Origin of the sequence: Paraburkholderia graminis C4D1M (genome assembly GCF_000172415.1) — a bacterium.
In the GTDB taxonomy this organism is placed as follows: domain Bacteria; phylum Pseudomonadota; class Gammaproteobacteria; order Burkholderiales; family Burkholderiaceae; genus Paraburkholderia; species Paraburkholderia graminis.
This window is the reverse complement of the sequence record NZ_ABLD01000003.1, coordinates 57,496-171,218: the sequence shown is the minus strand read 5'-3', so window position 1 is coordinate 171,218 and position 113,723 is coordinate 57,496. Positions and strand designations below refer to the sequence as shown.

Sequence of the window (113,723 nt, the reverse complement as noted above, 5' to 3'; positions counted from 1 at the left end):
CGCGCGGCCTCGTTACCCTCGGGGTCGAACACGAGCGTCGTGTTCAATACGCGCGACGGCTCCGGCGCCGTGATCGGCAACGTGCCGCCGATCACCCATACCTTGTGGCGGCGCGCGGCATCGGCGAGAAAACGCTGGATCGGGCCGTCGCGATACGCTTCGCGAACCGCGAGCTTGTCGGTGTCCTTGAAGCCCATGAAGCAGAAGTACTCGGGCAGAAGGACAAGCTGTGCGCCGTCGGCGGCGGCTTCGGCGATCAGACGTTCGGCGTCGGCGAGATTGCGCTCGCGATCCGGCGTGCTCACCATTTGCAGCGCGGCGACCCGGAAGCTGCTTGACTGACCGCTCGCCGGTTCTCGCTGCGCACTAGCAAGCGCAGTGTCGGACGAGGCGGGGGATGAAGACGAAGAGACGTGTGTTTCGCTCATGAGCGTTTCGGAAAACTCCCGGCAAGGCGGCGCGACAGCCGGCGCCGCATACGTCGTTCAGGGCTGGCTCGGGCCGCCGGTGTGCGCCACTCGAAGCGCCTACTGGATGCGCTGACCGAAGCCATCCGATCGCGATCGACAAAGCCCCGGTTGCACGCTTGCTTGGACGCTCAGTTCGCGCCGGCGGTCGAAGCTGGAGCGTCCATCTTACCCCGATCGCTCTTGACCCGCTCGATGTGCGGTTTCGACCAGGAGCCCGTTATCGCATAGTCCCGCGCGAACGCGTGCGACACCGATTTGCTGAACGCGAGGTCCGCCACCAGCGCGCCCAGGCCGAGCAGCGGGTTGATCACCGCGGCCGCGACGACCGCCGCGCCCGCGCTCACCGTCGGCACGATCTTGACGTGCATGTCCTGCGTTTCCTGCGCCAGGTCGACCGAGCCTTTCATCTCGGCGCGGGCCGGCGCGGTCACCATCTCGAAGTTTTCCGTGCGGCCGATGCCGTTGCGAATCTGCGCCGTCCCCGTGACATGCTCGAAGGGCAGACCTTCGCCGATCACGTCACGGAAATTGAGCGTCGCGAAGCGCGCGAGGCTTTGCAGGCTGAGCACGCCGAGCAGCTTGGCGACGCCCGGATCGACCTTGAGAATCTGCCCATGCCGCAGATCCACGGCGATATTGCCGTTGAGCGTCGGATAGTCGATCGCCGTCGGGCCGCCGCGCCACACCATCTTGCCGTTGAGCGTGCCGCTGCCCGCCTTCAGCGTGCGTGGCTGGCCGAAGCGCTCGAGCAGGCCGCCCGCGTCCTTGATGTCGAGCTTGAAATCGAACACCGTGCGCCGCGGCGTGCTTTCGTCCGCGGCGTTGCCGAGTTCCGTGGAGGTGCGCCAGTTCGCCGTCGCGGTTAACGTGGCCGCAGGATTCGCGATGTCGAGCTTGTCCAGTTGCCAGACCGGCACGCCGTCTTCGTTGAAGTTGTGCGCGAGCACTTCAAGCCGGCCGATGTCGCGGTCGCGCACGATCAGCTCGTTGACGACCAGATCGATCGACGGCATGTTTTGCGCCGGCGCCGACATCGCCTGGCCGAGCAGATCCTTGTCGGCGACCGACGGAATCACGACGCGTGCAAAGCGCGCCTGCAGCGTGCCCGGCGATGCCTTGTCGGCGCCCGGGAGCCACGAAACATGACCGGACACCTGATTCGACGCGATGTTCGCCTGCCATTTGCCGTCCGCGTGCGAAGCGCCGACGATTACGCTCTCCCAGTGGCGCTTGAGCAGCGTCAGCGTGCCGATGTGCAGCGCGAAGCGGCTCGGCAGAAACTGCGCGACGGTCGGATTCGGGGTTGCGGGCGGGACGGGCGCGGCGGGCGCCTCGTTGCTGCGCAGTTGTGTAATCAGCGCGCGCCACGCGTCGGCGTCGAATGCGTCCACGTCCACGGCGGCGATCACGCCTTCGCTCGGCAAGTCGGCCGGCCGGTTCACGCCGATGGCGCCGCGCACCACCGTCGGCGGGCTTTTCGGGTCGTAATGCAGCAGATAGCGCGCGGCGATGGGGCCGAAGTCGAGCTCGGCGCGCTCGAGTCCGCTTTCGCCGGCGAGCGTCGACGGACCGGCACTCGCGCGCAGCGGCATCGGCGTGCCGACCGGCTTGTTGAACGGCGCGGGGAAGTCGAGCGCGAGGCCGGTCAGGTCGGAGTTCGCGGTCAGTTGCGGCAGCTTGCCTTTGGCGCCGCGCACCGTGAGCGCATACGGCGCGCTGCCGCTCATGCGCGTGAGAACCTGCGCGGCCGGGCCATGCAGATCGAGGCCGCGCGCGGCCTCGACGGCGATATGGCCGTTCATGTCGAGCGCGTAGGTGCCGTCCTGTTTCAGCCCGCCGCTCGCCCGCACATCGCCGCCGAGAAACTGCGCGGTGAGCCGCTCGGTTTGTGCGCTGCGCTCGGTGAAACGCACCTTGCCCTTCACTTGCGACAGCGGCGGCACGTTCGCCACGCTCAAACGATTGTTCTGGAAGCCGAGCGCGCCTTCCACGCCGATATGCGGCTTCGGCGTGCGCGGCACCGTCAGCTTCAGCGCGAGCGACGCCGGCCCTTCGGCGCGGATTTTCTCGGTCTGATGCCGCGCCATGATGCCAAGCGAGCTTTCGTTCACGTAGTCGAGCATGTCGGCGAGCGGCCCGAGCCCGTCGCCCTTGATGACGAGATTCGACTCGCGCGTGCCGAGGTCGTCGATCCTGCCGTTCACGCCGTGCAGCGCGACGCGCTTGTAGCGTGCCCGGTCGATGTCGAAGCGCAGCACGTTCTGCCTGATCTCGAACACGCCGTCGATGCCGTCGAACGCCGGCCACACGTTCGGCGTGCCGTTGCGCATGTTGCGCGGCGGGTACGGCGACGGGTCGAACTTGCCGCCCTTGAACGGCGCGACGATATGGAAGATGCCCGCTTCGGGATCGCGCGAGTAGGGGAATTTAGTGAGGTCGCCATGCACTTCGATCTTCGCGCCGCGCGACATGCCGGCCTGCAAGCCGTGGCCGAGATACATGCGCAGCTTCTCGCTGATGCTGGTCGGCAGATAGCGGACGATGCGCGACACCTGCGCGCGCTCGAAGTCGGCGGTCAGATCCAGCGAGCCGCGGCCGTGGCCCGGATTGCTGTAGTCCGCGCTTGCTGTCGCCGCGACGTCCGCATTGGAGACGCCTAGCTCGGCCAGCTTCACCGTGAACGCCGGATGGTTCTCGCCGGGCGCCTTCGGCGAAATGGTCCAGTCGGCGCGGCCATGCAGCCGGTCGAGCGTGAGGCGCGGATCGTCGAACACGCCCGGCAGCGTGATGGCGACGTTGGACGTGTCGAGCGTGGCGGTGCCGCGGCGTTGGTCGGCGTCCACGCGGCCCCACAGATTTTCGATGCCCGGAATGCCGGCGCGCGGGTGATTGCGCGCCGTGAGCCCCGGCGGCGGCTCCTGCGCGGCGACGCTGATGCCTTGCAGGTCGCCCGTGAAGCGGTAGCGCTCGATCGGCTCCGCGCCGGTCCCATGACGGTCGCCGCCCGGCTCGCCGGATTCCGGCTTGCCGCGCTCGACTTCGATCAGGTAGTTAGCGACGAGCCCGCGCGGGTTATAGCGCACGAGGCTGTTCAGGAGCGCACGCGGCAGCGGCAGCGCGCGGCTGAACTCCGCGAGTATGCCCAGGTCGACGCGATCGCCCGACACGCTGATGAACTGCCCGTGTTGCTGCGAAGCCGTCCGGTAGTGCCCGTTCAGCGTCTGGAACGCGAGCGTGCGCGTGAGCGGCGTGCCGTCTTCGAGCGGCGGCTGGCCGAGTTCGGCGCGCATGTCGTTCAGTTGCAGCTCGTAATCGCCTTGCTGCGCTTGCAGGCGCCAGCCGAAATTCGCGATCGGCAACAGCAGCTTGGGCTGCGTGGGCCGCACTCGCAGCGCCACGTCGGCGCCGGCCATTTGCCCGCTTGCCGAAGTCATGCGGCCGTCGGCGAAATCGACCCAGATCGCGTTGTCGATGCGGCCCGCAAACGTCTCGATCGGGAATTTGATGTAGCGAGCGAGCGTCGGCAGATCGACTGGCCCGGTCGACACATACGCCTGTCCTTTCCAGTTGATCGGCTTGCCGATCGCGGCGAGCGGCGCGTGCCGGAAATGCGTGCGGAAATCGAGCGGGCCGCGCAGCAACTGGCCGTCGGGCGGCGCCTGAAGCGCGAGGCGGTGATCGTAACCGTCGTTGAGAATGGCGATGCGGATGTCGCGCAGCGCGAGCTCCGGCGCGTCGCGCTGGGCGTCGCGCCAGCGCAGCACGCCGCCGCGCACGACGATCGCCTGCTGGCGCACGAGCCACGTCGACAACGTGTCGTTGCCGCTATGACGCGTCGGCACCGGCACGCCGGCGACCGACAGCACGCCGTCGCCGCCGCGCGAAATCAGCACGTCGGGCTGGTCGACGATCAGACTCGACAGCGCCGGATGGAATTGCCACAGCGAACGCCACGACAGCGTCGCGGTGGCGTGCGGAATGGTGAGCGCGGGTTTGCCGTCATGGTCGCGGATCACCAGATTCGTGATGTCGAGCCCCGGCTGAAACCCGCTCCAATGCGGCGCCAGTTTGCCGATGGTGAACTGCGCATGCAGCTTGTCGGAGACGGTCGCTTCGATTCGCGGCCGGAACGTGTCGACGCGCGGCAGCACCACGTAGCGCAAGCCGAGAAACAGCCCCGCCGCGATGAAATAGAGGACGAGCGCGAGCGCGAGAACAACGTGGAGCGTCCGGCGCAAGACGACGTGGTCGCTTCCGCTCACAGGCCGGGCCGGCCCGGTTTCCTGCGGGTCGGCGGATTCGTTTCGCTCGGACATGCTGCGGCGGGTGGGCGTATGGTAGTTTTGCGGATTAACGACGAAATGTAACACACGGGAAAGCGTCGACAGGACTTCCGGAAAACCCTGTCAGGGGCCCGCTGCACGACCCACATCGGCGCGCAGCAAACCGTCGTGCGACGAGCCGCTGATCCGCGGTTCATGCCAATCAAGCAACGAGCGAGCCAGACCTTTGATGACTCACGCCACTCTCCTGAGTTCCAGCTATTCACATTACGCGGCGCGCGCCGTGGCGGCCCGTCCGCAACTCGTCGCGCAGGTGGCGGAGCTTGCGTCCGGGCCGTTGACGCGCGAGCGCATCGACGCCCGCTTCGACGCGCTGTGTGCCGAAGCGGCCGGCGGCGCCGACGCGCCGTTGACGGAGGCCGCATTGAAGCGCGCGTTGCGCCAGTTGCGCACTGAGGTCTTCTGCGCGGTGATGGAGCGCGACCTGGCCGGCGAGGCGGACGTCGCCGAAGTCACCGGCGCGATGACGGATCTCGCCGAGACCACGATCCAGCGCTCGCTCACGGTGCTGTCCGCCGAACTCGAAACGCTCTTCGGCGAGCCGCGCGGCCCGCAGGGCGAACGGCTCACGCTCGGCGTCGTCGGCATGGGCAAGCTCGGCGGCCGCGAGCTGAACGTCTCGTCGGACATCGACCTGATCTTCATCTACGAAGAGGACGGCGAGACGGCAGGCGGCCAGCGCGCGCCGATTGCCACGCAAGACTTTTTTACGCGCCTCGGCAAGCGCCTGATCGGCGCGCTCGCCGAAGTGACCGCCGACGGCTACGTGTTTCGCGTCGACATGCGTTTGCGTCCGAACGGCGATTCGGGACCGCTCGTGTGCAGCCTCGGCATGCTCGAGGAATATTTCTACGTGCAGGGCCGCGAGTGGGAGCGCTATGCGTGGATCAAGGGCCGGCTCGTTTCCGAAGGCACGAGCGACGCGGCGCAGCGTCTGTCGAAACAACTCGATGCGATCGTCACGCCGTTCGTCTACCGCCGTTATCTCGACTTCGGCGTGATCAGCGCAATCCGCGCGCTGCATCTGCAGATTCGCCAGGAGGCGCAACGCCGTGCGTCGATGCGTCCCGACAAGGCCGACGACATCAAGCTCGGACGCGGCGGCATCCGCGAAATCGAATTTAGCGCGCAGGTGTTCCAACTGATTCGCGGCGGCCAGGACGCCGGTTTCCGGGTGCGTCCCACGCTCGCCGTGTTGCGGCACGCCGCGACGCACGGGCTGATCGACACGTCGGTGTGCGTGAAGCTCTCACAGGCTTATCGCTTTTTGCGCGAGCTCGAACATCGGCTGCAATATCGCAACGACGCGCAGACGCACGCGATGCCGGTCGATTCCGAGGAACGCGTGGCGCTCGCGCGCGCAATGGGCTGCGACGACTATCCGATGCTGATGGAGCGGCTCGACGCGCATCGGGAATTCGTCGAACAGCAGTTCGACCAGATTTTCGCCGACAAGGTGAGCGGCCGCGACGGCTGCGGCGCGCCCGAAGACGGCGCGGCAGTGTGGGTCTGGAGCAGCGCGCTCGCGGACGACAGCGCGGCGGAGGCGCTGCATGCGCGTCTCGTCGAACTGGGCGTGGCCGAGCCCGCCGATCTGCTCGCGCGGCTGCGCGGCGTCTGGCAATCGTCGCGCTATGCCGGACTCGCGGAGCGCAGCCGGCAGCGCTTCGACATCGTCGCGCAGCGCGCGCTCGAAGCCGCGCGCACGCTCGAGCCGCCCGAGCGGCGCGGCGACACGCTCGCGCGTCTGTTCGATCTGCTCGAAGCCGTGGGCCGGCGCGGCGCGTACCTCGCGCTGCTCACCGAGTATCCGCAAGCGCTGCATCGGGTGCTGTCGGTGCTGGGCGCGTCGCGCTGGGCAGCCGGTTATCTGATCCGCCATCCGCAACTGCTCGACGAACTGCTCGACGACGAAGCGCTGAACACGCCGTTCGACTGGCCCGAGTTCAAGCGCACGCTGCGCTTGCGGCTGGCCGCGGCGGACGGCGTCGAGCAGCAGATGGACTTGCTGCGCCACGCGCACCAGGCCGAGGTGTTCCGTATTCTGCTGATCGACCTCGCGGGCAAGCTGAGCGTCGAGCATGTGAGCGACCGTCTGTCCGAACTCGCCGATGCCGTGCTCGACGTCACGCTCGAAGCCGTCTGGAAGCAGTTGCCGAAGCGCCACCGCGACGCGCCGCGATTCGCGGTGATCGCTTACGGCAAGCTGGGCGGCAAGGAGTTGGGCTATGCGTCGGACCTCGACGTGATCTTTCTCTACGACGATCCCGACGATGCCGCTTCGGACATCTATTCGACCTACACGCGTCGCCTGATTACCTGGCTGACGACCGCAACCGGTGCGGGAACGTTGTTCGACGTCGATCTGCGCTTGCGGCCGAACGGCGAGTCGGGCCTGCTCGTTACCGATCTCGACGCGTTCCGCCGTTATCAGTTGCGCGAGGGCGACGCGGCCAACACCGCGTGGGTGTGGGAGCACCAGGCGCTGACTCGCGCGCGCTACTGCGCCGGCGACGCGCAGATCGGCGCGCAGTTCGAGGCGATCCGCGAACAGGTGCTGACGACGCCGCGCGACGCCGCGCAGCTTGCGGGCGAAATCGTGGAGATGCGCGAGCGCGTCGCCGCCGGGCATCCGAACCACACGACGCTGTTCGATCTCAAGCACGATCGCGGCGGGATGGTCGACATCGAGTTCACCGTGCAGTATTGGGTGCTGTTGCATGCGGCGCGCGATCCCGAGCTGATCCGCAATACGGGCAACATTGCGCTGTTGCGCGAGGTGTCGCGTCTTGGGCTGATGAGCGAGGCGGAAGCGGAGACGGTCGGCGCCGCTTATCGCACGTACCGCAAGCTGCAGCACAAGCTGCGGCTCGATGGGATGGAGAAGGCGCGAGTCGAGCCGGGGTTGGTCGCGGCCGAGAGAGATGCGGTGCTTGGGCTTTGGGAGCGGGTGTTTGGGCGGGGGTGAGGTGGGGTTTTTGAGGATGGGGGCGGGTAGCGGGCGACTGACGGCCAGCGGCGACCGGAGCCAACGGCCTGCAATGGGCAGCGACGGCCCGGAGCCCGACCGCCGCCCTCAACCCCCACCTACGCCGCCAGCATTTCCTTCGCGTGCTTGCGCGTGGTCGGCGTGATCTCCAGGCCGCCGAGCATGCGCGCGACTTCTTCGACGCGGCTCGTCTTATCGAGCGAAACGACGCTGCTCACCGTACCGCCCTTGCCGTTGCCGGCTTTCGCCACCTGGAAATGATGATCGCCACGCGCGGCGACCTGCGGCAAGTGCGTGACGCAAAGCACCTGGCGCGCTTCGCCGAGTTGATGCAACAGCCGTCCGACGACTTCGGCGACGCCGCCGCCGATTCCCGTATCCACTTCGTCGAAGATCAGTGTGGGCGTCGGGCTCGCGGCACTCGCGATCACGGCGAGCGCAAGGCTGATACGCGCGAGTTCGCCGCCCGACGCGACCTTCGCGAGCGGCCGCAGCGGCACGCCCGCATGACCCGCGACGCGGAACTCGACCTGCTCCAGGCCATGCGCGCCGCCTTCGGGTAACGGCACGAGCGCGACTTCGAAGCTGCCGCCTTTCATCGACAGTTCCTGCATGCCTGTGGTGACCGCGGCGCCGAGCGCTTTGCCGGCCTTGGCGCGCGCCTTCGAGAGCTTCTTTGCTTCGGCGAGGAAGTCCTCGCGCGCTTTGGCTTCGGCGGCGTGCAGGCTGTCGAGATCCGCGGCGGCGTCGAGCGCGGCAAGCTGCGCGCGGCGCGTCTCGTGTTCGTCGGGCAGCGTTTCGGGCTGCAAACGGAACTTGCGCGCCGCCGAATGCAATGCGTCGAGACGCTTTTCGACTTGTGCGAGCCGGTCCGGGTCGAGTTCCAGCTTCTGCGCGTAATGGCTCAATGAATACGCGGCTTCCTGAAGCTGGATCTCGGCGGGCTCGAGCGCGGCCAGCACGTCGTTCAAGGCCGGGTCGATATCGGCAAGGTCGCGCACCTTCGAGACGATCGACGCCAGGTGCGTGATCATTGCCTCGTCCGATTCGGACAAAGCATTCAGCGCGCCTTGCACACCGTCGATCAGATTCGCCGAATGCGACAGCCGCCGATGCTCCGCGTTGACTTCTTCCCATTCGCCCGGCTGCGGCGCGAGCTTGTCCAGCTCGGCAAGCTGCCATGCCAGACGCTCGCGTTCCAGCTGCAATTCGCGGTCGCGGGTTTGCGCGTGCTCGACCGCCTGCACCTTCTCGCGCCAGGCGCGCCACGCGCGCGTGACGCTCGCGGACAGCTCGGTCAGCCCTGCATGCGTGTCGAACAGCTCGCGCTGCGCGTCGGGACGCATCAGCAATTGATGCGCGTGCTGGCCGTGAATATCCACCAGCATTTCGCCGACTTCGCGCAGTTGCGCGAGCGTCGCCGCTGTACCGTTGATGAACGCGCGCGAGCGGCCGTTCGCATCCACCACGCGGCGCAGCATTACGGTGCCGCCGTGCTGGCCGTCCGCCGTGGCCGCGCTCAACGCCTGCTCGTCGAGCCACTGGTCCACTTGCGCGTGCGTGTCGAATTCGGCGGTGATGTCGGCGCGGGTCTCGCCGGTCCGCACGACGTTCGCGTCGGCGCGCGCACCCAGCGCGAGCGCCAGCGCGTCGATCAGGATCGACTTGCCGGCGCCGGTTTCGCCGGAGAAAACGGTAAAGCCGCTGTCGAATTCGAGGTCGAGCGCGGCGACGATGACGAAGTCGCGTATCGAGAGGTGGCGAAGCATGGAAGTCGTTTGTGCTTGTCGGTGAGCTTGGTATCGGGTTTTACGAACTGCGCGCTTGCGGTCCGGCGTCCGCGCCGGTCACGGCTTGGGATCTTCCTCGTGCGACGGGTATTCGTTCCAGTGCAGCTTCTTGCGCAGCGTCGCGAAATAGCTGTAGCCGACCGGATGCAGCATCGGCACCGTATGACGCGAGCGGCGCACTTCGATTGAGTCGCCGAGTTCCAGCGACGTGAACGACTGCATGTCGAAATTGACGTTCACCTCGCGCCCCGAAACGATCTGGATGCTGACCTTCGAATCGTCCGGCAGCACGATCGGCCGGTTCGACAGCGCATGCGGCGCGATCGGCACGAGCACGATGCCCTGCAGTTGCGGATGCAGAATCGGCCCTTGCGACGACAGCGCGTACGCCGTCGAGCCGGTCGGCGTGGCGACGATCAGTCCGTCCGAACGCTGGTTGTACATGAAGCGGCCATCCACCGACACATGCAGCTCCGCCATGCCCGAAAAGCCGCTGCGATTCACCACGACGTCATTGAATGCGAGCGCGTGATAGATCGGATTGCCCTGGCGCATGATGCGCGCTTCGAGCAGCACGCGTTCCTCGCGCTCGAAGTTGCCCGCCAGCATCTGCGGCACGGTCACGCTCATGTCGGAGATCGGGATGTCGGTAATGAAGCCCAGCCGCCCGTGATTGATGCCGATGAGCGGCGTGCGGTACGGCGCCAGTTGCCGGCCGATGCCGAGCATCGTGCCGTCGCCGCCGAGCACGACAGCCACGTCGGCGCGCGCGCCGATTTCGGCCGGCCGCAGCGCCGGATAGTCGGTCACGCCGATTTCGGCCGCGGTGTCGGCTTCGAAAACGACTTCGAAGCCGCGCTTCGCGATGCACGTGGCGAGCGCGGTCAGCGGGTCGCGGATGCCCGGCGTATTGTTGCGCCCGACGAGCGCGACAGTCTTGAACTGGCTGGTTACTTGCATGCCGGCATTACACCATAGGTAGGGCCTGAAAAGAACGGGGCCGGGACGCGGCGGCCGGCCGTTCGCAGCGGGCCGTGAGCGCAGTGCGGGATTATCGTTAGAATGGTGAAGCCTTGATGACATGCGCGCCGCGCAAACCGCACCGGCGCGCGGCTGGCCGGACCGTCGGCAACGGGGCCGGCGGCACGCCCGACACAATGCGGCACGTTGTGCTGGAACGAGCGCAAGGCGCGGTCCCGGCGGGCGGCGGGAAATTCGCCGGTGATGGGCGCCGTCGGCGCTCGCGGTAGTCGCCTCATTGAGCTAAAATTTTTCGTCATGCTAGATCCTCGCGCACAAACCCTCCTGAAAACGCTGATCGAGCGCTACATTGCCGAAGGTCAGCCGGTCGGCTCGCGCACGTTGTCGCGCTATTCGGGCCTGGAGTTGAGCCCGGCAACCATCCGCAACGTCATGTCGGATCTCGAGGATCTCGGGCTCGTCATCAGTCCGCATACTTCGGCGGGACGCATTCCCACGCCGCGCGGCTACCGGCTGTTCGTCGACACCATGCTCACGGTCGAATCCGCCGCGGACGAAGAGGCCGTCACCCGCACGGTCAAGACTACGCTGCAGGCAGGCGAGCCGCAGAAAATCGTCGCGGCCGCGGCGAGCGTGCTCTCGAATCTGTCGCAGTTCGCCGGTGTCGTGCTGACGCCGCGGCGCAGTCACGTGTTCAAGCAGATCGAGTTCATGCGGCTGTCGGACAAGCGCATTCTGCTCATCATCGTGACGCCCGAAGGCGACGTGCAGAACCGCATGATGGCGACCCAGCGCGACTTTTCGCCGTCCGAACTCGTGGAGGCTTCGAACTACATCAACGCGCACTTCGCCGGCCTGTCTTTCGACGAAGTGCGCCGCCGCCTGCGCGAAGAAATCGACCAGTTGCGCGGCGACATGACCACGCTCATGCACGCGGCCGTCACGGCAAGCACGGACGAATCGGACACCGGCGAGACCGTGCTGATTTCGGGCGAGCGCAATCTGCTCGAAGTAGCCGATCTTTCCTCGGACATGGCGCGCCTGCGCAAGCTGTTCGATGTGTTCGACCAAAAGACCAGTCTCCTTCAGTTGCTGGATGTGTCGAGTCATGCGGCCGGCGTGCAGATCTTCATAGGCGGCGAGTCCAACCTCGTGCCTATCGAGGAAATGAGCGTCGTCACCGCGCCCTATGAGGTGAACGGCAAGATCGTCGGCACGCTCGGGGTGATCGGCCCGACGCGGATGGCATACAACCGCGTCATCCCGATTGTGGACATCACGGCAAGACTGCTTTCGCTCACGCTAAGTCAGCAGTAAGTCAGCAGTAGCGGTCAACGCCGCGGCGGTCGATGCGTCACATCATGCGCGAGCGCGCGCCGCTTGCCAATTGGCCGAACGGCCAGGGGCGCCTGGGGCGCGCGGCCACGAAGGCCGCCGCCATAGGGCGCACCGCTATAATGAATCTCACCTGTTCAACCCTCCGCTCACAGCGGTTACCCGGCTATAGCCTATGCGCTTCGACCTCGAGCGGCCTTCGCAGAACGCCACGTCGCACCGTGTTGCCGTGCTGCTGATCAACCTCGGCACGCCCGACGCGCCAACTCCGCGGGCGGTTCGCCGCTATCTCGCGCAGTTCCTGTCCGACCCTCGCGTGGTCGAGATTCCGGCGCTGCTGTGGCAGATCATTCTGCGGTTGCTGATCCTGCCGTTCAGAGGCCGCGCGTCCGCGAAGAAATATGCGGCCGTCTGGATGCCCGAAGGCTCGCCGCTGCGCGTCTATACGGAAAAGCAGGTGGAAGCGTTGCGCCATCTGCTGCAGTTGAACGACTACACGGTGCTCGTCGAATACGCGATGCGTTACGGCACGCCGGGCATTCCGGCGATGCTGAATCAGCTCAAGCTCGCGGGCGCCGAGCGGGTGCTGCTCGTGCCGATGTATCCGCAGTATTCGTCGTCGACCACGGCGACCGCTTTCGACGACGCCTTCTCCGCGATGAAGCGCATGCGCAATCAGCCGGAGATCCGCACGGTGCGTCAATACGCCGATCATCCGGCATATATCGCGGCGCTCGCGGCGCAGGTGCGTCACTACTGGCATCTTCATGGCCAGCCGGATTTCGCGGCGGGCGACAAACTCGTGTTGAGCTTTCATGGCGTGCCCAAACGCACGCTGGATCTCGGCGATCCGTATCACGAGCAGTGTCAGACAACCGGCGCGCTGCTGATGCAGGCGCTTGGCCTGACGTCGGTGGAATGCCGCATCACCTTCCAGTCGCGCTTCGGCAAGGCCGAGTGGCTGCAGCCCTACACGGCGCCCACGTTGAAGGAACTCGGCGCGGCAGGCGTGCGGCGTGCTGATGTATTTTGTCCGGGCTTCACGGCCGACTGCCTGGAGACGATCGAAGAAATCGGTATGGAAGTGCGCGACGAATTCCTGCATGCGGGCGGCAAGGAATTTCACCGCATTCCGTGCGTGAACGCGTCGCAGGCGTGGATCGCCGCGCTCGGCGAAATCGTCGCGCAGAATCTGCAAGGCTGGCCGGTGCAGGCAGTACCCGTGCCGCATAACACAGCGGCTTGACGAGACTTCATGAACTACAGGATTTCAACCGAACCGGGCGCGAAACTGCGCATCGACAAATGGCTTTGGGCGGCGCGCTTCTTCAAGACGCGTTCGCTCGCGGCGGATGCTGTCGAGAAAGGCCGGGTGCGCATCGGCGGGGCCAATGTGAAGCCCGCCAAGGACGTGCGGGTCGGCGACCTGGTCGAGATCGAGATCGAGCGCTTCGTGTGGCAGGTGCAGGTGCTGGGCGTGTGCGAGGTGCGCGGTCCGGCGACCGTCGCGCAGACGCTCTACGCGGAAACCGACGAAAGCCGCGAAAAACGCAAGGCCGAGCAGGAGCGCCGCAAAACTTATCGCGAGCCGGCCGAGGCATTGCATGGCCGCCCGACCAAGCGCGACCGCCGCACTATCGACAGATTTTCAGGTGGGGATTGAACAGCTGTTCCATGGTCGCGTTCACGCCGCCGTATTCGGTGGTGTGGTCGTTGACCGCCCCGGACATACAGATGGTCGTGGTGCCCGCAACGAGTACCAGTGCGACCACCGAGATTGCAAAGGTCAGTTTCACGGTACCCCCTTATGGGATGTTGCAGCAAAGAAACGAGCTAGCCGGGTGGAAATTGCAAGAGGGCGGAAAGGATTACGTCAGATTAGGGTTAACGAGGTTTTTCCGCTGCGTTACTGGAGCATAGGTCACTTGCTCTTCGCGCTCAATCTGAATCTGATTGCGCCGCGCTAATGGTTGTAACCGCGCGTTTCCGCCAGCGGCGCCAGCTCTGAAAATTTCGGCCGAGGCGCTTGAAATGGGCGCTTGCGGCCCCACCTGCCGTTCCGATACGCGGTGGCGCGTTCGAATGTTTGTCGCGATTTTGCAACGCACAAAAGTCGCGGCGCGTTCATGCGTTGCCGCCGCCGTTGGCTTTTAAATCTTTAACGACTTTCAGCGACATGGAAAACACGCAAGAGAACCCGACGAGCCAGAATCCCACGCCCGCGGACGAAACCGAGCGCCCGGCCGCCGAGGCGGTCACTCCCGAGCAGGAAGCCGCGGCGAGCGTCGCCACGGACACGCCGGCAGCCACGGGTGCCGAAGCTGCGTTGGCTGAAGCGCAGGCCAAGATCGCCGAGTTGCAGGAGAGCTTCCTGCGGGCCAAGGCCGAGACCGAGAACGTGCGTCGCCGCGCGCAGGAAGACGTCGCGAAGGCGCATAAATTTGCCATCGAGAGCTTCGCCGAGCATCTGCTGCCGGTAATCGACAGCCTGGAAGCTGCCGTCGCCCATTCTTCCGACGACCTCGCGAAAGTGCGCGAAGGCGTCGAGCTCACGCTGCGCCAGCTCACGGGCGCGCTGGAGAAGGGGCGCGTCGTCGCGCTGAATCCGGTGGGCGAGAAGTTCGACCCGCATCGCCATCAGGCCATTTCGATGGTGCCGGCGGATCAGGAGCCGAACACGGTGGTCGCCGTGCTGCAAAAGGGCTTCGTGATCGCCGACCGCGTGCTGCGTCCGGCGCTCGTGACGGTGGCCGCGCCGAAGTAAAGCGCCCGTCGCAGCCGGTTCGCCAGGTCCACGTAGACACCAGGTAACCCGATCATGGCCAACATTCCCGTCGACGCTACCGCGTTTTCGGTCTTCGACATGAAGGAGCTGAGCGCCGAATCGTTCGACGCGGGCCTCGCCGAAGCAGGCGACGAACTCGCGGTGGTGTTCTTCTGGGGCCTCGACTGCTTCAATTGCGAGATCGCGAAGAAGGCGATGCTGGCGCAACCCGAGGCGATCCGGGCGCTCGGTCTGCGGTGGTTTCACAGCAATGTCTACGAGCACCGCGATCTTGGGCGGCGCTTCATGCTTCACGGCGTGCCTACGTGGTTCTTTTTTCATCGCGGCAAACGGCTTGGCCGCGCAACCGGCTGGCACGGTCTTGGGCAGTTCCAGGCCGCTGTCGCCGCGGCGCGGCAGAAGATTCAGGCGGTTTCCGGCAAGACGCCGGGTGAAACGCCGGCCGATTGAAAAAAATTAAAGACCGCATCGCAAAAGAGGTCTTGAAAACGATGCGGACGCACTTATGTTCAGTGCAGTGTGAATTCAGGGCGGATCGCCTTGCCGCCAAACGGCAAACAGGGCGCTTCCCGCAGCGATCAAAGTCAGGAGATTAGTAAAAATGGGCAAAATCATCGGTATCGACCTCGGCACGACCAACTCGTGCGTGGCGATCATGGAAGGCAATTCGGTCAAGGTGATCGAGAACTCGGAAGGTGCGCGCACCACGCCGTCGATCATCGCGTATATGGAAGACGGCGAGATTCTCGTCGGCGCGCCTGCCAAGCGTCAGTCGGTCACGAACCCGAAGAACACGCTGTACGCGGTGAAGCGCCTGATCGGCCGCCGCTTCGAAGAGAAGGAAGTTCAGAAAGACATCGGCCTGATGCCGTACAAGATCATGAAGGCCGAGAACGGCGACGCATGGGTCGAAGTGCGCGATCAGAAGCTCGCTCCGCCGCAGATCTCCGCGGAAGTGCTGCGCAAGATGAAGAAGACCGCTGAAGACTACCTCGGCGAGCCGGTCACCGAAGCAGTGATCACGGTTCCCGCGTACTTCAACGACAGCCAGCGTCAGGCAACCAAAGATGCGGGCCGCATCGCCGGTCTGGAAGTCAAGCGCATCATCAACGAACCGACCGCAGCCGCGCTCGCGTTCGGTCTCGACAAGAACGAGAAGGGCGACCGCAAGATCGCCGTGTATGACCTGGGCGGCGGTACGTTCGACGTGTCGATCATCGAAATCGCGGACGTCGACGGTGAGAAGCAGTTCGAAGTGCTGTCCACGAACGGCGACACGTTCCTCGGCGGTGAAGACTTCGACCAGCGCATCATCGACTACATCATCGGCGAGTTCAAGAAAGAGCAAGGCGTCGATCTGTCGAAAGACGTGCTCGCGCTGCAGCGCCTGAAGGAATCGGCTGAAAAGGCCAAGATCGAGCTGTCGTCGAGCCAGCAGACCGAAATCAACCTGCCGTACATCACGGCTGACGCGTCGGGTCCGAAGCATTTGAACCTGAAGATCACGCGCGCCAAGCTGGAAGCGCTGGTTGAGGAGCTGATCGAACGCACGATCGAACCGTGCCGCGTGGCGATCAAGGACGCAGGCGTGAAGGTCGGCGAAATCGACGACGTGATTCTGGTCGGCGGTATGACCCGCATGCCGAAGGTGCAGGAAAAGGTTAAGGAATTCTTCGGCAAGGACCCGCGCCGCGACGTGAACCCGGACGAAGCCGTGGCCGTTGGCGCCGCGATTCAAGGTCAGGTTCTGTCGGGTGACCGCAAGGACGTTCTGCTGCTCGACGTGACCCCGCTGTCGCTCGGCATCGAAACGCTCGGCGGCGTGATGACGAAGATGATCAACAAGAACACCACGATCCCGACCAAGCATTCGCAGGTCTACTCGACGGCCGACGACAACCAGAGCGCCGTGACGATCAAGGTGTATCAGGGCGAACGCGAAATGGCGGCGGGCAACAAGCTGCTCGGCGAGTTCAACCTGGAAGGCATTCCGCCGGCACCGCGCGGCACGCCGCAGATCGAGGTGAGCTTCGACATCGACGCAAACGGCATTCTGCACGTCGGCGCGAAGGACAAGGCGACCGGCAAGGAAAACCGCATCACGATCAAGGCGAACTCGGGTCTGTCCGAAGCCGAAATCGAGAAGATGGTGAAGGACGCCGAAGCGAACGCGGAAGAAGACCACAAGCTGCGTGAGCTGGCCGATGCCCGCAACCAGGGCGACGCGCTGGTCCACAGCACGAAGAAGGCGCTCACCGAATACGGCGACAAGCTGGAAGCTGCCGAGAAGGAAAAGATCGAATCCGCGCTGAAGGACCTGGAAGAAACGCTGAAGAGCGGTTCGAGCGACAAGGCGGCGATCGAAGCCAAGATCGAAGCAGTGGCCACGGCCTCGCAGAAGATGGGCGAGAAGATGTACGCCGACATGCAGGCTGCGCAAGGTGCCGAAGCTGCGGCAGCAGGCGCGGCGGGCGCGAGCGCGGGTGCATCGGCGGGTGGCGCGAGCCAGCCGCAGGACGACGTGGTCGACGCCGACTTCAAGGAAGTCAAGAAAGACTAAAGCCAGGTCGCATTCCGACCGTAAAGCCGCACACGGGTTTTGTGTGCGGCCCGGCTGCACAAGGGACCGCGCCCATCCGGACGCGGGAACGTGCAAGAGCGGTTATCACGCCTGGCGAGCCTTTTAGGCTCTCCGGGCACATTTGTTTTATGGAGGGCGTTGTTTTTTGCCGTATTCAGGCGGCATGAAACAGCGGCCGGACGAGTCGTGAGACTCCAGCATTCAAGAGGAGCCACCGCGCGGCATTGCGCGAGGGGCGTTGAACCGATATGGCGAAACGGGATTACTACGAGGTTCTGGGCGTCGCAAAGAACGCGAGCGACGACGAAATCAAGAAGGCTTATCGCAAGCTGGCGATGAAGCATCACCCCGACCGCAATCCGGGCAACAAGGATGCGGAAGAGCATTTCAAGGAGGTGAAGGAAGCCTACGAAATGCTCTCGGACTCGCAAAAGCGCGCCGCGTACGACCAGTATGGTCACGCCGGCGTCGATCCGAACATGGGCGGAGCCGGCGCGCAAGGCTTCGGCGGTTTTGCCGATGCGTTCGGCGATATTTTCGGCGACATCTTCGGCCAGGCGGCCGGGGGCGCCGCGCGCGGCGGTGGCCGTGCGGGCCCGCAGGTGTATCGCGGCGCCGACTTGCGCTACAGCATGGAAATCACGCTCGAGCAGGCGGCGCACGGCTACGAAACGCAGATTCGCGTGCCGAGCTGGGTCTCGTGCGAAGTCTGTCATGGCTCGGGCGCGAAGCCCGGCACGAAGCCGGAAACCTGCCCGACCTGTAGCGGCTCGGGCGCGGTGCGCATGTCGCAAGGCTTCTTCAGCATTCAGCAAACGTGTCCGAAGTGTCACGGCACCGGCACCTATATTCCCGAGCCTTGCGGTCACTGCCACGGCGCGGGCAAGGTGAAGGAAACCAAGACGCTCGAAGTGAAGATTCCGGCAGGTATCGACGACGGCATGCGCATCCGTTCCGCCGGCAACGGCGAACCGGGCATCAACGGCGGACCGTCGGGCGATCTGTACGTCGAGATTCACATCAAGCAGCACTCGGTGTTCGAGCGCGACGGCGACGATCTGCATTGCCAGATGCCGATTCCGTTCACCACGGCAGCATTGGGCGGCGAGATCGAAGTGCCGACGCTTGCCGGCCGCGCGAGCTTCACGGTGCCCGAAGGCACGCAGTCGGGCAAGACGTTCCGGTTGCGCGGCAAGGGCATCAAGGGCCTGCGTTCGAGCATTCCCGGCGACCTGTACGTGCATGTGCAGGTCGAAACGCCGGTCAAGCTCACCGAACCGCAACGCGATCTGCTCAAGCAATTCGAGAAGGCCTTGGTGGAAGGCGGCGCGCGGCATAGCCCGCAAAGCAAGAGCTGGTTCGACCGGGTGAAGAGCTTCTTCGATTAATGGCGGTTTGAGGTTGGCGGTCAGCATGACGGCAGATGAGCGCGGCGCAGTGTTTGCATTGCTCGATGATTGCGACGCGTCGGCGGCGCGCCGCTCAAGCCGTCTGTACACGCGCTTCGTGCATGAGCGCGTGTGCGCGAACGCCACGCAGCTCGAAGCCGTCTGCGAGGCCGCGGCAGCGGACGCGCGGCTCGGTCTGCATGCCGTCGTACTCGCAGACTATGAATTTGGCCGGCATCTTCTCGACGGGGAATCGGGTCCGTCGTTCAAAACGCAGCATGGCGATGCCACGCTGCGTTTTTTATTGTTCGAACGTTGCGAAAAACTTTCGCGCGATGAAGTCGACGCGTGGCTCGTGAACGAAGACGGCGGTCTTGCTGAGCCGTCGGTGGCGGGCACGGCGAACGTGCGCGAGAGCGTCGAGCCCGAGGAGTTCAACGCGGCGATCGGCGCGATTCACAGCGCGCTGCACGCCGGCGATTCGTATCAGGTCAACTACACATACCGTCTTGGCTTCGACGTGTTCGGCTCGCCGGTCGCGCTGTATCGGCGGTTGAGGGCGCGGCAGCCGGTCCGCTATGGCGCGTTGATCGCACTGCCGGGCGGCGCGTGGGTGCTGTCGTGTTCGCCCGAGCTGTTCGTTGAGAAGCAGGGCGCTACGTTGCGCGCCCGTCCGATGAAAGGCACGGCGCCGCGCTCTGACGATCCGGCAACGGATCGCGGCGCCGCTGAATTCCTCGGCAGCGATCCGAAGAATCGCGCCGAGAACGTGATGATCGTCGATCTGTTGCGCAACGATTTGTCGCGTGTCGCGCAGACGGGCTCCGTCAATGTGCCGGCGCTCTTTTCGGTCGAGCCATATGCGTCGGTCTGGCAGATGACGTCGACGGTAGAAGCCGCTTTGCGGCCCGGCACGTCGTTCGCCGGCATACTGCGCGCGCTGTTTCCTTGCGGCTCGATCACCGGCGCGCCGAAGCATCGCACGATGCAGTTGATCGACGAACTCGAGAGCACGCCGCGCGGGCTTTATACCGGCGCGATCGGCTGGCTGGACGCGGCCGCGTCGGAACCGGCGGGCTCGGGTGGAAATGCGTGCGGCGACTTTTGCATGTCGGTCGCCATTCGCACGTTGACGTTGAAGCCGTCGGCGCAAGCAGGCTCGTTGCGCGGCACGATGGGCATCGGCGCGGGCATCGTGCTCGACAGCGTCGCCGAAGACGAATACGCGGAGTGTCGATTGAAAGCGCGCTTTCTGACCGGCGCCGAGCCGGGCTTCGAGCTGTTCGAAACCATGCTCGCGACGCGCGAAGACGGCGTGCGTTATCTGCCGCGGCATCTCGCGAGACTCTCGGCGAGTGCCGCAGCACTGGGCTTTCCATTCGATGCCGAAGCCGTGCGCGCAAAGATTGCGGAACAATGCGCGGCGTTGCCCGCAAAGACTGCGCATCGCATGCGTCTCGCACTAGGCAAGAATGGCGCAACGCAGATCACGGCTGCGATCCTGACGCCGTTGGCCGACTCGACGGTCGGCGTGCTGCTCGCAACAGATCACGGCTTCCCGACGATGCAATCCGGCGATCCGCTGTTGCAGCACAAGACCACGCGCCGCGCCGAGTATGACCGCGGCTGGCGCGAGGCCGAGGCGAAGGGCGCGTTCGACACACTGTTCTTCAACGAACGAGGCGAGTTGACGGAAGGCGGGCGGTCGAACGTGTTCGTGAAGCTGGCGGGCAAGTGGTGGACGCCGCCGCTCGGGTTGGGCGTGTTGCCGGGCGTGATGCGAAGCGTGCTGCTCGAGGACGACGCGAGCTTGCAGGCGAAAGAAAGAGTGCTGACGCAGGCGGATCTGTTGAACGCCGAAGCGCTGATGATCTGCAATGCGCTGCGCGGAGCGCTGCCGGCGCGGGTTATCCGTTAGAGTGGTGCGAAGGGCCAAGCGCCAGCCCGCACCGCCACCCAAACCCTCAAAACGTATGCTCAGGCCCAGGAAACGCCCCATCCTTCACCGCACGCACATAGGCTTCAACCGCCGCGAGAATACTCGGCTGGCCCTGCATGAAATCCTTCACGAAGCGCGGGCGCTTGCCGGGAAAAATCCCCAGCATGTCATGCAACACCAGCACCTGACCTGAGCAATCGAACCCGGCGCCAATGCCGATCGTCGGAATACGCAACTGCTTCGTGACTTCGCTCGCGAGCAGCGTCGGAATGGCTTCCATCACGATGAGCTGCGCGCCCGCCGCTTGCATCGCGAGTGAATCGCGCAGCAACTGGTTCGCGCCTTCCTCGGTCTTGCCTTGCACCTTGAAGCCGCCGAACGCATGCACCGACTGCGGCGTCAGTCCAACATGCGCGCACACCGGAATCGAGCGCTCGACCAGAAAGCGCACCGTGTCGGCAAGCCACTCGCCGCCTTCCAGCTTCACCATCTGCGCGCCGCCGCGCATCAGTTCGACGGAGCTTCGATACGCTTGTTCCGCCGTGCCGTAAGTGCCGAACGGCAAGTCGGCGACGATCAACGCCGACGGCCGCGCACGCGCCACACTGGCCGTGTGATACGCAATATCGGCGAGCGACACCGGCAGCGTCGTGGTCTGCCCTTGCAGCACGTTGCCGAGCGAATCGCCGATCAGCAGAACGTCGACGCCCGCGCGATCGAGCAGCGCCGCAAAGCTCGCGTCGTAACAGGTGAGCATGGCGATTTTCTCGCCCGCATCGCGCATTGCCTGCAGTTTCGGCACGGTGATCGCGTTCCGGCTCGCTTCCTGCAAATAGGTCATGGGTCGATCCGTTGAAAGAGGGGCGCGCGCCGCTTAAAGCGACGTGCCTTTGACAAAGAATTCCTTGCGGCCGCGCATGGTTTCGATGCGTTCGGCGAGCAGCGCAAGGTCCGCGTCGGAGTCGAGCGGATTCAGATGTTCGGCGTTGACCGTCAGCACCGGCGTGCGGTCGTAGTGATAGAAGAACTCGTTATACGCGTCGCAGAGCGCATGCAGATAGGCGTCGGAAATCTGCAATTCCATAGGCACCGCGCGCTTCTGAATGCGCGAGAACAGCACCTCGGGACTCGCCTGCAAATACACGACGAAGTCCGGCGCCGGCGCGCTCACTTCGAGGCGCGCGGCGAGCGCGCGGTACAAATGCCACTCGTCTTCCTGCAGCGTGAGACGCGCGAAGATGTCGTTCTTCTGCGTCATGAAATCGGCGATGAGCGGCGTGCCGGCCAGTTGCACCGCGTTCACGTCCTGCGCCTGCTGCGCGCGTTGCAACGCGAAATGCAATTGCGCGGGCAACGCATAACGCGTGGTGTCGCGATAAAAGCGTTCGAGGAAGGGATTCTCTTCGGGCCGCTCGAACAATTCCTGCATCGACCAGCGTTGCGCGAGACGCCGCGCGAGCGATGTCTTGCCGACGCCGATCGGCCCTTCGATCGCAAGATAGCCGAACGGAGGCCGCAATTGCGGCGCGGTGACGGTGAGTGGCGGTGAATTCATTCGCAGCGGCCTTTGCCGGCGTTGAGGGCGTTGAGCGTCGGGCACTGGCACGGCCCTTTGACCTTCTCGATGCGTTGTTCGCGTACGCCGTCGAGCAGCGCGTCAGCGCGGCCATGCCGCGGAATGATCAGCGCGGCGTCGATCTCGACGAGCGGAACCAGCGCAAACGCGCGTTCGACAAGACGGGGATGCGGAACGATCAGATCGGCTTCGTCGATGGATTGATCGCCGAAGAGCAGGATGTCCAGATCGAGCGTGCGCGGTGCATTGCGAAAGGGCCGTTCACGCCCGAACTGATGCTCGATCTTGTGGCACAGCGCAAGCAGATGCCGCACGGGGAGCGTCGTGTCGATCTTCACGACACAGTTGAAATAGTCGTCACCGCCCGCGTCGATCGGGGCAGTGCGATACAGGCTCGACTTGGCGAGCACGGTGATGGTGTGCTGTTGTGCGAGGCACACCACCGCGTCTTTCAGGGTCTGGCGCGCGTCCCCGAGATTCGCGCCGAGGCCGAGATAAGCAACCGTCATGGCATAACTTCCTGCAACTATCGTTCGACGGCTTCAGCCGACGCTGCATGAACCAGCGCTGCGTTAACGAACGCTGCTTCAGTCTTCGTGCGGGCTGTCGTGGCCCGCTTCGGCGTCTGTGCGTTCGGCTGGCGTGCCGCCCTCCATTCCGTCGCCCGGTTTGCGGTTTCTGGCGCCACCGCCGCGCCGCCGTCGTTTTCTGGGGCTTCGGTCCTTCCCGCCTTGCGTGAGCAATGCCTCACGCGCCGCGATGTCTCCTTCGATGAACTCCGTCCACCACGCTCCGACCGACTCGTCGAGTTCGCCCGATTCGCAGCGCAACAGGAGGAAATCATACCCCGCTCTAAATCTTTGGTGTTCCAGCAGCTTCAGCGCGCTTCTTCCCGAACGTTTTTCGAGGCGCAGCTGCAAGCCCCAGATCTCGCGCATATCGGACGAAAAACGCTTGTGGATAGCGAGTTTCTCGGTCTGCATGTCGAGCACTTCGTCCATCGCGCGATGCAGCGCGGGCACCGGATACTCGCCGTTCGCTTCGAATTTCTGCCAGCGCTGCTGCACGTCGTGCCACAAAAGTGTTGCAAACAGAAAACCCGGCGACACCGGTTTGCCGGCGCGCACGCGTGCGTCGGTATTGTTGAGCGCGAGCGTGATGAATTTTTCGCCCGTGGGCTGCTCAAGCACGACGTCGAGCAAGGGCAACAGTCCGTGATGCAGACCTTCCTGGCGCAAGCGCTTCAGACAGGCAAGCGCGTGACCGGACAGCATGAGCTTCAGCATCTCGTCGAAGAGACGCGCGGCCGGCACGTTGTTGATCAGATCGGCCATTTTCGCGATCGGGTCGCGCGTCGCGTCTTCGATCTCGAAGTCGAGCTTGGCCGCGAAACGCACGACGCGCAGCATGCGCACCGGATCTTCGCGATAACGCGTGGCCGGATCGCCGATCATGCGCAACAGACGCGCGCGCACGTCGGCCATGCCGTTGTGATAATCCAGCACGGTCTCCGTGGCCGGATCGTAGTACATCGCGTTGATCGTGAAGTCGCGGCGCGTGGCGTCTTCGTGCTGCTCGCCCCACACGTTGTCGCGCAGCACGCGGCCGCTCGCGTCCACCGCGTGCGTGCGGCGATCGAGCTCGTCGCGCTTCAGGCGCCGCGGCGGCGCAGCGTCAGCGGCGGGCGGATCGACCAGCGCGCGGAACGTCGACGTTTCGATGATTTCCTGGCCGAACTGCACATGCACGATCTGAAACCGGCGGCCGATGATGCGCGCACGGCGAAACAGCTTCTGCACCTGCTCGGGCGTGGCGTCGGTCGCGACGTCGAAATCTTTCGGCTTGATGCCGAGCAGCAGATCGCGCACCGCGCCGCCGACGATAAACGCCCGGTGCCCCGCCTGCTGCAGCCCTTCGGTCACGCGAATCGCGTTGCGCGAGATCAGCGTGGGGTCGATGCCGTGCACGTCGTGCGGAATGATGACCGGCACGTCGGGGTCCGGCACCTGTGGTTTGGTGGACGCGCCGCCGCGAGCCGGCTTGCGGCGCGCGCGGCCCGCGCCCGCGGCGCCTTGTGCATGGTGTGCCGGTGCGCTGCCGGTTTCGTCTGCGTCGGCTTCAGCCGGCAGCGTGTCGTCGGCGGATGCTGTGTCCTGGCCGAATAGCTTGCGAATGAGTTTTTTGATCACTGGGGTTGAAAGAGTTCGAGGATGCGCCAGCCCTTGGCTTGTGCATGAGCACGCAATGTGTCGTCCGGATTGGTCGCGATTGGGTCGGTGACCTTTTCGAGCAGCGGAATGTCGTTGTGCGAATCGCTGTAGAAATAGCTGTGCTCGAAGTCGCTCCAGCTTTTGCCGAGCGATGCGAGCCATGCCTCGGTGCGCACGATCTTGCCTTCCTTGTAGCTCGGCGTGCCGGTGGGGCGGCCCGTGTAGGCCGAATGCGGCTGGCCGTCGACGGTTTCCGCTTCGCAGGCGATCAGCGTGTCGACGCCGAACGCGCTCGCGATGGGCCGGGTGATGAATTCGTTGGTGGCGGTGACCACGCAGCACAGGTCGCCCGCTTCGCGGTGCCGCTTGACCAGTTCGACCGCCGCCGGAAGGATGGCCGGCGTGATCACTTCATGCATGTACTGCGCGTGAAAGTCCGCGAGCTGCGCCCGCGTGTACTTGGCGAGCGGCGTGAGCATGGCGATCAGATAGGCGTGAATGTCGAGCTTGCCGGCCTTGTAGTCGGCGTAAAAGCGGTCGTTGTCACGGGCGAAGTTTTCGGCGTCGACCATGCCGTGTTTCACCATGAAGCGGCCCCATTCGTGGTCGCTGTCGGTGGGAATGAGCGTGTGATCGAGGTCGAAGAGTGCGAGATTAGCCATGGGGGTCTATTTTACTTGAAGCGGGGGACGGCGCGGCGGGGCCGTCCTGGCCGGGCGAAGCCAGCATCGTGCGCAAGAGCGGCAGTGTGACCGCGCGCTTCTGTTCGAGCGAGAAGCGGTCGAGCGCGTCGAGGAGCGCCATCAGGCTCGGCATGTCGCGGCGAAAGTGCGTGAGCAGATAGGCGGGCACGTCGTCGGCGAGCATGATGCCGCGCTCGCGGGCCGCGTGCTTCAGCACGGCGGCTTTGCCTTCGTCGGGCAAGGGCGCGAGATGGAACACGAGGCCCCAGCCGAGCCGCGTGCGCAGATCTTCGCGCACCGTCATGCCGATTGGCGGCGCGTTGCCGGTGGCGACGAGCGCGCTGGTCGGATGCGCGCGCACCTCGTTGAAGAGATTGAACACGGCGACCTGCTGCGCGGCGGAGAGGCCGTCGCAATCGTCGATTGCATACAGCGCGACGCGCGGATCGAAACTGAACGCGGCGAGGCTGCTTTGCGGACCGGCGAAGCGCGCATGTCCGCGCGGCGCTTCGTGCACGAGTGCTTGCAGCAGATGTGTGCGGCCGCTGCCCGCTTCGCCCCAGATGTAGAACGTGCGATCGGCGACCGGCCCGGCGGCGAGCGCGCTATCGAGCTCACGCAGGCGCGTGACGAGCTCGGCGTTCGCGCCGGCGAAAAAATTGTCGAATGTCGATGGCGGCGGCGTGCCGAGATCGAGCGTCAGTTGACGAAGCACAGTAGGTTAATGCCGAAAGTAAGGCTGAAGCCGCAAAGTGTCCCGCTGAGCCGGGACGCCGGAGCAGAACATCAATTGTTATAGAGCGTGCTTTGCAGATAGCTTTGCCGCAACTCGCGCATCGCCACCGACAGAATCGCGCTGACCGGCAGCGCAAGCAGCACGCCGAAAAAGCCGAACAACTGCCCGAACGCGAGCAGCGCGAAGATAACCGCGAGCGGATGCAGGCCGATTCGCTCGCCGACGAGACGCGGCGTGAGATAAAAGCTTTCCACGATCTGCCCGACGCCGTAAATCAGCGCGACCGCGCCGAAGCCGTACCAGTTGCCGAACTGCAGCAGCGCCGCGAGCAGCGCAAGCGCAAGACCGGTCGCGAAGCCGATATACGGAATGAAAACGGCGAGCCCCGTGAAAATGCCCACGGGCAACGCAATCTCGAAGCCGGCGATGCTGAGCGCGGCCGCGTAGAATACGGCGAGCACGCCCATCACGAGCAACTGGCCGCGCAGGTATTGCGACAGCATCTGATCCATGTCGCGCGCAAGTTGCAGCGTCTTGTCGAGCCAGCGCCGCGGCACCACGCTCTGCATGCGCAGCAGCATGCGGTTCCAGTCGTAAAGCAGATAGAACAGCACGAGCGGCACCATCACGAGATTGCCGACCACGGTCATCATGACGTTGCCGCTTGTCACGATCGACGTCCACGCATACCGTGCGACCGTCTGCGCACTGCCTTCAAGCTGACCCATCACCATGTCGCGCACGCTCGCGAAGTCGAGCGAATCGGCGAGGCCGAGCATGGCGAGCTTGGGTTGCAGCCACGCATTCACATGCGCGAAAAGCTGCGGCACCTGCTGCCGCAACTGCGGCCCTTCCTTCTGGATGACGGCGAACACGAGCAGCACCAGCAGCGTCATCAGCAACGTGAAAAGCAGCATCATCAGCAAGGCGGCGAGTGCGCGCGGCACGCGCCGGCGCACCATCCACGCGACGCCGGGCTGCAGGATGTAGGCGAGAATCGCGCCGAGCAGAAAGGGCGTGAGAACCGGACTCAGCAGCCACAGCAGAATGCCGACGCCGAGCGCAATGGCGAGCCAGATGAAGGCGCGGCGCTGCACGGGAGTCAGTATCGAGGAATTCTGTTGCAAAGTTGTTTCCCTGGTGTCGTCGGAACCGGATGATCAAATTCCAGCCAGCCGGCCGGCAACTCTCTATGGGACCGGAGTAAGCGCTGAAGCGCCAACTCTCGATCGGCATCGGGTAAAATCGCATTTTACCGACCTTCGAGCGCTCCCCCCATGAATCAACCGAAATCCGCCCCGAATTCCACTGATTCGGCCCAAGGTCTGTCGTATCGGGACGCCGGCGTGGACATCGACGCGGGCGACGCTCTCGTCGACGCAATCAAGCCCTTTGCCAAAAAGACGATGCGCGACGGCGTGCTGGGCGGCATCGGCGGATTCGGCGCGCTGTTCGAGGTGCCGAAGCGGTACAAGGAACCGGTGCTGGTGTCGGGCACGGACGGCGTGGGCACGAAGCTGCGCCTCGCGTTTCAGTTGAACAAGCACGACACCGTGGGCCAGGATCTGGTCGCGATGAGCGTGAACGACATTCTCGTGCAAGGCGCCGAGCCGCTCTTTTTCCTCGACTACTTCGCGTGCGGCAAGCTCGACGTGGGCACGGCGGCGACCGTGGTCAAGGGCATCGCTTATGGTTGCGAACTGGCGGGCTGCGCGCTGATCGGCGGCGAAACCGCTGAAATGCCGGGCATGTATCCCGACGGCGAATACGATCTGGCGGGCTTCGCGGTCGGCGCGGTCGAAAAGAGCAAGATTATCGACGGCAGCACGATCGCCCCCGGCGACGTCGTGCTGGGCCTCGCTTCGAGCGGCATCCACTCGAATGGTTTTTCGCTCGTGCGCAAGATCATCGAGCGCGCGCAGCCCGATCTGAACGCGGATTTCGACGGCCGTTCGCTCGCCGACGCGTTGATGGCGCCCACGCATATCTACGTGAAGCCGCTCCTCGCGCTGATGCAGCAGATCGCCGTGAAGGGCATGGCGCACATCACGGGCGGCGGGCTCGTCGAAAACATTCCGCGCGTTTTGCGCGAAGGTCTGACGGCCGAGCTCGATCATCGCGGCTGGCCGCTGCCGCCGCTGTTCTCGTGGCTGCAAAAGCACGGCGGCGTCGCGGACGCGGAAATGCATCGCGTGTTCAATTGCGGGATCGGCATGGCAGTCGTCGTGTCCGCTGCGGACGCGGATGCCGCGATCGGTCTGTTGTCGGCGGCCGGCGAGCAGGTCTGGAAGATCGGTGTGATTCGCGAAAGCGCTGCGGGTGAAGCGCAGACGGTTGTGGTTTAAAAGGTCGGTGGTTCGCGCGGCGTTGCGATGGATTGCGCCGCGCGGGCTGTGATTTGCCGGTTTGCGTTTGCCGGTTTGCTTTCGCCGGTTTGCTTTCACGCTTTTCGCGCCTCACGGCGTTGCTTCATATCCCGCGCTTTACGCTTGACGCTTTACGTCAACGCTTCAATCACCTCTAGCACGCGCGCCGTTGCTTCTCGATCGCAGCAGTCCACCACCACGCGCTCGTCCATGCTGCGCAGCCATGTGAGCTGCCGCTTGCACAATTGCCGCGTCGCGAACACGCCTTTGTCGCGCATCGTCGGATAGTCGACCGCGCCATCCAGATATTCCCAGACTTGCCGGTAGCCGACGCAACGCATCGACGGCATCTCGGGCGACAGATCGCCGCGTTCCCTCAGCTTCACCACTTCGTCGACGAAACCGTTTTCCAGCATCGCGTCGAAACGCCGCTCGATGCGCGCGTGCAGCACGCTCCGGTCGGAAGGCTCGAGCGCGATCGGCACGAAGCGCCAATCGGCCGCGGCATCGTCGGTGCGCGCGGGCGCGGCCAGCAGCGTCGACATCGCCTCGCCGGTCAGCATGAAGACCTCGAGCGCGCGCTGGATGCGCTGCGAGTCGTTGGGTGCGAGGCGCGCGGCTGTCGCGGGGTCGATGGCGGCGAGGCGCGCATGCAGCGCCGGCCAGCCGTCGCGCGCGGCGTCGGCGTCCAGTTGCGCGCGCACGTTGGGATCGGCGGCGGGCAAGTCGTTGAGCCCCTGCGTGAGCGCCTTGTAGTACAGCATCGTTCCGCCCACCAGCAGCGGCAGCCGGCCGCGCGCGTGGATCTCGGCCGTGAGGCGCAACGCGTCGGCGCGAAATTCGGCGGCTGAGTAGGCGTTGGCGGGGTCGACGATATCGATCAGATGATGCGGCGCGATCGCGCGTTCTTCGGCGGTCGGCTTCGCGGTGCCGATGTCCATCTGACGATAGACGAGTGCGGAATCGACGCTGATGATTTCGATCGGGCGCTGGGCGGCCAGTGCTAGCGCGGCCGCGGTCTTGCCGGAGGCGGTCGGGCCGAGTAGGCAGGGGATGGGCGTGGGGGGGCGGGCGGTCATGGGTGGGCCGGCGGGCGGCAATCGGGGGCTGGGGGTGTGGAGGGCGTTGCGTGCGTGGAGCGCATCAGGTGCGTTGCGGGCGTCGGGAGCATCGAGGGCGCCAAAGGCATGAAGGGCGTTAAGCGCATCGAGCGCATCAGGCGCATTGAGAACATCAGGCGCATCGAAGGCATCAAGAGCATCGAAGGCATCAAGGGCATCGAGCGCGTCGCGGGCATCAAGAGCATCGAGGGGTTGAGGCGCATCGAGAACTTCGCGGGCGTCACGCGCATCAAGACCGTCGAGCGGACCAAGCGCACAAAGCACATCGAGCGCATCAAGAGCATGAGGCGCATCGGGAAGATCGCGGGCGTCGCGCGCATCAGGACCATCGAGCGGACAAAGCGTACAAAGCGCATCGAGAACATCAGGCGCATCGAGAACCGCATCGACAACATCAGGCGCATCGACAACATCAGGCGCATGGACAACATCAGGCGCATCGACAACATCGCGGGCGTCGCGCGCGTCAAGACCATCGAGCGCATCACGCGCACCAAAACCCCCACCGTCACTGCCCGCGCATGAACAGCCGATCGAGATCGGACAGCGTCAATTGATACCACGTCGGACGCCCGTGATTGCATTGATCGGCGCGTTCGGTCGCCTCCATCTGCCGCAGCAGCGCGTTCATTTCATCGAGCGTCAGACGCCGGTTCGCGCGCACCGCGTGATGGCATGCGAGCGTGCCGAGCAGTTCGTGCTGACGCTCGGTCAACACACGCGAGCCGCCGTACGCGTGCAGATCGGACAGCACCGCGCGCGCCAGCGCCTGCAAATCGGCGTCTTTCAGCAGCGCCGGCACTGCACGGATGGCGAGCGTGGTCGGCGACAGCACGGCGAGATCGAAGCCGAGTGCATCGAGCGTGTCGCGCTCTTCATCGACGGTGCCGATTTCGACCGCATCGGCCTGCATCGTCTGCGGAATCAGCAGCGGCTGCACGGCGATCGTGCGATCGGCCAGCGCATTCTTGAACTGCTCGTACAGAATGCGCTCGTGCGCGGCGTGCATATCGACGATCACGAGCCCGTGCGCATTCTGCGCGAGCACATAGATGCCGTGGATCTGGCCGAGCGCGAAGCCGAGTGGCTGGTCGTCGGCGGGATTGAACGTGGGCGAGGCGTAGGACGCCGACGTGTTATACGGCGACGCGCCTTCGGCGGCGGAATCGCGTGCTTCGAAAAGCGTCGCGCCTTGCTGCGCGACCCCGCTGTTGTCTTTGCGGCCGAACAGCGCGTCGTAGAAAGCGAGCGGCTGCGCGACGGGCAGCGTGCCCTGCGTCATGCGCGACTGGCGCATCCAGGTGTTGCCGGGCTGCGACGCGTTGAAGCCGCTGCTCGCCGGGCCGCTCGATGCGTTCCCACCGAAGCCGCCTGCACCGGTTGCGGCTGACGCTGACGCGCCAAACCCCGCCCCGCTAATGGGCGACGCGCCAGACGGCGACGTGCCAAAGGACGACGCCCCAAACGCCGGGGTCCCCAACGAAACCCCTCCGCCCGCCGACGCCTGCAAATGCGCCGCATGCCCGCCCGCCGTCGTTTCGGGCGACGCGCCCGCATGACGCGCCAACGCCCGCTGAACCGCGTGAAAAACGAACTGATGAATCGAGCGCGAATCGCGGAAGCGCACTTCGATCTTCGACGGATGCACGTTCACATCGACCGCTTCGGGCGGCAGATCGAGAAACAGCACATACGACGGATAACGATCGCCGTGCAGCACGTCTTCATAGGCGGCGCGCACCGCGTGCGTGAGCAGCTTGTCGCGCACGAAACGGCCATTGACGAAGAAGTACTGCTGATCCGAGCGCCCGCGGCTCGCGGTCGGAAGACCCGCGCAACCGTAGACGGCGAGCGGGCCGGCCGACTCGTCGAGCGGCAGATGAGCAGTCGCGAAAGTTTCGCCGAGTATCTTCGCGACCCGCACCGGCGGTTCGCTCGCGTTCCAATGCTCGACCGCCTTGCCGTTATGCAGCACCGAAATCGCGACGTCCGGACGCGCCAGCGCGGCGCGTCGAATCTGCTCGAGACAATGTCCGAGTTCGGTCTGTTCGCTCTTCAGGAATTTGCGGCGCGCCGGCGTGTTGAAGTACAGCTCGCGCACTTCGATCGTGGTGCCTTGCGTGCCTGCGGCGGGGCTCAGCACACCCGTTTGCGCATCGACGCGCATCGCGTGCGGCGCATCGGCCGTGCGGCTCGTGATCGTCATTTGCGCGACCGACGCGATCGACGCGAGCGCCTCGCCGCGAAACCCGAGCGTGGCCACTGCCTCGAGTTCGGCGAGCGAGCGGATCTTGCTGGTCGCGTGGCGCATCAACGCGAGCGCCAGTTCGTTCTCGGGAATGCCGCAGCCGTCGTCGGTAATCGAAATACGTTTGACGCCGCCTTCATCGAGCATGATGCGCAACGTCTGCGCGCCTGCGTCGAGTGCGTTTTCCAGCAACTCCTTCACGACCGATGCCGGCCGCTCGACCACCTCGCCGGCGGCAATCTGGCTGATAAGCTGATCGGGCAGCGGCTGGATCGCGCGCAGCGGCCGCGGCGCGGGCGTGCCCGGCGCACTCGGCGTGCTCTGTGTGCTGGCAGCAGCGGCGGAGGCGTCGGCGCGGGCGGGCGTTTCGGGGAATTCGGACATGGCGAAATTATAGCGATTCGGCGCGGCCGTCCTGGAATGGCGTAAACGTGCCGGAGATTTTCCAGGATCGACCGGGCACTTTCTGTATCATGACGCGGTCAATTTGCGGGGTCGGCGACGCTTGCCGCGATCGCCAGTAAAACTCCGCCGGATTTTCCCGCCACGCTCATTTTCGCTTGATAAAGGACGCTTTTTGGACACGCTGCTACATCTCGCCAACCTCGTGCTGCACATCGACAAGTTCCTTGGGGAATTCATCCACGTGTACGGCGCCTGGGTCTATGCGGTCCTTTTCCTGATCGTGTTCTGCGAAACGGGGCTCGTGATTCTGCCGTTTCTGCCGGGCGATTCGCTGCTGTTCATCGGCGGCGCGTTTTGCGCGGCTGGGCAGATGAATCTCGGTTTGCTGATTCTGCTGCTGTTCGTCGCGGCAACGACCGGCAATACCGTCAACTACATGATCGGACGATCGATCGGTCCCAAGGTTTTCAACTCGCGCATTCCCATGCTCGAGCGTTTCCTGGATCGGCGCGCGCTGCAGAAAACGCACGACTTCTATGAAAAGCACGGCGGCAAGACGATCGTGCTCGCGCGCTTCATTCCGGTGGTGCGCACGTTTGCGCCGTTTGTCGCCGGTGCGTCGGAGATGACGGTCAGCCGGTTTCAGCTTTTCAATATCGCCGGTGCGCTGTTCTGGGTGTTGCTGCTCGTACTGCTCGGCTATTTCTTCGGCAACATTCCGTTCATCCGCCAATACCTGAATGTGATCGTGCTGGTCGGCATTGGCGCGGCGATTGTGCCGGTCGTGCTCGGCGCGCTGTGGAAGATGACGCGCAAGAACGCGTCGAAGCCGAGCTAAACCGGCATCGCTCGGATAGCCCGCTAAGGTTTCTGCATGAACAAAACGGCGTCGCGATTTTTCGCGACGCCGTTTTTATTTTGCGGGACCGCCGACACGTTAAGGACGCGGCGGTTCACATCGGCAAATGAGATTCCGTGTACGGCGATGTCGGGATGACGAGCGCTTTGTCCGCGCTTGCTTTCGCGAGCACGTTGCGACGGCTGCGACTGCTCCAGACAAACGCGGCAACGACAGCGAGCGCGTACGCCGCGCTACGCGTAAAAAACGCCGTCGACGTGCTGAACTGGCCATAACGGGTTCGGGCGTCCGCGAACACGAGAAAGGTAAGGGCCGCGTCGAGCAGCACCGCGGCGAACACGAGCGCGGCAAAGACGCGCGAACCGTTTAGCGCAGCGCCCGGTATCAGACGATTACACAGATGGCATGCAACCAGCACGATTGCCAGCAACGCAAGATTCGAGGCGAGATCGAACAGAAAATTGGTCATATCGATGGAATGAAAGCGCCGCACGTTGCGGTGTTGCGAGAGCGTCTGCCTGCGCTGCTTGACAGCGGCTGAGTCAGACTGCGGCGATCATTGCACGTCTTTATGTCTCAATAAATGATCACGTTCGGAGTCCGTAGCGTTGTCGGAATGTGCGAAGTTGCGTTGGTGAACGGGCGTGGGATGCTGTGGAAAAGTACAGAGAGTTGAGCGGAGGCTTCTGCTTTTTTGGGCTTTGCTTGGACTTGGGTTCGGGCTTGGGCGTTTCTGGAGCGAGCAGAGAAACTGCGACGCAAAAAGAAAAGGGCTTACGACGCTGACGCGTGTAAGCCCTTGAATCTTTTGGTAGGCCGTACGGGATTCGAACCTGTGACCAACGGATTAAAAGTCCGCTGCTCTACCAGCTGAGCTAACGACCCAAAAGAGAAGCGAAATTATATCGACGGCCCGAAGGGGCTGTCAACCCATTCCGCGCATCCGCCAATGACTGTGCGAAGCAATCCGGATAGTGAAAAGCCCGGGCTTCCGATGTGGAGACCCGGGCTTTCCAGCGAGAGGCGCGCGTGACTATCTTTCTGACACTTTGCAGACACTGCGCGTTACAGCCGACGACTCAAGCAACGACTCAACCGCTCAACGATCAACTACGCCAACGCGACGACCACCAAACCGCCTACTTGATCTGCGACAGCTTGCTCTGCGCGGACTGTGCGACGTCCGAGCCGCCGTATTGCGCGACGATCTGCTCAAGCGTCTTCTTGGCCGCAGCCTTCTGGCCTTGCTCGAGCTGATTGTTCGCAATCGCGAGCAACGCCTCCGGCGCCCGCGGATGCTGCGGATAGTTCTTCACGACACCCTGCCAGGTCGCCGTCGAGCCCTTGTAATCGCGCAGCGCATACAGCGCGTTGCCGAGCCAGTACTGCGCGGTCGGCTGATACGGACTGCTCGGAAACTTGGCGATGAAGCTACGGAACGACGCCGCCGCGTTCTTGAAGTCGCCGTTGCGGAACTGCTGTGAAGCCGCATTGAACGCATCGGTTTCGCCCGGCTGAACTTCGCCCTGGACACCATCGACCGTTTGCTGCTGCGGCTCGAATTTCTTCAGGCGCGTGTCAAGGTCGGTGTAGTAGTCCTTCTGCTGTTTTTGCAGCGTGGCGAGCTGATTGCCCATGTCCTCGTTCTGCCCGCGCAGCGTCGCGACCTGCTGATTCAACTGGTCGAGACGGTTGGACTGATCGAGGATCGTGCGCTGCGCTGCCGACAACTGGCTCGACAGACTATCGGTCTTCGCCCGCAGATCGAGAATGGCCTGGCGGGCCTGATCGTCGTCGAAGATGCCGGCGTGCGCCGGCACAGCCGTAAAGACCGTGCCCGCGACGCAGGCCGCTGCGGCAAATCGCAGCCAGGAGAAACGATGCGTCATTCGGCTCATCACCCGTTACTTACTGTTGGTACACGAGGTCGGCGCGGCGGTTCTGTGCCCACGACGATTCGTCATGACCCGTGGCTTGCGGCTTTTCCTTGCCGAGGCTCACGGCTTCCATTTGCGAGTCCGTCACGCCCATCAGCGACAGCGAACGGCGCACAGCTTCAGCACGCTTCTGGCCGAGTGCCAGGTTGTACTCGCTCGTGCCGCGCTCGTCGGTATTGCCCTGGATCAGCACGTGGCGTTGCGGATGGCTCTTCAGGTACTGCGAGTGTTGCTGGAGCAGCGACTGGTAGTCGTCCTTCACCGAGTAGCTGTCGAAGTCGAAGTAAATGCTGCGCTTCGCGAGCGGGCTGTTCGGGTCGTTCAACGGATCGACGTTCACTTGCGCGACATCGTTCGGGTTCGGCTGCGTGGAGACTGCGCCGCCCTTGTTAGCGTTTTCGTCGAGCTTGACGCCCGAGTGACACGCGGCCAATGCGCCGACCATGAGAACTGCAAATGCGAAGCGAAGTTTGGACATCATTTTGTACTCTCCTTGTGTTATTGCATCAGTTATTGCGTCAACGTTATTGCATGAAAGGGCCCCAGGACGGCTCGCGTACGCTGCCTCCCTGCACTGACAGGACCTGCCGGGTGCGACCGTCGGTCGAAACCGCGGCCAATACGCCACGGCCGTTCACCTGAGTGGCGTAAAGAATGTACTGACCGTTCGCCGCGAAGCTCGGCGATTCGTCATGTGTCGTGTCCGTCAGGCCCGTGGCGGTTCCGCCTTGCAAGTCCTGGATATACAGCTTGAAGCCGCCGCCGACGCGCGAAATATACGCGAGTTGCTTGCCGTCCGGGCTCACGCGCGGGCTCGTGTTGTAGCTGCCGGTGAACGTGACGCGCTGTGCGCCGCCGGCGCTTTCGCCTTGCGCCGACATCTTGTAGATCTGCGGTTGGCCGCCGCGGTCGCTCGTGAAATAGATCGACTGGCCGTCGGGCGAGAAGGTCGGCTCGGTGTCGATCGAGCTGCCCTGTGTGAGACGGCGCAGGCCGCTGCCGTCCGCATTGACCGCGAAGATCTGCGTGTTGCCCGTGCGCGAGAGCGCGACGGCGAGCGTGCGGCCGTCCGGCGACCACGCGGGCGCGCTGTTATTGCCCTTCTGATCGGACACGACGATGCGGCGCCCCGTAGGCAGATCGTGAATATAGACGATCGGCTTCTTCTTCTCGAACGAAACGTAAGCGACCTTGGTGCCGTCAGGCGACCATGCCGGCGAGATGATCGGCTCGGGGCTCGACAGCGCGATGTGCGCGTCCTGGCCGTCGGAATCCGAAATCTGCAACTGATAGCGGTTGCCGCTCTTGATGACATACGACAGCCGCGTGGCGAACGCGCCGCGGCCGCCCATCAGCTTGGCGTAGATGTAGTCGGCCACTTTATGCGCGCTCATGCGCAGGCCGCTTTCCGGGCTCACCAGCACGAGGCCGCCGAGACTTTCGCCCTTGACCGTGTCGTACAGCTTGAAGCGCACTTCGTACTGGCCGTTCGGCAGGCGGTTCACGCTGCCGGCCACGAACGCATTCGCGCCCTTCGCCTTCCAGCTTCCGAGATCGACGGAAGCCGTTTCGGGAACGGGCGCAGAACCCGCGTCGATGTTGGTGAATTTGCCGCTGCGCTGCAGGTCCTGACGCACGATGGTGCTGACCTGCTGCGGCGAGTTCGCTTCATTGGCGAAGTTCGCCGTTGCGATCGGAAACTGGGTGGACCCGACGCCCGTGACGAGCACGTTGAGTTGCGCGTTCGCGGCGCCGCCGGCGGCGATCAGGCACGACGCTACAAGTGTCCGCAGGCCTAGCTTGGTCATCAAACTCATGCTGTATGGATTCCCCAAAAACGGTTTTACTAAAGCTTCGCGACAGCAGACAGACCGGAAAACGACTATTTCGTTCCCGAGTGCGCCGCGCCGAAAGGGGCGCGGGGCCTGCTGTCACCCACTGTCAGGCTGCCGTCAACCGGCCGGCCGCAACGTGATCCTGAAACTCCCCGGCGTTTTTCCGTCGATGTCCTGAGGCATCGGATCGGAACGCTGAACGGCTCGCAGCGCGGCATCGTCCCACGCCGCATTGCCGCTGCTGTGCGCGATCGTCGCGCTCAACAGCGTGCCGGTCGGCGAGCAACGAACGGCGATCACGGTCTCGAGACCCTCGGTCTCGCCACCCCACGAAATGTTCGGCCGCACCACGCGCCGAACCTTGTCCGCATAACCGGGCGATGCCGCATTGCCGCCCGAGCCGCTGCCCGTGCCGCTCTTGCCGAGGCCATTGCCGGTCGAGCCCGGAGGCCCTGCCATGCCCTGCATTTGCGCGAGGCGCGCGCGACGTTCGGCGTCGAGTTTCTTCGCCTGCGCCGCGGCTTCCGCTTGCGCCTTTGCCTTGGCCGCCTTCTGCGCATCAGCCTTCTTCTGCGCTTCGGCTTCGGCCTGTTTCTGCTGTTCGTCCTGCTGTTCTTTCAGTTGCTGCTTTTTCTGCTCGGCCAGTTGCTGTTGCTTGAGCTTGTCCGCCTGTTGCTGCTGTTGCAGTTGTTTCTGCTTCGCCGCCGCGGCCTTCTGCGCAGCCAGTTGCGCCGCCTGTTCGGCCGCGAGTTGCTGCTCGCGCTTCGCCTCAGCTTCCTGCTGAGCCTGGAGCTTCTGCTGACGCTGCTGTTCCGCGAGTTGCGCCTCGCGCGCCGCTTCCTGCTGCTTGCGCTTCTTTTCCTGCAACGCGATGTCGGCCTGTTCGTCGGGCACCGGCGGAGCAGGCGCAACAGGTACGGGCGGCGGCGTGACCGGGCGCGGAATCACGCTGTCCGGCACCTCGGTCCACAGTTCCGCTTCGGCACCTTCGGGCGTGCTGTTTTGCCACTGGATGCCGTGATACAGGAAGAACCCGAGCAGCGCATGCATCACCAGCGCGAACGCAAAGGCTCGCCCGGTGCCGCGTTCACGCGGTGGCTGGAGCGGATAGTCGGTGTTCTTACGGATCATTGCGATTTGACGAGCAATCCAACGCGTTTGACGCCGCGAGCCTTGAGCTCGGACATCACATTCATCACGACTTCATACTTCACGGTCTTGTCGGCGGCGATCACGACAGGCTGATCGGGATGCGACTGCGCGCGGTCGGCGATGAAGCCGTTAAGCCCGGCTTTCGTCATGTCCTCCTGCTGCTGCGCGCCCGCGTCGTCCTTGTACTTGACGCTCATGTTGCCGTCCGCGCGAATGTTGACGATCACGGGCGGCGTTTGCTGCTGCGGCGCGGCGCCGCCGACTGTCGGCAGATTGACGATGGACGGCGCGACGAGCGGCGCGGTCACCATGAAGATGACGAGCAGCACGAGCATCACGTCGATATACGGCACGACGTTGATGTCGGACATCGCGCGGCGCGAGCGGCCGCCGCGCATGCTGGAGGAGCGAGAGCCTGCCATCGTGGACTCCTTAGTGCGCCTGGCGCTGCAAGATGTTCGAGAACTCTTCGATGAAGGTCTCGAAGCGGATCGCCAGACGGTCGATGTCGTGCGCGTAGCGGTTATACGCGACCACCGCGGGAATCGCGGCAAAGAGGCCGATCGCGGTGGCGGTCAATGCCTCGGCGATGCCCGGCGCGACGTTCGCAAGCGTGGCCTGCTGCACGTTGGCGAGTCCGCGAAACGCATTCATGATCCCCCAGACCGTGCCGAACAGACCGATATACGGGCTGACCGAACCGACCGACGCGAGAAACGCGAGGTTGGCCTCAAGCACGTCCATTTCACGCTGGAACGCGGCACGCATTGCACGGCGCGCGCCGTCGAGAATCGCGCCCGGGTCGTTCAGGCGTTTCTCCTTGCCCTTGAGAAATTCGCGCATGCCGGATTCGAAAATTCGCTCTAGCGCGCCGATGGTGTGACGGTTATTCGCGGCACTTTGATACAGCGCCTGCAGGTCGCCGCCCGACCAGAAATCGCGTTCGAAACGCTCAGTTTGCGCGCGCGCCCGGCGGATCGCAAACCACTTGCGGAAGATGAAAGTCCACGACAACAGCGACAGCAGCAGCAGGAGGGCCATGACGGCCTGCGCCAGCAGGCTCGCATTGAGTACGAGAGAAACGATCGACAGATCTTGTGTAGTGTTCATAAAGGTTCGTTTTATCGTCCCGAAAGGGGGCGTCCGGCTTTGCAAGGCCACACGAAGCTTGCCGTGAGCAAAACGGAAGCTTCGGCGGTGACGCAAGCCGAACCATGCTTGGTGCTGCTTGATCGATGCGAGTTCACTGGCGCCGTAACAACGGGAGTCAGCCTGCGTTCGTTGACACGCCGCCCTCGCTGACGCCGGGTCCGCGCCGCAAAGCGGCCAGCACCGGCGAAGGAATCGCGGCGGGGCGCAGCGCTGTGCGCTCGACGCAGCCGACCCGGATCGAGCCGGTAGCAAGCAACGTGCCGTCGCGCCACGCTTCCTGCACGAAGTCGACGGATGCCTTGCCAAGGCGCTCGATGCGGCTGACGACTTTCACCACGTCGTCGAGACGTGCCGGCGCCCGATAATCGACCGCCGTGCTACGGACGATGAAAATGGCGCCCGTTTCGTCGGCGAGCCGGTTCTGGTCGATCCCGCAGGCGCGTAGCCATTCGGTGCGCGCCCGTTCAAAGAACTTCAGGTAGTTCGCGTAAAACACGATGCCGCCGGCGTCGGTATCTTCGTAATACACGCGGATGCCCCACGTGTGGCCGATTTCCGCGCCTGGCTGGCTTGTCGTCATATTCATGCGGCGCATTTTACCGGAACGCACACCGCGAGGTCTGTTTCAAGATGTGCGCGCGGCCTGGCGGGCCTCAGCCGCGATGAACGCTCAAACCGGCGAACGATTGCGCGACCGGCATCAGTTCGATCGTGTTGATGTTGACGTGGGCCGGGCGCGTGGCGATCCAGTAGATCGAATCGGCGATGTCCTCGGCCGTGAGCGGCTGCACGTTCTCGTAGACCTTGCCGGCCTTCTGGTCGTCGCCGCGATAGCGCACGTTCGAGAACTCCGTGCCGCCGCACAGGCCCGGCTCGATGTCGGTCACGCGCAGCGCGGTGCCGGCAAGGTCGGCACGCAGATTCAGGCTGAACTGCCGCACGAATGCCTTCGTCGCGCCGTAGACGTTGCCGCCCGGATAAGGCCAGTGGCCCGCGACCGAGCCAAGGTTGAAGACATGGCCGCGGTTGCGCTCGACCATGCCGGGCAACAGTGCATGCGTGACCTGAACGAGCCCGGTGCAGTTCGTTTCGATCATCGTCTGCCATTCGTCCAGGCTCGCTTTATGAGCCGGCTCCACGCCGAGCGCGAGGCCGGCGTTGTTGACGAGCACGTCGATGGCGGCGAAGTCGGCCGGCAACGAGGCGGGCACCGCCTCGACGGCCGCGCGGTCGCGCACGTCCAGCTCGTAGGGCAGGAGAGCGTCGCCGAGTTCGTCGGCGAGCGCTTGCAGGCGGTCCTTGCGGCGGGCGGTGGCGACGACGCGGTGGCCGCCTTTCACGAAGGCACGAGCGATGGCGGCGCCGAATCCTGCGGACGCCCCGGTGACGAACACGATCATTGCAGTTCCCTGGTCGGTAGGAGAGAAAGGCCCCAAGCCTACTTCCAATGCGGCGCTGCGGCAAGGATCAACGAGCCGGAGGAGTCGCGTCGCGAGAACTGCGCAGCCGCCGCGCGACAGGCTTTCGCGGCACGGTTCGGCACTGCCTGTCGGGCCTTCTGCCGGGTCTTTTTCGGCGCCCTTTGCGGCGGCCGAAAGCCGGTTGCCTATTCGATCCTCTTCCAATAAACTAACGCGCTCATCCCTGCGTGACTGGCGATAGAACCGGTTTTGACAATCGGGTTCAAGGTGGAAAAACCCACCGTGAAGCGCGGGGTGCCGTTTTGCCGTTCGCCTGGGCAGCCGTGATCCGCGCGCATTCATCTGCGCTGACGGTGGCTGTCCTGCCTTGCGTGTGCGGCGACTCTTCCTCCGCCACGTCAGGCCAAGCCCAGCCGCCAGCAGCGCCGCGTACCCTCTACGCAAGATTCGGCGCACGATCCGGTCAACCTGAAAACACTCAACGGAATCCGTATGTTTGACAGAGCCCAAAGCACCATCGCCAACGTCGACCCTGAACTGTGGAAGTGATCGAGCAGGAAAACCGCCGTCAGGAGAGCACATCGACTGATCGCGTCCGAAAACTACACGAGCCCGGCTGTGATGGCTGCGCAAGGCTCGCAACTCACCAACAAATACGCCGAAGGTTATCCGGGCAAGCGCTACTACGGCGGCTGCGAATATGTCGACGTGGCCGAGCAGCTTGCGATCGACCGTGTGAAGCAACTGTTCGGCGCCGAAGCCGCCAACGTGCAGCCGAACTCCGGCTCGCAGGCGAACCAGGGCGTGTTCTTCGCGATGCTCAAGCCGGGCGACACGATCATGGGCATGAGCCTCGCGCACGGCGGCCACCTGACGCACGGCTCGCCCGTCAACATGTCGGGCAAGTGGTTCAACGTGGTCAGCTACGGTTTGAACGAAGCGGAAGACATCGACTACGACGCTGCCGAAAAGCTCGCGCAGGAACACAAGCCGAAGCTGATCGTCGCAGGCGCGTCCGCTTTCGCGCTGCGCATCGACTTCGAGCGTCTGTCGAAGATCGCGAAGTCGGTCGGCGCGTATTTCATGGTCGACATGGCGCACTACGCCGGCCTCATCGCCGCGGGCGTCTATCCGAACCCGGTGCCGCACGCGGATTTCGTCACCACGACCACGCACAAGAGCCTGCGCGGCCCGCGCGGCGGCGTGATCCTGATGAAGGCCGAATTCGAGAAGCAGATCAACTCGGCAATCTTCCCGGGCATTCAGGGCGGTCCGCTGATGCATGTGATCGCCGGCAAGGCTGTCGCGTTCAAAGAAGCGCTGTCGCCGGAATTCAAGACGTATCAGCAGCACGTTGTCGAAAACGCTCGCGTGCTCGCGGAAACGCTGGTGAAGCGCGGCCTGCGCATCGTCTCGGGCCGCACCGAAAGCCACGTGATGCTGGTCGATCTGCGCGCGAAGAAGATCACCGGCAAGGCTGCGGAAGCCGCGCTCGGCGCAGCGCACATCACGGTCAACAAGAACGCGATTCCCAACGACCCGGAAAAGCCGTTCGTGACGAGCGGTATCCGTCTCGGCTCGCCGGCCATGACCACGCGCGGCTTCGGCGTCAAGGAAGCGGAGCAGGTGGGTAACCTGATTGCCGATGTGCTCGACAACCCGGAAGACGCCGCCACGATCGAACGCGTGCGTGGTCAGGTCGCCGAGTTGACGCAGCGCTTCCCGGTCTACCGCTAAGCCGCCATGCATTGCCCTTTCTGCCGTCACGCCGATACGCAGGTCGTCGACTCGCGTGTCTCGGAAGACGGCGCGACGATTCGCCGGCGCCGCCGCTGCCCGGCCTGCGACAAGCGTTTTACGACGTATGAGCGGGTCGAGCTGGCGTTGCCGGCGGTCGTCAAGAAAGACGGCAGCCGCACCGAATTCGATCGCCGCAAGATTGTCGCGAGCATGCAACTGGCGCTGCGCAAGCGTCCGGTTGCAGCGGACGCGATCGACGCGGCCGTCGCCCGTATCGAATATCAACTGCTGGGCAGCGGCGAGCGCGAAGTGCGCAGCGAACGTCTCGGCGAACTCGTCATGAACGAGTTGCGCGCGCTCGACACCATTGCCTACGTTCGTTTCGCCTCCGTCTACCGGCGCTTTGAAGACGTCTCCGAATTCGAAGACGTGATCGAAGAGTTCCGCCGCGCCTCTTCTCCTCCCAAGCCTTCCCGCAAGCGCTGATCGGAAGCCCGCCGCCCGGCGCTTCCTGTCGTTTCTGTTTTGCCGCGTGGCTTGACGTTTCTGCATTTGCCGCTCCGATTGTGGTTCGTCGCGTGAATTCTCGCGTGCGGTAGCGTCTGAATACCACCTGGCCATTCGGCCGATTGTTGGACGGTCCGCGAATCGCTAGATTGGCTGCATTCTTTGAAAACGTTCAGGGATGCAGATGAAACAACATGCAATCGCTTCGTCGCCATGCGGCGCATTTACGCTTATCGAAACGCTGGCCGTGATCGCGCTGCTCGCGGTGATCGTGATGATGGCGACGCCATCGTTCGTAGCCTGGCAGGTGCGCGATCAGGTCGACGCACGTGCGAACGCGCTCGTGTCCACGCTTGCGTATGCACGCAGTGAGGCATTGCGCCGCGGCGCCCGCGTGATCGTATGCAGGACGGACGCGGCGCGTCACTGTCTTGCCGCCGGGCAGCCGTGCGGCAATGGCGTCGCCGACTGGTCTTGCGGTTGGGCCGTATTGGCCGAGCGCGGCGGCACGTCTACGCTGTTGCGCGCGCATGCCTCGGTTGCGGCGGTGAGCATCGCCGGCACGCAGACGAATCTCACGTTCACACCGCCTGCTGGTCAACTGATCGGCACGTTTCGCAGCTTCGACATTGCGCCGCGAACGCCATCGAAAGCAACGCAGGGCGATAAGTGGCGGCGCTGCATTCGCATCGCGGCGGGTGGTCGCACGCGAATTACGGACGGCGCGTGTGGGGCGGCGTCGTGAGCCCGTTGGTCAGAAGGTCTTTGCGGCGGCTGCAGGCACGGCCTCACCGCAGTTGCAACAAGCGCCGCGGTAGTTCGTTGATCGAAGTGATGCTGGCCGTCGCGGTGATGGCAGTCACGGCGCTCGGTCTCATCGCCGGGCAATTGTGGACGGCGCGCGAGGCGCGAGCAATGTCGATGCGCGAACACGCCGCATGGATCGCCGATTCGGTCGCCGAAGCGGTGTCTGCGCCGTCAGCGAACGACGCCGCGCTTAACGCATGGCGCTCGCGAGCGGCGACGCTGTTGCCGGGCGGCGACGCGTCGGTGATCGGCATAGGAGGCGTGTCGGCGGCCCGCGTCACTTGGACGGCTCCGCGCAACGCGCCGCACGCCGCCGACGACGTGATCGACAAGCCCGAGCCGTGCGGCGGAGTGGATGCGCCCGTGGGCCTTTCGTGCGTCGCATTGGCGTTCGTCAAATGATGCCGCATGCGCATGACGTGCGCGGCCATACGCTGATCGAGCTCGTGATCGCGCTTGCGCTTGGACTCATCGTGACCGCGGGCGCCGTCTCGCTTTACACGATGCAGCGAGCCGCCTTCGACCGCGCGAACAATGCGCTGCGTATGCGCGATGCCGGCTTGACTGCGTTGACCGTCGTTGGCCAGCAGTTGCAGATGGCGGGCTTCGTGCCGGCCGACGCCACGCAATATCGTGCGCCAACGTCGTTGTTCGGCTGTTCGGGCGGGCATCCGACAGGCACGGACGACAGCCGTCCGACGTGCGAGACATTGACGGGCAAATCGGACGGCGTCGCGGTGCGATACGTTGGAGACAGCGTGTCGACCTGGCCGTCGGCCACGGGACAGACGACGGACTGCCTCGGACAAGCTGTCACAGCCAACAGCGCTGCGCTCGGCGATCGCGGCGTGCCGGTGGTCAATCGCTTTTACGCGAAGGCGAGCAGTTCGACCGGAGAGCCGGAACTGTACTGCGAAGGCAACGGCAAGACAGGGTCCGCGCAACCGCTCGTCGAAGGTGTGGAGCGGTTGCGCATCAAGTATTGGCTTGCCGGCGCGGCGAATGCAATCGACGCCTGGGCGGTGACGGCCGACCAGTGGGCCAACGTGGTCGCGGTTGACCTCTGCGTGCTAGTGCGCGGCGCGCCGCAAGGGCAGCGCTCACGTTATGTCGATTGCGACGGCGTAAGCGGTATCGCGACGGATCTGCGTCCGCGGCAAGCGTTCTGGCGGCGAGTTGCGTTGCGCAATTACGCAGGGGGCTTGTCGTGAGCGAAACGCCAGTCATGGCCGAACGCGGTTGCTTGGACGAAGCCGCTAGTCAGCAATCGGATCGACCTCGCCGCCTTCGCAGACACGCCCCGCGCATGCAGGAGCGCGGCACCGTATTACCCATCGTCCTGCTGATTTCCGCGATGCTGCTCGCGACGTCCGCGGCGTGGTTCGAGGCATCGCTCGCGGCAGCGCGTAGCGCGGTAAACGTGCGCGACTATTTGCAGGCCTTTCACGCCGCCGATTCGGCATTGACCTTATGCGCCCGCAGCGCCGTTGCATCCACGGGCCTGGGTGTGATCGCATCGCAGCCCGCCGCCCATGAGCCAGCGCAATGGAAAGTCGAGGCCACGTTCGAAGGCGCCGCTGCCACACCTTTGGCGCAATGGCCCGGCTCGCTGCGCGCGCCGCAATGCGTGGCCGAAGAGTGGCGTCTCGCCGGTCGCCCCGATGCACGCGCGTATCTGTTGACGGCGCGCGGCTTCGGCAACAAGCGCGAGTCGCAGGTATGGCTGCAGATGCAACTGGTTATCGACGGCGACAGGATCGAACGCCATTGGCGGCGCGTCGCTGCACGGCCCTTTTAGCGAGGTTGCAAATGAGAAGGCTGCATCTATCCGCATTCACCTTGCTCGAGCTGATCATCACGCTCGCGATCGTCGCTGTGCTGGCTTTGTTCGCGGTGCCTTCGTATCGCAGCCATATCGCGCGCACGTATCGGATGGACGCGGCATCGGCGCTGTTGCGCGCGGCGCAATTCGTCGAGGGCGCGGCAAGCGACAGCGTTCTTGCGCTGCCGCCCGGCTTCAACCAGGCTCCGTCATTCGGCTCGGCTGTTTATCGGTTGCGCGTGTTGCCGGCGGACGATGCAAACGGCGGCTATTCGATCGAAGCGGCGCCGGACGAATCGGGACCGATGCGAGACGACGCGTGCGGCGTCTTTACGCTCGACGCGACCGGCATGCGAAGCAATAAGACTGCGGGAAACGGTTCGGCACCGCTGACCGCGCAGTGTTGGGCCACAGGCTAGCAACGGGGCTGCTGTCTGCGCAGCAAGCCGTCTGATGCCAGCAGCATATGCGACGAATTCACCCCTCGTCGCCGGACCTTGCCGAAGCACGCGACTCGCCCTTGATCTGCTGCCATACGCGATACGCTTCCCACGCGGCGAATGCGAGACCGCCCCACTTGAGTGCGGGCTTCGCACCGGCTGCGAACGTCGCGCGCAACGGTTTCGCGAGCACGAGCGACACGATCGAACTGATCACCGGATATTGCTTCAGAAGTGCGCCGATGGTTCCGGCGTTCAGAAGGCTAGCCTTGGCGCCGCTGCCCATGCGCAGCCCGCCGAAGCCTGGCACGATGAACTTGAGCCAACTGAAGTGAGTGACGGCCTCGCGTAATTCGAGCGTGGCCTGAGCGAATTCCATGCGCTCGACGTCCGCGCGCACGAGCAACAGTTCCTTGCGCAATTCGCGCAACTGCGGTGCGCTCAAGTCTCTCGCCGGCTGGCGCTTGTTACGGTAGGCGGTGCTGGAGTAGCTATGGCTCATGGCGTGTCGGCAGTGAGAGGGGCAAGGAACAGCGCAACGAAAGGGCAATGAACAATGCTACAAACGGCTCGCAAAGCATCACACTCGTTCGCCAACGCTACGGTTTGCGAAACACGTCGCGGTCTTTTTCGAATTCGGCGATGGTGGCATCGAACACCATCGGCGCATTGCGCAGCCCGCTGCGCGCCTTTAGCGCACACACCAGTCCCGCAATCGCGTAGACGAGCGTGATTCCGGCAAGCGCCTGCCATCGGTAGGTGTCCCAGAACGCAATCGCGATCAGCGCCGTGAGGGCGATCAGGGCCATGGTGGTCAGCATCATCGCGGCAAGGCCGAGGAACAGCACGCCGAGGAGGCGATCCTTTTCTTCGGCGAGTTCAATGCCGATCAGTTCCAGACGCGTTTGCAGAATCGCCGACACCGAACTGATGATGCGGCGTAACGGACTATGTTGTTCGCGCTGCGATTGTGTGTCGATCGTCATGGCTGTGGGCGTTGCGCGGGTTGGCCGAAGCGGCGCGTGGCAAACGTGCGCGCCGGGATAAGCTGACCGGCCTGACGTGCGCCGGTCCGCTCGATTGGCTGGCATGCCGGACATCGCGTGTCCGGCACCTGCGGTGCAGTGTTACTTGCGGTTGATCAGGAGACCCAGCAGCACGCCGGCGCCCGCAGCGATGCCGATGGATGCCCACGGGTGCTCGTGAACGTAGTCGTCGGTTGCGCGAGCAGCCTTCTTGCCTTTCTCGACTACGACGACCTGCACGTCGGCCGCTTTTTCCCTGGCTTGCTTCAGGCGGGACAGCGCCGTTTCGCGCAATTCCGAAGCGCGCTCGCCCGTTGCGCTTGCGGCCTGTTTCAGCAGGTCTTCCGCGTCCGCGAGGACGGTTTTGATATCCGACATCAATCTCTCCTTGTTGACTTCCGACATTGACAGCTCCCCCTTCGTCTCACGCCACGCGTGAATCGTAACCAAAGAAACGGCGACTGGCGAGCCACTGCCCGGTTGCACCGAGCGAATGCACGAACCGTTCCCGGCGAGGTGAAACTCCCCGAACATCCACTGCGCCACTTCCGCAGTTGATGTTAGTGCATGATGGAGTTGATCTGTCCCGCAAAGTTTCCACTAAATCGGCGAAAATTACAAAACCGCATAAAGTACTGAGCCGATGTTGGTTCGCCATGTACGGTTGCTGCCGTATGCTTTATCTTTGCGGAACCACACGGGCACACGCCCACGCCAGTTTTTCAGAACCTTAAGGAGATGCAAATGAGTCTACGTCTTGGCGATATCGCACCGGATTTCGAGCAGGAGTCGAGTATCGGCCGCATCAAGTTTCATGAATGGCTCGGCGATAGCTGGGGCGTCCTGTTCTCGCATCCGGCCGACTTCACGCCGGTCTGCACCACTGAACTCGGTCTGACGGCCAAGCTCGCCGACGAATTCGCAAAACGCAACGTCAAGACGATTGCATTGTCGGTCGACAGCGCTGAGTCGCATAAGGAGTGGATCAAGGACATCAATGAAACGCAGGCCGCGAGCGTCGGCTTCCCGATTCTGGCCGACGGCGACCGCAAGGTGTCCGAGTTGTACGACATGATTCACCCGAACGCGAACGAAACGCTCACCGTGCGCTCGCTGTTCGTGATCGATCCGAAGAAGAAGGTGCGTCTTATCATCACGTACCCGGCGAGCACGGGGCGCAATTTCGACGAAGTTCTGCGCGTGATCGATTCGCTGCAGCTTACCGACAGCCACTCGGTCGCGACGCCCGGCAACTGGAAGCAGGGCGACGACGTCGTGATCGTGCCGTCGCTGAAGGACGAAGAAGTGATCAAGCAGAAGTTCCCGAAGGGCTACAAGGCACTGCGTCCGTATCTGCGCATGACGCCGCAGCCGAACAAGTAAGCTCGCGTTCGGCGCGTCGGGAAACTCCGGCGCGTCGTCAAATAAATGAAGGCCGGTTCATTGCGAACCGGCCTTCTTTTATTGCTCGCCAGAGCGCGCCGTTATCGACGCAAGCGGCGCTCCGTACATGCTCAGACAAGCCTCAGAAAAACGCCTGAATGCCCGTTTGCGCGCGGCCGAGAATCAGCGCGTGAATGTCGTGCGTGCCTTCATAAGTGTTCACGACTTCCAGATTCACCAGATGCCGCGCAATTCCGAATTCGTCCGAAATGCCGTTGCCGCCCAGCATGTCGCGCGCGAGCCGCGCGATGTCGAGCGCCTTGCCGCACGAATTGCGCTTCATGATCGACGTGATCTCGACGGCCGCAGTGCCTTCGTCCTTCATGCGGCCAAGGCGTAGCACGCCTTGCAGGCCCAGCGTGATTTCCGTCTGCATGTCGGCGAGCTTTTTCTGAATCAACTGATTGGCCGCGAGCGGCCGGCCGAACTGCTTGCGATCGAGCACATACTGACGCGCGGTATGCCAGCACGATTCGGCTGCACCGAGCGCGCCCCACGCGATGCCATAGCGCGCCGAGTTCAGGCAGGTGAACGGACCGCGCAGCCCACTCACTTCGGGAAAGCGGTTTTCTTCCGGCACGAACACTTCGTCGAGCACGATTTCGCCGGTGATCGACGCGCGCAAACCCACCTTGCTATGGATGGTCGGCGCCGACAGTCCCTTCCAGCCCTTCTCGAGAATGAAGCCGCGAATCGCGTCCTTGCCGTTTTCCTCGAGCTTCGCCCATACGACGAACACATCCGCGATCGGCGAATTCGTAATCCACATTTTCGAGCCCGACAGCGAGTAGCCGCCGTCGACCTTCTTCGCGCGCGTCACCATGCTGCCCGGATCGGAGCCGTGATTCGGCTCGGTGAGCCCGAAGCAGCCGATCCATTCGCCGGTGGCGAGCTTCGGCAGATACTTCTGCTTTTGCGCCTCCGAGCCGAATTCGTAGATCGGCACCATCACGAGCGACGACTGCACCGACATCATCGACCGGTAGCCGGAATCCACGCGCTCCACTTCACGCGCGATCAGCCCATACGCCACATAGTTGAGCCCCGGCCCGCCGTATTGCTCAGGGATGGTCGGGCCGAGCAGGCCGAGCTCGCCCATTTCGCGGAAGATCTCGATGTCCGTCTTCTCGTGACGGAACGCTTCGAGCACGCGCGGCTGGAGCTTGTCCTGTGCATACGCGGCGGCGGCGTCGCGCACCATGCGTTCGTCTTCGGTGAGCTGCTGATCCAGCAGCAACGGGTCTTCCCAGTGAAACTGCGCGGCCTCGGCCATGACATATCTCCTGATTCCTGCGTAATCCAAGCTTGACTTGAGTTCCGCTATGCGAAACAATGTTTTGCAAACGACACCCGAGTGTATCACCCGATGACGCCCGCAGCCACTTTCACCGAGCCGCTCGACGAGCGCAAATTTGTCGTCGCCCTTGCGCGCGGGCTCGAACTGCTGCGCGCTTTCAAGCCTGGCGAGACGATGCTCGGCAACCGCGATTTCGTCGAACGCACGGGTTTGCCGAAGGCGACCGTCAACCGTCTCGCGTACACGCTGACCGTGCTCGGTTATCTGCGGCTCGACGAGGCGCTAGGCAAATATGCGCTCGATGCCGGCGTGTTGTCGCTCGGTTTCGCGTTGCTGTCCGGCACGGACACATTGGAACTCGCGCGCCCGCATATGCGCGCGTTCGCGCGCGAAGTCGGCGCGGCGGTGTCGCTCGGCTGCCGCGACGGACTCGACATGATCTATCTCGACACGATTCGCAGCGAAACGGCGCTCACGCTCGGCCTCGCGCCCGGCTCGAAACTGTCGATGCTGACGAGCTCAATGGGCCGCGCGTATCTCGCCGTGCAGCCTGCCGACGTGCGCCATGCGCTGCTCGCCGAACTGAAGAAAGCGGCGGGCAAGGGCGGCGCGGCGCTGGTGGCCGAGGCCGTGAAGGAGATCGCGGCGTTCGCCGAGGAGCGCTGCTGTTATTCGTTTCGCGCGTGGCATGACGATGTGAACGCGGTCGCGGTGCCGTTTCGCGAGCCGCGCGAAGGACGCTGGCTCGTGCTGAGTTGCAGCGGGCCGGCTTCGTCGATGGGAGAAGAGGTGTTTCGCGAGAAAGTAGCGCCGAGATTGAAGACGCTTGCGCGGCGTCTGGGAGACGTGGGCTAGCAGTCCGTGGCGCAAATCAAGCCGGGATCAAGCCACGCTCAAGCCGCCCGATCATGATAATGCGCATTAAACAGCGGCCCCTGCACAAAGCGCACATCGTATTGCTGCAACGCTTCGAACTGCGCTTCGTCCATCACGCGATTAAAAATCAGCGGAATCCGCAGCCGGCCCGCGTAGCCGACTAACGGCTTGACCGTCGCGTCGCGCAACGCGACTGCCGCATCCATCTTGAGGAAATCGAGCCGCGCCGTATCGGAGACCGACAGAATCTGCCCCGCGTTCGACAGATTGCCCGCGACCTTGAAGCCGTAGTGCTGATAGCTCTTCGTCAGATAGCCGAGAAAAGTCTTATGCGCGACGGCCGCCGCGGGCAGCTCGATCACGATCCTCGCCGGATTCAGCCCGAACGACGTCAGCACGCTCGAAAAATGCCGCCCGTGGTCGTACTTCACGCTCTTCAACAGCCGCTCGTGCACGCGCAGAAATAGCAGGCCGTGCCGCTGTGCGCCGAAGAAATTGATCGCATGCAGCGCGCGCGACATGCGATCCAGCGAGACCAGTTGCTGGTCGTCGCCGATGCGGTCGAACGCGTCGAACATATCGAACGGCGCGGCGTCGAGCCGCTGCGTGACCGCCTGGAAGCCGAGCTCATCGCCGAAACGATCCACGTTTTCCACATCCGACGACAGCGACTGCGCCAACGCATGCACGCTGATGTCGAAGATCGGCTCGTAGCCGCTCGTCAGTTCGAGGTCGTTAAAGCGCGCGAGCGCGAAGTCTCCGTGGCTGCCGGAGCCCATCGCCAGATGTTTGCCGAGAAAGGGATGGTCACTGGCGCGCGCAACGAGAGTGGGGATAGTCGGCGGAATCATTTAGGCGAATGGATCACTTGGTGGCGTGTCGGCGCCGGGACAACGCGCGTACACCGCATCTTCCGATGGTAGCAGTCCGCACCGCCGTCACATGAACAAAATGCTGATAACCATATCCCGCGGATGCCTGTCTGCGCGGGCCGCGGCGCGTGTGTCGCGCAAGCTCCAGGGTATACGTTAATTTCACTTAACGTAATTCGTTTTACTATGCGTAAATTCTCGCGCAAGCATTCGAAGACCCTATCCGGAGACAACCCTCATGAGCGCCAAGCCGGCCGCAGCCGCCGCCAACGTGATCGAAGTCGAGCAGGTGCTCGGCGAAACGCATCACCCGGCATTTCAATTGATGTTGCTCGCGTTGTGCGGACTGTGCCTCGTCATCGACGGCTTCGACGCGCAGGCCATGGGCTATGTCGCGCCGAGCGTGATCGGCGAATGGCATGTGTCGAAGGCGGCGCTCGGTCCGGTTTTCAGCGCGAGCCTGTTCGGCATGCTGCTCGGCGCACTTGGGTTGTCGGTGCTGGCCGACCGCATCGGGCGTCGTCCGGTGCTGATCGGCGCGACCTTTTTCTTCGCGCTGTCGATGCTCGCCACGCCCTTTGTCGCGACGATCCCCGCGTTGATCGCGCTGCGCTTCATTACGGGTCTTGGCCTCGGCTGCATCATGCCGAACGCGATGGCGCTCGTCGGCGAATTCTCGACGCCGGCGCATCGCGTGAAGCGCATGATGCTGGTGTCGTGCGGTTTCACGTTGGGCGCCGCGCTCGGCGGATTTATCAGCGCCGCGTTGATTCCGGCCTACGGCTGGCGCGCGGTGTTCTGGGTCGGCGGCGTGGTGCCGCTGCTGCTCGCCGTCGCCATGCTTGCCTTGCTGCCGGAGTCGTTGCAATTTCTTGTGCTGAAGGGCCGCAGCGAGCGCGCGTTGCGCTGGCTCGCCCGATTCGATCCGAGCCTGCCGATCGACGCGAACACGCGCGTCGTCGTGCGTGAAAAGGGCAATGACGGTGCGCCGGTCGCGGAACTGTTCCGCGCGGGCCGGGCGCCGGTGACGCTGATCCTGTGGGCGATCAGCTTCATGAATCTGATCGATCTGTACTTCCTGTCGAACTGGCTGCCTACGGTTATGCGCGACGCCGGTTATTCGCCGAGCACGGCGGTGATCGTCGGCACGGTGTTGCAGACGGGCGGCGTCGTGGGCACGTTGCTGCTCGGCTGGTTCATCGAACGGTTCGGTTTTGTGCGCGTGCTGTTCCTGTGCTTTGCGGGCGCGGCGCTCGCCGTTGGCACCATCGGGACGGTCGCGCATGCGTTGCCGTGGCTGTTGCTCGTCGTGTTCGCGGGCGGCTTCTGCGTGGTCGGCGGACAGCCGGCGGTGAACGCGCTGGCCGGCCATTTCTACCCGACCACGCTGCGCTCGACGGGCATCGGCTGGAGCCTCGGTATCGGACGGATCGGCTCGGTGATTGGACCGCTCGTCGGTGGCCAGTTGATCGCATTGAACTGGTCGAACGAATCGCTGTTTCATGCGGCCGCCGTGCCGGTGCTGTGTTCCGCGCTGCTCGTGATCGCGCTCGCCGCGGCGACGCGGCAACGCAACCGCCCGTCGCAGCCGCAAACGGCGTGACGAAACCCGCGTGAGACGAAATACAGAGTCAACGGAGAACTTGCATGGACACCTCAACACGTCAGCCGCATAGCGCCAGTTCGCGGCTCGAAATCGAGCCCGGTTATCAGTCCGGCTTTGCCAACGAATTCGCGACCGAAGCGCTGCCGGGCGCGCTGCCCGCAGGGCGCAATTCACCGCAGCGCGTCGCCTATGGTCTGTACGCCGAACAATTGTCGGGCACCGCGTTCACCGCGCCGCGCGGCCACAACCGGCGCTCGTGGCTGTACCGCATCCGTCCGGCGGCGGTGCACAAGCCGTTCGCGCCGCTGCCTTCGGAGCGGCTCGTCGCCAATTTCGCCGACGTCCCGCCGACGCCGCCCAACCAGTTGCGCTGGGACGCGTTGCCGATGCCGACCGTGCCGACGGATTTCATCGACGGCTGGGTGACGATGGCCGGCAACGGCGCAGCCGAATCGATGAACGGCTGCGCGATCCACCTGTACGCGGCGAATCGCTCGATGCAAGACCGCTTCTTCTACAGCGCCGACGGCGAACTGCTGATCGTGCCGCAGGAAGGGCGCCTGCATATCGCAACCGAACTGGGCCGGCTGGACGTCGAACCGTTCGAGATCGCGGTGATTCCACGCGGCGTGCGCTTCGCGGTGAGCCTGCCCGACGGCAATGCGCGCGGCTACATCTGCGAAAACTTCGGGGCGTTGCTGCGCTTGCCGGATCTTGGTCCGATCGGCTCGAACGGTCTCGCCAATCCGCGCGACTTTCTCACGCCGCATGCCGCCTACGAAGACCGCGAAGGCGACTTCGAACTCGTCGCGAAAATGAACGGCAATTTGTGGCGTGCGGACATCGGCCATTCGCCGCTCGACGTGGTCGCGTGGCACGGCAACTATGCGCCGTACAAGTACGACTTGCGGCGCTTCAACACGATCGGCTCGATCAGCTTCGATCATCCGGACCCGTCGATATTTCTCGTGCTGCAATCGCAGAGCGACACGCCGGGCGTCGATACGATCGACTTCGTGATCTTTCCGCCGCGCTGGCTCGCCGCGGAAGATACGTTCCGCCCGCCGTGGTTCCATCGCAACGTCGCGAGCGAATTCATGGGCCTCGTGCATGGCGTCTACGACGCGAAGGCCGAAGGCTTCGTGCCGGGCGGCGCGAGCCTGCATAACTGCATGTCCGGCCACGGCCCCGACGCGGAGACCTTCGAGAAAGCGTCGCATAGCGACACGTCGAAGCCGAGCAAGGTCGGCGACACGATGGCCTTCATGTTCGAAACGCGCACGCTGATCAAGCCGACGCGCTTTGCGCTCGAAACCGCGCAGCTTCAGGCGCATTACTACGAGTGCTGGCAAGGTCTCAAGAAACACTTCAATCCGGAGCAACGATGAGCGCAGTGAGCGATCTTCAGGCGACGCTCGATCCGTCGCGCAAAAGCTGGGTCGAGTCGGCCAACGAGCCGAGTCACGATTTCTCGATCCAGAATTTGCCGTTCGGCATTTTCAGCGACACGACAAACGGTGCGCGCCGCGCGGGCGTGGCGATCGGCGATGAGATCGTCGATCTGGCCGCATTGCAGGCGGCGGGGCTATTGAAGCTGCCGTCGAACGCCGATGTTTTTGCGCGCGATACGCTGAACGACTTCATCGCGCTAGGCCGCGACGCGTGGCGCAGCGTGCGCATCCAGTTGAGCAACCTGCTTTCACGCGACACCGCGACGTTGCGCGACGACGCGGCACTGCGCGCCAAAGTGCTGGTGCGTGCGGCCGACGCGCGGCTTCATTTGCCCGTGCAGATTCCCGGCTATACGGACTTTTATTCTTCGAAAGAGCATGCGACGAACGTCGGCTCGATGTTTCGCGATCCGAAGAATGCGCTGCTGCCGAACTGGTCGGAGATGCCCATCGGCTACAACGGACGCGCGTCGTCGGTGGTGGTGAGCGGCACGCCGGTGCGTCGGCCCAATGGTCAATTGAAGTTGCCCGATCAGGAGCGGCCGGTGTTCGGCGCGTGCCGCAAGCTCGACATCGAACTCGAGACGGGCTTTGTGATCGGCGGCGGCAACGCGTTGGGCGAGCCGATTGCATGTGCGGACGCGGAAGCGCACATCTTCGGCATGGTGCTGCTGAACGACTGGAGCGCCCGCGACATTCAGCAATGGGAATACGTGCCGCTCGGTCCGTTCAACGCAAAAACGTTCGCGACCACGATCTCGCCGTGGATCGTCACGCTCGATGCACTCGAACCGTTCCGCGTCGCGCACCCGGTGCAGGAGCCAGAGCCGCTGGCGTATCTACGGCACGACGGCGACCATGCGTTCGACATCGCGCTCGAAGTGAAGCTGCGGCCTCATGCAGCGAAACAGGCGACGACCATCGCGCGAACCAACTTCAGGCACATGTACTGGACGATGGCGCAGCAACTCGCGCATCACACGGTATCGGGCTGCAATACGCGAGTGGGCGACCTGATGGGCTCGGGCACGATCAGCGGCCCGACCGAAGACTCGTACGGCAGCCTGCTCGAACTGACGTGGAACGGCAAGAAGCCGCTCGAACTGAAAGACGGCGGCACGCGCACGTTCATTGAGGACGGCGATGAATTGACGCTCGCCGGATGGTGCCAGGGCGATGGATATCGCGTGGGTTTTGGGGCTTGCGTCGGGGAGATTGTGGCGGCGCGGGGGTGAACGCGTGAACCTGAAGCGCCGGCCGGCTATGGCCCAGAAAGGCCGCCCGGCCGGCTGGCCTCACTATGCGCTCCTGGCGTTCACCCCGCCACCGCCATCCTTTGTGCACGCCGGTCGATCGACACCGACCACAGCGTAAGCAGCAGCGCCCCACGGAAATAGCGACACCGACCCACGGCAGCGTAGTCAACGGCGCACCCGCACCGATCGCCATGCCGCCGAGCCAGGCGCCCGTCGCATTGCCGAGGTTGAAGGCACCTGATTCAGCGTCGACGCGAGATTCGGCGCATCGCTCGCGCGGTCGACGATCAGTATCTGCAACGGCGGCACGATCGCAAACGCCAGAACGCCCCACGCGAAGATCGTGATCATCGCCGGAATTTCGGCATGCATGGTGCCGGCGAAGATCGTCAGAATCGCGACGATGGCGAGCAGGAACGCCACCAGCGACGGCATCAGCCGCCAGTCCGCGAGCTTGCCGCCGAGCGTGCTGCCAACCGTCAGCCCAAGGCCGAACAGCAACAGCACGAGCGTGACCGCGTGCGGCGTGAAACCGGTCACGTCTTCGAGAATCGGCGTGATGTACGTGAAAGTGGAAAAGAGGCTCGCCGACGCCAGTACGCTGATGCCGAGCACCATCAGAACTTGCGGATTTTTCAGCACGCCGAATTCGCGCACGAGGCTCGCTTTCTGCATCTCGATCTTCGCCGGCAGGCAGACCGCGAGCGCGGCGGCCGCGGCGATGCCGATGCCCGTCACTGCCCAGAAGGTCGCGCGCCAGCCGGCAGCCTGGCCGAGCGCCGTGCCGAGCGGCACACCGAGCACATTCGCCAGCGTGAGGCCGGTGAACATCAGCGCGATGGCCTGCGCGCGGCGGTTCGGCGCGACGAGCCCCGCGGCCACCACTGAGCCGATGCCGAAGAACGCGCCGTGGCAGAACGCGGTGACGATCCGCGCGGCCATCAGCACCGCGTAGCCCGGCGCAAGCGCGCACAGCAGATTGCCGACGATGAATACGCCGATCAGGCTCATCAGCGCTTTCTTGCGCGGCATGTTGGCGACGGCGATCGCCACAATGGGCGCGCCGATCGTCACGCCGAGCGCATAAGCGGAGACCAGCATGCCGGCAGCCGGAATCGACACCGACAGATCGCGGGCGACGTTGGGCAACAGCCCCATGATGACGAATTCGGTGGTGCCAATGCCAAAGGCGGCAATGGCGAGAGCAAGCAGGGGCAAAGGCATGGCGGCGGACTGTGGATCGGCGCGGCGCGAGACGTCGCGCGGACGGCGCGCGTTTTCGGGGCGAAAGCGCGTGCGCCGTGCTGAAAGCAAAACAGTTAGGGATTTTACCTAAGTCAAAACGATAGTGCTGGGCGCTCAGTCGTGTGCACGGCGCGGCTGTTGTTTTTAATCCGACGCCTTGCCGTGACGTCCCGCGCCCTTCGTAAAACGCTCGGCGCCCGCAACACCTTCGTCGAAAACCGCCGCATAGCCGCCGGCGCCTTCGCGCCGCAGCGCGTCGGCGAGATCGTCCAGCATGCTGTTTTCCAGCACCGAGCGGCGGTCGGCCAGCAGCGCCGCCTGCGGAAAGGCCGCGAGTTCGGCGGCTAGTTGCTCGGCCGCCGCGCGCGCCTCGCCTTTGGCGACCACGCGATTCGCGAGGCCGAAAGCGAGCGCTTCCTGCGCGCTCACCGCGCGGCCGGTGAGTATCAGATCGAGCGCGCGCGACATGCCGATCAGCCGCGGCAAGCGAATCGTCCCGCCGTCGATCAACGGAATGCCGACGCGGCGGCAGAACACGCCGAGCACCGCGTCCTCCTCGACGACACGCAGGTCGCACATGGCCGCCAGCTCCAGACCGCCCGCGACCGCATAGCCCGCAATGGCCGCGATCACCGGCTTCGTGAAATGCATGCGCGTCGGTCCCATCGGTCCGGGACCGCTGCCGTCCGCGTGAATCTCGTTGCGGCGCGTGTCGTCGGCGAGCGCGCTCAGATCCGCGCCTGCGCAGAAGGTGCCGCACGCGCCGAACAGCACGGCCGCGCGCCACGCGGGCTCGGCTTCGAAGCATTGAAACGCGGCGCTCAACGCATCGGCGACGAGGCGGTCGACCGCATTACGCCGCTCCGGACGCTCAAGCACGATGGTTGCTACGCCGTTATCACGGTTAGCTTCGATACGCACATATTGGTTGAAATTTTGCGTGCTTATCATCGTCGTCTCCCTGAAGGTCCGCGTTCGCCCGTTCGTTGATCCGTTCGGGCGCCAGTGCAGCGCTCATGCACAGCAGCTAATACCGTGGCTTGACATGCTTCTTTCACAATCGACTCGTAGCGTTAGCGCTCTCTTAACGCGCTGGCGAGCTGCCGCCAGCTTATCGAGCCTGCCTTTGCCTCTCGCCAATTCACCGTCCGCGGGTGCGCCGGCCTGCGCGGAGACCGTCTGGATCGTCCCGCTCGACCGGCATTCATGGTACGACCACGTGCGTCTGAAACGCGTCTTCGTCGCCGACGGCACGCGGCATCAGGTCGTCGTGGTCGACGTGCGCAAGCTGCTCGCGTGCGCCGATCGCGACAACACCGATTATGTTCTGAAGCCCGTTGCCGAATGGCATGCGGGAAAGGTGCGCGGCATTCGCGAGTTCCTCGATCCGGACAATCCGCGCATTCCGCAGATGCCCTACGTGACGATCTCGACGCGCCGCGCTTCGGGCCTGCTCGGGTGGCTCGGTTTCGAGCGCGAGGGCGTGGTGGCGTTTCGCAACGGGCAGCATCGCGCGCGCTATCTCGCCGATGCCGGGGCGCGCTGGTTTCCGGTGGAAGTGCACGAGCGCGAGGCGGCGTTGCTGCGCGAGATATGCGGCGCACCGGACGACGCCCGCACGGCGATTCGCCCCGTTCCGCTGAACGCGGGCGGTGGGTAGATTTCCGGCTTCAGCCAGGCAGGCCCGACGACGCCTGGTCGTTCGCATGCACCGCGTTGCGAGGCGTGCCCGCTTGCCACGCGGCGACGTTCGCGAGCGTGGTCTGCGCGATCTCGTTCATCGCCTCGCGTGTAAAAAACGCCTGGTGCGCGGTGACGATCACATTCGGAACATCAGAAGACGCGCGAGCACGTCGTCTTGCAGCGGTAGATTCGAATGGTCCTCGAAGACCAGACCGCCTTCTTCCTCGTAGACGTCGAGCCCCAGATGGCCGAGCTGACCGTCCTTCAGCGCGCCGACCAGCGCATTGCTTTCGACGAGCCCGCCGCGCCCCGTGTTGATCAGCATCGCGCCGCGCTTCATTCTGGCGAGCGCGGCCGCGTCGATCAGATGGTACGTTGCCGGAAGCAACGGACAATGCAGGCTGACAATGTCCGATTCCGCGAGAAGCGTGTCGAGCGTCACATAGCGCGCGCCGAGCGCGAGCAGATCGTCGGCGGGCGTGCCGGGATCGTACGCCAGCACGCGCATGCCGAAGCCCGACATGATGCGTCCGAACACGCGGCCGATCATGCCGGTGCCGATCACGCCGACTGTCTTGCCGTGCAGATCGAAGCCCAATAGTCCGTGCAGCGAGAAGTCGCCCTCGCGCGTGCGCGCGACCGCACGCGGGAGGCGCCGGTTCAGCGCGAGCACGAGGCCCACCGCATGCTCGGCGACGGCGTGCGGCGAATAAGCGGGCACGCGGGCGACGGCAATGCCGAGGCGCTCGGCCGTTGCGAGATCGACGTGATTAAAGCCTGCGGAGCGCAACGCGATCATGCGCGTGCCGCCAGCATGCAGATGTTCGAGCGCCGCGGCGTCGACACGATCGTTGACGAACGGACACACGACCTCATAGCCACGCGCGAGCACGGCGGTTTCGCTGTTCAGATGCGATTCCTGGAAATGCAGTTCATAGCGATGCGCGGCATTCGCTTCGGTGAAAGTCTCGACGTCGTATTGACGGCTGCTGAACAGGATCATGCGCATTGCTCACTCCATTTAATCGCATACCGGCGCTGCGCAATTCGCAGTTTTATGAAGACGGCGCTTTAGCGCTCAGTGAAAACGAGTATAAGGAATTCATCAAAAGGTGCAATGCAATAAAACGGCTAGAAGGTGCCTTTCCATAGGTCCGCTATTCGCGAAGTCAAGAACAACTGCGAAAAAAATAACATTGACAGGTCTTCTCAACTTACATAATTTAAAAAAGCCCGTGAGCGCCAGACGCTGTCTTGGGCGGAAACGGTAAAACGCGCCGCACGCACGGTACCTGTGGCAATTTGTCCCTGCAAAGCCATCGGCGTGGTCCGATTGCAAATGCTGTCTTTTTCAATGACGCAGTAGTTCAGTGCGGCGTTCGTATTGCGCTGCCTGCCTGTTCCGTCATATGGCGTTTAATTGAACCGTCCAGTTGAACCATTGACCCAGATCAGAACAGTCTTCACGAAAGCAGTCACGCAATTTGCAGTCGGCGTTATTGAGCAGATCGCTAATCGAACCTATAAATTGGCCGGCCAACATGATCGCTGAATTGCTGAGGGCTCAACCGGAGATCGCGCTGTTCACGAGCCTCGCAATCGGCTATTTGATCGGCTCCTTTCGTATCGGCCTTATTCAATTGGGCGGCGTTTGCGGCACGTTGATCGTCGCGCTGCTATTGGGTCAGACCGGCGCGCGGCTCGCCCCCGATTTGAAGAACATTGCATTCGCGCTCTTCATCTTTGCGCTGGGCTTCACGGGCGGGCCGCAGTTTTTCGCCAATATCGGCCGGGGCTGGCGCTATGGGCTGCTGTCGGTGATCGAGATCGTGTCGGTGCTCGCGCTGATCGTCATCGCGGTGGCCGTGATGCGGCTCGACGCCGGCACCGCAGCCGGCCTGCTGGCCGGCGCGGCAACGGAGTCCGCGGTGATCGGCACGGCTTCGGAGGCGATCGCGAAGCTCGGTCTCGCGGAAGCTGAGACGGTGCGCCTGCAGGCCAACGTCGTCACTGCATACAGCGTGAGTTACCTGTTCGGGCTTATCACCATCGTGCTCTTTACCAGTCAGTTCGCGCCCTTGCTGTTGCGCATCGATTTGCGCGCCGAGGCGGAAAAAATGTGGCGCACGCTCGGCGGCGACGGCGCCCTAGGCGACGGACAGCGCGCCGCGGCGCCCGCGCTGGTGGGCCGCGCGTTCCGCATCGACGGCGCTCATGGAGCGACGGTTTTCGCCATCGAACAGCAGCACGGCTTCAATCTCACCATCGAGCAGGTGCGGCGCAACGGCTCGGACCTGCCCGTCGAGCCGCAACTCGCGCTCGCGTCCGGCGACCTCGTGCTGGTAGGCGGCCGGCGCGAAGCGATCGTCGCGGCGGGGCCGGGTCTCGGCGATGAAGTCGACGGCGCGGACTTCGGCCAGGTCCTCGCGGAGACGCGCGATGTGGTGCTGACGCGGCGCGACGCGCACGGTCTCACGGTCGCTCAACTGCGCGAACGCGCGGCCCCGGAGCAGGGACGCGGCGTCTATATCGCGGCCGTCGCACGGCTCGACTCGACGATCCCCGCGTTGCCCGGCACGGAACTCAATCGCGGCGACGTGCTGACGCTCGTCGGCGCGAAGACCGACGTGGAGCGCGGCGCCCGGCGTCTCGGCTATGTGCTCGTCGCCACGCAGAAGACCGACTTCGTCTATCTCGGCCTCGGCGTGCTCGCGGGCATGGCGATCGGTCATCTCGGCGGGCGCATCGGCGGCGTGTCGCTCGCACTGGGCACGGGCGGCGGATGTCTGCTGTCGGGCCTGCTATTCGGCTGGATTCGCTCGCGCTATCCGCTCGTCGGCTCGTTGCCTTCGGCAGCGGCGCAGATTCTCAAGGACTTCGGGCTCGCCACGTTTATCGCCGCGGTCGGTTTGTCGGCGGGACCGGATGCCATCAGGCTCGTGCGCGAGTACGGCCTCGCGTTGCCGGCGGCGGGCATTCTGCTCGTGCTCGTGCCGGGGCTGTTGTCCTTATGGATAGGCCGCGTGTTCCTCAAGCTCGACACGCCGATGCTGCTCGGCGCGATCGCCGGTCAGCAGTGCAGCACGCCCGCGATCAGCGCGCTGGTCGGCGTGGCCGGCAATTCGACGCCGGTGATCGGCTACACGATCACCTATGCGCTCTCCAACATCCTTTTGCCGTTGATGGGTCCGGTCGTGGTCGGCGTTGCCGGCAAGTTGGGTTAGGCAGTCAGCAGTGCCGTCAGGCGTCGCTCGTGCGCTCGCGGCAGTGGCTGGTAATTAGTATGACAAACTAAAAAGCGAGGGCACGATGGACTGGCTACATCAAATCTTTCAGAAATCGCCTGAGATAGCGCTGTTTCTGTCGCTGGCGGCGGGTTACTTCATCGGCCAGATCAACTTCGGCAAATTCCAGTTGGGCGGCGTGGGCGGCTCGCTGCTTGCCGCCGTGGTCATCAGCCAGGCCGGCGTGACGATCGACAACGGCGTCAAGTCGGTGATGTTCGCGGTGTTTATCTACGCGGTCGGCTACGACTCGGGTCCCGGCTTCTTCAATTCGCTGAACCGCAAGACGCTGCGCGAAATCGCGATGGCGGTCTTTCTCGCGGTCACGGCGCTCATCACCGTCGTGGTGTGCGCGAAGCTGTTCCATCTGAACAAGGGACTCGCGGCCGGCCTCGCAGGCGGCGCGCTGACGCAGTCGGCGATTATCGGCACGGCGGGCGACGCGATCGCGCGCCTCGGCTTGCCCGCGGACCAGGTCAAGGCGCTGCAATCTGACGTGGCGATTGCCTACGCGGTGACCTACGTGTTCGGCTCGCTCGGCGCGATCATCGTGTGCGTGAACATCTTGCCGAAGTTCATGGGGCAGAGCCTGCGCGATGCGTCCATCGAAGCCGAACGCGAGCTTGCAGCGGGCGCGCCGGCGCAAGGACCGGGGCAACTGCGCGCGTTGCCGGAACTGGTGGGGCGCGCGTACCGGATCGACGTCAGCGCGGGCAAATCCGTGAAAGAAGTGGAGACGCTGCATCGCGATCTGCTGACCATCGAGCGCGTCAAGCGCGGCGGTCATACGCTCGACCCGACGCCCGATCTGATCCTCGAACCCGACGACGTCGTGCTGGTCGTGGGCCGTCGCGAAGCCGTCGTCGAATTCGGCTCGAACGGCAGCGAGGTCGCCGACATCGGCGACGTGGGCGTCGTCATGCAAACGCGCGAAGGCGTGTTCACGCGCAAAGGCATGAACCACACCACAATCGCCGCGGCACGCGAGATCGTGGACCGCGACATGCGCCACGGCGTGTACATCCAGAGCATTTCGCGCGCCGGTCAGCCGCTGCCGCTACTGCCTGAGACAAAGCTCGAACACGGCGACGTCATCACGTTCTACGGATCGCCGAAAGACACGAAGCGCGCCGTCGACGCCGCGGGTTACGAACTGCCGTACACCATCAAGACCGACTTCATCTACATGGGCGTGGGTCTCGTGCTCGGCTTGCTGATCGGCCTGATCGTCGTCAATGTCGGCGGCATTCCGCTCACGCTCGGTTCCGGCGGCGGCTGCCTGCTTGCCGGCCTGCTGTTCGGCTGGATGCGCGGCAAGCATCCGATGTACGGCGTGATGCCCACGGCTGCTTCGCAGTTGCTGAAGGACTTCGGACTCGCCGCTTTCGTCGCCGTGGTCGGCCTGAATTCCGGCTTGCAGGCGGTGGTGACCGTCAAGCAGAGCGGCATGACGATCTTCCTGCTCGGCGTATTCGTCACGCTGTTCCCGCTTCTGCTCACGATGCTGTTCGGCCGCTACGTGCTTCGCTACAACAACGCGGCCATCCTGGCGGGCGCGCTGACGGGCTCGCGCAGCGCCAATCCGGCGTTCGGCGGCGTGCTCGACAAGGCGGAAAGCGCGGTGCCGACCGTGCCGTTCGCCATCACGTATGCGATTGCAAACGTCGCGTTGACGTTGCTCGGGCCGCTGGTGGTGGGGCTCGTCTAGCGGAGCGTTGTATCGGTCTCTTCGCGCCGGCCGCGGCATCACGCAGAGCAACTCGCGGCGGCGCTTTCATCTGGCTCATTGGAGAACGCATCATGGCAAAAGAGAAGGGCGACAGCAAACATGGCGATATGGCGCAAGCGGGTCTTGCCGCGCTGAGCCCGTTCGAATTGAAGGATGAACTCATCAAGGCCGCGGGCGGCGGCGCGGTCGAGCGTCCGGCCAACGCGGCGATGCTCAACGCCGGGCGCGGCAACCCGAATTTTCTCGCGACGATTCCGCGTCACGGCTTCTGGCAACTCGGCCTCTTTGCGATGCGCGAGTCGGAGCGTTCGTTCGCGTACATGCCGGAGGGCGTCGGCGGATTCCCGCGGCGCGATGGTCTCGAAGAGCGCTTCGATCTGTTCCTGCGCGAGAACAAGGGCGTGCCCGGCATCGACTTTTTGCGCGGCGCCGTGTCGTATGTGCGCGATCAGTTGGGACTTTCCGCGGGCGATTTCCTGTATGAAATGTGCGAAGGCATCCTCGCATCGAACTATCCGGTGCCGGACCGGATGCTTAAGCTATCCGAAATAATTGTCGGCCAGTATCTGCGCCGCGAGATGATCGGGCAGCATCCGTTTGTCGGCGAGTTCGACGTGTTCGCCGTGGAGGGCGGCACGGCGGCCATGACATACATCTTCAACACGATGCGCGAGAATCACCTGCTCAAAGCCGGCGATACGATCGCGCTCGGCATGCCGATCTTCACGCCGTACATCGAGATTCCGCGACTGAACGACTACCAGTTGAACGTGGTGAACCTTCACGCCGCCGTCGAGAGCAACTGGCAGTATTCGAAAGAGGAACTCGACAAGCTGCGCGATCCGAAGGTCAAGGCATTCTTTCTCGTGAACCCGAGCAATCCGCCTTCGGTGAAGATGGACGACGAGAGCCTTCAATACATTGCCGACATCGTCAAGGAACGCCCGGATCTGATTCTTCTCACCGACGACGTGTATGGCACGTTCGCGGACGACTTCGTGTCGCTGTTCGCGCTCGCGCCGAAGAATACGATTCTCGTGTACTCGTACTCGAAGTACTTCGGCGCGACCGGCTGGCGTCTTGGCACCATCGCGACGCATCGCGACAATGTGCTCGACAGGTTGATTGCCGAGTTGCCGAAAGAGGCGAAGGAGCAGTTGCACGAGCGTTATGAATCGATCACGACGGAGCCCGAGAAGCTCAAGTTCATCGACCGTCTGGTTGCCGACAGCCGTACCGTCGCGCTCAATCACACGGCGGGCTTGTCGACGCCGCAGCAGGTGCAGATGGTGCTCTTTTCGCTGTTCTCGCTGATGGACACGCCCGACGCGTACAAGAACGCGTTGAAGCGCCTGATCCGCAAGCGCAAGCAGGCGCTCTACGAGGAACTCGGCATTTCGTTCGAGGACGACGATCCGAACCAGGTCGATTACTACACGATTCTCGACGCCGAGTTCCTCGGCGAACGGATGTTCGGGCGCGAGTTTGTCGAGTGGCAATTGAAGAACACGCAGCCCACCGAACTGCTGTTCCGGCTCGCGCGCGAGGCGCGGGTGGTGCTGTTGCCGGGGCTCGGCTTCGGCACGCAGCATGCGTCGGGGCGCGTGTCGCTCGCCAATCTCAACGAGTCGGACTACCGGCAGATCGGACGCGCGATGCGGCGGCTCATCGAGGAATACGTCGAGCGCTTCAATGCGGAGACAGGCAAGAAGCTTGATAAAAGCAAGGTGAAATGACGCCGCCCGCTCGGGCATGGTCAAAAAACTTGCGCAATTGCGCGGATCGGTGAATGATCGAAAAACGGCCTCGCCAGTGTCACTGCTGGCGAGGCCGTTGACTGCTGTGCGTTCCGTGTTTGCCGTTTCCTTCAAGTGCCGATCATGCCGACTTCATCGTTCAACGTTACGTCTACTGCTGTGCCCTGTCCGGTTGTCGAATCGCTCGACGCCATTCTTCCCGAAGAGCCGTTGCTGATGATGGGCGCGGGCCCCGTGCCGATTCCCGCCGCCGTCGCCAAGGCCAACACGATCGTGATCAATCACCTGGGCGCGACCATGGTGAAGGTGATCAGCCAGGTGAAGACCATGGCGCGCTACGTGTTCCAGACTCATTCGAAGTGGGTGCTGGGCGTCGCGGGACCGGGCTCGGCCGCGATGGAAATGGCGATCTCCAATCTCGCGTGGGAAGGCACGCGCGTGCTCAGCATCAAGAACGGCTTTTTCAGCGGACGGATGGCCGAGATGGGCCGCCGCGTCGGTGCGCGTGTGAGCACGCTCGAAGTCGGCGACCAGTCGGTGGCGAGTCTCGATGAGATTGCCGAGGCGATTCGCCGCGAGCGCCCCGAGATCGTCACGGTGGTGCAGGGCGAGACGTCGAATACGGTCTGGAATTATCAACTGAAGGACATCGCTGCCCTGGCGAAAGCGGCGGGCGCGCTGGTGATCGTCGACGCGGTGTGCACGTTGAGCACGATGCCGCTCGCGATGGACGCATGGGGTATCGACGCCGTCATCACCGGCGGACAAAAGGGTTTGTCGTCGATTCCCGGCGTCTCGCTGATTGCATTCTCCGATGCCGCCTGGGCGCGGGTGAAGGGACGCACCGCGCCGAATGCGCATTGGTGTCTCGATGCGTCGCTCGCGGAAAACTTCTGGCACAACGCGGGGTATCACTACACGGCGCCGGTGTCGGGCGTGCTCGCGTTGCATGAGGCGTTGCGGCTCGTGTGCGCCGAGACGCTGGAGAAGCGTTTCGCGCGGCATCTGAAGTGTTCGGTCGCGTTGCAGGAAGGCGTGACGGCGCTCGGTTTGCAGTTGTATGCGCCTAAGGCGTGCCGGTTGAATTCGGTGGTGGGCATCGAGGTGCCCGAGGGCTTGAGTCCCGGCGACGTGTGCGCGCACATTTCGCGGCAGCATCAGGTGGAAATTTCAGGATCGTTTGGATTGCCGATTGTCCGCATCGGTCAGATGGGCGAGCAGTGCCGCGAACACAATCTGTTTAGGACCGTGCATGCGTTGGGTCGGACGATGGTGGACCTTGGCGTTAAGGTCGATTTGCCTGCCGGCGTGGCGGCGTTGGAGCGGGGATTGTCGGAGGGGAAGTAGAGCTTTGTATCACGTCTTTGCCAAACTTGGACGAGTCTCGCCGGCAGCGCTACTGCTTTGCGCAAGCGTGATCACTCGTACACACTGCGCGAATCCGTTGCTGTTGTGGGCCCGCTTCTTAGAGCTCGTTGAAGCCAGCGCAAACGCATCGTGTTTATTGACGCTTGCACTTGCCTCAGGCGGTGCAACGCTCGCGCGCAATCCAGACGGGCCTTCAGCATGTCGAGGCGCGTCTGACTCTCTGACCTGAAGTTGACGCCGAAGCGCACAGGTCCCTTTCAGGCGCTCCGTAGACGGGAGCCAGCGGCAGGCGAAGCGCGCTAAGCGGCGACCTGTGCTTATGCAATTGCAAGCAGCCGCCGAAGCTTGTCGCGTCGCAGTGCCGCAGCGCTGCCGCCAGCCGGCGAGCGCCCAGTCGTCATGCATCGCGGAGGCAGGCAAGCAGTTGCGCGTCAAACACCACCCTACGCAGCCCCACCTCAAAGCGCCGCAGGCATCTTCCCAACCCTCGCATCGCGAAGATAAAGGAAGGACGAAAGCCCAACAGCCGCCGCCGCCGCAATAGCCGCAAACAGAAACACTGACCCGTATCCGAACTCGCCAGCAATGTACCCGGCCAACGGACCGGTAATGCCGAGCGACAAGTCGAGGAAAACCGAGTAAGCCGACAGAGCCGCGCCCCGGCTTGCGGGCGGCACGAGCCCGACGGCCTCCACGCCAAGCGCTGGAAAAACCAGCGCGAAGCCGAACCCTGTCAGCGCCGCGCCCGCCAGCGCCACATGCGGCTCGGGCGCGAGCCACAGCATCAGCAAGCCGGCACACTCGAACGAAAACGAAGCAATCGCAACGCGGAATCCGCCATAGGTTTTGATCGTGTTGGCAAACAGCAGCCGCGCGCCGATGAAGAGCGTGCCGAATACCGTCAGCGACAACGCGGCGTTCGGCCACTGCTTCGCCGCATAGAACAACGTGATAAACGTCGCGATCGATCCAAAACCGGCCGAGCCGAGCGCGAGGCCGATGCCGTGCGGCAGCACGCGCGTGAATACGCTTCGGTACGACATGCGCTCGCCGTGCACGAGGGGCACCGGCGCGATCGATCGCGCAAGATAGAAGCCGAGCGCCGCCAGCAGCATCACCAGAATGCCGAGCGCCGCGAAACCGACCGTCCGCTCGATCGCCACGCCGAGCGGCGCGCCGACCGCGAGCGCGCCATACGTGGCAATGCCGTTCCATGAGATGACCCGCGCATTGTTGCTCGTGCCCACGCGGCCGATCCCCCAGAGAATCGCGCCGGTGCCGCACAGGCTCTCGCCGAATCCGAGCACGAGCCGGCTGCAGACGAGCAGCGCGAGACTCGCCGCCGGCCAGCGTCCGCACAACACGGCCAGCAGCAACAGAGCGCCGCTCGCGCCACATCCGAGCAAGCCGATCGACACGGTGCGCTTCGGCCCGAGCGTGTCGGCGGAACGGCCGGCGAGCGGCCGCGACGCCAGCGTCGCCAGGTACTGCACGCTGATCGCCGCGCCCGCGAGCACGGCGCTGTAGCCGAGGTCGTCGTGGACGTAGCCCGGCAACACGGCGAGCGGAATGCCGATCGTCAGATAGCAAAGAAACGTGAAAAAGACGACCGGAATGATCTGCAGGGTCGTCGCCAGTTCGCTGCGAGGTGTGGCTGAATCGGTGGACATGGGGAAAACGAGACTTGAAAACGGCGGGAAGGCGTGATTTTCCCATGGAACCGATTCTCGTGCTGCGTTTGCTTAATAATGATCGGACGAAAGAGGGCGTGAAACGCCGCGAAAATGCCGCTTACGTCGCGTGAAACGCTCCGTTCGCCGAGCAACACGACTGCGGGGAAACACAAATACTGTCCGAAACGCAATGTCAGTACGGAAAACACCTCAATCGGGCCACCCCAACATAAGCCAACCGCCCGCCAAACTCATCTCAATATCGCTTTGCGAATATGTCCCGCATGCGATTGCCGCTATGGGTTCTATTTATTGACGGTGATAGTTTTCGAACCATCCCCGCGGCGCTGGCAGCCGCACACGAGATTCGAGAACACCGAGAGCACGAGACATGACTGAGCCGATTCGCTTCTATCACCGCAACGCGATCCGCGAGATCAAGGACGCGCCCGTCACCCGCACGGTCCTCCAGTATCTGCGCGAGGACGTGCATTGCACGGGCACCAAGGAAGGCTGCGCCGAGGGCGATTGCGGCGCCTGCACGGTCGTGATCGGCGAGCGCAACGAAGCGGGCGGCGTCGACTTCAAGACGGTCAACGCCTGCATCCAGTTCATGCCGACGCTCGACGGCAAGGCGCTCTTCACCGTCGAAGACCTGCGCCAGCCTGACGGCTCGCTGCATCCGGTGCAGGAGGCGATGGTCGAATGCCACGGCTCGCAGTGCGGTTTCTGCACGCCGGGCTTTGTCATGTCAATGTGGTCGCTGTATGAAAAGCACGGTCACGAACATAGCTGCGCGAACCGGACTGTGCCGTCGCGCGAAACGATCAGCAATGCGCTGACGGGCAATCTGTGCCGCTGCACCGGCTATCGTCCGATCGTCGATGCAGCCGTGCGCATGTTCGAAGCGCCCGGGCCCAAGGCGCCGGTCAACGTCGACGCCTTGGCGCGCTCGCTCGCCACACTGCAACGCGACGACACCTTCCATTACGAACACGCCGGTCAGCGCTTTCACGCGCCGCGCACCGTCGAGGCGCTCGCGCAGATCAAGGAGGCCGAGCCGGCCGCGCGCATTCTCGCGGGCAGCACGGACATCGGCTTGTGGGTCACCAAGCAGATGCGCGAGCTCGGCAATGTGGTCTACGTGGGGCAGATCGCCGAATTGCAGAAGCTCGAAACGCGCGGCGAGTGGATCGAAATAGGCGCGGGCGTCACCGTCGAAAAAGCCTATGCGGAGATCGCCAAGCAGTACCCCGAACTGACGGAGATGTGGCAACGCTTCGCGTCGCTGCCGATCCGCAACGCAGGCACGCTCGGCGGCAATATCGCCAACGGCTCGCCGATCGGCGACTCCATGCCCGGCCTCATCGCGTTGGGCGCGCGCGTGATTGTGCGCGGCGGTGCGATCGAACGCGAAATGCCGCTCGAAGACCTGTACCTCGCCTATCAGAAGAAGGATATGGCCGAGCATGAGTTCGTCGTGAGCGTGAAGGTGCCGACCCGAACCGGCGTGCGCGAGAAGCTGCAATTTCGCACGTACAAGCTGTCGAAGCGCTTCGACTCGGACATCTCGGCCGTGTGCGCGGCGTTCTCGTTCATCGCGGACGGCAAGCTGATTCGCGAGCCGCGCATCGCATTCGGCGGCATGGCGGCAACGCCGAAGCGCGCGACGCATGCCGAAGCCGTGCTGCGCGATGCCGAATGGCACGAAGCGACGGCACAGGCCGCGATGCTCGCGCTCGGCAACGACTACGCGCCGCTCTCCGACATGCGCGCGACCAGCAACTACCGTCTGGAAGCCGCGAAAAACACCTTGTATCGCTTCTGGCTCGAAACGCGTCCGCACAATCCGCTGCCGAAAAGCGCGCTCGATGTGCGCGCCGTCGAGGCGGCCTGCGCGCCTGCCGGCGTCGACGTTGACATCGGCGGTCAGCTCAACGCCGCAGCAAGCGCCTGACGCGCGCGATCCACGAGCAACACGGAGAACACAACAATGAATCAGCATGCCGAACCATTCCTGAAAGACGCTCAGGCACTCGACGACTTCACGCAGGTCCACGTATCGCGTCCGCATGAATCGGCGCATCTGCACGTGAGCGGCCGCGCCACCTACACCGACGACATTCCAACGGTCGCGGGCACGCTGCACGCGGCGCTCGGACTGTCGGCCAAAGCGCACGCGAAGATCGTGTCGATGTCGCTCGACAAAGTGCGCGCGACGCCCGGCGTGGTCGCGGTCTTCACGGCCGACGACATTCCCGGCGCGAACGATGTCGCGCCGATCGTCCACGGCGACGATCCGATTCTCGCTGATGGCATCGTGCAATACGTCGGTCAGCCGGTCTTCATCGTGGTCGCGACGTCGCACGAAATCGCGCGGCATGCCGCACGCCGCGCCGAGATCGTCTATGAGGAACTGCCCGCAATCCTCACCGCGCAGCAGGCGCGCGCCGCCAATCAATACGTGTTGCCGCCGATGAAGCTCGCGCGCGGCGAAGCGGGAACGAAGATCGCGCGAGCCGCGCATCGCGAGGCCGGCGAAATCCTGCTCGGCGGCCAGGAGCAGTTTTATCTCGAAGGGCAAATCTCCTACGCGGTGCCCAAGGACGACGACGGCATGCACGTCTACTGTTCGACGCAGCACCCGACCGAAATGCAGCATCTCGTCGCGCACGCGCTGGGCGTTGCATCGCATAACGTGCTGATCGAATGCCGGCGCATGGGCGGCGGTTTCGGCGGCAAGGAATCGCAGTCGGGTCTGTTCGCGTGCTGCGCGGCGCTCGCCGCCTGGAAGCTGTTGTGCCCGGTCAAGCTGCGCCCCGATCGCGACGACGACATGATGGTCACCGGCAAGCGCCACGACTTCCACTACACGTATGAAGTCGGCTACGACGACAAGGGCGTGATCGAAGGCGTCGCGGTCGACATGACTTCGCGCTGCGGTTTTTCAGCGGATTTGTCCGGCCCCGTGATGACGCGCGCGCTGTGTCACTTCGACAACGCGTACTGGCTTTCGGACGTCGCCATCGACGGCTTTTGCGGCAAGACCAACACGCAATCGAACACCGCGTTTCGCGGCTTCGGCGGTCCGCAAGGCGCGTTCGCGATCGAATACATTCTGGACAACGTCGCGCGCTCCATCGGCGAAGATTCGCTCGACGTGCGCCGCCGCAATCTGTATGGCAAGACCGAGCGCAATCAGACGCCGTATGGCCAGGTCGTCGAAGACAACGTGATTCACGAACTGATCGACGAACTCGAAGCGACGAGCCAATACCGCGCGCGCCGCGCGGCCATCGACGAATTCAACGCAAACAATGAGGTGCTCAAAAAAGGCCTCGCACTCACGCCGGTCAAGTTCGGCATTGCGTTCAACGTCACGCATTTCAACCAGGCCGGCGCGCTCGTGCATATCTATACCGATGGTTCCGTGCTCGTGAACCACGGCGGCACCGAAATGGGCCAGGGCTTGAACACGAAGGTCGCGCAGGTCGTCGCGCATGAACTCGGCGTCGGCTTCAATCGCATTCGCGTGACCGCGACCGATACGAGCAAGGTCGCGAATACATCGGCGACGGCGGCATCGACGGGCTCTGATCTGAACGGCAAAGCCGCGCAGGACGCGGCGCGTCAATTGCGCGAGCGCCTCGCCGCGTTCGCCGCCGAGCGTTTTGGCGCGGGCGAGGTCAAGGCTTCGGACGTGCGCTTCGCGCATGATCGCGTGATCGTCGGCGAGGTGGTCTTGCCGTTCGAAGAAGTGATCGCCAAGGCGTACCTCGCGCGAATCCAGTTGTGGTCCGACGGTTTTTACGCGACGCCGAAGCTCTACTGGGATCAGGCGAAGCTGCAAGGCCGGCCGTTCTATTACTACTCGTACGGCGCAGCCGTGTCGGAAGTCGTGATCGACACCCTGACCGGCGAAATGCGCGTGCTGCGAGCGGACGCGCTGCATGACGTGGGCGCGTCGTTGAACCCGGCGCTCGACATCGGCCAGGTGGAAGGCGCGTTCATTCAGGGCATGGGCTGGCTCACCACCGAAGAGCTGTGGTGGAACGCAGGCGGCAAGCTGATGACGCACGCGCCGTCCACGTACAAGATTCCGACCGTCAACGATACGCCGCCGGTCTTCAACGTGCGCCTCTTCAAGAACCGCAACGCGGAGGACAGCATTCATCGTTCGAAGGCAACCGGCGAGCCGCCGTTGCTGCTGCCGTTTTCGGTGTTCTTTGCGATTCGCGACGCCGTCTCGGCGGTCGGCGATCACAAGGTGAATCCGCCGCTGAACGCGCCCGCGACGAGCGAGGAGATCCTCAAGGCAATCGGTGCGGTACGCGCGGCCACGTCCGCCGCGCGCCGCTAACAGAGAGAGGGATGAGCGCGATGAAAGACTGCTCCGCCATTCAGATCGGGCGGCGCGGCGCGGTGGAAGCACCGCGCGCGGCGCCGATGCACATCGTGCTGTTCGGCGCAGGACACGTGGGTCATGCGCTGATCGAGTTGCTCGGCAATCTGCCGTGCGTGGTTCAGTGGGTCGACGAGCGCGACGAACTCTTTCCCGACGAAACGCCCGCGAACGTGCAGATCGAAGCCACCGACACGCCCGATGCGATCGTCGACGCCGCGCCGCCCGGCGCCTGGTTTCTCGTGATGACGCATAACCATGCGCTCGATTTTTCGCTCGCCGAACGCATCATGCGGCGGACCGATTTCGCTTACTTCGGCATGATCGGTTCGAAGACGAAGCGCGTGAAGTTCGAGCGGCGTTTGCTGGAGCGTGGCGTGGAGCTTGAACGGCTTGAGCACATGACGTGTCCGATCGGCGTGCCCGGCATCGTCGATAAGGCGCCTGCGATGATCGCCGTCGCGGTGTGCGCGGAGTTGTTGCAGGTTCGCGGGCGGCGGGCTGCTGCGTGTACTTCGATGCAAACGGACGCGGAATACAAGCGGCCTCTCAGCGTCTAAGCGATAAACGTCCAACGCGCCCGGACAGTCTGAAACGCATCGAGCGCGTGAGTCCATCACGCCACAACTCACCGCGCCCGCCTCGCCCCCCGCGCTTTCTGCGCGACCAGCCCATCCGACACCCCGAACATCAACGCACGCAGCCAGCCGAGATCACTCGGGCGATCCGGCTGCGGATGCCACATCTGATAACACTTGATACGCGGAAACGGAATCGGCGCCTCGACCACCGCGAGCGGCAGAATGCTCGCATAGTGGGTCGCGAAACGACGCGTCGTCGTGAAGATGAGATCCGATTGCAGCAGCGTCTGCGGCACGAGGCCGAAGTAGGGCAGCGTGGCGACGATGCGCCGCTCGGCTTTCGCGCGCGCGAAACCCGTGTCGATCGCGCCGCCGCGCGCGCCGCTATACGGCGTCGGCGCGAGATGCGGCGCGGCGAGATAGGCTTCGCGCGTAAGCGGCGCACGCGTCAGCGGATGATCCGCGCGCATCATGCACACGACAGTGTCCGAGAACAGATCGCTGCGCTCGAAACGCGGATCGGGCTTCGGCCAGTTGCCGATCACGAGATCGAGCTCGCCGGCATCGAGCGCGGCGGAATGATCGAGCATCGGATTCAGCGAATCGATTTCGAGCCGCGCATGCGGCGCCGCCTCGCGAAACTGCGCGATCACGGTCGGCATGAAGAAGTCGTTCAGATAATCGGGCGCGGCCACGCGAAAGGTGCGGCGCGAGCGGCCCGGATCGAAATCGCCGTGCGGCGTGGCCACGAAATCGACTTCGCGCAGCACGCGTTGTGCCGACGCAAGCAGCGATTCGCCGTATTCGGTCGGCACCATGCCGGACTTGCCGCGTACGAGGATCGGGTCGTTCAGCGTCTCGCGCAGCTTGCGCAGCGCCGTGCTGATCGCGGGCTGAGTCTGATTGAGCCGCAGCGCGGCTTGCGTGACGCTGCGCTCGACAAGCAGCGTGCGCAGCACGCGCACGAGCCAGATGTCGAGGGAGGCGGCGGTGTCGTCCATGGTAGAAGCCAAGCGAAGGCGAGCGGGCGTTGTGCCCCGGTGCCCGAAAGTCAGCCGCGCGCAGGCCCGGCAACACGCGGGTCATGAATCGCGCAAAGGTTATAACCTTAGGCCCAATTGCATCGCGGCGGCCATAGCGGGCACGGTATGACCGGCATCAGCCGCGCAAGCGCGGCCACCGAGCGTCATGCCGCGCTTGCGGCCACCACGCGTCACGCCGCGTGCTCCGCGTTCAAAGGTCCGCGACACCCGAGGGCAACGCGCTGATCCGCTTCACTTCGCTCGATTCCAGCCAGTTCGGCGTGCGCGCGCAGTACAGCACCATCGGCAACGCGTCCTCGCCCCAGAACAACTGGTCGTTCAGACGAAAGGTCGGCACGCCGTAGACGCCGAGCCCGATTGCATCCGCCGTATTGCGCCGCAACTGGGCTTGCACTTCCTCGCTCTTGATGAGTTCGGGACCATCGGGCATGCCGACGCGCTCGCACAGTTCGGCGAACGCCTCGTCGGTCGAAGGATCGCGGCCTTCGCGCCAGATGAAGCGGAAGATTTCGCGCACGCACACCACGTCGGCCTGCGCGGCAGTGGCGAGCAACAGCGGCTTCATCGAGTCGAACGGATGGGCCGGCGGCATCTTGTAGGGAATGCCGAGCTGTTCCGCGCGAAAGAGCGCGTGCCGGTACATGAAGGTGCGCTTGGCCGGCACGCTGTACGCCGGCCGCTGCCCCCAATGGCGATACAGGTCGTTCAGCACCACGGGCGTGAAGGCGAAGTCGAAGCCCGGCCATTTGTCGTGTTGCTCGAGCAGCAGGTACGTGAACGGCGAGACGAAATCGTAGAACCACAGCGGCTGCGCGGCGTCGATGCCAACGGTCATATATGTCTCCCGGATTGCCTGTCCGACAGATCGGCGGATGCGTCTGCTAGATCGTCGGAATTGTAATGATCTTACGCGGTGCGGCTGCGGCTTGCACCGTCAATCTGGTTTGCGGCGGTCGTCGGCGCGGGTTTCGCCGATCTCGGCGGCTTCGTTCGGCGCGGCGTCGGTTTCGGCGGCTTTGCCAGCTTTGCCGGCTTGATCCGCGCTGTCGGCCTGGTCGGCGGCGCGTGCTTCGATGTCCGCGGCTTCCGCTTCCTCGGTTTCGTCGTCCGCGGTATCGAACGCCTCCGACATCTCGCGCCGGCCATCGCGGCTTTGCGTGAGCCTTGCCCGAACGAAGCCGATATGCTCGCGCAGCACATAGAACTGGTCCGCATAGGCGAGCGGCATCTTCAGGCCGTTCACCGAATCCTCGATGGCGTCGAGCCGTTGCAGCAGCGACGCCCGCTCGGCCGCCGAATGATCGCTGAGCGCGCTGCGCTCAATCGCGATCAGCGCGCCGTACCAGCGATAGATGCGCGACTTCACGCGCCACGCATACAGCGACGGCACGAGCCGCAGCGCCGGAATCAGCAGCACGATAAGCGGCACGACCACCACCAGCAGACGGTCGGCGAGGCTCGCGAGCCAGAACGGCAACACCCGGTACAGGAAGCCTTTGCCCGACTTGTAGTAGCGCGCGGCGTCGTCGCTGATCGGGAAGTCGTGGGCGAGCGGCGCGGGGAATTCGCCGGCGCGCTGCATGATGTTCGCCTTGCCGTGCACCTCGCGCGCGGCGTCGATCAGAAGGTCCGACAGCGCCGGATGCAGCGAGTCGCGCGCCACCAGTTCGGCGGTCGGCGCGACCATGTGAATCGGTGCGGACGGCAGATTCTTGCCGAGGTCGAACGCGCCCATCGGCAATTCCAGCTGCGTCAGATACGGAAAGCGCCGTGTGTACGCGTCGGCCTGGACGAAATCGTAGAACTGCACATTCGGCGTACGGTAAAGCTTGCCCATGACCGCGGGCTGCGCGGAATCGCCGGCCAGAAATGCCGCATCCACCTTGCCGGAGACGAGCGCTTGCGCGGCGTCGTCGCCCGAAAGCGGCAGCAGCTTCGTCGTGCCGCCGGGCTCGATGCCGTTCGCCTTGAGGAGCGCGAGCGCCAGTTGTCGCGTGCCGCTGCCTTCGGCGCCGACCGCGAGGCGCTGGCCCTTGAATTCGGCGAGCCGCGCAACCGTCGGGCCGTGATAGAAGATCGCGAGCGGCACATACGACACGCTGCCAAGCGATATCAGCCCGTTGCTCGCCGTGCCCGGCGCCATGCCGTCCTGCACGAATCCGACGTCGACGTCCGAGTTCGAGTCCGACAGCCGCTTGAGGTTTTGCAGCGAGCCTTCGGAGGGCAGCACCTTCAACGTGATGCGGTTGCGCGCCAGAATCTCCTTGTACTTTTGCGCGGCGTTCCAGAAGGTGCTGCCTTCGGGACCGGCGCTGATGGTCAGCGTGCTGGGAGGCGCGGGTTGGATCAGGCGCACGGCGACCCAGATCGCGGCCACGGCGATCAGGAAGATGGGTCCGAACGAGACCGCGAGGTCGCGCCATGAGATCGCGACAAAACGCGCGACGAGGCGGGGAGGGCGTAGGCGGCCGGGGACTGGCTTCATCGGATGACGGGGACGGCGACTGTCGAAGGTGAACTGGAATGCGGCGCTGCGCGTGGCGCCGATGGTACCTGAGATTGCCGCGGCGGCGGAATGCGCGGCGTCGGCGTGTGTCGAGAAAGCCGTAACAAAAGGTGACTGCGGGTGACTGCGGGTGACTGCGGGGTGACTGCGCCCGCCGGTGAATCGCCACTGACCCGTATCGCGTATGACTAAACCCTTTGCGCTTCTGGCCCGGCTAGATTAAATTGTGCATCGCTGCCGCGAACACACGTCTCGCGCGGCGCGACCCGGCACGACAGACAAGAACCGGGCGCGTCGGCGGATCTCGCGGCTTGCCGGTTTCCGTACCGCATCGCATGCAGGTCAGTATCGTCAGCGCGTGCGGTATAGGCAGCCGGTCTCTCTTTGTGCCTCTCGCATCTCGTGTCGCCGCCCACAGCCGGCCATTGCCTCGCCGCGCGCATTGTCGCGCGTCGGCCCTGGCCGCAGGTAGTCGTAACGAAGCCGCTTATTCAAGCGGTCCAATATGAAGCTAAGGAGAGAAGAAATATGAAATCGGTCGGTTTTCTGAAGACGCTGGGCTCGGTGGTGGCAATGGTGGTGGCATGCAACGTCTATGCTCAGGCAAGCGATGCAACGGCAACCGGCACGACAGCCGCCCCCGCCGCCAGCGCGAAGGCGAGCAAGAAGGCCAATAGCCAGCTCGGCCGCAAGGTGCGCGCCGCGATCTCGAAGACGCAAGGCGTCGACGTGTCGAACATCTCCGTGCGTGCCCGCGGCGGCGCGGTGACGCTGACGGGTTCGGTGCCCGACCAAGGCCAGATCGACGCGGCCGGCGAGGCAGCGAAGGGCGTCGCGGGCGTGACGTCGGTGTCGAACAAGCTGTCGGTGATGCAGCAGTAAGCGTGACGAGCGGGCGCATCGGTCAGCCCGCCGTGACGGCGCGCTGACCGGCTGCGTGAGTGGGCGAGATAGCGCCGGAAGCCGCTCTTTACACGGCTCTTTATACGGCTCTTCGCGCGGCTCCCGACGCAATGCGCCGTTCGATGCATGCGAAAAAGCTCCGGCAATCCTGCCGGAGCTTTTTTTCGTCACGCGATTACGCGCGATCATTCACAAGCAGCGACGATGGCGTCGCCATAGCTCGATGCGGTGCGGCGCTGCGCCGTCGTCCGACTGTGCGCAATGACACATTTGGGACGCTGCCCAAAGCGTACTGTGTGCATGGAGAACTGGAGTCATCGCCATGCAAACCACGCTCCTGCGCTATACCGATCTGCCCATCACCGACCGGGCCGCTTTTGAACTCGTCTGCGCGCGGCACGGCTTCGCGCCCGCGCATTTCGACGTCAGCGTTCACGCCGATCCGGCCGATCCCGCCCAGGGACGCCTCGTCACCGTGCGGCGCGGCGGCTGGGCGCAATCCTATTACGACCGTCAGGGTCAATGGGTCAGACAGTTCGAGGCCGATCTCACCTGCCGCTTCTTCAGATGATTCGCGTCACGGCGGCGGGCACCCTCAGCACCACCCCCAGCGCCGCTCTCAGGCCAGCACGAGACGCACGCCGACCAGCGTGAGCGTGGCGGCGAGCAGATTGCGCAGCAGCGCATCGGGTGCGCGCGCGGACAGCATGCTGCCGATCGCGATGCCCGGCAGCGAGCCGACCAGCAGCGACAGCAGCATCGACCAGTCGACGGAACCGAGCAGCCAATGGCCCGCTCCCGCGAGCAGCGTGAGCGGCACCGCATGCGCGATGTCCGAGCCGACGATGCGCATGGTCGGCAGCAGCGGATAAAGCAGCAGCAACACGGTCACGCCGATCGCCCCCGCGCCCACCGAAGTCAGCGACACCAGCACGCCGAGCACCGCGCCCGTCAGCATGGTGAGCACAAGCGTGCGCCCCTGGCTCGGCGTGCGGCGGCGGTGCGCGCCCAGCGCGGCGAGTTGCGGGCGGAACACGAGCGCGACCGCCGTCACGAGCAGCGCGGCGCCGAGGACAAGCTGGATCAGCCGGCTCGCGCCCGGCGTGTCCATCCCGTAGCGGTGCAACAGCAGCAGCGTGATGGTCGCGGCGGGCACGCTGCCGGCCGCGAGCCGCAGCGTCACCTGCCAGTCGACGGAACCCTTCAGGCCGTGGACCAGCGTGCCCGTCGCCTTGGTGGCGGCCGCGTACAGGAGGTCGGTGCCGACGGCCGTCGCCGGATGCACGTTGAAGAGCAGCACCAGAATCGGCGTCATCAGCGAGCCGCCGCCCACGCCCGTCAGTCCGACCAGAAAGCCGACGAACAGGCCGGACGCGGAGTACAGCAGATCGATATGCGGAAGAGCCATTGAAGAGACCGCGGGCGGTCGGTGGATTGACGGTTAGGGCACGGGCGGCGCGCGTGCCTCGACCGCCGACGCGGGTCGGCAAGCTGGAAAGAAGGCGGCGCCCGGCGCGGCGAAAGCCGCTATTGTCGCAAAACTGACGCCGCAGCGTACGGGAATGCGCGGAAGCGGGCGTGCCGCGAGGGTTGTGAGCGGCGCGCCGCTCACAGCGCGCGGCGAATTTCGACGACGCCGAACGCCGCCAGCATGATGCCGACGAACCGGTCGATCGCGAGCCTCAGCTTGCTGCCGATCGCATGCCGCGCCAGCGACACCACGGTCACGAGGAAACACCACCACGCGATCGAGCCGCAGAACACGCCGCCGACGGTCGTCAGCGCGATCGTCGATGAAAATGCGCCGCGCGGCGCGAGCGTCGTGAACAGCGCGGCAAACATGATGACCGTTTGCGGGTTCGTCAGCGTGAGCAACAGGGAGCTTGCGTAGGCACGCAACGCGCCGGCGCGGCCCACTTGCGCGAGCTTGCTGTTGCCGTTGCCATTGCCGTCTGGTTCGCCGTTGGCCGTGTCTGCCGGCGCTTTTTGCAGCAGCGTGCGCACGCCGAGATACAGCAGGAACAAGCCGGCGAGCAGATGCAGCGGCCGGTCATAAGCCAGCATGAACTGCGAGATGCTGACGAGGCCGAGCGCGGCGATCAGGCCATACAATGCGTCGCCCGTTGCAATGCCGAGGCCGATGGCAAGCCCCGCCCGCGGACCGCCGGTCAACGTGCGGCGAATGCAGAGCATGCCCATCGGGCCGACCGGCGCGGCAATCGCGAGGCCGACGCCGGCGGCGGTGAAGAAGAGGCTGGTCATCGACATGGCGGGTTCCGATGGTTGTTGTCTGGATAGCGCGGGGCGAGCGATGTGTGTCTAAAATCTGCAACCCGCCGCCTCCCACGACCATCGCCCAGCATAGCCACAGCGCATCCCGCGAGCAAGCTTCCACTCCCCACAATGTCACTAACCGTGAATACCCTGGCCTAGCGCGGCTGCCGCTTCTCCTCGGGCATAATTTTCCGCACTCAAATCCTCGGAGCCGTTTCCCATGTGGCAGATCGATCAGGTGACGTTGCGCTTGTTCATCGCCGTTTGCGAGGAAGGCACCATCGCGCGCGCCGCGGAGCGTGAGTTCATTGCGCCTTCGGCGGTCAGCAAGCGGCTCGCCGATCTCGAAGCGCTCGTCGACGTCGCGCTGCTTTCGCGCAGTCAGCGCGGCGTGCGCGCGACGGCCGCCGGCGAGGCGCTGTTGCGGCACGCGCGGCTCATCATGCGCGGCCATGAACGCATGCAGGCCGAACTCAGCCAGTACGCAGCCGGCGCGCGGGGCACGTGCGCGTGCTGGCGAACGTATCGTCGATGGTCGAGTTTTTGCCCGAGGCCTTGTCCGAATTCCTGAAGGCCAATCCGCAGATTCGCGTGGATGTCGAAGAGCGCGTGAGCGCGGAGATCGTGCGCGGTCTCGAGGAAGGCGTTGCAGATCTCGGCATTTGCCGCGACGTCGTGCCGATGGGCAGTCTCGACGCGCTGCCGTACCGCGCCGACCATCTCGCGCTGATCGTGCCGCGCGGTCATCCTCTCGCTGCGGAGGCCAACGTCGGCTTCGAGCAGACGCTCGCCTTCGATCATCTCGGGCTCTCGTCGAATGCATCGGTCAATGCGCTGATGCAGCGGATCGCGGCCGAGAAAGGGCGCGAGTTGAACTACCGCACGTACGTGTCGACCTTCGACGCCGCGTATCGCTTCATCCAGGCCGGCCTCGCGGTGGCGATCCTGCCAGGCGAAGCGCTGCCGCGCCATGCCGCGGACGAATACGGCATCGTCGCCGTGCCGTTGTGCGACGCATGGGCCGAGCGGCGCTTCGTGATCTGCGTGCGCGACCGCGGCGCGCTGACACTTGCCGCGTCGCATCTGCTGGATCATTTGCTGCGCGCGGTTTAGGGCGTTGCGCCGCGGTTGCGCTAACTACTCACGCTCCACGCACGCCCCGCCCCTTCTGAAAAGCCCTTAAGGGTTTCCCCTCTGCGACGCCGCACGGCCGTCCCGCTTGCTTCGCCGGGCATCGTCAACGGCGATGGAGTGCTTCGTCAACGCAGACTTTGCTACGCGCACGCGCGCAGGCACGCTGTGATCCGTGCTTCATTTCCCCGCATTTCTCCGCAGGAATTCAACCCATGAGCGACATGAGCGACATGAGCGATACGAAGGAACGCGTCGTCATAACCGAAGTCGGCATGCGCGACGGTCTGCAAAGCATCGCGCGAACCATGCCCACCGAATTCAAGCGCCGCTGGATCGATGCCGCGTATGCCGCCGGCGTGCGGCACATGGAAGTGGCGTCGTTCGTGCCGGCGAAACTGTTGCCGCAGATGGCCGACGCCGACGAAGTCATCGCTCACGCACTCGGCTACGACGATCTCATCGTGACCGCGCTCGTGCCCAATCTGAAGGGCGCGCAACGCGCACTCGAAGCGGGCGTCCATCGGATCGTCGCGCCGATTTCGGTGAGCACCGCGCACAGCCTCGCGAACGTCCGCAAGACGCCCGCCGAAATGATCGATGCGTTTGCAACCATGCGCGACGCGATCGACAGCGCGCAAGGCGCAGGCACGCGGCGTGTGCAACTGATCGCCGGTTTGTCGACGGTATTCGGCTGCACGCTGCAAGGCGCGGTGCCTTACGCGGACATCGCGGCGATCGCACGCGACGCCGTCAACGCAGGCGCCGATGTCATCGCACTCGGCGACACGACCGGCGAAGCCACGCCGCGTCAGGTCGGCGAGATCATCGACCGCGTGCGCGGCGTCGCGGGCGACAAGCTCCGCTCGCTGCATTTCCACGACACGCGCGGCTTGGGCCTCGCGAATACGCTGATCGCGCTGCAACACGGCATCCGCGAATTCGACGCGTCGCTCGCCGGACTCGGCGGCTGCCCGCATGCGCCTGGCGCGACGGGCAACGTCAACACCGAAGACCTCGTGTTCATGCTTAACAGCATGGGCTATGAAACCGGCATCGACCTTGCCCGCCTGATCGCGTCGCGCGACGTGCTCGCCGATGCATTGCCGGGCGAGCCGCTCTACGGTTATCTCGCGCGCGCCGGTGTGCCGAAGCAGTTCGCGATCTCCCAACCCAGCCAACCTTCAACTCCTTCGTGCTCGCAGGTGCCGCAATGAACGCCTCTTCTTTTACCGACAATTCCGCCGCCGACGCGCCGCAACGCGCGTTGCCGCTCGCCGGCATTCGCGTGATCGAGCTTTCGCATATGGTGATGGGTCCGACGTGCGGGATGATCCTCGGCGATCTCGGCGCCGAAGTCATCAAGGTCGAGCCGCCGCGCGGCGACGGCACGCGGCGCCTGCTCGGCACCGGCGCGGGTTTTTTCCGCACCTTCAATCGCAACAAGAAGAGCGTCGCGCTCGACCTCGATAGCGAGGCGGGACTTGCCGCGCTGCATGAGCTCGTCGATACCGCCGATGTGTTCGTCGAAAACTTCAAGCCGGGCCGCATGGCGAGCCTCGGTCTCGACTACGCGTCGCTGCGCGAGCGCAACCCGAAGCTCATCTACGTTTCGCACAAGGGCTTTCTCAACGGGCCTTATGAGCACCGGCTCGCTCTCGACGAAGTCGTGCAGATGATGGCCGGCCTCGCCTATATGACGGGCCCCGTGGGCCGTCCGCTGCGCGCGGGCAGTTCGGTCAACGACATCATGGGCGGCATGTTCGGCGCGATCGGCGTGCTGGCCGCGTTGCACGAACGGCATGCGAGCGGACGCGGCAAGGAAGTGCAGAGCGCGCTCTTCGAGAACTGCGTGCTGCTGTCCGCGCAGCACATGCAGCAGTATGCGGCCACCGGCGTGGCGCCTGCGCCGATGCCCGAGCGCATCAGCGCATGGGCCGTGTATGACGTGTTCACGCTTGCCGGCGACGAGCAGATGTTCATCGCCGCAACGGGCGACGGTCAATGGCGCGCGTTGTGCGGGATTCTCGGCCGCGCCGATCTGCTCGCCGACCCGCGTCTCGCAACCAACAACGATCGCGTGCTCGCGCGCTCATGGCTGTTGCAGACGCTCGGCGAAACCCTGCGGGAATTCGACGGCGCGGCGCTCGTGCCGCTGTTCGAACGCGACCATATTCCGTTCGCGTCGATCGTGAAGCCCGAAGAACTGTTCGACGATCCGCATCTGAACGACAGCGGCGGCCTTGCGCGTCTCACGCTCGACGACGGCAGCGAAACCGCGATGCCGCTGCTGCCCATTTCAATCGACGGTGAGCGTTTGCAGCCGCGTCAGCCGATCGCGAAGATCGGCGAGCACACGGCTGATGTGCTGCGCGAACTCGGCTATGACGACGCGCGAATCGCCTCGTTGACGAGCGGTTCAAATCAGACGCCGCGCGAAGCCGCATAGGCGTTTCTTGTCGCGCACGCGGTCAACCAAGGCTTAACCGGCAACAGACCGGCATTCAAGGAGACAGACGATGAAGTCGTCGAATCAAACAGTGTATGCAACAGCGCTCGGCGATGCCGGCGCGCTCGGCTTGCCTTCGGGCGCCGGCGCAGCGGCGGGCGGCCGTGCCGAAGAAATCGCCCTTGGCGGCGCGCGCATTTCGGCGCGGCTCGACCGCCTGCCGGCCACGCGTTCCATCTGGAAGCTCGTGATGTTGCTGAGCCTCGGGCTCTTCTTCGAACTGTACGACCTCATGTTCTCCGGCTACATCGCGCCGGGCCTCGTGAAGAGCGGCATTCTCACCGCGACGACGCATGGTCTCTTTGGCACGAGCGGTGTCGCGAGCTTTATCGCCGCATTGTTCGCGGGGCTTTTCATCGGCACGGCGGCTTGCGGTTTTCTCGCCGATCGCTTCGGGCGGCGCGCGATCTTCACATGGTCGCTGCTGTGGTACACGGCGGCGAACATCGTCATGGCGTTTCAGGACACGGCGCTCGGGCTGAACCTGTGGCGCTTTATCGCGGGCATCGGCATCGGCGTGGAGATCGTGACGATCGGCACGTACATCTCCGAACTGGTGCCGAAGCATGTGCGCGGCCGCGCGTCCGCGTGCTCGCAGGCCGTGGGTTTTTGCGCGGTGCCGATCGTCGCGTTTCTCTCGTATCTGCTGGTGCCGCATCGATATTTCGGCCTCGACGGCTGGCGTCTCGTCGTATTGACCGGCGTGGTCGGCGCGATCGTCGTCTGGTGGATTCGCCTCGGTTTGCCGGAGAGTCCGCGCTGGCTCGCGCAAAAAGGCCGCCTCGACGAAGCCGACGCGATCATGACGCGGCTCGAGGCGCGAGTCGAACGCGAGTATGGACGTGCACTGCCGGAGCCTGCATTGCCCGAGCCGGTGCGGGCGCGCGCTGCGTTCCGCGATCTGCTCGTGCCGCCGTATCGCAAGCGCACGCTGATGCTGATCATCTTTCACGTATTCCAGACGATGGGCTACTACGGCTTCGCGAACTGGATTCCGACCTTGCTGATCAAGCAGGGCATCACGGTGACGACGAGCCTGATGTATGCGAGCATCATCGCCGTGGCCGCGCCGCTCGGACCGCTGCTCGGCTTGCTGATCGCGGACCGCTTCGAGCGCAAGACGGTGATCATCTGCATGGCTGCGGTCAACGTGGTGTGCGGGCTGCTGTTCAGCCAGGCGCGCGAGACCGTGCTGCTCGTGAGTCTCGGCGTGTGTCTCGTGCTGGCCGGCAACATCATTTCCTACAGTTATCACGCGTATCAGGCCGAACTCTTTCCCACCAGCATTCGCGCACGCGCTGTCGGTTTCGTCTATTCGTGGAGCCGGCTTTCGGCGATGTTCTCCGCATTCGTGATCGCCGGATGCCTGAGAGAGTTTGGAGTGAATGGCGTGTTCGCATTCATTTCGAGTGCGATGGTGATCGTGATGCTCGCTATCGGCACGCTGGGGCCGAAGACGCGCGACGTCGCACTGGAGGACATCTCGAAGTAGCGCACTGGGCGCGAGAACAAACGTGCTCGCGCTTCAATAATCTTTCCGGCAATGTGCGGTAGCGCACGTTGATTGCCGCCACGAGTTCGCGGCGCCGCGCGGTCGTTCGGATCGCAACGGCAACGGCGGCGGATTTGCGTCCGGAATGGGCGATACCGCGCATTTCACAGCGGAAGAAGTCTTGGCCTTGGCGCAAATTTGCAGGATGTTGGGTGTAACGTTTTCTGGCGACTGCTGCCGGTGCATCGGCAAGTCGCGGGTTTCGGAGACGACGCGCGTCACGAATGCGCGCCACATACTAACTATCGGATGAGAGCGTCGAGTGGGCCGTTTTTGCTCACGTGCGCGGATCATCTCGCCGCTGTGAAGCGGGCGGTCATCAGAGAGATAAATCGTGAGGATTCTTCAACTGGTTCACGCACCACGATTGTCGGGGGCAGAAGTACTCGTCAAAGGGCTTGCAATTCATCATCAGCGTGCCGGGCATGAAGTCTGTATGACTTCGCTGCTGCCGCAGCAGGACGATTTCGCCGACATTCGCGCGGAACTCAACGCGGCCGGCGTCATGTGCCGCTTTCCGCAAGTGCGTCATGGACGCGCGGGCAAGCTGGTGCACCTGTATCGCGTGGTGCGCGAGTTTCGGCCGGATTTCATCATTGCGCATGCGACGCTTGCGGCGCTCTATGTGCGTTTGTTGCCGGTGCATACGCCTATCGCATGGGTAATGCACTCGGGTGTCAACGACTTCGAGAACGGCGCATTGAAGCGCGCCGAACGCCTGCTGTCGCGGCGAGCTAGTGCGATCATCGGCGTCTCGCAGCAGAATCTCGACGACTATATGCGCGAGATCGGCCGGCATCCGTCGATGGTTGTGATTCCTAATGGAGTGGACGCGTCGCAATTCGCCGCGCCGGACGCCACGCCTGCGCATGACAGCGCGGTGCCGCCGAAGCAGATCGTCCAGCTCGGCCGGTACATAGAAGCAAAGAGTCAACTCCACACCGTTCGCGCGTTCGAGCGCGTCTTGCAGGTGGAACCCGAAGCACGTCTGCTGCTTTGCGGTGTGGTCGAAGAAGTCGACTATCACCGCGCGGTGGTGTCGCTGGTCAGAGAGCTTGGGCTCGAGAGCAAAGTGACCGTATGCGGACCGCGCTCGGACGTCGCCGCGGTGTTGCGTTCGTCGCGCGTGTTCGCGATGCCCTCGCGTTTCGAAGCGCAGAGCATTGGCTTTCTCGAGGCGCTGGCGTCCGGCATTCCGGTCGTCGCGAACCGGATTCCTTCGTTCGGCTTTGCGAGCAGCCTGCCCGGCGTGAGCCTTGTCGATACGACGGACGTCGAAGCGTACGGCCATGCGCTCGCTAACGCGCTGAATACGCCGCGCGCGCACCGGCAGCTCGCCGGTTATACGTTGCACGATACGGCGGATCGCTATATGTCGATCGTGCGCAAGTTCGCCGAGCCTTTGCGCATGTCCGCCTGACAGGATCGACCGGCCGCTTCGTTACGCGTCGCACGACGTTATTGAGCGAGCCGGTCGATTCGCACCGTCTCCGAAAAAAGCCCCGGCAATTCGCCGAGATCCTGCGGCGTGCCCAGCGTCAGGCCGTTTTTCAGCGGATAGCGCGACAGCGCCGGAGCGCCGCCCGTGAAGTAGAAGTCGCCGAGCGTCGCGTCCACTCGACGATAAAGCGCGAGCGCCGCGCCTTGCTTGCCGTGAACGTAGGCCGGAAACACATCCGACCACGACATGCCGCGCAACGAAGCGACATGCGCGGGCATCGCAGCCGGGTCGGCGATATCAAGCGCGGCAATGTCGATCAACTCGTCGGCGTCAGTGCCGTCGAGGCGCGGCGTGACCAGCAGCAGCGTGTCGCGATCTTCGCCGTGCAGCGAGGCGATCGCGGGCTTCACGAAGCCTGGCATGAAGCCGGCCGGCAGCATTTTGCGTTCGCCGATCGTCATGCCCGCGTTGTCGTTGCGTATGACCCTGAGCGACACGCGTTCTTGCCCCGTCTCCAGCGCAACGAGCGATGAGGGCGAGCCCGCCTTGCCGAACGGCAAGAGCGTCGCATTCTGCGTGAGACCTTTGGCTTCTGCGACGAGCGTGGGCTGAGCAGCAGTGCTTGCCGCGCCGTTCGAGGACGCGAGCCACAAATCGAGTCCGCTGTCCGCGCGCTTCTGTGCAATCAGCACACTCGCGCGATGCGTGCCGGTGAAATCCGCGGCCACATATTGCTGCGTCAGCTCGGGCTTGAATGCGGTACTTGTTTGCAGCCAGAGGCGCGGCGCGTCGAAGTGGTCGCCCGCGCTGCGCAGCAGCCAGAAGGCGGTGCCGTTCTCGCGCGCGGTGACGATCATCAGATCCGCCTTGCCGTCGCCGTCGAAGTCGCCGAGCAGAAAGCGCGCGCTGTCGAAGCACAACTTGTCGCCCGCGCAGCTTGGCGCGGTGGCGCGTGCATCGAATGGAACCGCGGCCTTGTACCACAGCGCCGGCGGCGCGGCGCGTTCCAGCGACGCGACGTAGGCATCGAATCCAGGACCGTCGTGCTGCCGTTGCACGTAGACGGCGGATGCGTCGCCCGTTCCCATCACGTCGGCATACATGGCGGTCGCGAGCCGCAGATCGTTGGCCTGAATGTGCTGCGTTGTGGCCCAGCGGTAACGGGTGGTGAGCGCCGCGCAGCCGCGCATCGTCAGCTTGCCGCCCGTTTCGCCGAGGCAGTGACGCATCGGCGTGTAGACGAGGCCAAAATCCCAAGGCGTCCAGCGTTGCGCGAGGTCCCATTGATCGCAGCTTTCCGCGCGCAGATAACCGTCGCGCTCGGCAATGCATTGCGACGTGGCCACACTCACGAGGGCGGCGTTGCGTGCATTGCCGGGATACACCGTGAGCGGTTCCCATCGCCATTGCTGCGCGGCCGATCCGTTGCACGCGGCGAGTGTGGGCGCCTGGTTCATGCCGGGCGCGGTCACACAGCGGTTCGTCGCCACGTTGAATAGCGTGATCGGGCGCGCGACGAAGTCCGGCACACGGCGATCGCTGCGGTCCGCGAACGCATAGCGTCGCGCGATCCAGTTGCCGTCCCACTGGAATTCGCCGAACACATGCGACGACTCGCTTCCGTCGACGGAAAAATAGCTCGCGACGATGTCGCGCTTGCGTTGCACCTCGGCAGCAGGAAGATTGCCGGGCCAGCCGCCGGTGGGATAAGTCACGTGGTAGACGATCGGCACGCTGTTGCCGAGCGTCTGCGCGACATGACGCGTTATGCGCGCCGCGAGAATGTGATCCGGGTGCTCGACAAATGGTACGGTATCCGGATTAAGTGTGTAGATCAGCGTGGCTTGCGCGAGAATCGTCTTCAGTGTCGCGGAGAGCGACTCGCGATCGTACTTCATGCGCCCCGAGCCGTCCGCGTTGATCGGATACGTGGATAGCGTTGCGCGCTGTTCCCATAACAAGCCGAGCGGCTCGCGGCCGCCGCGCACGCCACCGCCCGGTAGCCGCAGTTCGAGCAGCCGAACCTGCGGCTTGGCTTTCAGCACCATTTCATGCACGAGCTTGCCGGCGATCTCGACGCTCGACTCGTTCCATACGTCGGGCACACCGGCCATGCGCGCATACGCGAGCCGCGAGGCCTGCTCGCGCGTCAGCACATAGGGCAGCCTCGCGCCGTTTGCGCCTCCGATCAGATGAACTGTGGTGATGCACCATCCGGCATCGAGACGCTCGCTAATCGCGGGATCGACGAACAGCAGATCGTCGTCCAGATGCGCAACGACGGTGACGAGCGTTCCCGCCTTGCAGTCCGCCGCGCGCGCTGCCGTTGGTAACACGGCCAACGCGAGCAGCGCGAAGAGCGCGCCGAGCGCAATGCATATTCTCCGAACAACACGGGCCGCCGATGATCGCATGTGCATTCGAGCCTTTTATAGTGCGCTCGATCATACTGCAATCATCTGACGTTCCGCGTTGGCGGGCTAACACTGTGCATACGGTGGCTGCTTAGCGGGAATACTAGCGGAAACACTAACGGAAATACGCCTTGGTGTTTTCATGGACGTCGTCGCGCGCGAGCAGTTCGTGAGGCGTGAGCCACAGATATTCGCTGTGCTGATCGGGCCGGCCGACCGGCTGCGCACTCGCTACCGACAACGCATAAGCAAGCACAATGTAATGCGTCGACACGCCAGGCTCGCCCGCGAAATTATCGCTGTAGTGATGTTCGAATACGCCTTCGAAGCGCGCCGAGGAACGTGCGAGTTTCGCGATGCCGAGCTCGGCGTCGGCGATGCGCGAGAAAGCGGCGTCGAGCGTTTCGTCCTTGAGGATGCGGCCGCCGGGAACGAACCACGTGCCGCGCGCGGGCCGATTGCGGCGATGACCGAGCAGAACGCGTCCGTCTGCATCGCGAACCAGCAGATCGATCGCGACGAGCGGCGTCAAACGAACAACATCGAGGAAGTCGATTTCCGTCAGCATGCGGGTTCCCGAGCAAGCTCGCTATTGCCACGGTGATTTCCGTGGCGCAAGCAGTGTTAATAGTCGCCACGGTTGTCGTCGTCGCGAGTCAGTCTTTGCGCGACGTCCGCGATCAGCAGCAAAAGCATGAGAGTGCCTGCCGCCGCAAACGCGAATGCACCGGCTATCGCGGCCAGCACGAGCATGATCCACGCAACCCCGTTCATTATTAGCGCCCCCCGCGCGTCGATACAGATGCTAATTGCGGCGGCCGCGGTGTTCTGTGCGCTAGCTATCGCGGTTCGCGTAGTTCTCGTAGTTCTCGTAGTTCGCGTAGTTCTCGCCGCATGACTTCGAGCCGGAACGCTAGCGGGCGACGTAACCTTCCGGCGTAGTGACAGCGTCCTTGAATACGTCGGCGTTACTCGACACCACGTATAAAGGCGTGGGCGACAGTTTCAACGTTGCGACGCCGTCGCGATACGGCACCGCCGCCGCGTTGCCCATCATGTCGAGCGTGGTGACTTCGCCGCTCGTGCCGGGCGCGTCGACACGCAAGCGATATTCGACGCTTTGCCCCGCGTTGAAGCCGGTTTTCGCGCTCCATTTGTCGTTGTCGTGAGTCCAGAGCGCGGTCACGATCTTGCCACCACCGAGCCTTCGAAATGCGTACGCATGGACGCCGTTCGGCAACGCTTTGAGCGGCCCGAGCGTGCTCGTTCCGTCGACGATGCGCGTCATCGCCGCCACCGCGAGCGCCGCCGGCTTCGGACTGGTGCGAGACGGACCATAGGCGCCTTTCGCATGCTCGAGTTCGAAGAAGATGCCGTAGCCGGGCGCCGCGTCCGGCATGTCCGCGAGATAGAACACGTAGGTCATGTCGGCGCCTTCGCCGAGCAGAATCAGATGCGTGCGCGCGACGACCGCGGCTTGCGCATACAGCACGTCAGCGCCCGGATAGCGCTTGCCATACGATTCGCCGATGTCGTAACTGATGCCCGTCTCGGTCACGAATAGCGGCGCGCCGGGCTTCAGGTATTGCCGCATTTCGTGGCGCAACGCGCGCATCGACGCAGCGAGCGCGCCCGATACCGTGCCCTGATTGCGCGTGTCGGCCACGCGCTCCGGCGGATGCGACGGTGTGGCGCCAATGTCGTAATAGCCGTGCACGGTCATGCCGTCCATATAGCGGCCGATGCCGAGCGGACCCAAACGGCGCATCCACGTCACGTTGCCTTGCACCGATGAATACGTGAGGCCCATCACCACCGCATGCGGATCTGTCTGATGGATGCCTTCCCACACGGCCTTGTACATCGCGACGAAATTCGCGTCGCTGTCGCGCCACGGCAAACCGCCGTCGGCGTCGGGCTCCCAGGTGACCTGATAGTAGTTGTCGCGCTGCTTCGGAAAATAAGTCGTGCGAACGCGATTCGATTCCGCGCCGACCTTCGCCATGTACTCCTTCATCTGCGCGAGTGAAGTGGGTGCATAGCTATGAGTTTGCTTGCCCGTCGTGCTCGCCCATTTGGGGATGCCGTCGAGCTGGATCAGACGCAAGAGATCGCCGCGTTGCAGGTAGGGCGTGAGCTGCTTCGTCGCGGGATCGAAGGTGCCGGGTTTGTCCGGCTCTTCCATGTACCAGTTGCGGTTGTCGTTTATCCACGTGAGGCCGAGCGCGGTATAGACCGGACGATAACCGTCGCCGTCGCAGCAATGCTGACCGGGCGCGAGATACGCGGTGCCCTGGCCGCCGAACCGATGCAGGTCTTCATACGGAAAGCGTACGGCCGGTAGCGTGGCCGCGGTATCGGGCAGCACGCCGAAAGTGGCGATGCCGGCCGGCCGCGTGCCGCGCGATGACAGTTCACCCTGCGCGCGTTCGAGCGACGCGGACACGGCGAAATAGCCCGCTATCGGCGATGCGCAATTGAGCGTCCATGACATTGCGCCAGCGGCGACGCTGAAGCGACCGCTTGCACGCACAACATTCCACGTGTCGCGTATCTGCCAGATGAGCGTATCGTTTTGCGGCGCGCGCGTGGTGAACACAAGCGCAAACGGTTTCGATGCGGCGAAGAGACGCGTGCCGTCGCTCGGTGTATCCGCTTCGATCAAATCGCCTGCGGACGCTGCGCTTGCTTGCGACGAAGGCGCCGAGCAACGCAGGCCCTTGCCGTCGGGCGCCTTCGTATCGACCTGCGCCGCCGCTGCCTGGCATTCAACTGCCGATACGCAGAGCGCCGCGAAAAGAACCGCACATGCAGTCGTGCGCCCCGGCACGGACCTTATAATGCTTCGCACTGCGCGATGCCTGTTTGAATTCGACATACCATCCCCCGTGTATCCCGTGTATCCCGTGCTGCTCGCGCTGTGTCTCGTCGCGCGAACGTCGTCAAACTGCTAATTCACCAGGCCAGAGCCGCCGCGACGTAGTGTCCGTTGCTGCATGTTGCGGAAACCGCATAGTGCATTTCCGCAAGCTTCTGGCCGTTTCCGACTGGCGCGCGTCTCGCGCGATCCGCCGCGGGTCCGTCAATTGCGCTGTCATCTTAACGGCCGTTATTCCCCATGTTTCAGGTCTGAAACATTAATCGCCGTATTTATATTGAATGCACCCAATAAGAACAAATTAAATAACCGAAAGGCTGCGCAAGGTGCCTATATTAGACACTGCTTCGCGTTATTGAAGTGCGCGGTTCCTATCGTCAGCCGAAACCTGCGCGGCGGTTGCGCGGGGAAATCTGCACAAGCGGGAGAGTTTGTGCGCAACCGCTCCATTCATTGGCGAAAACGCCTTTATTTTGGCCCTGGTTCCGTGCGGATCGAATTGTAACCGCCCTTTTTTGAGTAGCGAACCAGTGTGCGGTGGCGAACGAAATCGACTTCTGCTTTGAACTAAGATTCGCACAACGCCAATTCAATGATATGTCGAATCGGCAATTAATTCGGTGCAATTCGGTGTTGGCGGAATATTGCCGAAAATCACCGCGAGCTACTCCTGTCAATGCGCCAACATGTCAGCACTATCGGTCATGGCGGCTAAATACTTGACTAGTGGTGGCTATGATGCACTGCTCAGAGTCGGCCCCGGCGTGGCCGTTGATGGTGAAAGTAAATCCGTTTTCTGGTGAGGATAGCTATGACCTGCGCGAGTCTCGAGTCTGCCATGCTGCGTTGGGTGCACGCACCGAACAAAGGCATGCGCCGCATCGCGATACTGATGTTCAACGACTGCTCGCTGCAAGGCGCCGGCGTTGTAGCCGAAGTGTTCCAGGCAGCGAATGAACTGGCTTCCTCGGGCCCGAGCGGCTGTTCATACGACGTGTGCTTCCTCTCCGCCGATGGCGGCATGGTGACGTCGTCGTCGGCTCTGCGCGTGTGGACCGATGGACTCGACGCGCGACATTACAGCGGCTTCGACGCGCTGTACGTAGCAGGCGGCAAGGGCGCCATCGCGGCGGCGCGGGACGAGCGCCTGATCGCGTGGCTGCGCCGCGTGCGGCACAACACCGGCATGATCCGGCCGATCGCGGAAGGACGCGCGCTGCTCGACGCGGCTTACTTACCCGACGCAAGCGGCACCTATGCATTGCGCGACGAGTCGGCGAAAACATCGCGTCAGAGCGAGCAGGGCGCCGACGCCGGCGATCGCCTCGAGTCGATGCGCAGCGCGCTCGGCATGATCAAGCGCGACCTGGGCGCGGCGGCTGCGCGCACCGTTGCTGAGCGCCTGCTTGCCGATTCGTGCTCGAACCTCGCGCCGCTTCTTAGCGAAGACGGCGCGCTGACGCCAGGCGACAAGGTACGCGCGGCGGCTCGCTGGCTGCAGGAAAACTGCCAGCAATCGATTTCGATTGCGGACGCCGCGCAGTTCGCGGCGATGAGCGAACGCAACTTCCTGCGCCGCTTCAAGATGGAAATGGGCATCACGCCATCGAGTTTTCTGTTGCACGAACGCCTTGCCGTGACGTGCAGCCTCTTGACCGAATCCGAATTGCCGGTCGACAAAATCGCGCGCCGCACGGGCATGGGCAACGGCGACCGTCTCGCCAAGGTGTTTCGCAAGCGAATGAGGATTTCGCCGACCGAGTTCCGGATACAGAGCCGCCGCATGGTCGGCCAGTAGCATCGGTGGGTTGCTTTGCAAGAATCATAAGGATTGCAGATATGTTGAATCAGGGAGCTGGAAATAATACGTCGTCCCACGCTGGTGAGGACGCACGCGGCGCGCGTTGCACGCGCATCGTCCCGGTCATTCTCGCGGGTGGTTCCGGCACGCGTCTTTGGCCCGTGTCGCGCGAAAATTTTCCGAAGCAACTCATCGACGTGGTGGGCTCCGATTCGCTGCTGCAAGCCACCGCACGACGCATGAACGATTTTCCCGCGGGCTGGCAGGTCGATGCTTCGCCGATCATCGTATGCGGCGAAGAACACCGCTTCGTGATTGCGGAGCAGCTTCACGAGAACGGCGTCGAAGCGCGTCTGATTGTCGAGCCTGCGCGCCGCGATACGGCGCCCGCGCTGACGCTCGCGGCCTCGCTCGCTTGCGCCGAAGGCCAGGACGGAATTCTCGTCGTGATGCCGGCGGATCATTCGATCGCCGACGTCAACGCGTTGCAGGCCGCGCTCGAAAACGCGGCACGTTACGCCGAACGCGGCGCGATCGCGGCGCTTGGCGTGCCGCCGACGCGTCCGGATACGGGCTTCGGTTATATCCGCATCGGCGCCACGGTCGGCGACGGCGCGCATGCCATCGACGGCTTCGTGGAAAAGCCCGCGGAAGAGATCGCGGCGCAGTACGTCGCAGCGGGAACCTATTGGTGGAATAGCGGCATCTTCGTTGTACGCGCAAGCGTCTGGCTGGACACGCTCGCGCGTTTGCAGCCGGACATGCACTCGGCTTGCGAGCGCGCGTTCAGCGGCGGTCGTAGCGAAGGCGGGTATTTCCGCCCGCTCGTCGATGCGTTTTTGAGTTCGCCTGCCGATTCGATTGATTACGCGGTGATGGAGCGTTTGAGTGAAGCAGCGGACGCGGCTGACACGGCAAACGCCAACGCCAACGCAAAAGATGCGTCGCCCGCAGGCGTGGTGGTCCGACTCGAAGCCGGCTGGTCCGATCTCGGTTCATGGGACGCCGTGTGGGCCGCGATGGAAAAAGACGCCAACGGCAATGCGGGCCGTGGTCGCGTGGCGTTCGAGGGCGCGGTGTCGAGCTACGCGCATTCGGAAGGACGCCTCGTCGCCTGCGTCGGCACGACGAATGTGGTGGTGGTCGAAACCGCCGACGCAGTGCTCGTGGTGGACCGCTCGCATGTGCAGGACGTCAAGGGCCTCGTGTCGCGCATCAAGGCGCAGAACGCACCGGAGGCCGACGCGCATCGCAAGGTGCATCGTCCGTGGGGCTTTTACGATTCGATCGACCACGGCGAGCGTTTTCAGGTGAAGCGCATCGTCGTGACGCCGGGCGCGCAGCTTTCGCTGCAACTGCATCACCACCGCGCCGAGCACTGGGTCGTGGTGCGCGGCACCGCGCTCGTCACGCGCGGCGAAGAGCAATTCCTGCTGAGCGAAAACGAATCGACTTACATTCCGCTCGGCATCAGGCATCGGCTGGAAAACCCGGGAAAGGTGCCGCTCGAGATCATTGAGATCCAGTCGGGCACGTATCTGGGCGAAGACGACATCGTGAGATTCAACGACAACTACGGCCGCTGCTCATAAGCAGCGGTCGCGGCGGATTGCGGACAGGAACGGTCAGTACGAGGTAAGCAAAATGCGCAGGTTTCAGGATTTGCTCGCGCGAATGTTCGATGTCGCGCTGGTGCTCGTAGGAGCGGCGGTGGCGTCGCAGATCCGCTTCGACTACCTCGCTCAATCGGGTTTCTATTGGGCGCTGGTGATGTTCGCCGCTGCCTTCGCGCTCGCGATCTTTCCGGCGTTCGGCGTCTATGAATCATGGCGCGGCCGCTCGAAGCTCGCGCTCGCGGGACAGGTGTCGCTCGCGTGGCTGATCGTGCAGGGCAGCGCGCTCGTATTGATGTATTCGTTGCATCGCAGCGACTTCGTATCGCGTTTGTGGTTCTCGTATTGGACTGCCGTGACGGGCGGCCTGCTGATCTCGTATCGCCTCATCACGCATGCGGTGCTTGCGCGTGCACGCGGCGCGGGGATGAATCTGCATCGGGTCGCGATAGTGGGAAGCGGCTCGCAATGCGACGCGCTGATTCGCCGCATCGATTCCGCGCCGACCACGGGTTTTCGCGCGACGGCGGTCTACAACACGAAGCCGGATCAATCGCCGGTGAACAGTAAAGGTGTGCCGGTTTTCGATAGCGTGGATGCGCTCGCCGAATACATCCGCACGAATGACGTTCATGAATTGTGGCTGATGCTGTCGCTCGCGGAGGAGCCGCTGATCTGTTCGCTCGTCAGCGAGTTTCGCGACGATCTGGTGAACATCCGCTTCATGCCCGACGTGCGCAGTCTCGCGCTTTTCGAGGGCAGCGGTGTGATCGAGTTGCTCGGTGTGCCTGCAATCAACCTCGTGGCGTCGCCTCTTTCGGCGAGCTCGATGCTGAAGAAAGAGATCTTCGATCGCCTGTTCGCAGCTACCGCGCTCTTCTGTCTTGCGCCGCTGCTGGTTGCTATTGCGCTCGCGGTAAAGCTCTCGTCGCGTGGGCCCGTGTTTTTCAGGCAGAAGCGCAAGGGCGCTGATGGACGCGTATTCACGATCTACAAATTCCGTTCGATGCGCATGCATACGGAAGAGAAGGGCACCGTCAGCCAGGCGACGCGCAATGATCCGCGCGTGACGAAAGTCGGCGCGTTCCTGCGCCGTACGAGCCTCGACGAATTACCGCAGTTTTTTAACGTATTGCGTGGCGACATGTCGGTCGTGGGACCGCGTCCTCATGCGCTCGAGCACGACGACCTCTATCAGAAAGTGGTCGCGGGCTACATCAATCGCTATCGGATCAAGCCGGGTATTACAGGTTGGGCGCAAATCAACGGCTTTCGTGGCGAGACCGACCGCATCGAAAAGATGGAACGTCGCGTCGAACATGACCTGTACTACCTGGGGCATTGGTCGTTTGCACTCGACATGCGGATCATCGGCGCGACGATTGTCGCCGGACTGGTGCATCGAAACGCTTACTAGTTGTTAACAAAGCACGCAAGGCGGTGCCTCTTTCCTGAGACATTCGCTCTTGCGCAAGGAGGAAAAAGTTATGAGCTCGCTTGGTACACGCACGGGAAGTCTCTCGGTTTTCGCAATCGCTGCACTGCTCGCGGGCTGCGCTGCCGCGCCCGGTCAGCGGATGGACACGCCGGCCACTCTTCAGGAGACGGGCGGCGATTTCAGCACCGAACCGTCACAGCAGCAGACGATACCCATCACGGACATCAATCTGTCGCTCGTGCGCAAGATGCACGCGGACCAGACCAGTGCCCCGTTGCCGCCGGCAACGCTCGCGCTCTTCGGCAAGCCGGGCCCATACCGCGTCGGTCCTGGCGACGTGCTGCAGATCGTCGTGTGGGATCACCCCGAACTCGCGGCGGCGCTCGGCCAACCGGCGCAGAACGCCAAGTCTTCGGATGCGGCCTCGGGCTTTCTCATCGACGAGAAGGGCGATATTCAGTTTCCGTATGCGGGCACGGTTCACGTGGCGGGCAGAGACGTCAGCGCGATCCAGAAGGAACTGTATAACCGCCTGAGCAAGGTGTACCAGAAGCCGGAAGTGACGGTGCGCGTGGCCTCTTTCCGTAACGCGCAGATTTTCATCGACGGTGAAGTACGCACGCCGGGCGCGCAGTCGCTGAACGACATCACGATGTCGCTGACGAGTGCGATCAGCCAGAGCGGCGGCTTCAGCCCGAACGCGGACCGCAGCCGTGTCGAGTTGATCCGCAATGGCGTCACGTATCAGTTGAACATGGACGACCTGCTCAAGCGCGGACAGAACCCGTCGAACATCTATCTGCAGGCGGGCGACGCAGTGCGTGTGGCCTCGCGTGAAGACAGCGGTGTCTACGTGATGGGTGAAGTGAACAAGCCGGCGACGGTCACGCCGATGCGCAACGGTTCGCTGACGCTCTCGCAGGCCATTTCGGACAGCGGCAGCTTCGACCAGGCTACGGCTTCCACGCGGCAATTGTTCGTGATCCGAAATTCCGCAAGCGAATCGCCGCAGATCTATCACCTCGATGCGAGCTCGCCGGTATCGATGATTCTTGCGAACCAGTTCGAGTTGCAGCCGAAGGACGTCGTGTACGTGGGCCAGGGCGGGCTGGTTCGTTTCAACCGTATCCTGAACCTGTTGCTGCCGGCGATCAATGCGGCTGTGACCGGCGTGGTAGTGGCGAAGTAAGCAGCAAAACAAGCAGCAAAGTAAAAAACGTATAAAGCAGTTCAGAAAAACCGCGGGTTATGCTGGGTGAGACCAAACATGGCAATCAACTTCGAGAACCGCTATACGGACGTGTCCGCAGCGGATGAGTTGCATCTTTCGGACTATCTCCGCACTATCGTGCGGGGCTGGCGCACTATTGCAACCGTGACGCTGATCGCGCTCGCGCTGGGGTGCGCGTACGCTTTCCTTGCGCCACCGACGTACCGGGCGGACGTGCTGTTTCACGTCGAGGACAAGACGGCGAATGCCAACGCGAACGGTAAGGATTCCTTGCCGCCGCTCACCGGCATGTTCGACACGAAACCGTCGACGGCAGCGGAAATCGAGCTGCTGAAGTCGCGTCTCGTGACGGAGGAGACCGTCAAGAAGCTGCATCTCGACATCACGGCCACGCCGCGCTACATGCCGGTGATCGGAGGTCTGATTGCCGGGCTGGTGAACGGGCAATGGGGCTTCAAACTGCCCCAGTTCATCAACCTGTCCGGCTATGCGTGGGGCAACGAGAGCATCTCGGTGTCGCGCTTCGACACGTCGAAGGAGATGTACGACACCACCTTCACGCTGGTCGCGGGCAACGACCGCTCGTACGTGCTGCGCGACAGGAACGGCATTGCGATCCTGTCGGGCCACGTCGGCGAAACGGTCCAGACGGATACCGCCGACGGTCCTATCGCGTTGCGTGTCGATGCGCTGACCGGCGCCGCGGGCTCGCAATTCGAGCTGTCGCGTGCGTCGACGCTCAGCACCGTCGACCGCTTGCAGAAGGCGCTCGTCGTGCAGGAAACCACGCTGCAATCCGGCGTGATCCGCGCGAGCCTCGAAGGCGGTGACAGCGCGCTGACCGCGGCGATCGTCAACAGCATGGCGCGTGAGTTCGTGCGCCAGGACGTTGCAAGCCGTTCGACGGAAGCCGAGCACATGCTCGCATTCCTCGACCAGCAATTGCCGGGCTTGCGCAAGGAACTGGACGAAGCGGAGCAGCGCTACAACAAGTTCCGCAATACGCACGGCACGGTCGATCTCGGCGAAGAGAGCCGCCTGCTGCTTCAGCAGATCGTCGACAACAAGACGAAGCTGCTCGATCTGCAAACGCAGCGCGCCGAGATGTCGCAACGCTTCACGGCGAATCACCCGGCAGTCGCTTCGCTCGATGCGCAGATCGCAGCGCTGCAAGGCGCGCAGGTCAACATGAACCGCAGCGTGTCGGTGATGCCGGATACGGAGCAAACCGCGTTGCGTCTGTTGCGCGACGTGCATGTCGACACGGAGTTGTACACGAATCTGCTCAATAGCGCGCAGCAGTTGCGCGTCGCGAAGGCGGGCCAGGTCGGCAACGTGCGCGTGGTCGATTTCGCCGAAGCACCCGATGAGCCGGTGCGTCCGAAGCGCGTGATCGCGATTCTCATTGCGCTGGGCGGCGGTCTGGTGCTCGGCATCATGCTGACCTTCTTCAAGCGCGCGATGTATGGCGGCGTGGAGCGTCCCGACGAACTGGAAGCCGTGCTCGGCGTGCCGGTGTTCGCGGTGGTGCCGCGCAGCCAGACGCAGTTGCGCTTGCAGGAGGACGTCATGCTGCGCCGGCGCGGTCTGCATGTTCTCGCGCAGCAGGCGCCGGAAGACATTGCTGTCGAAGGCGTGCGCAATCTCCGTACATCACTGCAACTTTCGCTCGATCATGCGGCGAATAACGTCGTGATGATTACGGGCTCGCGGCCGGACGCAGGCAAGTCGTTTCTGTCGGTGAATCTCGCGGCGCTCGTCGCATCGGCGAATAAACGCGTGCTGATTATCGACGGCGACATGCGGCGCGGCGACGTGCACTCGCACTTCGGCATCGGACATCAACCGGGCTTGTCGGATGTGCTGAGCGGCGGCGACCTGACTTCGATGATCCAGCGCGACGTGCTGCCCGGACTCGATGTGCTGGCCAAGGGCACGCTGCCCTCGCATCCGTCGGAACTGCTGATGAGTTCGCGCTTCCAGACGATGCTCGACGAACTGAAATCACGCTACGACCTCGTGATCATCGATACGCCGCCGGTACTCGCCGTCACCGATTCGACGCTGATCGGCAAGCACGCGGGCACGACGCTGCTGGTGGTTCGCCACGGCCGTCATCCGTTGAATGAAATTGCCGAGACCGCCAAGCGTCTTCGTAATGGCGGCGTGGGACTCAGAGGCGTATTGCTCACCGACGTGCCGCAGGAAGGGGCGTTCCTCGGCTCGGGTTACCAAGGCGGATATTACGGATATGACAGCATAGCGGGCTGAAATCGCGGCCGAGTTTCTCGCTACAAGTGTTGAAAAGTTAACAAGGAGAAGCCTTCATGAAACGCAAGGTCGCGCTGATCACGGGGATCACGGGGCAGGACGGGTCGTACCTCGCCGAGCTGCTGCTCGCCAAAAACTACGACGTGCACGGCATCAAACGCAGGTCGTCGCTGTTTAACACAGACCGGATCGATCACCTCTATAGAGACCCACACGATCCGGAACAGCACCTCTTTCTGCATCACGCCGATCTCACGGACTCCACCAGCATTCTGCGCGTGATTCAGCGCGTGGAGCCGGACGAGATTTATAACCTCGCGGCACAAAGCCACGTTGCGGTGTCGTTCGAGGAACCGGAGTACACGGCCAACGCCGATGGTCTTGGCGCACTGCGGATTTTGGAGGCTGTGCGTATCTTAGGTATGCAGAATAAGACGCGATTTTACCAGGCGTCGACGTCCGAACTTTACGGCCTCGTGCAACAAGTGCCGCAATCGGAGACGACGCCGTTCTATCCGCGCAGCCCCTATGCGGTGGCGAAGATGTTCGCGTACTGGACAACGGTCAATTATCGCGAAGCGTACGGTCTTTATGCCTGCAACGGGATTCTGTTCAATCACGAATCGCCGGTGCGTGGCGAGACTTTCGTGACGCGCAAGATCACGCGTGCGATTGCGCGTATTGCGGTCGGCATGCAGAAGACGCTCTATCTCGGCAATCTGTCGGCGTTGCGCGACTGGGGCCATGCGCGCGATTACGTCGAGATGCAGTGGCGCATGCTCCAACAGGAGCAGCCGGAGGACTTCGTGATTGCGACCGGCGTGCAGTACAGCGTGCGTCAGTTCGTCCAGCATGCCGCGGGTGAACTGGGTGTCACGGTGCGCTTTGAAGGCAGCGGTGTCGACGAAATCGGCATTGTCGACAAAGTGGAAGGGCGCGAGACCAGAATGTCGCCGGGCGACGTGATCGTGCGTGTCGATCCGCGCTACTTCCGGCCGGCCGAAGTCGAGACGTTGCTCGGCGATCCGTCGAAGGCGCATGCGAAGCTGGGCTGGCAACCCACCACGCCGTTTGCCGCGCTCGTCAAGGAGATGGTGCGCTCCGACTTCCAGATTGCACGTCGTGACGCGCTCGTCACGCTCGCCGGCTTCACGGCGCTCGAACATCACGAGTGATGCGATGAACAAACAGTCACGCATTTTCGTCGCGGGGCACCGCGGCATGGTCGGCTCGGCTCTCGTCAGGCGGCTCGTCGCAGCGGGCTACACGAACGTCGTCACGCGCACGCGGCTCGAGCTCGATCTCATGGATCAGGCCGCTGTGAACCGTTTTTTCGAGGCCGAGAAGATCGACGTCGTGCTGCTGGCGGCGGCGCGCGTGGGCGGCATTTTTGCCAACGCGTCGCGGCCGGGTGAGTTCATCTATGAAAACCTGGTGATCGAGACCAACGTGATTCACGCCGCGTATCGGGCGCAGGTCGAGCGGCTGGTGTTTTTCGGTTCGTCGTGCATTTATCCGAAGCAATGCCCGCAGCCGATTCGCGAGGAGTATCTGCTGACTTCGTCGCTCGAGCCGACGAACGACGCATACGCCATCGCGAAGATCGCCGGTTTGAAACTCTGCGAGGCGTACAACTGCGAATACAACACGCAGTACGTATCGCTGATGCCGACCAACCTGTACGGCCCGAACGACAACTACGATCTCAAGAGCAGCCATGTGTTGCCGGCGCTCCTGCGCAAGGCGCACGAAGCCAAGCTGAACGGCGCCGATACGCTGACGGTATGGGGCTCGGGCACACCGCGCCGCGAGTTCCTGCATGTCGACGATCTCGCCGCGGCCACGCTGTTCGTGCTCGAAAACAACGTGATGGAAGGGCTTTTCAACGTGGGCGTCGGCGAAGATCTGTCGATACGCGAACTGGCGGAGTGCATTTGCAAGGTGGTCGGCTTCGACGGCGAGCTCGTGTTCGACGCGTCGAAACCCGACGGCACGCCGCGCAAGTTGCTCGACGTCTCGCGCCTCGCGCAGATGGGCTGGCGGGCAACGATCGGACTGGAGCAGGGAATCGCGTCGACGTATCGGGAATTCGTCGAATCCTATGCCGGGTCGCCGACCGCGGCCGCCGTGCAATGACGTCTTTTCGAGGAGCTGCATAAAAATGAGTGCATCCGTCACCATCTTCCATAACGTCGTATGGTCGCGTCACAAAGGTGTCGTCTTTTCTGCGCTGCATAATATTTCGGCATCCGGAGCAATTCGCTACCGGATGGTGCAGATCGCCGATACCGAGCACGACCGCATCGGCTTTTCCGAGGTCGACTATTCGTACCATCGTTATCCGATGCAGAAGCTCTTCGACGGCTGTTACGAAGACGTGCCGACGATCAAGATGATCGCGCGGCTGACGTGGGAAGTGCTGAAGGCGAAGTCCGATCTGATCGTGCTGCCGGGTTATCACCGTCCGGAATACTGGGCGATGCTTGCGGCTTGCATTGTGACCGGCAAGCGGCGCGCGGTGTTCTGCGATTCGACCGGACGCGATCGTCCGAAGAAGCTTCTCACGTCTATTCCGAAGCGCGTGTTTTTCTCGCTGTGCGACGGCTATTTCGGTTTCGGCGAGCGCAGCCGCGAGTATCTGCTGTCGCTCGGCGCGAAGCGCGAGAAGATTTTTATACCGTGTCAGGCCGCCGCACTGCCCGGTTCTTTTTCGCCGGAGCGGGCATTGGTCGAACGCGTCGCCGCGCGTGCCGGCAATCCGCCGGTGTTTCTATACGTCGGGCGTCTGTCGGAAGAGAAGGGCGTCGGCACGTTGATCGAAGCGTTTGCCGGTTTGCAAAAACGCGTACCCGCTGCGCAATTGCGCATTGTCGGCACGGGGCCGATGGCCGACGCATTGCGTGCAAAAGCCGTCGAATTGCACCTTGAGAACGCCGTAACGTTCGCGGGCAGCTTGCAGGATGAGCCGCTCACGCGCGAGTACTACGGCGCGACCTGCATGGTGCTGCCGAGCTTCAGCGAGCCGTGGGGTCTCGTCGTCAACGAAGCGCTCGCGCACGGCTGTCCGGCTGTCGTCAGCGAGAGTTGCGGCTGCGTGCCGGAACTCGTGATCGACGGCGTGAGCGGCTATTCGTTTACCGCAGGCGACGTCGCCGGATTGCAGCGCACGCTGCTAAAAGCAATGGAAGCCTTCGCCGATGCGAGCGGCACCGCTCACCGTTGCATGGAAGTGATTCGCCGGTTTGATCCGCCTTCCGCAGCCGCCAATATTGCCCGGGGCTGTGCGCTGATGCTGAGCGATTGACGGGTGTCGCGGCGCCGCCGCGAGGTCGGGCATGGAAGCTTTAACACGTTAGATACGCACAATGAAGATCCTGATCTACGGCCTCAATTACGCGCCCGAGCTCACGGGGACCGGCAAGTACACGGCTGAAATGGCCGCGCTGCTCGCAAGTCGAGGGCACGAGGTGCGGGTGGTATGCGCTCCGCCTTACTACCCTGAATGGCAGGTTTCGCCGGGCTATGCGTCGTGGCGTTATCGGCGGGAAGAGCGCGACGGCGTCGCGATCTGGCGCGCGCCGCTGTGGGTGCCGTCGCGACCGAGCGGCCTGAAGCGGATGATTCATCTGGCAAGCTTTGCTGCGACCTCGCTGCCTGTGCTCGCCTTGCAGGCGTTATGGCGCCCCGATGCAGTCGTGTTGATCGCGCCGACCTTGATATGCGCGCCGGCATGCCTTGCACTGGCTCGCGTGGCGCGCGCCAGCGCGTGGCTGCACATTCAGGATTACGAAGTCGACGCGGCGTTCGAACTCGGCCTTCTCAAAGGCTCGCGCGCGGCGCGAATCGCGCGCTGGGTCGAAAGCCAGTTGTTGCGGCGTTTCGACGCGGTGTCGTCGATCACGCGGCAGATGAGCGCGCGTGCGTCGGCGAAAGGCGTAGCGCCTTCGAAAGTGGTGTGTCTGCCCAATTGGGTCGACGTGTCGGCCATTTATCCGCTGTCGCGCGCGAGCGAATACCGTAGCGAGTTGAATCTGTCCGACGCGCAGAAAGTCGTGCTGTACTCCGGCAACATGGGCGCGAAGCAGGGCATTGAAACGCTTGCGGAAGCCGCTGCTTCGCTCGCGTCCCGTCCTGATGTCACGTTCGTATTTTGTGGCGGCGGCGCGGCGAGAGAGAACCTGGAGAAGCGCTGCGCAACGTTGCCGAACTGCGTCTTCTTGCCGCTTCAACCGGCCGAGCGCCTGAACGAACTGCTCAATCTCGCGGACATTCACGTGCTGCCTCAACGCGCCGATGCAGCGGATCTCGTCATGCCGTCGAAGCTGACCGGCATGTTCGCGAGCGGCCGCGCGACGATCGCGATGGCGCGGCGCGGCACCGCGCTGCACGAGGCGGTGCATGCGCGCGGCGTCGTCGTGCCGCCCGATAACGTGAAGGCGCTGGTCGGCGCGATCACCGCTCTCGCCAACGACCCCGAGCGGCGCGCGGCGCTCGGACGAGCCGCGCGCGATTACGCGGAGAGCGCGCTTTCGCCGGACTCGACAATTAGTACTTTTGAAGAACGCATCGGCATGCTGTGCCGCGCGGCAGGAAGAAGGCGCTTGAAGGCGAGCGCTACGTACTTCGACGCCAGGCCTTCAGCGGTGGTCGTGCCGCATGCGAAGCCGGCGACCACGGAGGACGCCGCGCCGGAATGATCCGGCCGCGGCCATCATGAGTGCAGGATCACCACGGCGAACGGTAGACGGAACGCTTACCCATCGTGTACGGATCGGCGTAGGTGGCCTTGGCGGCGCCTTGCGGCACGAGCTTGTCGTCGGCGCGCGGACGCGCTGCCGCATCGGCGACACGCAACTGCCCGTTCGCGACGGGCGGCGCCTTGCGCTTGCCCGCTGCACCCGGCTTGCCGGCTTGCTCGCCATCGGTGACGGTCATGCGTTGTTCGTCGAGCAGGGCTGCACGGCGCCCGTTGTCGATATTGGCGTCCTGCGGATTGCCGGCGACGTAGCCGTCAGGCGCGCCCAGCAGCTTCTGTTCGCGCTTGCGCTGAACGGCGCGGCGATCGACTGGAGCGGGCGCCGGCGCGCCATAGCCGGTCGGCGCCGTGGCGGTCATGGCCGGCGCGGCCTTCTGCGCAAATGCGGGTGCGGCGCAAACGGCGGTGAGAAGAAGCATGCAGTGGGCGGTGTGTCGAATCAGTGTTGTCATTGTGGTCCCCGGGTTGATGCAGTCCAATGAAAACATCGTGCGCCAAAATCCATGCACGCAGCCGCCAAAACGCTTGCCTGCGCGGCCACGTAGTGAAGAAGAGCGAGTCTGCCAAAGACAGGCATCGAGATTAATTAGCATCCCTGTGCATAAACGCACGGCGCACGGTATGGAGAAGAATCATGGGCAATATCGCAGACGATCCGCGGCTCGCTTGTGCGCCGCCAACTGAAAGCGCCGGCGCGGAGCATCGCGTGATCGACCTGAGCCTCGCGGGCAAGGGCAATTATCGTGCGGGGCGCGGCGCGCTCGTCGAGCTCATATGGTTTGTGGTCGAGGCGTGCGTCATCAATAACAAGCTGCTGCCGCTCTCATCCGTGCGCGTCGCGTTGCTGCGTCTGTTCGGCGCGCGGATCGGTACTGGCTGCCGCTTCGTGCATCCATTGCGGGTGAAGGCGCCGTGGAATCTCGAAGTGGGCGACAAGTGCTGGTTCGGCGTCGACGTATGGATTTATAACCAGGCACCGATTCGCATCGGCTCCAATGTTTGCATTTCTCAGGGAACGTTCCTGACAGCCGGCTCGCACGATATGAGCACCACGATGGACTTGCGCGTCGCGCCGATCGTGATCGAGGACGGCGTGTGGATCACGTCTAAATGCGTCGTGCAAATGGGCGTGACGATAGGCCGCTCGGCGGTCGTCACACCGCTCTCTGTCGTGCATCGCTCGCTCGAAGCCGGGGGCGTATACGGCGGGAACCCGTGTCGTTTTTTGCGGAAGCGTTTTCTTCCGTGACCTGAAGCACAGAAATAGATCCGCAGCTTTTATACGCTGAGGAGACCGATGTCGTGGCAACCGGACAATTGATGCATCCGGTCACGGCATAGGGGCGCGTTGCTTGCCGGCCATAGGCCCGCAAGCCGGCGACGCCTTAAAAAATCATGATGAAGAACACGGGAGCTGCGGATGTTCATCGATACTCGCAATGTCGAACAAAATACGGTCATCGAAACGACGGTCTGCATTATCGGGGGAGGCGTCGCGGGCATCACGCTCGCACGCGAAATGTCGGCCGCCGGGGTGGATACCTGCCTGCTGGAAAGCGGCGGGTTTGCGCCTGACGAAGAAACGCGCGACCTGTACCGCGGCGAAAACGCCGGACTGCCGTATCGATTCGCGGACGGCTCGCGCAGCCGCTATTTCGGCGGCAGCAGCAACTGCTGGGGCGGCTGGTGCCGTCCGCTCGATCCGTGGGACTTCGAGAAGCGCGACTGGATTCCGCATAGCGGCTGGCCATTCGGACTCGAAGAACTCGCGCCGTACTACGCGCGCACGCATGAATTGCTGAAGCTCGGTCCGCAGAACTTCGACCCCGCATACTGGGAGCGTGAGATTGGCCGCTCCGACGTGCGCCGTCTACCGCTTGGCACCGGCGACATGCGCGACACCGTTGCGCAGTTCAGCCCGCCGGTGCGCTTCGGCAAGGTGTATCGCGAGGAATTGGGGCGCTCCACGCGGGTGCGCGTCTTTCTGCACGCGAACGTCCTCAATATCGACGCCGATGCGCAAGGCACCACGATTACGCGCGTGCAGGTCGGCACGCTCAGCGGCCGTCGGATGACCGTGAAGGCGCGCATCTTCGTACTCGCTGCGGGCGGGATCGAGAACGCGCGACTGCTGCTCGCTTCGAACAATGTACATGCAGCAGGACTTGGGAACACTAACGATCTCGTGGGACGCTATTTCATGGACCATCCGCGAATGATGTGTGGAAAGGTTCGCTTCCGCCAGGGCGTCCCGCGTAACAAGCTCTACGACATCAAGTATCACTACCAGAATGCCGCGGTCTCGGCGCATGGCACGAAGATCTCCTCGCAGTTCGCGCCGAAGCGCGAAATGATGGAGCGCGAACAACTGCTCAATTCCCGCGTGTGGCTCTATTCGCGCTGGTACGGCGAGGCGAGTGCGGGCTCGGAGGCGCTGATTCGCTGCAAGGAAGCGCTGATGCTCAAGGACCAGCCCGGACGCAGGCTCACAGCCGACATCGCGACGATGGTCGCGCATCCGCTGCATACGGTCGGATACGGCCTCGCGCGCTTGCTGCAATGGCCCGCACTCATCACCGACGTCACGCTGCAGGCCATCGTCGAGGCAGTGCCGAATCCGGATAGCCGCGTGACGTTGTGCGCGGATAAGCGCGATCGTTTTGGCATGCCGCGCGTGAAGGTGGAGTGGCGTCTCGGCGACCAGGTGAAGCGCACGTTCGATAAAACATTCGCCGGATTCGCAAGAGAGTTGCAGATGGCCCGCTTCGCCGATGTCGAGCTCGACGCGCCGCTCGAAGGCCGGGCGTGGCCCGATAAGCTGGAAGGCACATGGCATCACATGGGCACGACACGCATGCACGATTCGCCGCGCGAAGGCGTGGTCGATCGCGATTGCAAGGTGCATGGCATCAGCAATCTGTATATCGGCGGCAGTTCGGTGTTTCCGACTGTCGGCGCAAACTTCCCGACCATTACGATTGCCGCGTTGTCGCTCAGGCTCGCCGGACATCTGGCGCGTCAGCTCGATGTGCCGCACGTCGTCGGCGCAACGCATGCGGAAGCGGAGAATAACGTAATCGCGCCGGCGCAGTCTCCGGTCGAGACGTTGCCTATCGCAGCGTCGACGTTGACGTCGTTGATGAAGGAACAATGAAGTAGAAGAGAAGGCGGCGCGGCCAACGCGCTGCCGCCGCTAACGCAAACGGCGCTCGAACGAGCGCCGTTTTTTTCGTGCAATTCAGCGGCTCGGCTGGCTCGCCTCGCGCAACCCGGCGAGCTTGTTGCGGTTCGCTTCGCTGTCGCGGCCGCCTCTCGTTTCCAGCAAACTCGTCAACGCACTCACCATGGTGTCGATGCGGAAACGCGCATGGAAAGTGCGCGCGGCTTGCACACGCATGGCTGCGCGTGCGGCGTCGTCGAGCTCGAGCCAGCGAATCAGGCTCTTCTCGGTTCCGTCGACTGTGTCGGTTGCTATCAGTCCCGCGCCGTCTTCTTCGATTTCGCGCCATACGTTGACCTTGTCGGAGATCAGCGCGGGCAGTCCGCAACCGAGTGCCTCGGCCACCGCGACGCCGAAGTTCTCCTGATGCGACGGCAAGGCGAACACGTCGCTCGCGTAAAAAGCGCCCCACTTGAGATCGCCTTGCAGCATGCCGGGCAGACTCAGGCGATGCGCGATTCCGGCGGCTTGCGCCTGAGCCCGCAGGCTCGCGGCCCAGCCGGTTTCGTCGGGCCCGGCAATCACGAGATGCAGCGCGTCGTCGCGTTGCGCGACGCGCGCGAATGCATCGATCAGAAGATCACAGCCTTTCTTCGCGTGCACTCTGCCGAGAAAGAGCACGATGCGTTTGCCGCGTGCGCCCGGCACGGCCTGTAAAAACGCTTCGCGCGCCGACGCTACGTCCACCTCGGGCACCGTGGTGCCGAACGGCACGATGCGCTCGCGCGCACGATAGAGCCAGAAGGATTGCCGTGCGCGCGTGCGCTCTTCTTCGGTCGTGAAGATCACCGCGCGCGCGTCGCGCAGCACGCGGTACTCCGCCCACGGCCAGTAAAGCCATTTCTTTAGATGCTTGAGCGGATACGCTTCCTTGAACCACGGATCGAGCATCCCGTGCGCGTACACGTAATACGGCACGTCGCTGTCGTGCAGCGCCTTCCATGTCGCGAAACCGTGGTATTGCCACAAGCCGTGCACGATGACGGCGTCAAAGCGCTTCGCGTGATTCGCGAGCCACGGCGCGAGATACGCGCTATAGCTATAGCGATTCGAAGTCGGGCCGAACGCATGAACGGGAAATGGGAAAGCCGCGAGATACGGATCGTCCGGCGCATCGCAAGTGGCCACTTCTATTTCATGGCCGGCTTCCTGCATCGCGATGCCGCTGCGGCGAACGCCTTCAACGGGACCGCCCGCGCGCGGATCGACGCTTGCAAGCACGTGGAGGATTTTCATCGCGCAATGTCCGGTCGGTTGGAACCCGGCAGTTGTGCCGTGTGCGACATGCCGAGGGTGCCGGCGAGATCCGGGCGGCCCATGCCAGGCTGAATGCGGCCCGGCAAGTCCGGCATCGCGGCGGGCCGCATACGCCGGGCGCTACGCACGCGATTCGCGCGTGCGGGCAGCGCGAGCTGCAAACGCGTATAAGTGGCGATCATCAGACCGAGTCCAATGCCGAATACCAGACCCGAAAAGCGCGGGCCGAGAGGATTGCCGCCAATCGACGTCGCCGGCAATGCGGCAAACAGCATGATCGCGCGTCCGAATACCGGCAGCATCGGCGCATTGGGTACGACCTTGCGCCAGTAGCGATAGGCGAAGAAACACACCGCGAGCGCGCCGAGCGTGGCAAGCGGCATCGCGATGCCGAATACGAGTCCGCCCGCAAACAACTGATAGACCCAGAAGTTGTGACCCGCGGCCCATTCGTTGATCGCGTAAAAGTCCTGCTTGCTGAACTGGCCCGCAAGGTCCGGCAAATAGACCGGCGAATAGCGGTAGTAGTGCCCGTAGCCCGCGCCGAATAGAAGCGTTTCCGGCGACGCACTCACCTGGTCGTACTGATCGCGCATTTCGGCGAGACGCGTGATGGTGGTCGGGTCCTTGCCGGAGACAGTTGCTTCCGAGAAGAATATGCGCTGCGTCCAGTGTTCCGCGACATTCGGAACGGCCAGTGCCGCAATGCCCGCCACGCCCGCCAGCACCGAGGCGACCACGACACCGCGACCGACGGCGCGCCAGATTTGCCGCACCGACGGTGCGCTGAGCGCCATCGCGATCAGGAACAACAGCACGGTGCCGACCAGAAGGCTGCGCGTGACGCTCAGCAATTCGACGATCACCGTGCCCGCGAATACGGCCACCGTGTATAGCGAATAGCGTTTGGCGACAACGAACTCATGCAGCAGCACGCCTTGCAGTCCGAGCAGCGTCACGGAGATGATGCGAAAGCGCACCTCCTCGAGACCGCCGCCCGTTGCAATGCCGTAGACAAACGTGAATACAAGGCTAATCACATTGCCGAGGAACAGTGCTTTTTCGAATTGAGCGATTCGATGCTCGCTCCACGGCCGGCACGCGACCAGGTAGCCGAGCAGAAACAGGATGAACGGCAATAGCACGCGCAAATAATTGCCGCTGTCGTTGTCCTGAATCAGTTGCGCGACGACGCTGCCGAACACGCACAACAGCATGCTTGCGGTGACGACCGAGCGTAGCGGAGAGCGCTCGTGAAAGCGCGGTGCGATCAGCAGAAGGGCGAGCCCTGCCGCCATTGCTGGAATGACAAAGATGAACTGGGCGAAGTGCCCGGTGCTTGCGTTGGTGGCCTTATAGTCCAGTGCAAGCGGTAAAAGAAAAATCCATATCCATGGCGTTGCATACTGATGGCGCATTCTTGTTTCCTCCCCGTCGCCGTCATTTGCCGTCGTCTAAGCGGACGGTCTCGCGTCGGGTCATTGTGCGCGCAACCTTATGCTTGTGCGCGTCGCCAATGCGGTTCGTCTCCGGCTGCCTGGATTCTGGCGACAGTGGAAAGGGCTATGCCTGCAAGACGCACGCAAGCTGGCCGATGTTGTCGCTGAATGCCTTGATCTTGGCGCTCATACCTGCTTCCCGCCACCCATGATGCAAACAGGACAATGCGGCCGATAAAACGGAAAAAGGGGAAAACAGCATGAAGCTATTTGGCGGGACGGGACCCGCGAAAGCCAGACGGGCGATCGAACTCGACTTCGTTCGCGGCATCGCCATTATTGCGGTAATGGGCTTTCACTTTCGTACTGTTCACACCAGTAATGTTCTGCTCCAGATTATCGAGTACCCGCTAAAGAGCTTTGGGCGAGAGGGCGTCAATCTCTTCTTTACCTTGAGCGGCTTTCTGGTGGGCGGACTGCTGCTGCGGCAATACGCCGAAACAGGCCACGTCGACGCACGGCGCTTCATTGTGCGACGCATGTTCCGCATCTGGCCCGCGTATTACGTGCTGATCATATTTCACATGCTCGCCGGGCGGCATCCGTGGAATACATTTCTTTTCCAGAACCTCACGCATCTTCAGAACTATTTCGGCACGTCGATCACGCAGACCTGGAGTCTCGCGGTGGAAGAACATTTCTATCTCGTGCTGCCGGCGCTTTTATTGCTTTTTTCCCGCTTGCGGCTCGGCGCGTGGACGATTATCGGCGTACTGTCGGGCATCTGTGCGGTAACGCTCATAGCGCGTTGTTTTGCAGTTGCGGATGGGGATTTGCAAGGCGCATTCGCATACACGCAGTACCGTATCGACAGTTTACTGATCGGCGTGATTCTCTCGGCCATCTACTGGATGAAGCCCGGCATCTATCATCAGATCGCGAAGCGCAAGTGGCTGTTGGTCGGCTGCGTCGGGCTGCTGTGCGCATGGCTCGCGTTGGCCACGAAACATATCGCGCTCGACGAAAGCATCGGCTACACGATTCAGGCACTCGGCTTTGCCGCGCTCATCGTCTTCGTTCTGGAGTACTCGGGGTCGCTGCGGACGACGTGGATTTATCGCGGCGTCGCGTGGGTCGGTCTTTATTCGTACGGTATTTACTTGTGGCACTCGCTCGCGCTTGCGCCGGGCGAGATGCTGATTCGCAAGGCGACTGCGCTTGGCTTCGCGCCGAGCATCATCTGGATCGTGGCGCTTTCCGCGCAGTTCGTCATTGCGATCGGGATCGGCTATGTGACCACGCGCGCAATCGAGTATCCGTTCATGCTGATGCGCAATGCGCTGTTCCCGGAAAAGCGCAGCAGCTCGGTGCGCGAGGAAGTGCCGGTGGCAGGCGGGCAGTTGTCCTGAAAGCGCGGGCTTATTCATGACGTGCGCCGGCTTTTAAGCCGGCGCATCACGTCACGTCAGGTCACGCTGAGAGCTTTTGAATCACGCCATCTGCTGCAGCAAAGTGTGTTTGAATTCGCCGAGCGTGTTTTGCGACAGAAGATTGTCGCGCGGGGCCGCAGCCGAATGTTCGTGCGGCCACGAGGTCAACGTTTCGGTAATGGCTTTCCCGATCGACGCCGAACTCAAGTCGCTCAGAATCGGTCCCAATTCGCAGCGTCTGCTGAACCAGCCGATCAAACCGTCTTCCGTTGCGATCACCGGCTTGCCAAAGCGGTATGCCTGCACGAGCACGCCGCTCATGCCGTAGTGACCTTTGTAGCCGAGCCATACCGCATCGCATGCGGAAAACAGATCGCGCTCCATGTCGTTGGAAATAAACGAGTCGAGCACGACCGGCGCGGGCGTGAGACTGCGCACATGGTTGCGCATGAAGTGGCGTGTGCCTGCATCCTGCTCGCCCGCGACAATCAACGTCGGCGCGTGTTCGAGGCGCGTCATTGCGTGGACGAGTTCGTAAATGCCCTTGCGTTCGGTAATCGCGCCATAGACGAGCAGATAGCGCTGCCCGGGGTCGAGGCCGAGTCGCTCGCGCGCAAGCGCGGGATCTTCCGCGCGCTCGTCGGGGAACGGGTCGGCCACATAAGCGACCTTCGCACTGCCTTTCGATACGTGGTGCGCCGCCCATTCGGGCAAGGTCGGATCGATGCTCAACAACGTGCGCAGACCCGGCGTGCGAACCGCACGCCTGAACAGTTGCGCCTTGATCGCGTTGACGAGCGGACGATCGGGCGCCTTGATGCCGACCTTGTGATGATGAAACGTCGAGCGCATCGTGATGCCGATCCACGGTGTCTTGCCGAACGGTGAGCCGAGAAAGGGCAGGCCATTGAAGAAGTAATCGGCATACGGCACGACGACAAGCCGGATCGATTGCGCGCGGCTGAGAATGCGATACGCGCGTTCGAAGTAGTGATGAAAGCGCCAGTACTGATTGCGTTCCCGCAAACGGTGCGTGCGGCTTTCTTCCGGATCGACGAATGCAATCTGCTGGTCGGCGCGATTTGCAGCGGTAATCTGCCGCGCGAGCCGATGATCTTCATTCGCGCATTCGGTGACGAGGATGCATGGATAGCCGGCCTCCGCGCACGCCTGCATGATCCACTCCGCGTAGCGCCAGCGATGACCGGTGAGATTCGGCTCAACGATCAGGACAAAGTCAGGTTCGATCACGTCGGTAGGCATAGGCGGGAGTCAACATGCATGGGTTGGGGAATTGCATCAGTGCAAGCGGCATGGACGAAACGACGCGCGCCGCGGGCTCTGCGATGCAATCAGATGAATAACGTTAGCACTGCCAGCAACCGCAAAACTGCCTGATTCGCGCGTTGTGTGGGTAAACGTACTACCACGCAAGGGCCGCGGCTGAAGC

91 protein-coding genes, 1 tRNA gene, 5 pseudogenes and 1 riboswitch (1 of these 98 running past the window's edge) are annotated in these 113,723 nt (G+C 63.7%); of the genes and pseudogenes, 51 read left to right on the top strand and 46 right to left on the bottom strand.

Annotated elements, in window-relative coordinates; translation table 11 throughout:
• Positions 1 to 428 carry the beginning of a carbon-nitrogen hydrolase family protein gene (locus tag BGRAMDRAFT_RS06505; protein WP_083803800.1) on the bottom strand. The gene continues 469 nt to the left of window position 1, outside the view, so only the first 428 of its 897 coding nucleotides appear in the window; its start codon is at positions 426 to 428; its stop codon lies off the left edge, out of view.
• 170 nt (positions 429 to 598) lie between these two features.
• Complete coding sequence (locus BGRAMDRAFT_RS06500; protein WP_006047891.1) at positions 599 to 4,786, bottom strand: YhdP family protein; 4,188 nt, start codon at positions 4,784 to 4,786, stop codon at positions 599 to 601.
• 196 nt (positions 4,787 to 4,982) lie between these two features.
• Here BGRAMDRAFT_RS06500 and glnE point away from each other — a divergent pair, with 196 nt between their 5' ends.
• On the top strand, positions 4,983 to 7,781 hold the full coding sequence (glnE, locus tag BGRAMDRAFT_RS06495; protein ID WP_006047890.1) for a bifunctional [glutamate--ammonia ligase]-adenylyl-L-tyrosine phosphorylase/[glutamate--ammonia-ligase] adenylyltransferase: 2,799 nt from the start codon (positions 4,983 to 4,985) through the stop codon (positions 7,779 to 7,781).
• Positions 7,782 to 7,900: 119 nt separating this feature from the next.
• Here the strand turns inward: glnE and recN are convergent, their stop codons facing one another.
• The gene (recN, locus tag BGRAMDRAFT_RS06490) at positions 7,901 to 9,571 is read right to left on the bottom strand and encodes a DNA repair protein RecN (protein ID WP_006047889.1); all 1,671 of its coding nucleotides are present in this window, start codon (positions 9,569 to 9,571) and stop codon (positions 7,901 to 7,903) included.
• Between the two features lie 78 nt (positions 9,572 to 9,649).
• Entirely contained in the window at positions 9,650 to 10,552 is a 903-nt protein-coding gene (locus tag BGRAMDRAFT_RS06485) for an NAD kinase (protein WP_006047888.1), read from the bottom strand.
• A gap of 318 nt (positions 10,553 to 10,870) precedes the next feature.
• Here BGRAMDRAFT_RS06485 and hrcA point away from each other — a divergent pair, with 318 nt between their 5' ends.
• The 3 genes from hrcA to BGRAMDRAFT_RS06470 all read left to right on the top strand — a co-directional run bounded on the left by hrcA (position 10,871) and on the right by BGRAMDRAFT_RS06470 (position 13,571).
• Positions 10,871 to 11,890: a heat-inducible transcriptional repressor HrcA gene (gene hrcA / locus BGRAMDRAFT_RS06480; RefSeq protein ID WP_025601566.1), complete on the top strand. Its 1,020-nt coding sequence runs from the start codon at positions 10,871 to 10,873 to the stop codon at positions 11,888 to 11,890.
• A 193-nt stretch (positions 11,891 to 12,083) separates the two neighbouring features.
• The gene (gene hemH, locus BGRAMDRAFT_RS06475; RefSeq protein ID WP_006047886.1) at positions 12,084 to 13,154 is read left to right on the top strand and encodes a ferrochelatase; all 1,071 of its coding nucleotides are present in this window, start codon (positions 12,084 to 12,086) and stop codon (positions 13,152 to 13,154) included.
• A gap of 9 nt (positions 13,155 to 13,163) precedes the next feature.
• Positions 13,164 to 13,571, top strand: a complete 408-nt coding sequence (locus BGRAMDRAFT_RS06470; RefSeq protein ID WP_006047885.1) for an RNA-binding S4 domain-containing protein — start codon at positions 13,164 to 13,166, stop codon at positions 13,569 to 13,571.
• Here BGRAMDRAFT_RS06470 and BGRAMDRAFT_RS34915 read toward each other — a convergent pair.
• Entirely contained in the window at positions 13,543 to 13,704 is a 162-nt protein-coding gene (locus tag BGRAMDRAFT_RS34915; protein ID WP_006047884.1) for a hypothetical protein, read from the bottom strand. The two genes, BGRAMDRAFT_RS06470 and BGRAMDRAFT_RS34915, sit on opposite strands and share 29 nt — an antisense overlap.
• Positions 13,705 to 14,084: 380 nt before the next feature.
• On the opposite strand from BGRAMDRAFT_RS34915, the gene grpE reads away from it, so the two are divergent.
• From grpE to pabB, 5 genes are all read left to right on the top strand, one after another.
• Positions 14,085 to 14,672 (top strand): nucleotide exchange factor GrpE, encoded by a 588-nt coding sequence (gene grpE / locus BGRAMDRAFT_RS06460; protein WP_006047883.1) that lies wholly within the window; start codon positions 14,085 to 14,087, stop codon positions 14,670 to 14,672.
• 54 nt (positions 14,673 to 14,726) lie between these two features.
• Positions 14,727 to 15,143 carry a thioredoxin family protein gene (locus BGRAMDRAFT_RS06455; protein ID WP_006047882.1) on the top strand — a complete coding sequence of 139 codons (417 nt, stop codon included), beginning with the start codon at positions 14,727 to 14,729 and terminating at the stop codon, positions 15,141 to 15,143.
• 151 nt (positions 15,144 to 15,294) lie between these two features.
• Positions 15,295 to 17,253 carry a molecular chaperone DnaK gene (gene dnaK, locus BGRAMDRAFT_RS06450; protein WP_006047881.1) on the top strand — a complete coding sequence of 653 codons (1,959 nt, stop codon included), beginning with the start codon at positions 15,295 to 15,297 and terminating at the stop codon, positions 17,251 to 17,253.
• Positions 17,254 to 17,522: 269 nt separating this feature from the next.
• Entirely contained in the window at positions 17,523 to 18,662 is a 1,140-nt protein-coding gene (gene dnaJ / locus BGRAMDRAFT_RS06445; RefSeq protein WP_006047880.1) for a molecular chaperone DnaJ, read from the top strand.
• Positions 18,663 to 18,687: 25 nt separating this feature from the next.
• Positions 18,688 to 20,580: an aminodeoxychorismate synthase component I gene (pabB, locus tag BGRAMDRAFT_RS06440; RefSeq protein ID WP_006047879.1), complete on the top strand. Its 1,893-nt coding sequence runs from the start codon at positions 18,688 to 18,690 to the stop codon at positions 20,578 to 20,580.
• Positions 20,581 to 20,626: 46 nt separating this feature from the next.
• Here the strand turns inward: pabB and panB are convergent, their stop codons facing one another.
• The 7 genes from panB to BGRAMDRAFT_RS06405 all read right to left on the bottom strand — a co-directional run bounded on the left by panB (position 20,627) and on the right by BGRAMDRAFT_RS06405 (position 26,933).
• Entirely contained in the window at positions 20,627 to 21,442 is an 816-nt protein-coding gene (panB, locus tag BGRAMDRAFT_RS06435; protein WP_006047878.1) for a 3-methyl-2-oxobutanoate hydroxymethyltransferase, read from the bottom strand.
• Between the two features lie 33 nt (positions 21,443 to 21,475).
• Complete coding sequence (locus tag BGRAMDRAFT_RS06430) at positions 21,476 to 22,156, bottom strand: deoxynucleoside kinase (protein WP_006047877.1); 681 nt, start codon at positions 22,154 to 22,156, stop codon at positions 21,476 to 21,478.
• Positions 22,153 to 22,686, bottom strand: a complete 534-nt coding sequence (folK, locus tag BGRAMDRAFT_RS06425; protein WP_006047876.1) for a 2-amino-4-hydroxy-6-hydroxymethyldihydropteridine diphosphokinase — start codon at positions 22,684 to 22,686, stop codon at positions 22,153 to 22,155. The genes BGRAMDRAFT_RS06430 and folK overlap by 4 nt, the downstream gene beginning before the upstream one ends.
• 78 nt (positions 22,687 to 22,764) lie before the next feature.
• Complete coding sequence (gene pcnB / locus BGRAMDRAFT_RS06420; RefSeq protein ID WP_006047875.1) at positions 22,765 to 24,366, bottom strand: polynucleotide adenylyltransferase PcnB; 1,602 nt, start codon at positions 24,364 to 24,366, stop codon at positions 22,765 to 22,767.
• The gene (locus tag BGRAMDRAFT_RS06415) at positions 24,363 to 25,049 is read right to left on the bottom strand and encodes a histidinol-phosphatase (RefSeq protein ID WP_006047874.1); all 687 of its coding nucleotides are present in this window, start codon (positions 25,047 to 25,049) and stop codon (positions 24,363 to 24,365) included. The genes pcnB and BGRAMDRAFT_RS06415 overlap by 4 nt, the downstream gene beginning before the upstream one ends.
• Positions 25,042 to 25,785 (bottom strand): DnaA regulatory inactivator Hda, encoded by a 744-nt coding sequence (gene hda / locus BGRAMDRAFT_RS06410; RefSeq protein ID WP_006047873.1) that lies wholly within the window; start codon positions 25,783 to 25,785, stop codon positions 25,042 to 25,044. The genes BGRAMDRAFT_RS06415 and hda overlap by 8 nt, the downstream gene beginning before the upstream one ends.
• A gap of 71 nt (positions 25,786 to 25,856) precedes the next feature.
• Positions 25,857 to 26,933 carry an AI-2E family transporter gene (locus BGRAMDRAFT_RS06405; protein WP_006047872.1) on the bottom strand — a complete coding sequence of 359 codons (1,077 nt, stop codon included), beginning with the start codon at positions 26,931 to 26,933 and terminating at the stop codon, positions 25,857 to 25,859.
• A gap of 150 nt (positions 26,934 to 27,083) precedes the next feature.
• Here BGRAMDRAFT_RS06405 and purM point away from each other — a divergent pair, with 150 nt between their 5' ends.
• Complete coding sequence (purM, locus tag BGRAMDRAFT_RS06400) at positions 27,084 to 28,151, top strand: phosphoribosylformylglycinamidine cyclo-ligase (protein ID WP_006047871.1); 1,068 nt, start codon at positions 27,084 to 27,086, stop codon at positions 28,149 to 28,151.
• 152 nt (positions 28,152 to 28,303) lie between these two features.
• Here purM and miaA read toward each other — a convergent pair whose 3' ends face one another.
• Positions 28,304 to 29,251 (bottom strand): tRNA (adenosine(37)-N6)-dimethylallyltransferase MiaA, encoded by a 948-nt coding sequence (gene miaA / locus BGRAMDRAFT_RS06395; RefSeq protein ID WP_006047870.1) that lies wholly within the window; start codon positions 29,249 to 29,251, stop codon positions 28,304 to 28,306.
• A 108-nt stretch (positions 29,252 to 29,359) separates the two neighbouring features.
• Between miaA and BGRAMDRAFT_RS34910 the strand changes: the two genes are divergently transcribed.
• On the top strand, positions 29,360 to 29,818 hold the full coding sequence (locus BGRAMDRAFT_RS34910; RefSeq protein ID WP_044020478.1) for a hypothetical protein: 459 nt from the start codon (positions 29,360 to 29,362) through the stop codon (positions 29,816 to 29,818).
• Here BGRAMDRAFT_RS34910 and mutL read toward each other — a convergent pair.
• Complete coding sequence (mutL, locus tag BGRAMDRAFT_RS06385) at positions 29,802 to 31,925, bottom strand: DNA mismatch repair endonuclease MutL (protein WP_006047868.1); 2,124 nt, start codon at positions 31,923 to 31,925, stop codon at positions 29,802 to 29,804. The genes BGRAMDRAFT_RS34910 and mutL overlap by 17 nt on opposite strands.
• 193 nt (positions 31,926 to 32,118) lie before the next feature.
• Between mutL and BGRAMDRAFT_RS06380 the strand changes: the two genes are divergently transcribed.
• Positions 32,119 to 32,784: a VTT domain-containing protein gene (locus BGRAMDRAFT_RS06380; RefSeq protein WP_006047867.1), complete on the top strand. Its 666-nt coding sequence runs from the start codon at positions 32,119 to 32,121 to the stop codon at positions 32,782 to 32,784.
• A 115-nt stretch (positions 32,785 to 32,899) separates the two neighbouring features.
• Here BGRAMDRAFT_RS06380 and BGRAMDRAFT_RS06375 read toward each other — a convergent pair whose 3' ends face one another.
• The 10 genes from BGRAMDRAFT_RS06375 to ydfG all read right to left on the bottom strand — a co-directional run bounded on the left by BGRAMDRAFT_RS06375 (position 32,900) and on the right by ydfG (position 40,281).
• On the bottom strand, positions 32,900 to 33,274 hold the full coding sequence (locus tag BGRAMDRAFT_RS06375; RefSeq protein ID WP_006047866.1) for a hypothetical protein: 375 nt from the start codon (positions 33,272 to 33,274) through the stop codon (positions 32,900 to 32,902).
• Positions 33,275 to 33,614: 340 nt separating this feature from the next.
• A tRNA-Lys gene (locus BGRAMDRAFT_RS06370) sits at positions 33,615 to 33,690 on the bottom strand.
• Positions 33,691 to 33,944: 254 nt separating this feature from the next.
• On the bottom strand, positions 33,945 to 34,694 hold the full coding sequence (gene ybgF, locus BGRAMDRAFT_RS06365; protein WP_029970412.1) for a tol-pal system protein YbgF: 750 nt from the start codon (positions 34,692 to 34,694) through the stop codon (positions 33,945 to 33,947).
• A gap of 19 nt (positions 34,695 to 34,713) precedes the next feature.
• On the bottom strand, positions 34,714 to 35,223 hold the full coding sequence (gene pal / locus BGRAMDRAFT_RS06360) for a peptidoglycan-associated lipoprotein Pal (protein ID WP_006047864.1): 510 nt from the start codon (positions 35,221 to 35,223) through the stop codon (positions 34,714 to 34,716).
• Between the two features lie 43 nt (positions 35,224 to 35,266).
• Positions 35,267 to 36,559 carry a Tol-Pal system beta propeller repeat protein TolB gene (tolB, locus tag BGRAMDRAFT_RS06355; RefSeq protein ID WP_006047863.1) on the bottom strand — a complete coding sequence of 431 codons (1,293 nt, stop codon included), beginning with the start codon at positions 36,557 to 36,559 and terminating at the stop codon, positions 35,267 to 35,269.
• A gap of 135 nt (positions 36,560 to 36,694) precedes the next feature.
• Positions 36,695 to 37,708: a cell envelope integrity protein TolA gene (gene tolA / locus BGRAMDRAFT_RS06350; protein ID WP_006047862.1), complete on the bottom strand. Its 1,014-nt coding sequence runs from the start codon at positions 37,706 to 37,708 to the stop codon at positions 36,695 to 36,697.
• Entirely contained in the window at positions 37,705 to 38,151 is a 447-nt protein-coding gene (gene tolR, locus BGRAMDRAFT_RS06345; protein ID WP_006047861.1) for a protein TolR, read from the bottom strand. Before tolR ends, tolA begins: the two co-directional genes overlap by 4 nt.
• A gap of 10 nt (positions 38,152 to 38,161) precedes the next feature.
• Positions 38,162 to 38,839, bottom strand: a complete 678-nt coding sequence (gene tolQ / locus BGRAMDRAFT_RS06340) for a protein TolQ (RefSeq protein ID WP_006047860.1) — start codon at positions 38,837 to 38,839, stop codon at positions 38,162 to 38,164.
• Between the two features lie 157 nt (positions 38,840 to 38,996).
• Positions 38,997 to 39,476: a tol-pal system-associated acyl-CoA thioesterase gene (gene ybgC, locus BGRAMDRAFT_RS06335; protein ID WP_006047859.1), complete on the bottom strand. Its 480-nt coding sequence runs from the start codon at positions 39,474 to 39,476 to the stop codon at positions 38,997 to 38,999.
• A gap of 58 nt (positions 39,477 to 39,534) precedes the next feature.
• Positions 39,535 to 40,281, bottom strand: a complete 747-nt coding sequence (gene ydfG, locus BGRAMDRAFT_RS06330) for a bifunctional NADP-dependent 3-hydroxy acid dehydrogenase/3-hydroxypropionate dehydrogenase YdfG (RefSeq protein WP_006047858.1) — start codon at positions 40,279 to 40,281, stop codon at positions 39,535 to 39,537.
• 238 nt (positions 40,282 to 40,519) lie between these two features.
• Positions 40,520 to 40,628: riboswitch (ZMP/ZTP riboswitch) on the top strand.
• A 166-nt stretch (positions 40,629 to 40,794) separates the two neighbouring features.
• Between ydfG and glyA the strand changes: the two are divergent.
• The 7 genes and pseudogenes from glyA (at position 40,795) to BGRAMDRAFT_RS06295 (ending at position 45,597) form a co-directional block, all read left to right on the top strand.
• Positions 40,795 to 42,039, top strand: a pseudogene (gene glyA, locus BGRAMDRAFT_RS06325) (serine hydroxymethyltransferase).
• 6 nt (positions 42,040 to 42,045) lie between these two features.
• A complete protein-coding gene (nrdR, locus tag BGRAMDRAFT_RS06320; protein ID WP_006047856.1) occupies positions 42,046 to 42,528 on the top strand; it encodes a transcriptional regulator NrdR in 483 nt (160 codons plus the stop codon).
• A gap of 205 nt (positions 42,529 to 42,733) precedes the next feature.
• Positions 42,734 to 43,294: a GspH/FimT family pseudopilin gene (locus tag BGRAMDRAFT_RS06315; protein ID WP_006047855.1), complete on the top strand. Its 561-nt coding sequence runs from the start codon at positions 42,734 to 42,736 to the stop codon at positions 43,292 to 43,294.
• 29 nt (positions 43,295 to 43,323) lie between these two features.
• Positions 43,324 to 43,758 (top strand): type IV pilus modification PilV family protein, encoded by a 435-nt coding sequence (locus tag BGRAMDRAFT_RS06310; RefSeq protein WP_409372875.1) that lies wholly within the window; start codon positions 43,324 to 43,326, stop codon positions 43,756 to 43,758.
• On the top strand, positions 43,755 to 44,567 hold the full coding sequence (locus tag BGRAMDRAFT_RS06305) for a type IV pillus assembly protein (protein ID WP_006047853.1): 813 nt from the start codon (positions 43,755 to 43,757) through the stop codon (positions 44,565 to 44,567). Before BGRAMDRAFT_RS06310 ends, BGRAMDRAFT_RS06305 begins: the two co-directional genes overlap by 4 nt.
• A gap of 95 nt (positions 44,568 to 44,662) precedes the next feature.
• Positions 44,663 to 45,154, top strand: a complete 492-nt coding sequence (locus tag BGRAMDRAFT_RS06300; protein ID WP_006047852.1) for a pilus assembly PilX family protein — start codon at positions 44,663 to 44,665, stop codon at positions 45,152 to 45,154.
• Between the two features lie 11 nt (positions 45,155 to 45,165).
• Positions 45,166 to 45,597, top strand: a complete 432-nt coding sequence (locus BGRAMDRAFT_RS06295; RefSeq protein ID WP_006047851.1) for a type IV pilin protein — start codon at positions 45,166 to 45,168, stop codon at positions 45,595 to 45,597.
• A 58-nt stretch (positions 45,598 to 45,655) separates the two neighbouring features.
• On the opposite strand, the gene BGRAMDRAFT_RS06290 is transcribed toward BGRAMDRAFT_RS06295, so the two are convergent.
• The 3 genes from BGRAMDRAFT_RS06290 to BGRAMDRAFT_RS06280 form a co-directional block, all read right to left on the bottom strand.
• Positions 45,656 to 46,120 carry a DUF3318 domain-containing protein gene (locus tag BGRAMDRAFT_RS06290; protein WP_006047850.1) on the bottom strand — a complete coding sequence of 155 codons (465 nt, stop codon included), beginning with the start codon at positions 46,118 to 46,120 and terminating at the stop codon, positions 45,656 to 45,658.
• A gap of 97 nt (positions 46,121 to 46,217) precedes the next feature.
• Entirely contained in the window at positions 46,218 to 46,604 is a 387-nt protein-coding gene (locus tag BGRAMDRAFT_RS06285) for a phage holin family protein (RefSeq protein WP_006047849.1), read from the bottom strand.
• A 141-nt stretch (positions 46,605 to 46,745) separates the two neighbouring features.
• A complete protein-coding gene (locus tag BGRAMDRAFT_RS06280; protein WP_006047848.1) occupies positions 46,746 to 47,048 on the bottom strand; it encodes an ElaB/YgaM/YqjD family protein in 303 nt (100 codons plus the stop codon).
• Between the two features lie 339 nt (positions 47,049 to 47,387).
• On the opposite strand from BGRAMDRAFT_RS06280, the gene BGRAMDRAFT_RS06275 reads away from it, so the two are divergent.
• On the top strand, positions 47,388 to 48,026 hold the full coding sequence (locus tag BGRAMDRAFT_RS06275; protein ID WP_006047847.1) for a peroxiredoxin: 639 nt from the start codon (positions 47,388 to 47,390) through the stop codon (positions 48,024 to 48,026).
• 142 nt (positions 48,027 to 48,168) lie between these two features.
• Here BGRAMDRAFT_RS06275 and BGRAMDRAFT_RS06270 read toward each other — a convergent pair whose 3' ends face one another.
• Positions 48,169 to 49,359, bottom strand: coding sequence for an acyl-CoA dehydrogenase (locus BGRAMDRAFT_RS06270; protein ID WP_006047845.1), 1,191 nt, complete (start codon positions 49,357 to 49,359; stop codon positions 48,169 to 48,171).
• Between the two features lie 93 nt (positions 49,360 to 49,452).
• Between BGRAMDRAFT_RS06270 and BGRAMDRAFT_RS06265 the strand changes: the two genes are divergently transcribed.
• Positions 49,453 to 50,238, top strand: a complete 786-nt coding sequence (locus tag BGRAMDRAFT_RS06265) for an IclR family transcriptional regulator (RefSeq protein ID WP_006047844.1) — start codon at positions 49,453 to 49,455, stop codon at positions 50,236 to 50,238.
• 38 nt (positions 50,239 to 50,276) lie between these two features.
• On the opposite strand, the gene BGRAMDRAFT_RS06260 is transcribed toward BGRAMDRAFT_RS06265, so the two are convergent.
• On the bottom strand, positions 50,277 to 51,110 hold the full coding sequence (locus BGRAMDRAFT_RS06260; protein WP_006047843.1) for an EAL domain-containing protein: 834 nt from the start codon (positions 51,108 to 51,110) through the stop codon (positions 50,277 to 50,279).
• A 259-nt stretch (positions 51,111 to 51,369) separates the two neighbouring features.
• On the opposite strand from BGRAMDRAFT_RS06260, the gene BGRAMDRAFT_RS06255 reads away from it, so the two are divergent.
• The 3 genes from BGRAMDRAFT_RS06255 to fahA are packed head-to-tail and all read left to right on the top strand — an operon-like array spanning position 51,370 to position 55,423.
• Positions 51,370 to 52,734 carry an MFS transporter gene (locus BGRAMDRAFT_RS06255; RefSeq protein ID WP_006047842.1) on the top strand — a complete coding sequence of 455 codons (1,365 nt, stop codon included), beginning with the start codon at positions 51,370 to 51,372 and terminating at the stop codon, positions 52,732 to 52,734.
• Between the two features lie 44 nt (positions 52,735 to 52,778).
• A complete protein-coding gene (gene hmgA, locus BGRAMDRAFT_RS06250; protein WP_006047841.1) occupies positions 52,779 to 54,125 on the top strand; it encodes a homogentisate 1,2-dioxygenase in 1,347 nt (448 codons plus the stop codon).
• On the top strand, positions 54,122 to 55,423 hold the full coding sequence (gene fahA / locus BGRAMDRAFT_RS06245; protein ID WP_006047840.1) for a fumarylacetoacetase: 1,302 nt from the start codon (positions 54,122 to 54,124) through the stop codon (positions 55,421 to 55,423). The genes hmgA and fahA overlap by 4 nt, the downstream gene beginning before the upstream one ends.
• An 80-nt stretch (positions 55,424 to 55,503) precedes the next feature.
• On the opposite strand, the pseudogene BGRAMDRAFT_RS06240 reads toward fahA, so the two are convergent.
• Positions 55,504 to 56,668, bottom strand: a pseudogene (locus BGRAMDRAFT_RS06240) (MFS transporter).
• Between the two features lie 165 nt (positions 56,669 to 56,833).
• On the bottom strand, positions 56,834 to 57,640 hold the full coding sequence (locus tag BGRAMDRAFT_RS06235) for a crotonase/enoyl-CoA hydratase family protein (RefSeq protein WP_006047838.1): 807 nt from the start codon (positions 57,638 to 57,640) through the stop codon (positions 56,834 to 56,836).
• A gap of 94 nt (positions 57,641 to 57,734) precedes the next feature.
• Between BGRAMDRAFT_RS06235 and BGRAMDRAFT_RS06230 the strand changes: the two genes are divergently transcribed.
• A complete protein-coding gene (locus tag BGRAMDRAFT_RS06230; protein WP_029970394.1) occupies positions 57,735 to 58,349 on the top strand; it encodes a plasmid fertility inhibition factor family protein in 615 nt (204 codons plus the stop codon).
• Positions 58,350 to 58,359: 10 nt separating this feature from the next.
• Here the strand turns inward: BGRAMDRAFT_RS06230 and BGRAMDRAFT_RS06225 are convergent.
• Positions 58,360 to 59,381: pseudogene (locus tag BGRAMDRAFT_RS06225) on the bottom strand (2-hydroxyacid dehydrogenase).
• 532 nt (positions 59,382 to 59,913) lie between these two features.
• On the opposite strand from BGRAMDRAFT_RS06225, the gene aspT (BGRAMDRAFT_RS06220) reads away from it, so the two are divergent.
• The 4 genes from aspT (BGRAMDRAFT_RS06220) to BGRAMDRAFT_RS06205 all read left to right on the top strand — a co-directional run bounded on the left by aspT (BGRAMDRAFT_RS06220) (position 59,914) and on the right by BGRAMDRAFT_RS06205 (position 66,489).
• Positions 59,914 to 61,596 carry an aspartate-alanine antiporter gene (gene aspT, locus BGRAMDRAFT_RS06220; protein WP_006047834.1) on the top strand — a complete coding sequence of 561 codons (1,683 nt, stop codon included), beginning with the start codon at positions 59,914 to 59,916 and terminating at the stop codon, positions 61,594 to 61,596.
• 85 nt (positions 61,597 to 61,681) lie between these two features.
• The gene (aspT, locus tag BGRAMDRAFT_RS06215; RefSeq protein ID WP_006047833.1) at positions 61,682 to 63,364 is read left to right on the top strand and encodes an aspartate-alanine antiporter; all 1,683 of its coding nucleotides are present in this window, start codon (positions 61,682 to 61,684) and stop codon (positions 63,362 to 63,364) included.
• 92 nt (positions 63,365 to 63,456) lie between these two features.
• Positions 63,457 to 65,121 carry a bifunctional aspartate transaminase/aspartate 4-decarboxylase gene (locus tag BGRAMDRAFT_RS06210; RefSeq protein WP_006047832.1) on the top strand — a complete coding sequence of 555 codons (1,665 nt, stop codon included), beginning with the start codon at positions 63,457 to 63,459 and terminating at the stop codon, positions 65,119 to 65,121.
• A gap of 144 nt (positions 65,122 to 65,265) precedes the next feature.
• Entirely contained in the window at positions 65,266 to 66,489 is a 1,224-nt protein-coding gene (locus BGRAMDRAFT_RS06205) for a pyridoxal-phosphate-dependent aminotransferase family protein (protein WP_006047831.1), read from the top strand.
• Between the two features lie 479 nt (positions 66,490 to 66,968).
• On the opposite strand, the gene BGRAMDRAFT_RS06200 is transcribed toward BGRAMDRAFT_RS06205, so the two are convergent.
• A complete protein-coding gene (locus BGRAMDRAFT_RS06200; protein ID WP_006047830.1) occupies positions 66,969 to 68,180 on the bottom strand; it encodes an MFS transporter in 1,212 nt (403 codons plus the stop codon).
• Positions 68,181 to 68,574: 394 nt separating this feature from the next.
• Here BGRAMDRAFT_RS06200 and xdhA point away from each other — a divergent pair, with 394 nt between their 5' ends.
• The 3 genes and pseudogenes from xdhA to xdhC form a co-directional block, all read left to right on the top strand.
• Complete coding sequence (gene xdhA, locus BGRAMDRAFT_RS06195) at positions 68,575 to 70,140, top strand: xanthine dehydrogenase small subunit (RefSeq protein ID WP_006047829.1); 1,566 nt, start codon at positions 68,575 to 68,577, stop codon at positions 70,138 to 70,140.
• A gap of 36 nt (positions 70,141 to 70,176) precedes the next feature.
• On the top strand, positions 70,177 to 72,543 hold the full coding sequence (gene xdhB, locus BGRAMDRAFT_RS06190; protein WP_006047828.1) for a xanthine dehydrogenase molybdopterin binding subunit: 2,367 nt from the start codon (positions 70,177 to 70,179) through the stop codon (positions 72,541 to 72,543).
• Positions 72,537 to 73,145: pseudogene (gene xdhC, locus BGRAMDRAFT_RS06185) on the top strand (xanthine dehydrogenase accessory protein XdhC); the annotation flags it as partial. The gene xdhB and the pseudogene xdhC, both read left to right, overlap by 7 nt.
• A gap of 68 nt (positions 73,146 to 73,213) precedes the next feature.
• Here xdhC and BGRAMDRAFT_RS06180 read toward each other — a convergent pair.
• From BGRAMDRAFT_RS06180 to BGRAMDRAFT_RS06170, 3 genes are all read right to left on the bottom strand, one after another.
• Entirely contained in the window at positions 73,214 to 74,167 is a 954-nt protein-coding gene (locus tag BGRAMDRAFT_RS06180; protein WP_006047826.1) for a LysR substrate-binding domain-containing protein, read from the bottom strand.
• A gap of 232 nt (positions 74,168 to 74,399) precedes the next feature.
• Positions 74,400 to 75,044 carry a 2-hydroxychromene-2-carboxylate isomerase gene (locus BGRAMDRAFT_RS06175; RefSeq protein ID WP_006047825.1) on the bottom strand — a complete coding sequence of 215 codons (645 nt, stop codon included), beginning with the start codon at positions 75,042 to 75,044 and terminating at the stop codon, positions 74,400 to 74,402.
• Between the two features lie 99 nt (positions 75,045 to 75,143).
• The gene (locus BGRAMDRAFT_RS06170; RefSeq protein WP_006047824.1) at positions 75,144 to 76,694 is read right to left on the bottom strand and encodes a TAXI family TRAP transporter solute-binding subunit; all 1,551 of its coding nucleotides are present in this window, start codon (positions 76,692 to 76,694) and stop codon (positions 75,144 to 75,146) included.
• Between the two features lie 549 nt (positions 76,695 to 77,243).
• On the opposite strand from BGRAMDRAFT_RS06170, the gene BGRAMDRAFT_RS06165 reads away from it, so the two are divergent.
• Together BGRAMDRAFT_RS06165 and BGRAMDRAFT_RS06160 are read left to right on the top strand one after the other, a co-directional pair.
• Positions 77,244 to 77,597: a BON domain-containing protein gene (locus BGRAMDRAFT_RS06165; RefSeq protein WP_006047823.1), complete on the top strand. Its 354-nt coding sequence runs from the start codon at positions 77,244 to 77,246 to the stop codon at positions 77,595 to 77,597.
• 343 nt (positions 77,598 to 77,940) lie between these two features.
• Positions 77,941 to 78,189 carry a hypothetical protein gene (locus BGRAMDRAFT_RS06160; protein ID WP_006047822.1) on the top strand — a complete coding sequence of 83 codons (249 nt, stop codon included), beginning with the start codon at positions 77,941 to 77,943 and terminating at the stop codon, positions 78,187 to 78,189.
• Positions 78,190 to 78,237: 48 nt separating this feature from the next.
• Here the strand turns inward: BGRAMDRAFT_RS06160 and BGRAMDRAFT_RS06155 are convergent, their stop codons facing one another.
• Positions 78,238 to 79,026 (bottom strand): sulfite exporter TauE/SafE family protein, encoded by a 789-nt coding sequence (locus tag BGRAMDRAFT_RS06155; protein ID WP_006047821.1) that lies wholly within the window; start codon positions 79,024 to 79,026, stop codon positions 78,238 to 78,240.
• 200 nt (positions 79,027 to 79,226) lie between these two features.
• On the bottom strand, positions 79,227 to 79,886 hold the full coding sequence (locus BGRAMDRAFT_RS06150) for a LysE family translocator (RefSeq protein ID WP_006047820.1): 660 nt from the start codon (positions 79,884 to 79,886) through the stop codon (positions 79,227 to 79,229).
• 226 nt (positions 79,887 to 80,112) lie between these two features.
• Between BGRAMDRAFT_RS06150 and BGRAMDRAFT_RS06145 the strand changes: the two are divergent.
• From BGRAMDRAFT_RS06145 to BGRAMDRAFT_RS06120, 5 genes and pseudogenes are all read left to right on the top strand, one after another.
• A pseudogene (locus tag BGRAMDRAFT_RS06145) lies at positions 80,113 to 81,005 on the top strand (LysR substrate-binding domain-containing protein).
• Positions 81,006 to 81,256: 251 nt separating this feature from the next.
• Complete coding sequence (locus tag BGRAMDRAFT_RS06140; RefSeq protein WP_044020569.1) at positions 81,257 to 82,240, top strand: hydroxymethylglutaryl-CoA lyase; 984 nt, start codon at positions 81,257 to 81,259, stop codon at positions 82,238 to 82,240.
• Complete coding sequence (locus BGRAMDRAFT_RS06135; RefSeq protein ID WP_006047816.1) at positions 82,237 to 83,472, top strand: CaiB/BaiF CoA transferase family protein; 1,236 nt, start codon at positions 82,237 to 82,239, stop codon at positions 83,470 to 83,472. The genes BGRAMDRAFT_RS06140 and BGRAMDRAFT_RS06135 overlap by 4 nt, the downstream gene beginning before the upstream one ends.
• Before the next feature lie 70 nt (positions 83,473 to 83,542).
• Positions 83,543 to 85,024, top strand: coding sequence for an MFS transporter (locus tag BGRAMDRAFT_RS06130; protein ID WP_006047815.1), 1,482 nt, complete (start codon positions 83,543 to 83,545; stop codon positions 85,022 to 85,024).
• 394 nt (positions 85,025 to 85,418) lie between these two features.
• Positions 85,419 to 86,504, top strand: a complete 1,086-nt coding sequence (locus BGRAMDRAFT_RS06120) for a glycosyltransferase family 4 protein (protein ID WP_044020467.1) — start codon at positions 85,419 to 85,421, stop codon at positions 86,502 to 86,504.
• A gap of 38 nt (positions 86,505 to 86,542) precedes the next feature.
• On the opposite strand, the gene BGRAMDRAFT_RS06115 is transcribed toward BGRAMDRAFT_RS06120, so the two are convergent.
• The 4 genes from BGRAMDRAFT_RS06115 to BGRAMDRAFT_RS06105 form a co-directional block, all read right to left on the bottom strand.
• Positions 86,543 to 88,939 (bottom strand): RICIN domain-containing protein, encoded by a 2,397-nt coding sequence (locus tag BGRAMDRAFT_RS06115; protein ID WP_044020568.1) that lies wholly within the window; start codon positions 88,937 to 88,939, stop codon positions 86,543 to 86,545.
• A gap of 115 nt (positions 88,940 to 89,054) precedes the next feature.
• Positions 89,055 to 89,507 carry a GDP-mannose mannosyl hydrolase gene (locus BGRAMDRAFT_RS06110; RefSeq protein ID WP_006047812.1) on the bottom strand — a complete coding sequence of 151 codons (453 nt, stop codon included), beginning with the start codon at positions 89,505 to 89,507 and terminating at the stop codon, positions 89,055 to 89,057.
• A 56-nt stretch (positions 89,508 to 89,563) separates the two neighbouring features.
• Entirely contained in the window at positions 89,564 to 89,713 is a 150-nt protein-coding gene (locus tag BGRAMDRAFT_RS34905) for a hypothetical protein (RefSeq protein ID WP_006047811.1), read from the bottom strand.
• 139 nt (positions 89,714 to 89,852) lie between these two features.
• Positions 89,853 to 91,817 (bottom strand): hypothetical protein, encoded by a 1,965-nt coding sequence (locus tag BGRAMDRAFT_RS06105; RefSeq protein ID WP_006047810.1) that lies wholly within the window; start codon positions 91,815 to 91,817, stop codon positions 89,853 to 89,855.
• 811 nt (positions 91,818 to 92,628) lie between these two features.
• Here BGRAMDRAFT_RS06105 and BGRAMDRAFT_RS06100 point away from each other — a divergent pair.
• The 9 genes from BGRAMDRAFT_RS06100 (at position 92,629) to BGRAMDRAFT_RS06060 (ending at position 104,868) form a co-directional block, all read left to right on the top strand.
• Entirely contained in the window at positions 92,629 to 93,615 is a 987-nt protein-coding gene (locus BGRAMDRAFT_RS06100; RefSeq protein WP_006047809.1) for a helix-turn-helix domain-containing protein, read from the top strand.
• A 41-nt stretch (positions 93,616 to 93,656) separates the two neighbouring features.
• The gene (locus tag BGRAMDRAFT_RS06095; RefSeq protein ID WP_006047808.1) at positions 93,657 to 95,210 is read left to right on the top strand and encodes a mannose-1-phosphate guanylyltransferase/mannose-6-phosphate isomerase; all 1,554 of its coding nucleotides are present in this window, start codon (positions 93,657 to 93,659) and stop codon (positions 95,208 to 95,210) included.
• Between the two features lie 52 nt (positions 95,211 to 95,262).
• Positions 95,263 to 96,648 carry an undecaprenyl-phosphate glucose phosphotransferase gene (locus tag BGRAMDRAFT_RS06090; RefSeq protein WP_006047807.1) on the top strand — a complete coding sequence of 462 codons (1,386 nt, stop codon included), beginning with the start codon at positions 95,263 to 95,265 and terminating at the stop codon, positions 96,646 to 96,648.
• A 70-nt stretch (positions 96,649 to 96,718) separates the two neighbouring features.
• On the top strand, positions 96,719 to 97,858 hold the full coding sequence (locus BGRAMDRAFT_RS06085) for a polysaccharide biosynthesis/export family protein (RefSeq protein ID WP_006047806.1): 1,140 nt from the start codon (positions 96,719 to 96,721) through the stop codon (positions 97,856 to 97,858).
• A gap of 78 nt (positions 97,859 to 97,936) precedes the next feature.
• Complete coding sequence (locus tag BGRAMDRAFT_RS06080) at positions 97,937 to 100,171, top strand: polysaccharide biosynthesis tyrosine autokinase (protein ID WP_006047805.1); 2,235 nt, start codon at positions 97,937 to 97,939, stop codon at positions 100,169 to 100,171.
• A gap of 56 nt (positions 100,172 to 100,227) precedes the next feature.
• Positions 100,228 to 101,346: a GDP-mannose 4,6-dehydratase gene (gene gmd / locus BGRAMDRAFT_RS06075; RefSeq protein WP_006047804.1), complete on the top strand. Its 1,119-nt coding sequence runs from the start codon at positions 100,228 to 100,230 to the stop codon at positions 101,344 to 101,346.
• 4 nt (positions 101,347 to 101,350) lie between these two features.
• Complete coding sequence (locus BGRAMDRAFT_RS06070) at positions 101,351 to 102,307, top strand: GDP-L-fucose synthase family protein (RefSeq protein ID WP_006047803.1); 957 nt, start codon at positions 101,351 to 101,353, stop codon at positions 102,305 to 102,307.
• A 25-nt stretch (positions 102,308 to 102,332) separates the two neighbouring features.
• Entirely contained in the window at positions 102,333 to 103,475 is a 1,143-nt protein-coding gene (locus tag BGRAMDRAFT_RS06065; RefSeq protein WP_006047802.1) for a glycosyltransferase family 4 protein, read from the top strand.
• 61 nt (positions 103,476 to 103,536) lie between these two features.
• Positions 103,537 to 104,868, top strand: a complete 1,332-nt coding sequence (locus BGRAMDRAFT_RS06060) for a glycosyltransferase WbuB (RefSeq protein ID WP_006047801.1) — start codon at positions 103,537 to 103,539, stop codon at positions 104,866 to 104,868.
• 28 nt (positions 104,869 to 104,896) lie between these two features.
• On the opposite strand, the gene BGRAMDRAFT_RS06055 is transcribed toward BGRAMDRAFT_RS06060, so the two are convergent.
• Positions 104,897 to 105,346, bottom strand: a complete 450-nt coding sequence (locus tag BGRAMDRAFT_RS06055) for a hypothetical protein (protein ID WP_232292234.1) — start codon at positions 105,344 to 105,346, stop codon at positions 104,897 to 104,899.
• Positions 105,347 to 105,561: 215 nt separating this feature from the next.
• Between BGRAMDRAFT_RS06055 and BGRAMDRAFT_RS06050 the strand changes: the two genes are divergently transcribed.
• A complete protein-coding gene (locus BGRAMDRAFT_RS06050; protein ID WP_006047799.1) occupies positions 105,562 to 106,176 on the top strand; it encodes a DapH/DapD/GlmU-related protein in 615 nt (204 codons plus the stop codon).
• Positions 106,177 to 106,347: 171 nt separating this feature from the next.
• Positions 106,348 to 108,081, top strand: coding sequence for an FAD-dependent oxidoreductase (locus tag BGRAMDRAFT_RS06045; protein WP_006047798.1), 1,734 nt, complete (start codon positions 106,348 to 106,350; stop codon positions 108,079 to 108,081).
• Positions 108,082 to 108,165: 84 nt separating this feature from the next.
• Here BGRAMDRAFT_RS06045 and BGRAMDRAFT_RS06040 read toward each other — a convergent pair whose 3' ends face one another.
• Together BGRAMDRAFT_RS06040 and BGRAMDRAFT_RS06035 are read right to left on the bottom strand one after the other, a co-directional pair.
• Positions 108,166 to 109,383, bottom strand: coding sequence for a glycosyltransferase (locus BGRAMDRAFT_RS06040; protein ID WP_006047797.1), 1,218 nt, complete (start codon positions 109,381 to 109,383; stop codon positions 108,166 to 108,168).
• Positions 109,380 to 110,822 carry a hypothetical protein gene (locus BGRAMDRAFT_RS06035; protein ID WP_006047796.1) on the bottom strand — a complete coding sequence of 481 codons (1,443 nt, stop codon included), beginning with the start codon at positions 110,820 to 110,822 and terminating at the stop codon, positions 109,380 to 109,382. Before BGRAMDRAFT_RS06035 ends, BGRAMDRAFT_RS06040 begins: the two co-directional genes overlap by 4 nt.
• Positions 110,823 to 111,103: 281 nt before the next feature.
• On the opposite strand from BGRAMDRAFT_RS06035, the gene BGRAMDRAFT_RS06030 reads away from it, so the two are divergent.
• Positions 111,104 to 112,252: an acyltransferase family protein gene (locus BGRAMDRAFT_RS06030; protein WP_006047795.1), complete on the top strand. Its 1,149-nt coding sequence runs from the start codon at positions 111,104 to 111,106 to the stop codon at positions 112,250 to 112,252.
• Between the two features lie 81 nt (positions 112,253 to 112,333).
• Here the strand turns inward: BGRAMDRAFT_RS06030 and BGRAMDRAFT_RS06025 are convergent, their stop codons facing one another.
• Positions 112,334 to 113,536, bottom strand: a complete 1,203-nt coding sequence (locus BGRAMDRAFT_RS06025; protein WP_006047794.1) for a glycosyltransferase — start codon at positions 113,534 to 113,536, stop codon at positions 112,334 to 112,336.
• Positions 113,537 to 113,723 lie beyond the last annotated feature (187 nt).

What these genes read in the sequence shown, in the direction of transcription:
- BGRAMDRAFT_RS06500 (WP_006047891.1), bottom strand. Translation starts at nt 4,786, where the DNA reads ATGTCCGAGCGAAACGAATCCGCCGACCCGCAGGAAACCGGGCCGGCC.
- glnE (WP_006047890.1), top strand. Translation starts at nt 4,983, where the DNA reads ATGACTCACGCCACTCTCCTGAGTTCCAGCTATTCACATTACGCGGCG.
- recN (WP_006047889.1), bottom strand. Translation starts at nt 9,571, where the DNA reads ATGCTTCGCCACCTCTCGATACGCGACTTCGTCATCGTCGCCGCGCTC.
- BGRAMDRAFT_RS06485 (WP_006047888.1), bottom strand. Translation starts at nt 10,552, where the DNA reads ATGCAAGTAACCAGCCAGTTCAAGACTGTCGCGCTCGTCGGGCGCAAC.
- hrcA (WP_025601566.1), top strand. Translation starts at nt 10,871, where the DNA reads ATGCTAGATCCTCGCGCACAAACCCTCCTGAAAACGCTGATCGAGCGC.
- hemH (WP_006047886.1), top strand. Translation starts at nt 12,084, where the DNA reads ATGCGCTTCGACCTCGAGCGGCCTTCGCAGAACGCCACGTCGCACCGT.
- BGRAMDRAFT_RS06470 (WP_006047885.1), top strand. Translation starts at nt 13,164, where the DNA reads ATGAACTACAGGATTTCAACCGAACCGGGCGCGAAACTGCGCATCGAC.
- grpE (WP_006047883.1), top strand. Translation starts at nt 14,085, where the DNA reads ATGGAAAACACGCAAGAGAACCCGACGAGCCAGAATCCCACGCCCGCG.
- BGRAMDRAFT_RS06455 (WP_006047882.1), top strand. Translation starts at nt 14,727, where the DNA reads ATGGCCAACATTCCCGTCGACGCTACCGCGTTTTCGGTCTTCGACATG.
- dnaK (WP_006047881.1), top strand. Translation starts at nt 15,295, where the DNA reads ATGGGCAAAATCATCGGTATCGACCTCGGCACGACCAACTCGTGCGTG.
- dnaJ (WP_006047880.1), top strand. Translation starts at nt 17,523, where the DNA reads ATGGCGAAACGGGATTACTACGAGGTTCTGGGCGTCGCAAAGAACGCG.
- pabB (WP_006047879.1), top strand. Translation starts at nt 18,688, where the DNA reads ATGACGGCAGATGAGCGCGGCGCAGTGTTTGCATTGCTCGATGATTGC.
- panB (WP_006047878.1), bottom strand. Translation starts at nt 21,442, where the DNA reads ATGACCTATTTGCAGGAAGCGAGCCGGAACGCGATCACCGTGCCGAAA.
- BGRAMDRAFT_RS06430 (WP_006047877.1), bottom strand. Translation starts at nt 22,156, where the DNA reads ATGAATTCACCGCCACTCACCGTCACCGCGCCGCAATTGCGGCCTCCG.
- folK (WP_006047876.1), bottom strand. Translation starts at nt 22,686, where the DNA reads ATGACGGTTGCTTATCTCGGCCTCGGCGCGAATCTCGGGGACGCGCGC.
- BGRAMDRAFT_RS06415 (WP_006047874.1), bottom strand. Translation starts at nt 25,049, where the DNA reads ATGGCTAATCTCGCACTCTTCGACCTCGATCACACGCTCATTCCCACC.
- purM (WP_006047871.1), top strand. Translation starts at nt 27,084, where the DNA reads ATGAATCAACCGAAATCCGCCCCGAATTCCACTGATTCGGCCCAAGGT.
- miaA (WP_006047870.1), bottom strand. Translation starts at nt 29,251, where the DNA reads ATGACCGCCCGCCCCCCCACGCCCATCCCCTGCCTACTCGGCCCGACC.
- BGRAMDRAFT_RS34910 (WP_044020478.1), top strand. Translation starts at nt 29,360, where the DNA reads ATGAAGGGCGTTAAGCGCATCGAGCGCATCAGGCGCATTGAGAACATC.
- mutL (WP_006047868.1), bottom strand. Translation starts at nt 31,925, where the DNA reads ATGTCCGAATTCCCCGAAACGCCCGCCCGCGCCGACGCCTCCGCCGCT.
- BGRAMDRAFT_RS06375 (WP_006047866.1), bottom strand. Translation starts at nt 33,274, where the DNA reads ATGACCAATTTTCTGTTCGATCTCGCCTCGAATCTTGCGTTGCTGGCA.
- ybgF (WP_029970412.1), bottom strand. Translation starts at nt 34,694, where the DNA reads ATGACGCATCGTTTCTCCTGGCTGCGATTTGCCGCAGCGGCCTGCGTC.
- pal (WP_006047864.1), bottom strand. Translation starts at nt 35,223, where the DNA reads ATGATGTCCAAACTTCGCTTCGCATTTGCAGTTCTCATGGTCGGCGCA.
- tolB (WP_006047863.1), bottom strand. Translation starts at nt 36,559, where the DNA reads ATGAGTTTGATGACCAAGCTAGGCCTGCGGACACTTGTAGCGTCGTGC.
- tolA (WP_006047862.1), bottom strand. Translation starts at nt 37,708, where the DNA reads ATGATCCGTAAGAACACCGACTATCCGCTCCAGCCACCGCGTGAACGC.
- tolR (WP_006047861.1), bottom strand. Translation starts at nt 38,151, where the DNA reads ATGGCAGGCTCTCGCTCCTCCAGCATGCGCGGCGGCCGCTCGCGCCGC.
- tolQ (WP_006047860.1), bottom strand. Translation starts at nt 38,839, where the DNA reads ATGAACACTACACAAGATCTGTCGATCGTTTCTCTCGTACTCAATGCG.
- ybgC (WP_006047859.1), bottom strand. Translation starts at nt 39,476, where the DNA reads ATGCGCCGCATGAATATGACGACAAGCCAGCCAGGCGCGGAAATCGGC.
- ydfG (WP_006047858.1), bottom strand. Translation starts at nt 40,281, where the DNA reads ATGATCGTGTTCGTCACCGGGGCGTCCGCAGGATTCGGCGCCGCCATC.
- nrdR (WP_006047856.1), top strand. Translation starts at nt 42,046, where the DNA reads ATGCATTGCCCTTTCTGCCGTCACGCCGATACGCAGGTCGTCGACTCG.
- BGRAMDRAFT_RS06315 (WP_006047855.1), top strand. Translation starts at nt 42,734, where the DNA reads ATGAAACAACATGCAATCGCTTCGTCGCCATGCGGCGCATTTACGCTT.
- BGRAMDRAFT_RS06305 (WP_006047853.1), top strand. Translation starts at nt 43,755, where the DNA reads ATGATGCCGCATGCGCATGACGTGCGCGGCCATACGCTGATCGAGCTC.
- BGRAMDRAFT_RS06300 (WP_006047852.1), top strand. Translation starts at nt 44,663, where the DNA reads ATGCAGGAGCGCGGCACCGTATTACCCATCGTCCTGCTGATTTCCGCG.
- BGRAMDRAFT_RS06295 (WP_006047851.1), top strand. Translation starts at nt 45,166, where the DNA reads ATGAGAAGGCTGCATCTATCCGCATTCACCTTGCTCGAGCTGATCATC.
- BGRAMDRAFT_RS06290 (WP_006047850.1), bottom strand. Translation starts at nt 46,120, where the DNA reads ATGAGCCATAGCTACTCCAGCACCGCCTACCGTAACAAGCGCCAGCCG.
- BGRAMDRAFT_RS06285 (WP_006047849.1), bottom strand. Translation starts at nt 46,604, where the DNA reads ATGACGATCGACACACAATCGCAGCGCGAACAACATAGTCCGTTACGC.
- BGRAMDRAFT_RS06280 (WP_006047848.1), bottom strand. Translation starts at nt 47,048, where the DNA reads ATGTCGGAAGTCAACAAGGAGAGATTGATGTCGGATATCAAAACCGTC.
- BGRAMDRAFT_RS06275 (WP_006047847.1), top strand. Translation starts at nt 47,388, where the DNA reads ATGAGTCTACGTCTTGGCGATATCGCACCGGATTTCGAGCAGGAGTCG.
- BGRAMDRAFT_RS06270 (WP_006047845.1), bottom strand. Translation starts at nt 49,359, where the DNA reads ATGGCCGAGGCCGCGCAGTTTCACTGGGAAGACCCGTTGCTGCTGGAT.
- BGRAMDRAFT_RS06265 (WP_006047844.1), top strand. Translation starts at nt 49,453, where the DNA reads ATGACGCCCGCAGCCACTTTCACCGAGCCGCTCGACGAGCGCAAATTT.
- BGRAMDRAFT_RS06260 (WP_006047843.1), bottom strand. Translation starts at nt 51,110, where the DNA reads ATGATTCCGCCGACTATCCCCACTCTCGTTGCGCGCGCCAGTGACCAT.
- BGRAMDRAFT_RS06255 (WP_006047842.1), top strand. Translation starts at nt 51,370, where the DNA reads ATGAGCGCCAAGCCGGCCGCAGCCGCCGCCAACGTGATCGAAGTCGAG.
- hmgA (WP_006047841.1), top strand. Translation starts at nt 52,779, where the DNA reads ATGGACACCTCAACACGTCAGCCGCATAGCGCCAGTTCGCGGCTCGAA.
- fahA (WP_006047840.1), top strand. Translation starts at nt 54,122, where the DNA reads ATGAGCGCAGTGAGCGATCTTCAGGCGACGCTCGATCCGTCGCGCAAA.
- BGRAMDRAFT_RS06235 (WP_006047838.1), bottom strand. Translation starts at nt 57,640, where the DNA reads ATGATAAGCACGCAAAATTTCAACCAATATGTGCGTATCGAAGCTAAC.
- BGRAMDRAFT_RS06230 (WP_029970394.1), top strand. Translation starts at nt 57,735, where the DNA reads ATGCTTCTTTCACAATCGACTCGTAGCGTTAGCGCTCTCTTAACGCGC.
- aspT (WP_006047834.1), top strand. Translation starts at nt 59,914, where the DNA reads ATGATCGCTGAATTGCTGAGGGCTCAACCGGAGATCGCGCTGTTCACG.
- aspT (WP_006047833.1), top strand. Translation starts at nt 61,682, where the DNA reads ATGGACTGGCTACATCAAATCTTTCAGAAATCGCCTGAGATAGCGCTG.
- BGRAMDRAFT_RS06210 (WP_006047832.1), top strand. Translation starts at nt 63,457, where the DNA reads ATGGCAAAAGAGAAGGGCGACAGCAAACATGGCGATATGGCGCAAGCG.
- BGRAMDRAFT_RS06205 (WP_006047831.1), top strand. Translation starts at nt 65,266, where the DNA reads ATGCCGACTTCATCGTTCAACGTTACGTCTACTGCTGTGCCCTGTCCG.
- BGRAMDRAFT_RS06200 (WP_006047830.1), bottom strand. Translation starts at nt 68,180, where the DNA reads ATGTCCACCGATTCAGCCACACCTCGCAGCGAACTGGCGACGACCCTG.
- xdhA (WP_006047829.1), top strand. Translation starts at nt 68,575, where the DNA reads ATGACTGAGCCGATTCGCTTCTATCACCGCAACGCGATCCGCGAGATC.
- xdhB (WP_006047828.1), top strand. Translation starts at nt 70,177, where the DNA reads ATGAATCAGCATGCCGAACCATTCCTGAAAGACGCTCAGGCACTCGAC.
- BGRAMDRAFT_RS06180 (WP_006047826.1), bottom strand. Translation starts at nt 74,167, where the DNA reads ATGGACGACACCGCCGCCTCCCTCGACATCTGGCTCGTGCGCGTGCTG.
- BGRAMDRAFT_RS06175 (WP_006047825.1), bottom strand. Translation starts at nt 75,044, where the DNA reads ATGACCGTTGGCATCGACGCCGCGCAGCCGCTGTGGTTCTACGATTTC.
- BGRAMDRAFT_RS06170 (WP_006047824.1), bottom strand. Translation starts at nt 76,694, where the DNA reads ATGAAGCCAGTCCCCGGCCGCCTACGCCCTCCCCGCCTCGTCGCGCGT.
- BGRAMDRAFT_RS06165 (WP_006047823.1), top strand. Translation starts at nt 77,244, where the DNA reads ATGAAATCGGTCGGTTTTCTGAAGACGCTGGGCTCGGTGGTGGCAATG.
- BGRAMDRAFT_RS06160 (WP_006047822.1), top strand. Translation starts at nt 77,941, where the DNA reads ATGCAAACCACGCTCCTGCGCTATACCGATCTGCCCATCACCGACCGG.
- BGRAMDRAFT_RS06155 (WP_006047821.1), bottom strand. Translation starts at nt 79,026, where the DNA reads ATGGCTCTTCCGCATATCGATCTGCTGTACTCCGCGTCCGGCCTGTTC.
- BGRAMDRAFT_RS06150 (WP_006047820.1), bottom strand. Translation starts at nt 79,886, where the DNA reads ATGTCGATGACCAGCCTCTTCTTCACCGCCGCCGGCGTCGGCCTCGCG.
- BGRAMDRAFT_RS06140 (WP_044020569.1), top strand. Translation starts at nt 81,257, where the DNA reads ATGAGCGATACGAAGGAACGCGTCGTCATAACCGAAGTCGGCATGCGC.
- BGRAMDRAFT_RS06135 (WP_006047816.1), top strand. Translation starts at nt 82,237, where the DNA reads ATGAACGCCTCTTCTTTTACCGACAATTCCGCCGCCGACGCGCCGCAA.
- BGRAMDRAFT_RS06130 (WP_006047815.1), top strand. Translation starts at nt 83,543, where the DNA reads ATGAAGTCGTCGAATCAAACAGTGTATGCAACAGCGCTCGGCGATGCC.
- BGRAMDRAFT_RS06115 (WP_044020568.1), bottom strand. Translation starts at nt 88,939, where the DNA reads ATGCGATCATCGGCGGCCCGTGTTGTTCGGAGAATATGCATTGCGCTC.
- BGRAMDRAFT_RS06110 (WP_006047812.1), bottom strand. Translation starts at nt 89,507, where the DNA reads ATGCTGACGGAAATCGACTTCCTCGATGTTGTTCGTTTGACGCCGCTC.
- BGRAMDRAFT_RS34905 (WP_006047811.1), bottom strand. Translation starts at nt 89,713, where the DNA reads ATGAACGGGGTTGCGTGGATCATGCTCGTGCTGGCCGCGATAGCCGGT.
- BGRAMDRAFT_RS06105 (WP_006047810.1), bottom strand. Translation starts at nt 91,817, where the DNA reads ATGTCGAATTCAAACAGGCATCGCGCAGTGCGAAGCATTATAAGGTCC.
- BGRAMDRAFT_RS06100 (WP_006047809.1), top strand. Translation starts at nt 92,629, where the DNA reads ATGACCTGCGCGAGTCTCGAGTCTGCCATGCTGCGTTGGGTGCACGCA.
- BGRAMDRAFT_RS06095 (WP_006047808.1), top strand. Translation starts at nt 93,657, where the DNA reads ATGTTGAATCAGGGAGCTGGAAATAATACGTCGTCCCACGCTGGTGAG.
- BGRAMDRAFT_RS06090 (WP_006047807.1), top strand. Translation starts at nt 95,263, where the DNA reads ATGCGCAGGTTTCAGGATTTGCTCGCGCGAATGTTCGATGTCGCGCTG.
- BGRAMDRAFT_RS06085 (WP_006047806.1), top strand. Translation starts at nt 96,719, where the DNA reads ATGAGCTCGCTTGGTACACGCACGGGAAGTCTCTCGGTTTTCGCAATC.
- BGRAMDRAFT_RS06080 (WP_006047805.1), top strand. Translation starts at nt 97,937, where the DNA reads ATGGCAATCAACTTCGAGAACCGCTATACGGACGTGTCCGCAGCGGAT.
- gmd (WP_006047804.1), top strand. Translation starts at nt 100,228, where the DNA reads ATGAAACGCAAGGTCGCGCTGATCACGGGGATCACGGGGCAGGACGGG.
- BGRAMDRAFT_RS06070 (WP_006047803.1), top strand. Translation starts at nt 101,351, where the DNA reads ATGAACAAACAGTCACGCATTTTCGTCGCGGGGCACCGCGGCATGGTC.
- BGRAMDRAFT_RS06065 (WP_006047802.1), top strand. Translation starts at nt 102,333, where the DNA reads ATGAGTGCATCCGTCACCATCTTCCATAACGTCGTATGGTCGCGTCAC.
- BGRAMDRAFT_RS06060 (WP_006047801.1), top strand. Translation starts at nt 103,537, where the DNA reads ATGAAGATCCTGATCTACGGCCTCAATTACGCGCCCGAGCTCACGGGG.
- BGRAMDRAFT_RS06055 (WP_232292234.1), bottom strand. Translation starts at nt 105,346, where the DNA reads ATGCTTCTTCTCACCGCCGTTTGCGCCGCACCCGCATTTGCGCAGAAG.
- BGRAMDRAFT_RS06050 (WP_006047799.1), top strand. Translation starts at nt 105,562, where the DNA reads ATGGGCAATATCGCAGACGATCCGCGGCTCGCTTGTGCGCCGCCAACT.
- BGRAMDRAFT_RS06045 (WP_006047798.1), top strand. Translation starts at nt 106,348, where the DNA reads ATGTTCATCGATACTCGCAATGTCGAACAAAATACGGTCATCGAAACG.
- BGRAMDRAFT_RS06040 (WP_006047797.1), bottom strand. Translation starts at nt 109,383, where the DNA reads ATGAAAATCCTCCACGTGCTTGCAAGCGTCGATCCGCGCGCGGGCGGT.
- BGRAMDRAFT_RS06035 (WP_006047796.1), bottom strand. Translation starts at nt 110,822, where the DNA reads ATGCGCCATCAGTATGCAACGCCATGGATATGGATTTTTCTTTTACCG.
- BGRAMDRAFT_RS06030 (WP_006047795.1), top strand. Translation starts at nt 111,104, where the DNA reads ATGAAGCTATTTGGCGGGACGGGACCCGCGAAAGCCAGACGGGCGATC.
- BGRAMDRAFT_RS06025 (WP_006047794.1), bottom strand. Translation starts at nt 113,536, where the DNA reads ATGCCTACCGACGTGATCGAACCTGACTTTGTCCTGATCGTTGAGCCG.